General features: G+C 71.8%; 99 protein-coding genes, 11 tRNA genes, 1 other RNA gene and 1 riboswitch (1 of these 112 only partly in view). Of the genes, 52 read left to right on the top strand and 59 right to left on the bottom strand.

Features of this window, described 5'->3' with window-relative positions; translation table 11 throughout:
* A protein-coding gene (locus ACGF5O_RS17265; RefSeq protein ID WP_393810714.1) for an MFS transporter crosses the window boundary here: on the top strand, positions 1-166 show its 3' portion. The gene continues 1,217 nt to the left of window position 1, outside the view; only the last 166 of its 1,383 coding nucleotides appear in the window; its start codon lies off the left edge, out of view; it ends in the stop codon at positions 164-166.
* Positions 167-321: 155 nt separating this feature from the next.
* Positions 322-1,056 carry a TetR/AcrR family transcriptional regulator gene (locus ACGF5O_RS17260; protein WP_393810713.1) on the top strand — a complete coding sequence of 245 codons (735 nt, stop codon included), beginning with the start codon at positions 322-324 and terminating at the stop codon, positions 1,054-1,056.
* Positions 1,057-1,207: 151 nt separating this feature from the next.
* Here ACGF5O_RS17260 and ACGF5O_RS17255 read toward each other — a convergent pair whose 3' ends face one another.
* The 4 genes from ACGF5O_RS17255 to ACGF5O_RS17240 all read right to left on the bottom strand — a co-directional run bounded on the left by ACGF5O_RS17255 (position 1,208) and on the right by ACGF5O_RS17240 (position 5,881).
* Complete coding sequence (locus ACGF5O_RS17255; protein ID WP_351485599.1) at positions 1,208-1,681, bottom strand: PPOX class F420-dependent oxidoreductase; 474 nt, start codon at positions 1,679-1,681, stop codon at positions 1,208-1,210.
* Between the two features lie 54 nt (positions 1,682-1,735).
* The gene (locus tag ACGF5O_RS17250) at positions 1,736-2,557 is read right to left on the bottom strand and encodes a YceI family protein (RefSeq protein WP_393810712.1); all 822 of its coding nucleotides are present in this window, start codon (positions 2,555-2,557) and stop codon (positions 1,736-1,738) included.
* A gap of 139 nt (positions 2,558-2,696) precedes the next feature.
* A complete protein-coding gene (locus ACGF5O_RS17245; protein ID WP_393810711.1) occupies positions 2,697-5,276 on the bottom strand; it encodes an MFS transporter in 2,580 nt (859 codons plus the stop codon).
* A 20-nt stretch (positions 5,277-5,296) separates the two neighbouring features.
* Positions 5,297-5,881: a MarR family winged helix-turn-helix transcriptional regulator gene (locus tag ACGF5O_RS17240; protein WP_393810710.1), complete on the bottom strand. Its 585-nt coding sequence runs from the start codon at positions 5,879-5,881 to the stop codon at positions 5,297-5,299.
* Positions 5,882-6,086: 205 nt separating this feature from the next.
* Between ACGF5O_RS17240 and ACGF5O_RS17235 the strand changes: the two genes are divergently transcribed.
* Positions 6,087-6,290: a hypothetical protein gene (locus ACGF5O_RS17235; protein WP_393810709.1), complete on the top strand. Its 204-nt coding sequence runs from the start codon at positions 6,087-6,089 to the stop codon at positions 6,288-6,290.
* Positions 6,291-6,405: 115 nt separating this feature from the next.
* Here the strand turns inward: ACGF5O_RS17235 and ACGF5O_RS17230 are convergent, their stop codons facing one another.
* From ACGF5O_RS17230 to ACGF5O_RS17210, 5 genes are all read right to left on the bottom strand, one after another.
* Positions 6,406-7,158 (bottom strand): hypothetical protein, encoded by a 753-nt coding sequence (locus tag ACGF5O_RS17230; protein WP_393810708.1) that lies wholly within the window; start codon positions 7,156-7,158, stop codon positions 6,406-6,408.
* 146 nt (positions 7,159-7,304) lie between these two features.
* Complete coding sequence (locus ACGF5O_RS17225; RefSeq protein WP_393810707.1) at positions 7,305-8,231, bottom strand: RNA polymerase sigma factor SigF; 927 nt, start codon at positions 8,229-8,231, stop codon at positions 7,305-7,307.
* A 353-nt stretch (positions 8,232-8,584) separates the two neighbouring features.
* Positions 8,585-9,496, bottom strand: a complete 912-nt coding sequence (locus ACGF5O_RS17220; protein WP_393810706.1) for an RNA polymerase sigma factor SigF — start codon at positions 9,494-9,496, stop codon at positions 8,585-8,587.
* Positions 9,497-9,686: 190 nt separating this feature from the next.
* A complete protein-coding gene (locus tag ACGF5O_RS17215) occupies positions 9,687-9,980 on the bottom strand; it encodes a Dabb family protein (protein WP_393810705.1) in 294 nt (97 codons plus the stop codon).
* A gap of 17 nt (positions 9,981-9,997) precedes the next feature.
* Positions 9,998-10,174 (bottom strand): hypothetical protein, encoded by a 177-nt coding sequence (locus ACGF5O_RS17210; protein WP_362580847.1) that lies wholly within the window; start codon positions 10,172-10,174, stop codon positions 9,998-10,000.
* Positions 10,175-10,385: 211 nt separating this feature from the next.
* Here ACGF5O_RS17210 and ACGF5O_RS17205 point away from each other — a divergent pair, with 211 nt between their 5' ends.
* Positions 10,386-10,589 carry a PLDc N-terminal domain-containing protein gene (locus ACGF5O_RS17205; RefSeq protein ID WP_393810704.1) on the top strand — a complete coding sequence of 68 codons (204 nt, stop codon included), beginning with the start codon at positions 10,386-10,388 and terminating at the stop codon, positions 10,587-10,589.
* Between the two features lie 45 nt (positions 10,590-10,634).
* Here the strand turns inward: ACGF5O_RS17205 and ACGF5O_RS17200 are convergent.
* The 4 genes from ACGF5O_RS17200 to ACGF5O_RS17185 form a co-directional block, all read right to left on the bottom strand.
* Positions 10,635-10,719: transfer RNA gene (locus ACGF5O_RS17200), tRNA-Ser, on the bottom strand.
* Between the two features lie 66 nt (positions 10,720-10,785).
* Positions 10,786-11,217, bottom strand: a complete 432-nt coding sequence (gene tadA, locus ACGF5O_RS17195) for a tRNA adenosine(34) deaminase TadA (RefSeq protein ID WP_393810703.1) — start codon at positions 11,215-11,217, stop codon at positions 10,786-10,788.
* A gap of 56 nt (positions 11,218-11,273) precedes the next feature.
* The gene (locus ACGF5O_RS17190; protein WP_093501063.1) at positions 11,274-11,801 is read right to left on the bottom strand and encodes a hypothetical protein; all 528 of its coding nucleotides are present in this window, start codon (positions 11,799-11,801) and stop codon (positions 11,274-11,276) included.
* Positions 11,802-12,242: 441 nt separating this feature from the next.
* Complete coding sequence (locus ACGF5O_RS17185; RefSeq protein ID WP_393810702.1) at positions 12,243-12,449, bottom strand: hypothetical protein; 207 nt, start codon at positions 12,447-12,449, stop codon at positions 12,243-12,245.
* Positions 12,450-12,565: 116 nt separating this feature from the next.
* Between ACGF5O_RS17185 and upp the strand changes: the two genes are divergently transcribed.
* Positions 12,566-13,201, top strand: a complete 636-nt coding sequence (gene upp, locus ACGF5O_RS17180; RefSeq protein WP_393810701.1) for a uracil phosphoribosyltransferase — start codon at positions 12,566-12,568, stop codon at positions 13,199-13,201.
* Positions 13,202-13,438: 237 nt separating this feature from the next.
* On the opposite strand, the gene ACGF5O_RS17175 is transcribed toward upp, so the two are convergent.
* Positions 13,439-14,095 (bottom strand): LytR C-terminal domain-containing protein, encoded by a 657-nt coding sequence (locus tag ACGF5O_RS17175; protein ID WP_393810700.1) that lies wholly within the window; start codon positions 14,093-14,095, stop codon positions 13,439-13,441.
* A gap of 111 nt (positions 14,096-14,206) precedes the next feature.
* The gene (locus tag ACGF5O_RS17170; protein ID WP_003999914.1) at positions 14,207-14,503 is read right to left on the bottom strand and encodes a type II toxin-antitoxin system VapB family antitoxin; all 297 of its coding nucleotides are present in this window, start codon (positions 14,501-14,503) and stop codon (positions 14,207-14,209) included.
* Between the two features lie 112 nt (positions 14,504-14,615).
* Between ACGF5O_RS17170 and ACGF5O_RS17165 the strand changes: the two genes are divergently transcribed.
* The gene (locus tag ACGF5O_RS17165; RefSeq protein WP_393810699.1) at positions 14,616-16,241 is read left to right on the top strand and encodes a helicase HerA-like domain-containing protein; all 1,626 of its coding nucleotides are present in this window, start codon (positions 14,616-14,618) and stop codon (positions 16,239-16,241) included.
* A 98-nt stretch (positions 16,242-16,339) separates the two neighbouring features.
* Here the strand turns inward: ACGF5O_RS17165 and ACGF5O_RS17160 are convergent, their stop codons facing one another.
* The 4 genes from ACGF5O_RS17160 to ACGF5O_RS17145 all read right to left on the bottom strand — a co-directional run bounded on the left by ACGF5O_RS17160 (position 16,340) and on the right by ACGF5O_RS17145 (position 18,573).
* Positions 16,340-16,468, bottom strand: coding sequence for a hypothetical protein (locus ACGF5O_RS17160; RefSeq protein ID WP_393810698.1), 129 nt, complete (start codon positions 16,466-16,468; stop codon positions 16,340-16,342).
* 58 nt (positions 16,469-16,526) lie between these two features.
* Entirely contained in the window at positions 16,527-16,871 is a 345-nt protein-coding gene (locus ACGF5O_RS17155; protein ID WP_393810697.1) for a hypothetical protein, read from the bottom strand.
* A gap of 327 nt (positions 16,872-17,198) precedes the next feature.
* Positions 17,199-17,849, bottom strand: coding sequence for an HdeD family acid-resistance protein (locus ACGF5O_RS17150; RefSeq protein ID WP_393810696.1), 651 nt, complete (start codon positions 17,847-17,849; stop codon positions 17,199-17,201).
* A gap of 103 nt (positions 17,850-17,952) precedes the next feature.
* On the bottom strand, positions 17,953-18,573 hold the full coding sequence (locus ACGF5O_RS17145; RefSeq protein WP_393810695.1) for an HhH-GPD-type base excision DNA repair protein: 621 nt from the start codon (positions 18,571-18,573) through the stop codon (positions 17,953-17,955).
* Between the two features lie 145 nt (positions 18,574-18,718).
* Here ACGF5O_RS17145 and ACGF5O_RS17140 point away from each other — a divergent pair, with 145 nt between their 5' ends.
* The 5 genes from ACGF5O_RS17140 (at position 18,719) to ACGF5O_RS17120 (ending at position 25,101) form a co-directional block, all read left to right on the top strand.
* Positions 18,719-21,142, top strand: coding sequence for a penicillin acylase family protein (locus tag ACGF5O_RS17140; RefSeq protein WP_393810694.1), 2,424 nt, complete (start codon positions 18,719-18,721; stop codon positions 21,140-21,142).
* On the top strand, positions 21,135-21,803 hold the full coding sequence (locus ACGF5O_RS17135) for a GNAT family N-acetyltransferase (protein WP_393810693.1): 669 nt from the start codon (positions 21,135-21,137) through the stop codon (positions 21,801-21,803). The genes ACGF5O_RS17140 and ACGF5O_RS17135 overlap by 8 nt, the downstream gene beginning before the upstream one ends.
* Positions 21,790-22,263, top strand: a complete 474-nt coding sequence (locus ACGF5O_RS17130) for a cupin domain-containing protein (protein ID WP_393811082.1) — start codon at positions 21,790-21,792, stop codon at positions 22,261-22,263. Before ACGF5O_RS17135 ends, ACGF5O_RS17130 begins: the two co-directional genes overlap by 14 nt.
* The gene (locus tag ACGF5O_RS17125) at positions 22,260-23,030 is read left to right on the top strand and encodes an SDR family NAD(P)-dependent oxidoreductase (protein WP_393810692.1); all 771 of its coding nucleotides are present in this window, start codon (positions 22,260-22,262) and stop codon (positions 23,028-23,030) included. Before ACGF5O_RS17130 ends, ACGF5O_RS17125 begins: the two co-directional genes overlap by 4 nt.
* A gap of 148 nt (positions 23,031-23,178) precedes the next feature.
* Positions 23,179-25,101, top strand: coding sequence for a copper resistance protein CopC (locus ACGF5O_RS17120; protein ID WP_393810691.1), 1,923 nt, complete (start codon positions 23,179-23,181; stop codon positions 25,099-25,101).
* Between the two features lie 66 nt (positions 25,102-25,167).
* Here the strand turns inward: ACGF5O_RS17120 and ACGF5O_RS17115 are convergent, their stop codons facing one another.
* The 3 genes from ACGF5O_RS17115 to ACGF5O_RS17105 all read right to left on the bottom strand — a co-directional run bounded on the left by ACGF5O_RS17115 (position 25,168) and on the right by ACGF5O_RS17105 (position 27,197).
* The gene (locus ACGF5O_RS17115) at positions 25,168-25,677 is read right to left on the bottom strand and encodes a DinB family protein (RefSeq protein ID WP_393810690.1); all 510 of its coding nucleotides are present in this window, start codon (positions 25,675-25,677) and stop codon (positions 25,168-25,170) included.
* A gap of 81 nt (positions 25,678-25,758) precedes the next feature.
* Entirely contained in the window at positions 25,759-26,475 is a 717-nt protein-coding gene (locus ACGF5O_RS17110) for a hypothetical protein (RefSeq protein WP_393810689.1), read from the bottom strand.
* Positions 26,476-26,564: 89 nt separating this feature from the next.
* Positions 26,565-27,197: an RNA polymerase sigma factor gene (locus ACGF5O_RS17105; protein ID WP_393810688.1), complete on the bottom strand. Its 633-nt coding sequence runs from the start codon at positions 27,195-27,197 to the stop codon at positions 26,565-26,567.
* Between the two features lie 221 nt (positions 27,198-27,418).
* Between ACGF5O_RS17105 and ACGF5O_RS17100 the strand changes: the two genes are divergently transcribed.
* A complete protein-coding gene (locus ACGF5O_RS17100) occupies positions 27,419-27,898 on the top strand; it encodes a DUF1877 family protein (protein WP_393810687.1) in 480 nt (159 codons plus the stop codon).
* A 430-nt stretch (positions 27,899-28,328) separates the two neighbouring features.
* On the opposite strand, the gene ACGF5O_RS17095 is transcribed toward ACGF5O_RS17100, so the two are convergent.
* A complete protein-coding gene (locus tag ACGF5O_RS17095) occupies positions 28,329-28,805 on the bottom strand; it encodes an ArsI/CadI family heavy metal resistance metalloenzyme (RefSeq protein ID WP_393810686.1) in 477 nt (158 codons plus the stop codon).
* Positions 28,806-28,884: 79 nt separating this feature from the next.
* On the opposite strand from ACGF5O_RS17095, the gene ACGF5O_RS17090 reads away from it, so the two are divergent.
* From ACGF5O_RS17090 to ACGF5O_RS17075, 4 genes are read left to right on the top strand one after another with little or no spacing between them, the layout of a single operon-like run.
* A complete protein-coding gene (locus ACGF5O_RS17090) occupies positions 28,885-29,265 on the top strand; it encodes an ArsR/SmtB family transcription factor (RefSeq protein ID WP_393810685.1) in 381 nt (126 codons plus the stop codon).
* 20 nt (positions 29,266-29,285) lie between these two features.
* Entirely contained in the window at positions 29,286-30,005 is a 720-nt protein-coding gene (locus ACGF5O_RS17085) for an aquaporin (RefSeq protein ID WP_393811081.1), read from the top strand.
* Between the two features lie 25 nt (positions 30,006-30,030).
* The gene (locus ACGF5O_RS17080; RefSeq protein WP_393810684.1) at positions 30,031-30,453 is read left to right on the top strand and encodes an arsenate reductase ArsC; all 423 of its coding nucleotides are present in this window, start codon (positions 30,031-30,033) and stop codon (positions 30,451-30,453) included.
* Positions 30,450-31,565 carry a tyrosine-type recombinase/integrase gene (locus tag ACGF5O_RS17075; protein WP_393810683.1) on the top strand — a complete coding sequence of 372 codons (1,116 nt, stop codon included), beginning with the start codon at positions 30,450-30,452 and terminating at the stop codon, positions 31,563-31,565. Before ACGF5O_RS17080 ends, ACGF5O_RS17075 begins: the two co-directional genes overlap by 4 nt.
* Positions 31,566-31,825: 260 nt before the next feature.
* Here ACGF5O_RS17075 and ACGF5O_RS17070 read toward each other — a convergent pair whose 3' ends face one another.
* The 4 genes from ACGF5O_RS17070 to ACGF5O_RS17055 all read right to left on the bottom strand — a co-directional run bounded on the left by ACGF5O_RS17070 (position 31,826) and on the right by ACGF5O_RS17055 (position 35,364).
* Complete coding sequence (locus ACGF5O_RS17070; RefSeq protein WP_393810682.1) at positions 31,826-32,248, bottom strand: PIN domain nuclease; 423 nt, start codon at positions 32,246-32,248, stop codon at positions 31,826-31,828.
* On the bottom strand, positions 32,245-32,460 hold the full coding sequence (locus ACGF5O_RS17065) for a type II toxin-antitoxin system VapB family antitoxin (protein WP_307662469.1): 216 nt from the start codon (positions 32,458-32,460) through the stop codon (positions 32,245-32,247). The genes ACGF5O_RS17070 and ACGF5O_RS17065 overlap by 4 nt, the downstream gene beginning before the upstream one ends.
* Positions 32,461-32,555: 95 nt before the next feature.
* Complete coding sequence (locus ACGF5O_RS17060) at positions 32,556-34,985, bottom strand: helicase-associated domain-containing protein (RefSeq protein WP_393810681.1); 2,430 nt, start codon at positions 34,983-34,985, stop codon at positions 32,556-32,558.
* Between the two features lie 294 nt (positions 34,986-35,279).
* A tRNA-Ser gene (locus ACGF5O_RS17055) sits at positions 35,280-35,364 on the bottom strand.
* A 72-nt stretch (positions 35,365-35,436) separates the two neighbouring features.
* Between ACGF5O_RS17055 and ffs the strand changes: the two genes are divergently transcribed.
* The 6 genes from ffs to ACGF5O_RS17025 all read left to right on the top strand — a co-directional run bounded on the left by ffs (position 35,437) and on the right by ACGF5O_RS17025 (position 44,481).
* An RNA gene (gene ffs, locus ACGF5O_RS17050) (signal recognition particle sRNA small type) lies at positions 35,437-35,535 on the top strand.
* Positions 35,536-35,594: 59 nt separating this feature from the next.
* Complete coding sequence (locus ACGF5O_RS17045) at positions 35,595-37,850, top strand: DNA polymerase III subunit gamma and tau (protein WP_393810680.1); 2,256 nt, start codon at positions 35,595-35,597, stop codon at positions 37,848-37,850.
* A 377-nt stretch (positions 37,851-38,227) separates the two neighbouring features.
* Positions 38,228-39,490, top strand: coding sequence for a phosphoribosylamine--glycine ligase (gene purD, locus ACGF5O_RS17040; RefSeq protein ID WP_393810679.1), 1,263 nt, complete (start codon positions 38,228-38,230; stop codon positions 39,488-39,490).
* A gap of 279 nt (positions 39,491-39,769) precedes the next feature.
* Positions 39,770-41,722, top strand: a complete 1,953-nt coding sequence (locus ACGF5O_RS17035) for a hypothetical protein (RefSeq protein ID WP_393810678.1) — start codon at positions 39,770-39,772, stop codon at positions 41,720-41,722.
* 270 nt (positions 41,723-41,992) lie between these two features.
* Positions 41,993-43,489, top strand: coding sequence for a N,N-dimethylformamidase beta subunit family domain-containing protein (locus tag ACGF5O_RS17030; protein ID WP_393810677.1), 1,497 nt, complete (start codon positions 41,993-41,995; stop codon positions 43,487-43,489).
* 92 nt (positions 43,490-43,581) lie between these two features.
* On the top strand, positions 43,582-44,481 hold the full coding sequence (locus ACGF5O_RS17025) for a phosphoribosylaminoimidazolesuccinocarboxamide synthase (protein WP_393810676.1): 900 nt from the start codon (positions 43,582-43,584) through the stop codon (positions 44,479-44,481).
* 54 nt (positions 44,482-44,535) lie between these two features.
* Here the strand turns inward: ACGF5O_RS17025 and ACGF5O_RS17020 are convergent.
* The 8 genes from ACGF5O_RS17020 to ACGF5O_RS16985 form a co-directional block, all read right to left on the bottom strand.
* Positions 44,536-44,608 (bottom strand) — tRNA-Gly (locus ACGF5O_RS17020).
* A gap of 22 nt (positions 44,609-44,630) precedes the next feature.
* Positions 44,631-45,245 carry a response regulator gene (locus tag ACGF5O_RS17015; protein WP_393810675.1) on the bottom strand — a complete coding sequence of 205 codons (615 nt, stop codon included), beginning with the start codon at positions 45,243-45,245 and terminating at the stop codon, positions 44,631-44,633.
* Positions 45,242-46,486, bottom strand: coding sequence for a sensor histidine kinase (locus tag ACGF5O_RS17010; RefSeq protein WP_393810674.1), 1,245 nt, complete (start codon positions 46,484-46,486; stop codon positions 45,242-45,244). The genes ACGF5O_RS17015 and ACGF5O_RS17010 overlap by 4 nt, the downstream gene beginning before the upstream one ends.
* A 46-nt stretch (positions 46,487-46,532) precedes the next feature.
* Positions 46,533-47,300: an ABC transporter permease gene (locus ACGF5O_RS17005; protein WP_393810673.1), complete on the bottom strand. Its 768-nt coding sequence runs from the start codon at positions 47,298-47,300 to the stop codon at positions 46,533-46,535.
* Entirely contained in the window at positions 47,297-48,220 is a 924-nt protein-coding gene (locus tag ACGF5O_RS17000) for an ABC transporter ATP-binding protein (RefSeq protein WP_393810672.1), read from the bottom strand. The genes ACGF5O_RS17005 and ACGF5O_RS17000 overlap by 4 nt, the downstream gene beginning before the upstream one ends.
* A 131-nt stretch (positions 48,221-48,351) precedes the next feature.
* A tRNA-Gly gene (locus ACGF5O_RS16995) sits at positions 48,352-48,427 on the bottom strand.
* A gap of 80 nt (positions 48,428-48,507) precedes the next feature.
* A tRNA-Gly gene (locus tag ACGF5O_RS16990) sits at positions 48,508-48,579 on the bottom strand.
* A gap of 136 nt (positions 48,580-48,715) precedes the next feature.
* The gene (locus tag ACGF5O_RS16985) at positions 48,716-49,033 is read right to left on the bottom strand and encodes an Lsr2 family protein (protein WP_355713692.1); all 318 of its coding nucleotides are present in this window, start codon (positions 49,031-49,033) and stop codon (positions 48,716-48,718) included.
* Positions 49,034-49,417: 384 nt separating this feature from the next.
* On the opposite strand from ACGF5O_RS16985, the gene purS reads away from it, so the two are divergent.
* Genes purS through purL form a run of 3 tightly spaced genes read left to right on the top strand, consistent with a single transcriptional unit; the run spans position 49,418 to position 52,613 of the window.
* Complete coding sequence (gene purS / locus ACGF5O_RS16980) at positions 49,418-49,681, top strand: phosphoribosylformylglycinamidine synthase subunit PurS (protein WP_015659417.1); 264 nt, start codon at positions 49,418-49,420, stop codon at positions 49,679-49,681.
* The gene (purQ, locus tag ACGF5O_RS16975; protein ID WP_393810671.1) at positions 49,678-50,358 is read left to right on the top strand and encodes a phosphoribosylformylglycinamidine synthase subunit PurQ; all 681 of its coding nucleotides are present in this window, start codon (positions 49,678-49,680) and stop codon (positions 50,356-50,358) included. Before purS ends, purQ begins: the two co-directional genes overlap by 4 nt.
* On the top strand, positions 50,355-52,613 hold the full coding sequence (purL, locus tag ACGF5O_RS16970) for a phosphoribosylformylglycinamidine synthase subunit PurL (protein WP_393810670.1): 2,259 nt from the start codon (positions 50,355-50,357) through the stop codon (positions 52,611-52,613). Before purQ ends, purL begins: the two co-directional genes overlap by 4 nt.
* 275 nt (positions 52,614-52,888) lie before the next feature.
* Here purL and ACGF5O_RS16965 read toward each other — a convergent pair whose 3' ends face one another.
* Together ACGF5O_RS16965 and ACGF5O_RS16960 are read right to left on the bottom strand one after the other, a co-directional pair.
* Complete coding sequence (locus tag ACGF5O_RS16965; protein ID WP_393810669.1) at positions 52,889-53,353, bottom strand: Clp protease N-terminal domain-containing protein; 465 nt, start codon at positions 53,351-53,353, stop codon at positions 52,889-52,891.
* A gap of 7 nt (positions 53,354-53,360) precedes the next feature.
* Positions 53,361-53,564: a helix-turn-helix domain-containing protein gene (locus tag ACGF5O_RS16960; RefSeq protein ID WP_351485525.1), complete on the bottom strand. Its 204-nt coding sequence runs from the start codon at positions 53,562-53,564 to the stop codon at positions 53,361-53,363.
* A gap of 205 nt (positions 53,565-53,769) precedes the next feature.
* On the opposite strand from ACGF5O_RS16960, the gene ACGF5O_RS16955 reads away from it, so the two are divergent.
* From ACGF5O_RS16955 to purM, 6 genes are all read left to right on the top strand, one after another.
* Entirely contained in the window at positions 53,770-54,114 is a 345-nt protein-coding gene (locus tag ACGF5O_RS16955; protein WP_393810668.1) for a hypothetical protein, read from the top strand.
* The gene (locus tag ACGF5O_RS16950) at positions 54,111-56,129 is read left to right on the top strand and encodes an esterase-like activity of phytase family protein (RefSeq protein WP_393810667.1); all 2,019 of its coding nucleotides are present in this window, start codon (positions 54,111-54,113) and stop codon (positions 56,127-56,129) included. The genes ACGF5O_RS16955 and ACGF5O_RS16950 overlap by 4 nt, the downstream gene beginning before the upstream one ends.
* Before the next feature lie 24 nt (positions 56,130-56,153).
* Complete coding sequence (locus ACGF5O_RS16945; protein ID WP_393810666.1) at positions 56,154-56,951, top strand: sterol carrier family protein; 798 nt, start codon at positions 56,154-56,156, stop codon at positions 56,949-56,951.
* 63 nt (positions 56,952-57,014) lie between these two features.
* Positions 57,015-57,449, top strand: a complete 435-nt coding sequence (locus ACGF5O_RS16940; protein WP_393810665.1) for an META domain-containing protein — start codon at positions 57,015-57,017, stop codon at positions 57,447-57,449.
* Positions 57,450-57,692: 243 nt separating this feature from the next.
* Positions 57,693-59,222, top strand: coding sequence for an amidophosphoribosyltransferase (purF, locus tag ACGF5O_RS16935; RefSeq protein WP_393810664.1), 1,530 nt, complete (start codon positions 57,693-57,695; stop codon positions 59,220-59,222).
* Between the two features lie 31 nt (positions 59,223-59,253).
* Positions 59,254-60,330: a phosphoribosylformylglycinamidine cyclo-ligase gene (purM, locus tag ACGF5O_RS16930; protein ID WP_393810663.1), complete on the top strand. Its 1,077-nt coding sequence runs from the start codon at positions 59,254-59,256 to the stop codon at positions 60,328-60,330.
* 117 nt (positions 60,331-60,447) lie between these two features.
* Here the strand turns inward: purM and ACGF5O_RS16925 are convergent, their stop codons facing one another.
* Positions 60,448-60,711: a DUF3073 domain-containing protein gene (locus ACGF5O_RS16925; protein ID WP_046733692.1), complete on the bottom strand. Its 264-nt coding sequence runs from the start codon at positions 60,709-60,711 to the stop codon at positions 60,448-60,450.
* Between the two features lie 300 nt (positions 60,712-61,011).
* Positions 61,012-62,103, bottom strand: coding sequence for a Leu/Phe/Val dehydrogenase (locus ACGF5O_RS16920; protein WP_393810662.1), 1,092 nt, complete (start codon positions 62,101-62,103; stop codon positions 61,012-61,014).
* Positions 62,104-62,369: 266 nt separating this feature from the next.
* Here ACGF5O_RS16920 and ACGF5O_RS16915 point away from each other — a divergent pair, with 266 nt between their 5' ends.
* Together ACGF5O_RS16915 and bldC are read left to right on the top strand one after the other, a co-directional pair.
* Complete coding sequence (locus ACGF5O_RS16915) at positions 62,370-63,212, top strand: hypothetical protein (protein WP_393810661.1); 843 nt, start codon at positions 62,370-62,372, stop codon at positions 63,210-63,212.
* 631 nt (positions 63,213-63,843) lie between these two features.
* Positions 63,844-64,050 (top strand): developmental transcriptional regulator BldC, encoded by a 207-nt coding sequence (bldC, locus tag ACGF5O_RS16910; protein WP_003949541.1) that lies wholly within the window; start codon positions 63,844-63,846, stop codon positions 64,048-64,050.
* 537 nt (positions 64,051-64,587) lie between these two features.
* Here the strand turns inward: bldC and ACGF5O_RS16905 are convergent.
* From ACGF5O_RS16905 to ACGF5O_RS16890, 4 genes are all read right to left on the bottom strand, one after another.
* Entirely contained in the window at positions 64,588-64,779 is a 192-nt protein-coding gene (locus ACGF5O_RS16905) for a DUF6274 family protein (RefSeq protein ID WP_393810660.1), read from the bottom strand.
* A gap of 363 nt (positions 64,780-65,142) precedes the next feature.
* Positions 65,143-65,217 (bottom strand) — tRNA-Asp (locus ACGF5O_RS16900).
* 94 nt (positions 65,218-65,311) lie between these two features.
* A complete protein-coding gene (gene hrpA / locus ACGF5O_RS16895; protein ID WP_393810659.1) occupies positions 65,312-69,256 on the bottom strand; it encodes an ATP-dependent RNA helicase HrpA in 3,945 nt (1,314 codons plus the stop codon).
* Between the two features lie 162 nt (positions 69,257-69,418).
* On the bottom strand, positions 69,419-69,724 hold the full coding sequence (locus tag ACGF5O_RS16890; protein ID WP_393810658.1) for a hypothetical protein: 306 nt from the start codon (positions 69,722-69,724) through the stop codon (positions 69,419-69,421).
* Positions 69,725-69,862: 138 nt separating this feature from the next.
* Here ACGF5O_RS16890 and ACGF5O_RS16885 point away from each other — a divergent pair, with 138 nt between their 5' ends.
* Positions 69,863-70,345, top strand: coding sequence for a PH domain-containing protein (locus tag ACGF5O_RS16885; RefSeq protein WP_393810657.1), 483 nt, complete (start codon positions 69,863-69,865; stop codon positions 70,343-70,345).
* A gap of 52 nt (positions 70,346-70,397) precedes the next feature.
* On the opposite strand, the gene ACGF5O_RS16880 is transcribed toward ACGF5O_RS16885, so the two are convergent.
* The 4 genes from ACGF5O_RS16880 to ACGF5O_RS16865 all read right to left on the bottom strand — a co-directional run bounded on the left by ACGF5O_RS16880 (position 70,398) and on the right by ACGF5O_RS16865 (position 72,396).
* Positions 70,398-70,471, bottom strand: a tRNA-Phe gene (locus ACGF5O_RS16880).
* Between the two features lie 24 nt (positions 70,472-70,495).
* A tRNA-Asp gene (locus ACGF5O_RS16875) sits at positions 70,496-70,570 on the bottom strand.
* A 37-nt stretch (positions 70,571-70,607) separates the two neighbouring features.
* Positions 70,608-70,680: transfer RNA gene (locus ACGF5O_RS16870), tRNA-Glu, on the bottom strand.
* A 198-nt stretch (positions 70,681-70,878) separates the two neighbouring features.
* Positions 70,879-72,396 carry a metallophosphoesterase gene (locus tag ACGF5O_RS16865; RefSeq protein ID WP_393810656.1) on the bottom strand — a complete coding sequence of 506 codons (1,518 nt, stop codon included), beginning with the start codon at positions 72,394-72,396 and terminating at the stop codon, positions 70,879-70,881.
* 105 nt (positions 72,397-72,501) lie between these two features.
* Here ACGF5O_RS16865 and ACGF5O_RS16860 point away from each other — a divergent pair, with 105 nt between their 5' ends.
* On the top strand, positions 72,502-72,855 hold the full coding sequence (locus ACGF5O_RS16860) for a metallopeptidase family protein (RefSeq protein ID WP_218162377.1): 354 nt from the start codon (positions 72,502-72,504) through the stop codon (positions 72,853-72,855).
* A 216-nt stretch (positions 72,856-73,071) separates the two neighbouring features.
* On the opposite strand, the gene ACGF5O_RS16855 is transcribed toward ACGF5O_RS16860, so the two are convergent.
* The gene (locus ACGF5O_RS16855) at positions 73,072-73,410 is read right to left on the bottom strand and encodes a hypothetical protein (protein ID WP_393810655.1); all 339 of its coding nucleotides are present in this window, start codon (positions 73,408-73,410) and stop codon (positions 73,072-73,074) included.
* Between the two features lie 462 nt (positions 73,411-73,872).
* Here ACGF5O_RS16855 and ACGF5O_RS16850 point away from each other — a divergent pair, with 462 nt between their 5' ends.
* The 7 genes from ACGF5O_RS16850 to ACGF5O_RS16820 all read left to right on the top strand — a co-directional run bounded on the left by ACGF5O_RS16850 (position 73,873) and on the right by ACGF5O_RS16820 (position 85,559).
* Entirely contained in the window at positions 73,873-76,086 is a 2,214-nt protein-coding gene (locus tag ACGF5O_RS16850; RefSeq protein ID WP_393810654.1) for a DEAD/DEAH box helicase, read from the top strand.
* 170 nt (positions 76,087-76,256) lie between these two features.
* On the top strand, positions 76,257-78,380 hold the full coding sequence (locus ACGF5O_RS16845; RefSeq protein WP_393810653.1) for an FG-GAP repeat domain-containing protein: 2,124 nt from the start codon (positions 76,257-76,259) through the stop codon (positions 78,378-78,380).
* 48 nt (positions 78,381-78,428) lie between these two features.
* Entirely contained in the window at positions 78,429-79,967 is a 1,539-nt protein-coding gene (locus ACGF5O_RS16840; protein WP_393810652.1) for an amino acid permease, read from the top strand.
* A 109-nt stretch (positions 79,968-80,076) separates the two neighbouring features.
* Positions 80,077-80,149: transfer RNA gene (locus ACGF5O_RS16835), tRNA-Lys, on the top strand.
* 173 nt (positions 80,150-80,322) lie between these two features.
* The gene (locus tag ACGF5O_RS16830; RefSeq protein ID WP_393810651.1) at positions 80,323-84,162 is read left to right on the top strand and encodes a CHAT domain-containing protein; all 3,840 of its coding nucleotides are present in this window, start codon (positions 80,323-80,325) and stop codon (positions 84,160-84,162) included.
* A 39-nt stretch (positions 84,163-84,201) separates the two neighbouring features.
* Positions 84,202-84,600, top strand: coding sequence for a hypothetical protein (locus ACGF5O_RS16825; protein ID WP_393810650.1), 399 nt, complete (start codon positions 84,202-84,204; stop codon positions 84,598-84,600).
* Complete coding sequence (locus ACGF5O_RS16820) at positions 84,597-85,559, top strand: hypothetical protein (protein WP_393810649.1); 963 nt, start codon at positions 84,597-84,599, stop codon at positions 85,557-85,559. Before ACGF5O_RS16825 ends, ACGF5O_RS16820 begins: the two co-directional genes overlap by 4 nt.
* A gap of 96 nt (positions 85,560-85,655) precedes the next feature.
* On the opposite strand, the gene ACGF5O_RS16815 is transcribed toward ACGF5O_RS16820, so the two are convergent.
* From ACGF5O_RS16815 to ACGF5O_RS16805, 3 genes are all read right to left on the bottom strand, one after another.
* A complete protein-coding gene (locus ACGF5O_RS16815; protein WP_393810648.1) occupies positions 85,656-86,243 on the bottom strand; it encodes an O-methyltransferase in 588 nt (195 codons plus the stop codon).
* A 41-nt stretch (positions 86,244-86,284) separates the two neighbouring features.
* Positions 86,285-86,926, bottom strand: a complete 642-nt coding sequence (ribA, locus tag ACGF5O_RS16810) for a GTP cyclohydrolase II (RefSeq protein ID WP_393810647.1) — start codon at positions 86,924-86,926, stop codon at positions 86,285-86,287.
* Positions 86,927-87,121: 195 nt separating this feature from the next.
* Positions 87,122-87,646: a MarR family transcriptional regulator gene (locus ACGF5O_RS16805; protein ID WP_362580955.1), complete on the bottom strand. Its 525-nt coding sequence runs from the start codon at positions 87,644-87,646 to the stop codon at positions 87,122-87,124.
* Between the two features lie 129 nt (positions 87,647-87,775).
* On the opposite strand from ACGF5O_RS16805, the gene ACGF5O_RS16800 reads away from it, so the two are divergent.
* The 5 genes from ACGF5O_RS16800 to ACGF5O_RS16780 all read left to right on the top strand — a co-directional run bounded on the left by ACGF5O_RS16800 (position 87,776) and on the right by ACGF5O_RS16780 (position 93,017).
* Positions 87,776-88,924: a dihydrofolate reductase family protein gene (locus ACGF5O_RS16800; RefSeq protein WP_393810646.1), complete on the top strand. Its 1,149-nt coding sequence runs from the start codon at positions 87,776-87,778 to the stop codon at positions 88,922-88,924.
* 89 nt (positions 88,925-89,013) lie between these two features.
* Positions 89,014-89,087: transfer RNA gene (locus ACGF5O_RS16795), tRNA-Met, on the top strand.
* Positions 89,088-89,301: 214 nt separating this feature from the next.
* A complete protein-coding gene (locus tag ACGF5O_RS16790; protein WP_393810645.1) occupies positions 89,302-90,399 on the top strand; it encodes a PP2C family protein-serine/threonine phosphatase in 1,098 nt (365 codons plus the stop codon).
* Between the two features lie 250 nt (positions 90,400-90,649).
* Positions 90,650-90,810, top strand: a riboswitch (cyclic di-AMP (ydaO/yuaA leader).
* 7 nt (positions 90,811-90,817) lie between these two features.
* Positions 90,818-91,855, top strand: a complete 1,038-nt coding sequence (locus ACGF5O_RS16785; protein WP_393810644.1) for a M23 family metallopeptidase — start codon at positions 90,818-90,820, stop codon at positions 91,853-91,855.
* A gap of 217 nt (positions 91,856-92,072) precedes the next feature.
* Positions 92,073-93,017 (top strand): aldo/keto reductase, encoded by a 945-nt coding sequence (locus ACGF5O_RS16780; protein ID WP_393810643.1) that lies wholly within the window; start codon positions 92,073-92,075, stop codon positions 93,015-93,017.
* Positions 93,018-93,115: 98 nt separating this feature from the next.
* On the opposite strand, the gene ACGF5O_RS16775 is transcribed toward ACGF5O_RS16780, so the two are convergent.
* From ACGF5O_RS16775 to ACGF5O_RS16760, 4 genes are all read right to left on the bottom strand, one after another.
* On the bottom strand, positions 93,116-94,426 hold the full coding sequence (locus ACGF5O_RS16775) for a PrsW family intramembrane metalloprotease (protein ID WP_393811080.1): 1,311 nt from the start codon (positions 94,424-94,426) through the stop codon (positions 93,116-93,118).
* A 73-nt stretch (positions 94,427-94,499) separates the two neighbouring features.
* Complete coding sequence (trmB, locus tag ACGF5O_RS16770; RefSeq protein WP_393810642.1) at positions 94,500-95,426, bottom strand: tRNA (guanosine(46)-N7)-methyltransferase TrmB; 927 nt, start codon at positions 95,424-95,426, stop codon at positions 94,500-94,502.
* A gap of 40 nt (positions 95,427-95,466) precedes the next feature.
* Entirely contained in the window at positions 95,467-96,687 is a 1,221-nt protein-coding gene (gene lhgO, locus ACGF5O_RS16765) for an L-2-hydroxyglutarate oxidase (RefSeq protein WP_393811079.1), read from the bottom strand.
* Positions 96,688-96,867: 180 nt separating this feature from the next.
* Positions 96,868-98,292: an MFS transporter gene (locus ACGF5O_RS16760; protein WP_393810641.1), complete on the bottom strand. Its 1,425-nt coding sequence runs from the start codon at positions 98,290-98,292 to the stop codon at positions 96,868-96,870.
* 748 nt (positions 98,293-99,040) lie between these two features.
* On the opposite strand from ACGF5O_RS16760, the gene ACGF5O_RS16755 reads away from it, so the two are divergent.
* Together ACGF5O_RS16755 and ACGF5O_RS16750 are read left to right on the top strand one after the other, a co-directional pair.
* On the top strand, positions 99,041-101,119 hold the full coding sequence (locus ACGF5O_RS16755) for an asparagine synthase-related protein (RefSeq protein ID WP_393810640.1): 2,079 nt from the start codon (positions 99,041-99,043) through the stop codon (positions 101,117-101,119).
* Positions 101,120-101,480: 361 nt separating this feature from the next.
* Positions 101,481-104,810, top strand: coding sequence for a BTAD domain-containing putative transcriptional regulator (locus ACGF5O_RS16750; RefSeq protein ID WP_393810639.1), 3,330 nt, complete (start codon positions 101,481-101,483; stop codon positions 104,808-104,810).
* On the opposite strand, the gene ACGF5O_RS16745 is transcribed toward ACGF5O_RS16750, so the two are convergent.
* Complete coding sequence (locus tag ACGF5O_RS16745) at positions 104,797-106,692, bottom strand: sigma-70 family RNA polymerase sigma factor (protein ID WP_393810638.1); 1,896 nt, start codon at positions 106,690-106,692, stop codon at positions 104,797-104,799. The genes ACGF5O_RS16750 and ACGF5O_RS16745 overlap by 14 nt on opposite strands.
* 202 nt (positions 106,693-106,894) lie before the next feature.
* On the bottom strand, positions 106,895-107,677 hold the full coding sequence (locus tag ACGF5O_RS16740) for a TetR/AcrR family transcriptional regulator (RefSeq protein WP_393810637.1): 783 nt from the start codon (positions 107,675-107,677) through the stop codon (positions 106,895-106,897).
* 403 nt (positions 107,678-108,080) lie between these two features.
* On the opposite strand from ACGF5O_RS16740, the gene ACGF5O_RS16735 reads away from it, so the two are divergent.
* Both ACGF5O_RS16735 and ACGF5O_RS16730 read left to right on the top strand, forming a co-directional pair.
* On the top strand, positions 108,081-109,460 hold the full coding sequence (locus tag ACGF5O_RS16735) for an NAD(P)/FAD-dependent oxidoreductase (protein ID WP_393810636.1): 1,380 nt from the start codon (positions 108,081-108,083) through the stop codon (positions 109,458-109,460).
* Between the two features lie 192 nt (positions 109,461-109,652).
* Complete coding sequence (locus ACGF5O_RS16730; RefSeq protein WP_393810635.1) at positions 109,653-111,296, top strand: SpoIIE family protein phosphatase; 1,644 nt, start codon at positions 109,653-109,655, stop codon at positions 111,294-111,296.
* A 252-nt stretch (positions 111,297-111,548) separates the two neighbouring features.
* On the opposite strand, the gene ACGF5O_RS16725 is transcribed toward ACGF5O_RS16730, so the two are convergent.
* Entirely contained in the window at positions 111,549-112,823 is a 1,275-nt protein-coding gene (locus tag ACGF5O_RS16725) for an MFS transporter (RefSeq protein ID WP_393811078.1), read from the bottom strand.
* Between the two features lie 141 nt (positions 112,824-112,964).
* On the opposite strand from ACGF5O_RS16725, the gene ACGF5O_RS16720 reads away from it, so the two are divergent.
* Entirely contained in the window at positions 112,965-113,513 is a 549-nt protein-coding gene (locus ACGF5O_RS16720; RefSeq protein WP_393810634.1) for a MarR family winged helix-turn-helix transcriptional regulator, read from the top strand.
* 319 nt (positions 113,514-113,832) lie between these two features.
* On the opposite strand, the gene ACGF5O_RS16715 is transcribed toward ACGF5O_RS16720, so the two are convergent.
* Positions 113,833-114,048: hypothetical protein (locus ACGF5O_RS16715; protein WP_393810633.1), on the bottom strand; the 216-nt coding region annotated here is incomplete at its 5' end.

Here is a 114,048-nt window from a genome sequence, read left to right as displayed (position 1 = left end):
GTTGGGGGTGGCCGTGCTCGGAGCGGTCCTGAGCTCTTCGGTGGCGTCGGGGAAGTCGTTGTCGGCGGGGTTGGGGGCGGGGCAACTGGTGGGGGCCGTTGCCGTCGTCGCCGGGGGTTTTGTGGCGGCGGGGCTTCTCAGGAAGGCGGAGAAGAATGTCGTCTGAGGGGGTGGGGGGTACTTGTCCATCGGCGGGTGCGGGTGGATTGTGGCTGGTCGCGCCCACGCGGCGGAGCCGCATATCGGACACAGTCCCGCGCCCCTTTCAGGGGCGTTGGAGTTCTAGCATCTTTGGAAGTGGTCGTGGAGGAAGGTGTGTCTATGGCGCGGGCCAGTGTGTGGCTGGAGGAGAAGGCCGGTAAGGGCGGGCGTAGTGGGCAGCCGTCGGGGCTGGACCGGGCCAGGATCACCTCCGTCACCGTGCGGCTCCTCGATGCCGACGGGCTCGACAGGTTCTCCATGCGGCGACTGGCGGCCGAGCTGAAGGTGACCGCCATGTCCGTGTACTGGTACGTCGACACCAAGGACGACCTGCTCGAACTCGCCCTGGACGCGGCCTTCGGCGAGCTGGCCCTGCCCGACGCCGCCGTCGGCGACTGGCGGGAGCAGCTGCGGGCGCTGGCCACCGAGTACCGCGCCCTGCTGGTCCGCCATCCCTGGCTCTCCCCGCTGGCCGGCCGCTACCTCAACATCGGCCCCCACTCGCTCGCCTTCTCCCGGGTGGTCCAGCAGGTGGTCCGCCGCGCCGGCCTGCCCGCCCACGGCGTGACCGGCGCGATCTCGGCCGTCTTCCAGTTCGTCTACGGCTACGGCACGATCGAGGGCCATTTCGCCGAGCGCGTGGCGGCGGCGGGCATGACCCAGGACGAGTACTTCAACACCGCGATGAACGCGGTGACCGAGACCCCGGCGACGGCACAGATCATCGAGGAGTCCCGGGACCTCATGGCGGCGAGGGGCGGCGACACCGTCGCCGAGATGCTGGACAGGGACTTCACGTTCGCCCTGGACCTGCTGATCGCCGGCATCGAGGCGATGGTGGAAAAGGGCGCGTGACCGGCTGCGGGTGCGTGGGGGCTGGTCGCGCGGTTCCCCGCGCCCCTGACGGGGCGCTCCGGCGGCACCCCTTGTTTTTCAGGGGCGCGGGGAACTGCGCGAGCAACCACGCACGACCCGCAGTCGCGCACCGAACCGCACCCCCGCCCCACTAGGCGTCAGGCGAAGCCAGCCGCGCCGGGAAGCCCCCGGTGGCCACCGGCCCCCACTTCTCCGGTGTCACCCGGATGATGGACTTGCCCTGCTTCACCATCGCCGCCCGGTACTCGTCCCAGTCCGGGTGCTCCCCGGCGATGTTCCGGTAGTACTCCACCAGCGGCTCCACCGACTCGGGGGAGTCGATCACCTCGGCGCGTCCGTCCACCTGCACCCAGGGCCCGTTCCAGTCGTCGCTCAGGACGAGCAGGCTGACCCGCTCGTCCCGCTTGGCGTTCCGCGTCTTGGCCCGTTCGGGGTACGTGGAGACGACGATGCGCCCGGAGTCGTCGACCCCGCAGGTCAGCGGCGACCCCTGCGGGCTGCCGTCGGCGCGCCGGGTGAGCAGGATCGCGCGGTGGCGGGGTCGTACGAAGTCCAGCAGTTCGTCGAGGGAGACGGCGGTGTTCGTCGCGATGTTCGGTGCCATGGCGTCAGCCTAGGGGCGCCGGCCCCGCTCAGCCTGTCCCTGGCGGGCTCATGTTCAGGACTGGGGCAGTGACTCGCCCTGGACGGCCTGGATCTCCAGCTCGATCTTGAGGGTGGTGCCGATGGCGGCGATGCCGACCTGGACGACCTGGTTGTAGTTCATGGCGAAGTCCTCGCGGTGCAGCTCCGTCGTCGCGCGGAACGCGGCGCGGGTGCCGCCCCACGGGTCGGCGCCGGTGCCCAGGTAGGAGAGGGCGAGGTCGACCGGCCGTACGACACCGTGCAGCGAGAGCTCGCCGTGCACCGTCCAGCGGTCGGAGCCGGCCGCCGTCAGGCCCGTCGAGGTGTAGGTGATCTCGGGGTGGCGTTCGATGTCGAGGAAGTCGGCGGAGCGCAGGTGGGTGTCGCGCATCCCGTTGCCGGTGTCGATGGAGGCGGCCCGGATGACCGCATGGACGCGGGACTTGGTGACGTCGTCGGGGGCGATCTCGATCCCCACGGCGAAGTCCGTGAACCGGCCGCGGACGCTGGAGATGCCCAGGTGCTGGGCGACCGCGCCCACGGTGGAGTGCGCGGGGTCCACCGTCCAGGGGCCGGGCGGGGGCAGCTCGGTGCCGCCCTGCCGCGCCAGCGTCACCGTGCCGATCTCGGCCCGGCCGCTCGCGGTGACGATGGCGCTGGAGGCGGCGGGCGCGTAGCCCAGGGCCGTGACGATGACGGTGTACGCCCCCGGCGCGAGCGGGTTCGGGTCGCGCACCGTGCCCTCGTCGTCGGCCTCGGCGCGCAGCACCTGGCTGCCTGTCATGTCGGTCACCGTGACGACCGCGTGCGACACGGCCCATCCGTCCCGGGTGCGGATCCTCGCGGTCAGTCCCATCCCGTTTCTCCCTGCAAAAAGCTCGAACACTCGAACAGTCATGTGGTCTTACAGTCAAACGATTACAAATTGGCCTTATGGAACCGGCCCGCGGCGGGCGCCTCCTTGTGGGCGCGCCCGCCACGGGCCGGAGTATGAACTACTCGCCCGGGTGGGAGAGCTCGATGTCGTGGCCGTCGACACCGGCACCGGCGACGTTCAGGGCGGTGGCGACCGGCGGGTAGCCCGTCGCGATCACCGTGTAGTCGCCGCCGTCCAGGTCGGCGAAGGCGTACGCGCCGTCCAGGCCGGTGGTGGACGTGCCGACCACGTTGCCCGCCGCGTCCACCAGGGTCACGCGGGCGTCGGCCAGCGGGCCGTGCGGGGCCCGTACGACACCCTGGAGCTGGGCGCCGGCGTCCAGGTCGACCTCGATCCGGGTGACCCCGGTGGCGCCGATCTCGACCGGCAGGGCGCGGGGCCGGTACCCGGCCGCGTTCACCGCGACCGTGACGACGCCCGGCACCAGTTCGCCGAAGCGGAAGTCGCCCTGCTCACCGGTGGCCGCGGTGGCCAGCAGGTCGCCGCGCACGTCGGTGACGATGACCATCGCGTCCTTGACCGGGAGCGCGCTCCCGGCGCCGCGGACGACACCGCTCAGGCCGCTGGTGCCGCTCAGCAGGATGTCGTAGGGCACCGGCTCCTCGCCCACCACGACCGTGGCGGCCTGCGGCTGGTAGCCGTCGGCGGAGGCGATCAGCACGTACGAGCCCGCACCGGGCGCGTCCAGCAGGTAGGAACCGTCGAAGCCCGCGACCGCGCGGCCCAGCTGGCGGCCGGACAGCGAGATCAGGGTGACCGCGGCGTGTGCGACCGGGGCGCTCTCGGCACCGCGCACGTAGCCGTGCACCGGGGTGGAGCCGGAGCCCGCCGACTGCTCGGGACCCGCGATGGTGGCCACGGCGGTGAACCGCCCGGTGGCCTCCGGGGCGGCCGCGGCCTCCGTGCTGCTGCTCACGACCGGGACGGCCCAGCCGGGAACCTGCTGCTCCTCGACGGAGGCGGCGACGGGAGCGGCGAGGGGAGCCGTGACGGGGACGGGTGCCGTCTCCGGGCTGCCCGCGTTGTCGCCCTCGGCGGCCTGGGCCAGTCCGCCCTTGGTCCGCAGCGGGACCTCCTTGATGAACAGGCTGATCAGGAACGCGAGGGCCGCGAGGCCGCCGGCGATCAGGAAGACGTCGGCGATGGCGTGGCCGTAGGCGCTCTCCACGAGGGTGCGCACCGGCTTCGGGTACTTGCCCAGGTCGGGGATGCTGTCGGTGGACGAGCTGGAACCGGCCAGGGCGGCCTGGTACTTGGGGGAGAGGGAGGCGATGCCGTCCGTGATGTAGTGCGTGATCCGGTTGGCCATCACCGCGCCCAGCGCCGAGACGCCGACCGCACCGCCGAGGGACCGGAAGAAGGTGACCGTGGAGCTGGCCGAGCCGAGGTCGGACGGGGCGACCTGGTTCTGCGTGCAGAGCACCAGGTTCTGCATCATCATGCCGATGCCGAGGCCCATCAGCGCCATGAAGATGGCCATCTTCCAGTACGCCGTGTCGTAGCGGATGGTGCCGAGCAGGCCGAGGCCCGCCGTCACCAGCACGCCACCGCTGACCAGCCACGCCTTCCAGCGTCCTGTGCGGGTGATGAACTGCCCCGAGACGGTGGAGGAGATGAACAGACCGCCGATCATCGGGATGGTCAGCACACCGGACATCGTCGGGGACTTGTCGCGGGCCAGCTGGAAGTACTGGCTGAAGAACACCGTGCCGGTGAACATCGCGACACCGACGAACAGGGAGGCCAGCGAGGCCAGGGTGATGGTGCGGTTGCGGAACAGCCGCAGCGGGATGATGGGTTCCGCGGCCTTCGACTCGACCAGGACGAAGATCAGGCCGAGGACGATCGAACCGCCGACCATCGCGCCCGTCTGCCAGGAGATCCAGTCGTACTTGTCACCGGCGAAGGTGACCCAGAGCAGCAGCACCGAGACGGCGGCGGCGACGAAGAACGCGCCGGCCCAGTCGACCTTGACGTCCCGCTTCACGACCGGCAGGTGCAGGGTCTTCTGCAGCACGATCAGCGCGATGACGGCGAACGGGACGCCGACGTAGAAGCACCAGCGCCAGCCCAGCCACGAGGTGTCGGTGATGACACCGCCGAGCAGCGGGCCGCCGACGGTGGCGACGGCGAAGGTCGCGCCCAGGTAGCCGGAGTAACGGCCGCGCTCGCGCGGCGAGATCATCGCGGCCATGACGATCTGGGCGAGCGCCGACAGACCGCCGACGCCGACGCCCTGGACGACACGGCAGGCGATCAGCATGCCGGGGTTCTGCGACAGACCGGCGACCATGGAGCCCGCGACGTATATGACCAGGGCTATCTGGACGAGCGCCTTCTTGCTGTACAGGTCGGAGAGCTTGCCCCACAGCGGGGTGGTGGCCGTCATGGCCAGCAGCGAGGCGGTGACGACCCAGGTGTAGGCGGACTGGCCGCCGCCGAGGTCGCCGATGATGTGCGGCAGGGCGTTGGTGACGATCGTCGACGACAGGATCGCCACGAACATGCCGAGCAGCAGCCCGGTGAGGGCTTCCATGATCTGCCGATGGGACATCGGGGCCTGCTCGGCGGAGCTGACGGCGCCGCCTCCCCCGTGCTTGGCGTGGGCCCGCACACCGGCTGGTGTGGTCGTTGCCATGGGCTTCCTTTTCCTACGTCTTAAGCGGGTGTACGGGTGGTCGTCGGTTCGAGTACGGGCGTGGGGGCGCGGGCGGCGGAGGCGACCGTGACCTTGTCCATGGCCTCGGCCGCGGTCTTCGGCGTGCCCGGGGCGGGCGCCGTGCCGACGGCGGGCCGGGCGTGCGGGGCCGTGGCCCGGCAGTCGCCGAAGCTGTCCCGGAGCCGGGTCATCAGCCGGATCAGCTGGTCGACCTCCTCGTCGCTCCAGTCGCCGAGCCGCTCGGCGAGCAGCTCGGTGCTGCGCCGGGACAGGTCCACCAGGGTCGCCTCGCCCGCGGGGGTGAGGTGCAGGATGCGGGAGCGCTTGTCCGCCGGGTCGGGGGAGCGCTCGATCCAGCCGCGCTCGGCGACGTGCGCCACGTGCCGGCTGGTCACGGACATGTCCACGGCGAGCAGCTCGGCGAGCTTGCTCATGCGCATGGAGCCGTGGCGGCCGAGCAGCGTCAGTACCGCGGCCGAGCCGGTCGGGCACTCGGGCGGCAGAATGCGGCCCAGGTCCCGCTTCACGGCTCCGACGGCGCTGAGCTGACGCGCCAGCTCCTCGAACTGGGCCTGCTTCGCCATCCCGCACACCTCCTCACGACCGTATTCGTTGCTTGGGGCAACCATAGAACTGCTTGGTTGCCACAGGCAAATAAATCGGCGGGGGTGGGCATAAAAACTTGGCAAAGGCAAGTATTGCGAACGTAAACACGCAGGTGGGACGAGTCGGGTGCACGGGAGGCCCCCCACTTGGGCCGGACACCCGGATTCGCTAGTGTCTCGGGCCATGGCTAACACCCAGGGCCCCCAGGGCAACCACGACCCCGCCGGCAGCACCCAGATGTTCCGCGCGTTCGTCGACGAGGCCCCCCAGACTCCTCAGCAGACGGCGACCACCTACTCCTCCTCCGGCCCGCGCCTCGGCCTGATCCTCGGCGTCGTCGCCGTGGTGGTCGTGGTGGCGGCGGTGGCCTGGCTCGCGCTCATGTAGCTCGTGCCGCTCACGCAGCCCATGGAACTCGTGCAAGAGGGCTGACGGTACGGCGAAGCGGACCCGGGGTCGTGTGCCCCGGGCTTTCGTCGTGCCCGGTCCCGGTCCCGGTCGCTCAGTTCCAGTCGACGGTCGCGACCCGGGTCTCGACGTGCATGCCGAGCGGCACCCGCCAGTCGTCCACGCAGACCGTCCAGGCCCCGGCCTTGCGGGAGCCGGGTGCGACCGGGACCGGCAGCGGCTCCGTCGAGGTGACCGTCGACCAGTCGATGCCCAGCAGGTCGATGATGTGGGTGCCGAGCGTGACCGTGCCGGAACGGACCGCCGTCCCGCCGGAGTTGGTGAAGGCGACGGTCACCTTCTCGCACCAGCGCCGGTCCGTGGCCTCGCGGGTGGGGGTGCTCCAGGTGAGGGCGGCGGGCGAGGGCGCGGTCGAAGAGCTGCCCGGTTGCGGTGAGTTCGGCGCTGTCGGGTCGCCCTGCGGTGGCCTGCTGCCGTCGTCGTGGGAAGAAGAGGGCGCGGACGACCGGGGTGAAACCGGCGGACCTGCAACGGAGTTGGTCGTGCCGGTCGTGCCCGGCGATCCGGCGGACCCGGATGCCGCACCGCCGGTCGACTCGCCGGCCGTGTCGCCGCGTGTCCCCTTCGCGCCGTCCAGCGGGACCAGCGTCACCGACCCCGTGGGCCGTGCCGACGTGCTCGGTTCGGCGCCCGCCGCGCCCACCGCCGTATAGCCGCCGGTGCCGCCGCCCGCGCACGCCGTGAGTACCGAGGCCAGGCAGGCGGCGACCGCCGAGGCCGCCGTGACGGTGCCCCACCGGCCGCCCGGCGCCCTGCGTCGAGGCGTCGGACCGGCCGCCGGTACCACGGGGGCGTCGGCCCGGCGGCCACTCGGTGTTCTCGGCGCTCTCGGTGTCCTTGCTGTCCTCGCTGTCCTACGGATCTGCGTCCTGCGGAGAGGCATCGCGCCAGTGTGGCTGACACTCCGTCAGTAAGGAACCCGTAGGCGCGACTTCAGTCCGAGATCAGGCCCTCGCGGAGCTGGGCCAGGGTGCGGGTCAGCAGGCGGGAGACGTGCATCTGGGAGATGCCGACCTCCTCGCCGATCTGGGACTGGGTCATGTTCGCGAAGAAGCGGAGCATGATGATCCGGCGCTCGCGGGGCGGGAGCTTGGCGAGGAGCGGCTTGAGCGACTCGCGGTACTCGACGCCCTCAAGGGCCGTGTCCTCGTAGCCGAGGCGGTCGGCCAGAGAGCCCTCGCCGCCGTCGTCCTCGGGGGCCGGGGAGTCGAGGGAGGAGGCGGTGTACGCGTTGCCGACGGCGAGGCCGTCGACCACGTCCTCCTCGGAGACGCCCAGGACGGCCGCCAGCTCCGTCACCGTCGGCGAGCGGTCCAGCTTCTGGGAGAGCTCGTCGCTGGCCTTGGTGAGGGCCAGACGCAGCTCCTGGAGGCGGCGCGGGACGCGGACCGACCAGGAGGTGTCGCGGAAGAACCGCTTGATCTCGCCGACCACGGTCGGCATCGCGAACGTGGGGAACTCCACGCCCCGTTCGCAGTCGAAGCGGTCGATCGCCTTGATCAGGCCGATGGTGCCGACCTGGACGATGTCCTCCATCGGCTCGTTGCGGCTGCGGAAGCGGGCCGCCGCGTAGCGCACGAGGGGGAGGTTGAGTTCGATCAGGGTGTCCCGGACGTAGGCACGCTCGGGGCTGTCCTCTTCGAGTGCGGCAAGGCGCAGGAACAGGGAGCGGGACAGGGTGCGGGTGTCGAGGCTCTCGGAGACGGCCGGAAGCTCCTGAGCCGGCGTGGCCTCCAGCGCCGGAGCGCCGTCGATGGCGCCTTCGACGCTGTCGAGCACGTCGATGGCGTCGAGCTCCTTGGGCGCTGCCTCGCTTTTCGTGGGCGTGAGCACCTTCGAGCTGCCCTGGTCTGCGGACATGCCACCCCCTTTGGGTCGCGGGACGGTCGCGGCGGTGTTCCCTGCTAGGAACGATGCCTTCACCTGAATACCGGAGCCGGAGCCCCGGCAAACGCGCTTCCGGCAGAATGTCACATGTCGGCAACACGCTGTAGTGACATGTCGACATGCGAGATGTGAATCCGCCCTGGAAGAAGGGGGTCTGACGGTTTTTCGCCCCTCAACTGTCGGGAAGTGCGCTGGTGAGCGATTCGCTCGCGCTGGTGATGGCTCGATCCTGTTTGCGGTTACGGTCTCACCAAGTCCCCCGGGGCGGATCTCGGACCGGTAACGGGCCCCCGCGGTGGGCCCCGGAGCGGCCCCCGGGGCGGGCCCTAGGCCTCGATGCGGTTGGCCGAGCGCAGGCGCTGGAAGCTGCGGGCCAGGAGCCGCGAGACGTGCATCTGGGAGACGCCGAGCTCCGCGCTGATCTGGGACTGGGTGAGGTTGCTGTAGTAGCGCAGCAGCAGGATCCGCTGCTCCCGCTCGGGGAGTTGGACGAGCAGGTGGCGGACCAGGTCGCGGTGTTCCACGCCGTCCAGGGCCGGGTCCTCGTAGCCGATGCGGTCGAGGAGGCCCGGCAGCCCGTCGCCCTCCTGCGCGGCCTCCAGGGAGGTCGCGTGGTACGACCGGCCGGCCTCGATGCAGGAGAGCACCTCCTCCTCGCTGATCCGCAGCCGCTCGGCGATCTCGGCGGTGGAGGGGGACCGGCCGAAGGCGGTGGTCAGGTCCTCGGTCGCGCTGTTGACCTGGACCCACAGCTCGTGCAGCCGGCGCGGTACGTGCACGGTGCGGACGTTGTCCCGGAAGTAGCGCTTGATCTCGCCGACCACGGTCGGCATCGCGAAGGTCGGGAACTGCACGCCCCGGTCCGGGTCGAAGCGGTCGATGGCGTTGATGAGCCCGATGGTGCCGACCTGGACGACGTCCTCCATCGGCTCGTTGCGGGAGCGGAAGCGGGCCGCCGCGTAGCGCACGAGCGGGAGGTTCGCCTCGATGAGCGCCGCGCGCACGCGGTTGTGCTCCGGGGTGCCCGGCCTGAGGTCCTTGAGCTGACCGAAGAGCACCTGGGTCAGCGCCCGGGTGTCGGCGCCCCGCCGCTTCTCCGGGGCGGGTGCGGCGGCTTGGGCGGGGGGCTGGGCGGGAGTCTGAGCGGGGGTCTGGACGGGAGCCTGGGCGGGAGTCTGGGCGGGAGTCTGGGCTGGGGCGGGCGCCTCTTCCTGGGGCGGCGCAGAACTGGCCGACACGGTCAACGCCACCTCTTCATCGGTCAATCATCCGTCAAAAGCGGTCATAGCATCACAAGACATGTGCACTGTGTGCAAGCACCTGGTAACGTCGTGTTGGGTATTAATACGGGCAAGTTGAGGCATAAGGCGCAGCAAAACCCCCCGCCCGGCAGGCGAGGGGCTCAGGATCCGGAAGCCGCCGTACGGCTCAGAACTCGTAGTCGGCGATCACCCACGTGCCGAACTCCCGCCACTGCGCCGCGGCCGCCTGGTGGGCCGGGTGCTCCAGGTACCGCTTCAGCGCGTCCCGGTCCTCGACCGCCGAGTTGATCGCGAAGTCGTACGCGATCGGGCGCTCGGTGATGTTCCAGCCGCACTCCCAGGAGCGCAGCTCCTCGATCTGCCCGGCGAGGTCGGCGAAGGCCTGGGCGCCCGCGACGGCCTGCGGATCGTCGCGCCGGACGCCCTCGTTGAGCTTGAAGAGGACCAGGTGGCGGATCATGGGTACTCCCGGTGCGTCTATTTCGCCCCGTCGGCCAGCCAGGTGAAGAAGTCACCGACAGCCTTCGCGGCGTCCGATATGCCCTGAAAGACTATCTGGACCCAGTCTGCCGCCCTGGGCGGGTCCGTGATGATCACGTAGAGCGCGAAGATCACGAGTACGTAGACGGCGATCTTCTTGGCGTTCACCGCCACCTGGCCTCTCCCCTGTCACTTCCCCCGGGTTCCCCCGGTTGCCGGGCGCGAGTGTAACCCTCCGATCGTTTTGTATGACCAACGGCGCGATAGGCGACGGATTTTTTCTCCGAATCTCCGAAACGTGAACCGCTCGCGGGGTCCGCTCCGATGAAGGGCCGAGGCAACGGAGGCGAACCCGGGTCGGCCGGGATCGAGAGGGAGAGCGCAGATGCTGATGACAACGGTGGCCTTCGGGCTCGTCGCCCTGCTGATCGTGTTCGTCGTGGCGGCACTGCTGGACTGTGTCCGCACGCCGGCGGAGCGGGTCAGGTACGTCCCGAAGTGGCTCTGGCTGCTGTTCCTGCTGCACACCCCGGTCTTCGGGGCCCTCGTCTGGAACTACGCGGGCAAGCGCCCCGAGCCGACGGCATAACGTCTGAAGGGCGGCTCCGATGCGGAGCCGCCCTTCAGACGACAGCGGTAGCGGAGGGATTTGAACCCTCGGTGACTTGCGCCACACTCGCTTTCGAGGCGAGCTCCTTCGGCCGCTCGGACACGCTACCGAGGGAGACCTTACAGCACCGTGGGCCCTGCTCCGAAATCGGTATGCGGAGGCCGGGGAAGGTGCCTCAGCGGGTGCGGAAGAAGTCCGTGAGGAGGCGGGCGGATTCGTCCGCGAGGACGCCCTCGACGACTTCGGGGCGGTGGTTGAGACGCCGGTCGCGGACGACGTCCCAGAGGGACCCCGCGGCGCCGGCCTTCTCGTCACGGGCGCCGTAGACGACCCGGTCCACCCGGGACAGGACCAGGGCGCCGGCGCACATCGTGCAGGGTTCCAGCGTGACGACCAGGGTGCAGCCGGTGAGCCGCCACTCCCCCAGCGCCGCCGCGGCCCGGCGCAGGGCGAGCACCTCGGCGTGCGCGGTGGGGTCGCCGGTGGCCTCGCGTTCGTTGTGCCCGGCCGCGAGGACCGTCGTACCGTCCGGGGACAGCACGACGGCGCCGACGGGGACGTCCCCGCCCCGTACGGCCCGGCCGGCCTCGTCCAGGGCGAGCCGCATCGCGGCCCGCCAGCGGTCACGTACCGGGTCCGGGGACCCGGGGGCCTCGTGGAGGGTCAGCGGACGGTCTCCAGGACGTCGGAGGCGCCCAGGGCCTCGGCGATCTCGCCGAGCGCGTCCTCGTCCAGGGTCAGCAGCTCCTTCGCGCTCACGCCCAGGTCGTCCAGGATCGCGGCGTCACCGACCGGGCCGGCCGGCACGGCGGAACCGTCCGCGTCGTCGTCCTCCTCGGCGTCCGGTTCACCGTCCTCGGTGCCGTCGAGGTCGAGGGCGTCCAGGTCGTCGGCGTCGTCCTTGGGCTCCCTTCCGAGCAGTTCGTCGGTGAGCAGGAGCTCGCCGTACGAGCTGCGGGCGGCGGCGGCCGCGTTGGAGACGAAGACCCGGGGGTCCTCCTCCCCGTCGACGCGCACGACGCCGAACCACGCGTCTTCCTGCTCGATGAAGACGAGCACCGTGTCGTCGGCCTCCGAGGCCGATTCCCGGGCCAGGTCGGCCAGGTCCGACAGGGTCTCCACATCGTCGAGCTCTGTGTCGCTCGCTTCCCACCCGTCTTCGGTGCGCGCGAGCAGTGCGGCGAAGTACACCGTGACTCTCCCACTGGTCTTAGGCGTGCCGGTTGGGGGTCCCCCCGGCGGAGGTTCTGGGCGGGGAGAGCTGTGCTCCGAGCCCCGCCCACTCGGAATCGTGGCAGAAACAAGGCGTTCAGGGGACGTCTTCGGCTCCCTGTGTCTGGCAGTTTTGATCGCACGTATGCAAAGAGCCATCCATGCGTCCGTCAACGCAGTCACCAGCGCACTCGTTGCCGCCACCTGCGGATCGTACGCGGGTTTTCCCGCGGCCCACGCACGGCCTTCCCCGTGACGGACCGCAACGCGCCACAAGGAGTGGATCTTTGCCGAAGGATCGGCTTTACGACTCTTGCCGAGTCTTGCCAACTCTTGGCGAGTCCTGCGGATTCCAGCCGGTCTTGTCGGGCTCCTGCCGGACTTGTGAGTTCCCGCAGTTCCCGCAGTTCCTGCCGATTCCTACCAGCGGAACGTCCGCATGCGCATCGCGTGCCGCAGCCGCGCGGCCTTGGCGCGGCGGGGCTGGACCCGGTCGCGCAGCGCCCGTGCCTCGGCGAGTTCGCGCAGGAACCGGGCCCGGCGGCGGCGCCGCTCGGTCTCCGTCTCACCCTCGGGCGCGCCGTACGCACGGTCCGGCCGTTCGGGCGGCCCGGGAAGCTCGGACACGGCCGCATCACCCCCAGTCCGACACCTCCACTTTCCCCCGGATGGGCGGTTTGACGCCAGGGCGGGCGAGCGCGGGCGTGCGCGAGGTGTGAGGGGGCGCGGTTACTGTTGTGGACATGCGTCTCCACGTCGTCGACCACCCTCTGGTCGCCCACAAGCTCACCACGCTGCGCGACCGGCGCACCGACTCCGCGACGTTCCGGCGGCTCGCCGACGAACTGGTCACCCTGCTCGCCTACGAGGCGACGCGGGACGTGCGGACCGAGGCCGTCGACATCCAGACCCCGGTGGCCGCCACGACCGGCGTCAAGCTCGCCCGGCCGCGCCCGCTGGTGGTGCCGATCCTGCGGGCCGGGCTCGGCATGCTGGACGGCATGGTCCGGCTGCTGCCGACCGCCGAGGTGGGCTTCCTGGGCATGATCCGCAACGAGGAGACGCTACAGGCGTCCACGTACGCCTCGCGGATGCCGGAGGACCTCTCCGGGCGCCAGGTGTACGTCCTGGACCCGATGCTGGCGACGGGCGGCACGCTGGTCGCGGCGATCCGCGAGCTCATCCGGCGCGGTGCGGACGACGTGACGGCGGTGGTCCTGCTGGCCGCGCCCGAGGGCGTCGAGCTCATGGAGCGGGAGCTGGCGGGGACGCCGGTCACGGTGGTGACGGCGGCGGTGGACGACCACCTCAACGAGCACGGGTACATCGTGCCGGGGCTGGGGGACGCGGGGGACCGGCTGTACGGGGCGGCCGAGTAGCCGTCGGTTCCGTCCCTGCGGGGCGTGCGCTTCGGCGCCGCCCCGGGAGTGCCGGAGGCCGTGGGCGACTGCGGGTTCGCGGTGGCTGGTCGCGCAGTTCCCCGCGCCCCTGACGGGGCGCCTACCGGCCCCTCTGTTCCACGTGCTCGCGGCTGTGGTGATGCGCTGCCGTTTCTGTCTCTTTGGCCGCCGCAACGGTGATCAGCCACGACGGCGGTGTCCGGCGGTGTCCCGCTCTCAGCAGCTCTTCTTCGCGGTCGATGCCGTCGGCTTCGGGGCGGAGAGGGCTGTGATGGCCTTGGTGGCCGTGGCCTGCGGGGTCAGGGTCTTGAAGGCGTTGCCGATGATCAGGTCGACGGTGGCGCCCTTGCGGCCCGCCTCCGTGCGCTGGTCGGCCGCCGTCACCTGGGTGGCCAGGACCGGGAGCGAGGTCTTCAGGGCCGTGGCCGGGCCGAGCAGTATCGCCGTGCCCTTGACCTTCTGGTCGAACTTCGCCGGCGCGTTGCCGACGTCGCCGATCTTGAAGCCGCGCTTCTTCAGCTCGTCCGCGGTGTCCTTGGCCAGGCCCGTGCGGGTCGTGGCGTTGTAGACGTTCACCGTGATCTGGGCCGGCTTCGGGAAGACCGCGGCCGACGCGCCGGCCGCGGGGCTCGGGCTGGCGGCGGCCTGCTTGACGCAGTCTCCCGCCGCGCCGGCCGCCGAGGCCGTCCCGCCGCCGCCCGTGAAGACGTCGATGAGCTGCAGGGTGCCCCAGCCGACCAGGCCGAGCGCGGTGACGGAGGCGACCACGGAGAGGACGAGCCGGGCACGCCGCCGGCGCGGGCGCATGCGAGGGTATTTGTCCCCTGTGATCCGGTACTGGCCGCCCATGCCGGGGGGAGTCAGCATGCTCATGAGCGCAGCGTAGTGCGCCACGGGTGCGTTGACTAATAGATGATCATCCGACGGTGCCCGGTCCAACCCGAAAGGGGCAACCGGCGGCAAATGCCGGGTGGCGCGCGGGTGTCAGTCGAGTTCGAGCACGCGCGCGTGCAGCACCTGACGCTGCTGCAGGGCGGCGCGGACCGCGCGGTGCAGCCCGTCCTCCAGGTACAGGTCGCCCTGCCACTTCACGACGTGCGCGAAGAGGTCGCCGTAGAACGTCGAGTCCTCGGCAAGGAGGGTCTCCAGGTCGAGCTGCCCCTTGGTCGTCACGAGCTGATCGAGGCGGACCGGGCGCGGCGCGACGTCCGCCCACTGCCGGGTGCTTTCCCGGCCGTGGTCGGGGTACGGCCGGCCGTTTCCGATGCGCTTGAAGATCACACGGAAAGCCTACCGGTCCAGACGTTCCGGGCGCAGCCATGGCGACCGAGTGCGACGCTGGAAAAGACACCGTAAAGGTCATCAAGTGGGCCAAACGGGAACAGGGGGTCCGATGACGAGTGCCGGTGACGCCGACGAAGCGGGCGTCGAGGACCCTGCGGGTGCCGAGGAACCCGCAGGCGTCGAGAACCCCGCGGCCATCGCCGATCCCGCGGCCGTCGCCGATCCCGCGGCCGTCGTCGATCCCGTGGTCGCCGGGATCGCCGCCGGGTACGCCTTCGCCGGTCAGGCGCTGGACCTCGGCGCCGTACTCCGGGACGGCCGGTGCTTTCCCGGCGCGCAGGTCCGCATCCCCCTCGCCATGCTCAACCGCCACGGCCTGGTCGCCGGCGCCACCGGCACAGGCAAGACCAAGACGCTCCAGCTGATCGCCGAGCAGCTCTCGGCGCACGGCGTCCCGGTGTTCCTGGCGGACGTCAAGGGCGACCTGTCCGGCGTCGCGCGGCCCGGGCAGGCGAACGACAGGGTCGAGGGGCGGGCGGCCGAGGTCGGCCAGCAGTGGACGGCGACCGGCTTCCCCGCCGAGTTCCTCGCGCTCGGCGGCCTCGGCCACGGCATCCCCGTCCGCGCGACGGTCACCAGCTTCGGCCCGCTGCTGCTCGCCAAGGTGCTCCAGCTCAACCGGACCCAGGAACAGTCCCTCGGCCTGATCTTCCACTACGCCGACACCAAGGGCCTGGAGCTGATCGACCTCAAGGACCTCAGGGCGGTGGTCGCCTTCCTCACCTCCGCCGAGGGCAAGGCGGAGCTGAAGGACATCGGAGGCCTTTCGACGGCCACCGCCGGGGTGATCCTGCGCTCGCTCACCGCCTTCGAGGCCCAGGGCATGGCGGACTTCTTCGGCGAGCCGGAGTTCGACACGGCCGACCTACTGCGTACGGCACCGGACGGCCGCGGCATCGTCTCGGTCCTCGAACTCCCCGCCGTCCAGGACAAACCCCTCCTCTTCTCCACCTTCCTGATGTGGCTGCTCGCCGACCTCTTCCACGACCTCCCCGAGATCGGCGACGCCGACAAGCCGAAGCTGGTCTTCTTCTTCGACGAGGCGCACCTGCTCTTCGACGACGCCTCGAAGGCGTTCCTGGACTCGATCACGCAGACCGTGCGCCTCATTCGCTCGAAAGGGGTCGGCGTCTTCTTCGTGACGCAGACCCCGAAGGACGTACCGGCCGAGGTCCTCGGCCAGCTCGGCAGCCGCGTCCAGCACGCGCTCAGGGCCTTCACCCCGGAGGACCAGAAGGCGCTGCGGGCCACCGTGCAGACGTTCCCGAAGTCGTCGTACGACCTGGCGGAACTGCTCACCGGGCTCGGCACCGGCGAGGCGGTGGTGACCGTGCTCGGCGAGACGGGCGCCCCGACACCGGTCGCGGCGACCCGGCTGCGGGCCCCCGAGTCGCTGATGGGGCCGGTGGACGCGGCGGAGCTGGACGCGGCGGTGCGGGGGTCCACGCTGCACGGACGTTATGCACAGGCTGTGGACCGGGAGTCGGCGTACGAGAAACTGCAGCGGACGCCGGCCGAGCCGCAGGCCCCCGAAGCCCGCAGGGAGGAACCGCCGTCGCTGGTCGAGCAGGTGGTCGGCAGCGGGATGTTCAAGTCCCTCGCCCGGTCGGTGGGCACGCAACTCGGCCGCGAGATCACCCGGTCGCTGTTCGGTACGGCCCGCCGGCGCAGGTGAGCCGGGCGCCCGCGGTCGGGCCACCCGGCTCAACTCCGGTGCTGCACCGGTTCAGCTCCGGCTCAACTCCGGTTCAGCACCGGCTCAACTCCGCGGGATCAACCGCGTTTCTCGTCCTGCGGCAGAGGCCTCGGCGGCTCGGCCGTCTTCGTCTCCGGCTTGGGCATGCTGCGGACGGCTTCCGCGCGCAGCAGGGCGCGCAGGACCGCATACGGGTCTGAGGGCATGACTGTGTTCCTTGCGTAGAGCTGACTGACCTGGGGGAGTGCGGGACAGGCCGGTCGGTCAGCAGCGCAGGACCACGGTGCGCAGGAGGGGCGTGGCGTACGGCGGACGGGGTGCCGTCGGGGAAGGGCGGTGCGGGTCCGCCTGGCCGGCGGGCGCCGGGTCGGGGAGCGGCGCGGGGCGTTGGGGTACGTCGGCGCGGTGGACGGTGCGGACGGGTGGCCGCAGCGGGATGTCGGGGACGTCGTGCTCGACGGTCTCCGCCGAGACGGCCGGGGCGGCCGCGGCGAGCGCCTCGGCCGCCGTCGGGCCGCCGGCCAGCAGCAGGACGAGCAGCAGCACGAGCGACCGCGGCCAGGTGGGGCCTGACCGTGGGCGACGTCCGGCCGGGAGACCGCTGCTCATACCGGTCATCTCCCCACGGAGTGGGCGGTGTTCATCGCGCGGGACGCGAGATCCGCTCGCTCGGCGTACCTACGAGGCGCGAGGTTGACGAAACGGAGGGGGTGGCAAAGCCCGCGCTGCTCGCGAGGCCCGCGCTGCTCGCAAAGCCCACGCCGCTCGCAAAGCCCACGCCGCTCACGAAACCCGCGCCCATAAGGCCCGCGCACGCCAGGCCCGCGTCCACGAGGCCCGCGCTGACGAGGCCGGCGTTCGCTAAGCCCGTGTTCGCGAAGCCCGCGTGTGCGAGGCCCGCGTGTGCGAGGCCCGCGTGCGCGGAGCCTCCGGCGTTCACAGGGTCTGTGGGATCTGCTTGGCGCGGCTGCGGATGCCGAAGGCCGTGACGATCTCGACGATGCCGACGACGACCAGCCAGATGCCGGCGACGAGGGTGAGTACCGCGACCGACTTGAACGGCGAGACGATCAGCACGACGCCGGCGACGAACGTGACGATGCCGAGGAAGACCTGCCAGCCCCGCGCCGGCATCCGGGAGTCGGAGACGGCGGCCATGGTCTGCGTGATCCCGCGGATCAGCCAGCCGATGCCGATCCACAGGGCGAGCAGCAGGATCGACTCCAGCGGGCCGCGGAAGCAGAAGAGGCCCAGCACGATCATCAGCGCGCCGCTGATGAAGGCCAGCACGCGCAGCGAGGTCGACCGGTGCGTGCCGAACGCGGCGATCAGCTGGAAGACACCGGCGATCAGCAGGTAGATGCCGAAGAGCACGCCGGCGGCGAGCAGCGAGGCGCCGGGCCAGACGAGGACCAGGACGCCGAGGATCAGGGAGGCGATCCCGGTGAGCAGGACGATCTGCCAGGCGGCCCGGGAGAGGGCGTGCAGCGGTCCCTCGAGGGGCGGTTCGGGCTCATGCCGGGCGGTGCCGGTGGCGTGCGCCTTGCGGTCGTCGTCGGAGGGGCCGGTGCTGGGGGGCTCGGTCATGGTTCCAGCTGAGACCGGGGGCGGCGGACGTGCCAGCAGGGAGAGGCTGATCGGATGACGCCCGGCGGCCCACCGCGGCCCCCGGCCGCTCTGCCCGCCCCGCCTACGACTTGGCCCCGCCCTTCGCGGTCTTCGCCGCCTTCGCCGCCGCCTTCATCTCCTGCTTGTGGGCCCGTACCTTCGCCAACGACTCGGGCCCGGTGATGTCGGCCACCGACCGGTACGCCGCCGGCTCCCCGTACGCCCCGGCCGCCTCCCGCCACCCCGTCGGCGTCACCCCCAGCTGCTTCCCCAGCAGCGCCAGGAAGATCTGTGCCTTCTGCTTCCCGAACCCGGGCAGTTCCTGGAGCCGCCCGAGAAGCTCCGCCCCGCTGTCGACGTCACGCCAGATGCCCTCGGCGTCACCGTCGTAGTGCTCGACGAGGTACTGGCACAGCTGCTGGATCCGCTTCGCCATGGAGCCGGGGTACCGGTGCACGGCCGGCTTCTCGGAGAGCAGCGCGGCGAACGCCTCCGGGTCCTGGGCGGCGATCTCGTGCGCGTCGAGGTCGTCCGTGCCCATGCGCCGGGCGATGGTGGCCGGCCCCTTGAACGCCCACTCCATCGGCACCTGCTGGTCGAGCAGCATGCCGGTGAGCGCGGCGAGCCTGCTGCGGCTGAGGAGTTCGTCGGCCTCGGGGTCCTGGGCGAGGTGCAGGGCGGGGGAGTCGGCGTTGGCGTCCATGGCTCGATGATCCCGCGCCGGGACCGCCGCCGCGCGCTCGCCGCCGCCCGCCCTCCCCCGGCCTCCTCGGCTCCCTCACCCCTCGCGTACGATTCCTCCGCGATTCAGCTTAGGTAAGGCTAACCTCAGACAAGGGGGTCACCGGGTGACCATCGAGACGTACCGCGACGCCTGGGGCATCCCGCATCTGCGGGCGGCCGACGCACTTGAACTCGCCCGCGCGCAGGGCCGGGTCACCGCCCGGGACCGGGCCTGGCAGCTGGAGGTGGAACGGCACCGCGCGCAGGGCACGTCGGCGTCCTTCCTCGGTGCCCCGGCCGTCGCGTGGGACGTCTTCGCCCGCCGGGCCCGGCTGGCGGACACGGCGCGGCGCTGCTTCGAGGCGCTGGAGAGACGGGACCCGGAGACGGCGGAGTGGGTACGGGCGTACGTGGCCGGCGTCAACGAGGGCCTGCCGGCCGGCGCCGCCCGCACGCCGGAGTTCGCCCGCACCGCCCTGACCCCCGGCACCTGGGAGCCGTGGCACCCCCTGGGCATCTGGCTGGCCACCCACATCCTGTTCGCCGGTTTCCCGGCCAAGCTGTGGCGCGAGGAGGCGATACGGCACCTGGGCGAGGAGGCGATACCGCTCTTCGCCACGGACGGTCCCGCCACCGCCGGCAGCAACGGCTGGCTTCTCGCGGGTTCCCGCACCACCACCGGTCACGCCCTCCTCGCCGGCGACCCGCACCGCTTCATCGAGGCGCCCGGGGTCTACCAGCAGATCCACCTCTCCTGCCCGGAGTTCGACGTCGTCGGCCTCGCCGTCCCGGGCATCCCCGGCATCGCCCACTTCGCCCACACGGGCACGGTCGCCTGGTCCATCACCAACGCGATGGCCGACTACCAGGACCTGTACCGGGAGCGCCTGCGGCGCACGGAAACCGCCGTCGAGGCCCTCGCCCCCGACGGCACCTGGACCCCGACCACCCGCCACACGGAGACGATTGACATCTCCGGCAACCCCCCACTACACATCGAACTCCTCGAAACACCCCGGGGCCCGGTCATCACCGGAGGCCCGGGGGAGACATCGGAGGCAGCAGCGAACGGCGACGGCCTGCCGGCAGCCGCCGACGGCGCTCAGCCCCCACAGGGGCCACCGGCCCCCGACGGCGAAGGCCGCACGTCTCCGCTCTCGCGAGCCGCCGGTCCCGCCACCGGGCGTCTTGCGGCAGCCGCCGACGGCGCTCTGCCTCCGCAGGGGCGGCCGGCCCCCGACCACGAAGGCCGCACGTCTCCGCTCCCACGAGCCGCCGGTCCCGCCACCGGGCGCCTTGCGGCAGCCGCCGACGGCGCTCAGCCTCCGCAGGGGCCACCCGCGCCCGACCACGAAAGCCGCACGGGTGGTGCGGGTGGGGGAGGAGACGCCGATGGCGGAGCCGAGGTGTTGGCGTTCAGGTATCCGCCTCGCGTCACCGGAGACCTCGGCTTCAGCGCCCTCCTTCCGCTGCTCCGCGCCCGCAACGTCACCGACGTCGACCGCGCCTTCGACGCCTGGACCGAGCCGGTCAACGTGGTCCACGCCGCCGACACCGCCGGAGGCACCCTGCACCGCGTCGCCGGCCGCGTCCCCGTCCGCTCGCACACCAACCGCACCCGCCTCGCCCCCGCCTGGCTCCCCGGCCACGACTGGCAGGGCTGGCACGAGATGCCGTACGGCGACCTCACCGACGGCGTCGCCGTGATGGCGAACCAGCGCGGCCCGGCCACCCCCCTCGGCGTCGAGTTCGCCCCGCCCCACCGCGCCGACCGCATCCGCGCCCTCCTCGACGAGCGCCGCACCTGGTCTGCCGCCGGGCTCCCCGTGATCCACACCGACACCCACCTCGCCTCCGCCGCCCCCCTCCTCGACTGCCTGGCCGCCCTCGACGGCCTCACCCCCGAGGCCGCCGCGCTCCGCGACCGGCTCCTCGCCTGGGACCGCCGGATGGACGCCGGCAGCACCGATGCCGCCGCCTACGCGGCCGTACGCTCCGCCGTCGTACGGCACCTCGCCGCCCACCCCGCCTTCGCCGCGCTCGCCGTATCCCCGGCCCACCCCGAGGTCCTGCTTCCCTGGCTGGCCCTCACCCCCCGTATCGCCTTCGCCCTCGAACACCTGCTGCGGGCGGAGGAGTTGTACGGCGTCGACCGTCCCGCCGTCGTACGCGCGGCGGTGGAGGAGGTCGCCGCCGAACCGCCCACCGGGACTTGGGGCGACACCCACCGCCTCGCGCCCTGGCAGGCGCTGCCCGACCCGGCGCCGTACGACGGACCGGCCCTGTCCGGCGACCACGACTGCGTGCTGTGCACCTCCGCCGTCCCCGGACTCACCGACCGCTCCGCGCGCGGCCCGGCCGCCCGCTACGTCTGGGACCTGGCCCGCCGCGACGACAGCCTGTGGGTGGTCCCGCTCGGCGCGGACGGCGTCCCCGGCGCACCCCACCACACCGACCAACTCCCCTTGTGGCTCAAGGGAGAACTCGCCCCGGTCGTCACCGACTGGGACCGCCTGGACCTCGTAGAGGAGACCGAGAACGATGGCTGAGCAGCCCCCCGCCCCTGCCCCCGTCCCCACCCCCGTCCCCACCCCCGCCCCCGCCCCCGTCTTCGAGCACACCGTCCCCGGTTTCGGGACCGTCCGGCTCCGCACCCTCGACCCCGCGCGCGACGCGGCCGTCGTCCACACCTGGGCCGACGCGGAACGCGCCGTCTTCTGGGGCATGACCGGCCTCACCCGCCCCCAGGTCGCCGAGATCTACGCCCACATGGCGACCCTCGACACCCACCACGCCCACCTCGCAGAGAAGGACGGCACCCCGGTCGGGCTCCTCCAGACGTACGAGCCGGCGGCCGACCGGGTGAGCGAGTGCTACGACGTCCGCCCCGGCGACATCGGCGTCCACGTCCTCCTCGCCCCGGCCGGACCCGAGGGCCCCCGACCCGGCTGGACGGAGGCCCTGCTGACCGCCTTCACGGCGTACGTCCTGCTCGCGCTCGACCGGCACCGCGTCGTCGTGGACCCCGACGTCCGCAACGAGAAGGCGATCGCCCGCTTCCGGCGCCAGGGTTTCGAGCTCGGCCCGGTCGTCGTCCTCCCGGAACTCGACCTCCCCGACGTCCACCTGCCCGAAAAGCGGGCTCAACTGGCTTTTCTCCCTCGGCCGGTAGCCTTCCCGAATGTCCTCCCCGACGCTGACCCCCGATGACCTCATCGCCCACTACGGCCTGGAGCCGATCCCCCGCGAGGGCGGTCTGTTCCGGGAGACCTGGTCCGGTCCCGCACGCGCCGACGGCCGCCCCGAGGGCACCGCGATCGTGGTCCTCCTGACCGCCGACGACTACTCGGCCCTGCACCGCCTCCCCACCGACGAGATCTGGCACTTCTACCTGGGCGACCCCCTGGACCTCCTGCTCCTCGCCCCCGACGGCACCACCCGCACCCCCGTCCTCGGCCCCGACCTGCGGGGCGGCCAGCACCTCCAGCTGACCGTCCCGGCCGGCACCTGGATGGGTGCCCGGGTGGCGGCCCCGGGCGCCTGGACCCTCTTCGGCTGCACCATGGCCCCCGGATTCACCTTCGAGGGGTACGAGCACGGGAACGCGGACCACCTCACGGCGCGTTACCCGTCCGAAGCCGCCCGCATCACGGAACTCTGCCGTCCATGACGAACCACCTGTTGGACGGAGAGACCGCCCTGGTCACGGGCGCGAGCGGCGGCATCGGCCGGGCCATCGCCCGGCGCCTGGCGGAGGAGGGCGCGGCGGTGGCCGTGCACTGCCGTACGGCGGTACGGGCGGCGCAGGAGGCGGCCTCGGAGATCGTGGCCAACGGCGGCAGGGCGATGGTCGTACAGGGAGACCTGAGCGACGAGGAGACCTGCCACCGCGTCGTCCGCGAGGCCGCCGAGTGGGGCGACGGCCGCCTCACGGCCCTCGTCAACAACGCGGCCGTACAGCCCGTACAGCCCCTGCCCGGCATGACCGCGGCCGACTGGCGCGCGGTCGTCGACACCGACCTCACCAGCGTCTTCGCCTGCACCCAGGCCGCCGCCGAGATCATGCGGGCCCAGCCCGGCGGCGGCACGGTCACCCACATCGCCTCCATCGAGGCGACCCACCCGGCCGCCGGCCACGCCCACTACAGCGCGGCGAAGGCGGCGGTGGTCATGCACGCGAGATCGGCGGCCCTGGAGTACGGCCCCTCCGGCATCCGCGTCAACTCCGTCTCCCCGGGCCTGATCGACCGGGAAGGCCTGGCGGAGGCCTGGCCGGAGGGGGTACGGCGGTGGCAGGAGGCCGTCCCCACGGGCCGCCTGGGCGCCGCCGAGGACGTGGCCAACGCGGTGCTCTTCCTGGCCTCACCCCTCGCATCCTGGATCACCGGCCACGACCTGGTGGTCGACGGAGGGGTGTCGGCGCGCCCTACGTGGTGACTTTTCAGCAACCCGCACTGAAGCGCCCCGCAAGGGGCGCGGGGCCATATCCATATGTGGCTCCGCCGCGCGGGCGCGACCGGCCCCCACCAGCCCCCACCCACCCGCAGACACAATGAGTGCCAAGCACCTCCCATCCGTATGACACATGAACGTGTGCTTCCGAACTCAGGACGGTGACGTGGGCGAAGAACACGGCCGGCGGTCGACGCCGACCAGGCACAGGGCTCTACGGGCGCTCACTCTGATCGGCACCCTCCTCACCGCCCTCCTCCTCGCATCGGCCGCCCCAGCCTCCGCACACGCCGCCCTGCGCGGCAGCGACCCCGCCGACGGCGCCGTACTGAAGTCGTCGCCGGGGTCGGTCACCCTCACCTTCACCGAGTCCGTCGGCCTGCTCGACGACTCGTTCCGGGTGTACGACCCCACCAACCACCGGGTCGACACCGGCGAGGCCGAACACGGCCCGGCCGGCTCGGACACCGCCCGGATCACCTTCCCGAAGAAGCTGGGCACCGGCACGTTCACCGTGGCCTGGCGGGTCGTCTCGGCGGACAGCCACCCCGTCTCCGGCGCCCTCACCTTCTCCGTGGGCAAGCCGTCGGCGACCACGGCGACCGTCTCCACCGGCCCCGTCGAGAACCCGCTCACCGGCAGCCTCTACAACATCGGCCGCTACGTCGCGTACCTCGCCGTGGCCCTGCTGACAGGCGCCGTCGCCTTCCTGGCCGTCTGCCGTCCGCCGGACCCCGCCCCGCTGCGTACCCCGGTCCGCACGGCGTGGTGGGCGCTGCTCGCCGCCACCCTCTTCCTCTTCGTCCTGCGCTCCCCGTACGAGGAGGGCACCTCCCCGGCGGCGGCCCTCGACCTCTCCGCCCTCGCCAAGTCCGCGACCGGCCGCCCCGGCCTGGCCCTGCTGGCCAGGGTGGCCCTGCTGGCGCTCACCGCGGCCCTGTACCTCCTGCTCCGCAAGCGCGTGAGCCGCGACGGCCCGTCCCGGCCGCTGCTCGCCACGGCCGCCGCCCTCGCCGTCGCCCTGGCCCTGACCTGGGCGGCGGCGGAGCACGCCTCGGCCGGGATCCAGGTCCCGCTGGCGATGACGTCGTCGGTCCTGCACCTGCTGTCGATGGCGCTCTGGATGGGCGGCCTCGGGGCCCTCCTCATCACCCTCCAGCGCTCCGCGATCCCGCTGCCCGCCGCCGTCGTCACCCGCTTCTCCCGCGTGGCCTTCGTCTCGGTGACGATCCTCGTCGTCACCGGCGTCTACCAGTCCTGGCGCGGCCTCGGCTCCTGGCAGGCCCTCACGGACACGTCGTACGGGAGGTTCCTCCTCCTCAAACTCGCCGCGGTGACCATGCTGCTGGCGGCCGCCTCCCAGTCCCGTCGCTGGACGGCGAAACTGGCGTCGCCGACCCCGGCCGTGACGGCCCCCGACCGCGTCCCGCTGCCGGTCGGCGCCCCCGCGGACGCACCGGCCCCACCTGCCGAGGGGGCGGACGCACCGCCCCTCGACGAGCCTCCCGCCGCCCCCGGCGCTCCCACCACTCCCGGCGCTCCCACCACTCCGGCCGGCCGCCACCAGGCCGCCCTGCGCCGTTCGGTGCTCGCCGAAGTCGCGGTCGGCGTCGCCGTCCTGGGCATCACCACGATCCTCACCGGCACCCTGCCCGGCCGGGCCGCGGCCGAGGCGGCCGAGCAGGGGACGGCGTCGGTCACCACCGGCATCCCCGCGGCCTCCGTCGCCACGGTCCCCTTCGACGTCGGCACCCCGAACGGCCACGGCAAGGTGCAGATCACCCTGGACCCGGGCCGGGTCGGCGGGAACTCCGTGCAGGCGGTCGTCTTCGGTCCCGACGGCGGCATCTCCGCCGTCCCCGAACTCCGCCTCTCCTTCACCCTCGACGCCCAGAAGATCGGCCCGCTCCCCGCCAACGTGACCGACCGCGGCGGCTATTGGGCGGCCGACTCCGTCAACCTCCCGATCGCGGGCGAGTGGACGATGGCGGTGACGGTACGGGTGTCCGACCTGGACCAGGTGACGGTGACGAAGAAGATACGGATCGCCGCCTAGCGGCGCCGGTCCCCGCCCCCGCCGCGTCGGTCCCCGCCCCCGCCGGGCCGGACCGCGCGGGCGCGTTCAGGCGCCCACGGTCCCGTCGACGCCCTCGCGCAGGAAGTCGGCGTGCCCGTTGTGGCGGCCGTACTCCAGCAGCACGTGCAGCATCACCATCCGCAGCGACACCTCCTCCTCCCACCTCGGCTGGTACCCGGCCCGGTCCAGGGAGTCGGACGCGCGCTCGATACGGCGCGAGGTCTCCACCTCGGCCTCCCAGGCCGTGAACGCCTCTGCCCTGGTCGACCGGCTCGCGTCGTACGCCGCCTGGAAGTCGATCTCGTCGGACCACACCATGGGCGCGTCCTTGTCCTCGAACACCCGGCGGAACCAGGCGCGTTCCACCTCCGCCATGTGCCGCACCAGACCGAGCAGCGACAGCGTCGACGGCGGCATGGACCGCTGCCGCAGCTCCTCGTCGGTGAGCCCTTCGCACTTCATGGCGAGGGTCGCCCGGTGGTAGTCGAGGAAGGCCCGCAGCATGTCGCGTTCACTGCCGAAGCTGGGCGGTCCCGTGCGGTCGTCGCTGGTCACTGGCCGTACTCCTCGTCCGTCTCGCTCATGCCGTACGCCGTGCCGCTCCATCCTGCGCCATCCACCGGGCGGTTCCCCCGCCTATTTGTCCTTGCCGTTGCCCTGGCCGCCGTTCGCCCGGCCGTTCCCGGGGGTGCTCTTGGCGGGGTCCGCGGTGCCCTTGGCGGACTTGCCGGTGCCGGTCAGCTGCTCGGAGCAGTAGGCGGCGACCCTGTCCTCGCCCCCGGCGGCCGTGACGAGCCGCTGCCAGGCCGTCGAGTCGAGGGCCTTGCCACGGCCCTGGACCTGTTCGTAGGCGCGGCAGTGGGCCGCGGTGTCCTGGGCGTTGGCGGGCCGGTCCGTGGGCCGTCCGCCGCCGGCGGACGAGGACGGCGACGAGCCGGCGTCGCCCGGCCGTTCCGGGGCGACGGCCGACGGGCGCGCGGTGCCCCGACCGGTGCCGGTGCCGTCGGTGGAGGAGCCGACGGCCGCGACCGCCACACCGCCCAGGGCGAGCCCCGCGAACACCACGCCGAACGTCACCTTCAACGGACGGCGGGACCGCCGCTTCTCCGCCGGCCGCCGCCAGTCGTCCCGGCGTCGGGTGCGTGCCGGTTGCACTCCCGCGGAGTGGGCGGCCCGGAAGGCGGCCACGGCCCGCTGCTCCGCGTCGGGGGCGAGACCGTCGGCGCGGATGGCGGTCGCGAGGACCGACTCCAGCACGTCGGCGTCGCCCGCGTCCGCAGGGCCGGACAGGGCGTCGCCGGTCTGCGCACGCCGACGGCCCGGTGCTCCGCCGCCGCTCAGCCGCTCGCTCATGTCCGTTTCCGTTCCCTGTCCGGCCGTTCCGTCTTCGTTCGGTCTGCCGAGCCCGGTGCCTCTCCGCCGACCACCGCCACCGACGTTGTTCATGTCGACTCCCCAAGCGTGCGGGAAGCCCCATCCGTCACACCCTGCTCCGCTTCACCGCCGATGCCCAGCTGACGGGCGAGGCGTTTCAGGCCGCGGTGAGTCGCGGTGCGCACCGCTCCCGGGCGCTTGCCCAGCACGCGTGCGGCGGCGGGACCGTCCAGGCCGACGACGACCCGCAGCAGTACGGCCTCGGCCTGGTCCCGCGGGAGTCCGCGGACCAGTTCCAGGGCCCGCTCGGTGGAGATCGACTCCAGGGCCTGCTCGGGGGTGTTGTGCGGGCCGGCCAGGTCCAGCACCTCCAGGTCGGTCCCGGCCGCCTGGGGCCGCACGCGGCGGCGCCGCAGATGGTCCAGCGCCCGGTGCCTTGCGATGGTCGCGGTCCAGCCGCGGAAGCCGGCCCCGTCGCCCTTGAAGCGGCCGATGTCGCGGGCTATCTCCAGCCAGGCGTCGGACGCCACGTCCTCGGCGTCGTCGCCGACGATCCCGCGGAGGTAGCCCAGCAGGTTCGGCTGCACGATCCGGTAGGCGACCGCGAAGGCGGCCTCGTCGCCCTCCTGGGCCCGCGCGACCGCAGCGCCCAGATCCCCGTCGTACTCGTGTACGCGCCGGGGTTGCCGTACCTGGCCCAAGATTGCCCTCGTTCGCACCGATCACAGCCGAGTCCACGCCGTCCGCCGCGCTCCGGTCGCGTCGACGGCCCCATCGTGACCAGCGTGCGGACTCACGGAAGTGTCACAACATCCCGCGAGCGCGCGGTGGTGATGGCGGTGGCGGTGGCGGTTGCGGCGGTGGCGGTGGCGGTTGCGGTTGGGGGGGTGATACTTCCGCTCCCCCGTGCGCTCCTTCTTGCATGAGCGCGTACCTCCGTCTGCGAGCGGTTCCGGCCCCTGCCCTGCGCAACAGCCCGACCTGGTTCGAACGGCTCTTCACCAGCACCGCCGAGCCCGTCCTGCCCCCGCCGGGGCGGCACTGCGAGGATGCGCTGGACCAGTGCCGCCCGGACCAGGAGTGCATCTACGCCGGTGCGTCCCCGCACGGCCCGGACGTGGTGCTCGGCGGGCGCCCCGTGTTCCGCGCCGACCGGCACGGACCGCCGCTGCTGGTGCTGACGGCCGCCCGGACCCGCGGGGTGGCCGGGTTCCTGGCGACCGCCGACTTCGACGAGCTCTGGGACACCGCCCGGGACACCCTGCTGCCCCGCTACGGAGGCGAGAGCGCGGAGCCCGAGGCACGCCGGGTGTTCGCCGAGGCACACCAGGAACTGACGGCGTTCTACGCCCACACGGCCGAGCACGGCGACGCGGTGGTGAAGTGGCCGACCGAGGCATGAGGGGCGCGAGGCGCAACAGCTCCGGCCGCTCGTGCTCTGTCCGTGCGGACGGCCATGTCGGTCGTCGGCCAGGACGGGGGCGGGACGCGTGCGGCACGGTGACGTCATCCCGCGGAGGCCGACTGAGACGCAAACCGCGACGGAAACCGTGACCGAGACCGGCGAATGCCAGAGGGCCGGACCATTTTCATGGTCCGGCCCTCTGATCCGGCGGAGGATACGAGATTCGAACTCGTGAGGGGTTGCCCCCAACACGCTTTCCAACTGTGGTGGTGGTCTGTCGGGCTTGGTGCCAGGCCGCTCACCTGCGTTCACGCACGTCCGAGTCCTCAGCGTGAGTTGGCAGCTGCACCCTCGTGAACGGTGACGGCCGTTGCTGAATGAGACGGAAACTGAGACGGACAGGCACCCTCTGACCAGGCCGTTCGAATCACTGGCCGCAGGCGCATCCCGCGGCTTTCGGGCCCTCGTCCTTGGTGGCCTGGCTGGTGCAGCAACCGTCGCTTGGGGTGTTGGGATCGGCGCTCTTGCCAAGCGTGTCGGCGTCGGCCTTGACCACGTAGACCTCCCACGGCTCCTTGCCGGGACCGTGCACCCACACCTTGTCCTGGATGGCGTAGCAGCAGGAGGTGTCGTTTTCCTCGAACGTGGCCAGGCCGGCGTCCTTCAGTCGTGTGGTGGCGGCGTTGACCTGGTTGGTGGACTCGACTTCGATGCCGAGGTGGTCCAGGCGGGTCTCCTCGCCGGGCTCACCCTGGATCAGGACGAGCTTGAGCGGTGGTTCGGCGATGGCGAAGTTGGCGTAGCCCTCGCGCCGCTTGGCCGGTTCGGTGCCGAACAGTTTCGAGTAGAAGGTGATCGACGCTTCCAGGTCGCTGACATGCAGGGCGAGCTGAGCACGGGACATAGCGGGTCTCCCATCGGCTTGCATTGATATCCTTCGATGTAAGCTTGTGAGTTGCATCGAAGGATGTCAACATAGAAGTATGTCGAATCAAGAGCTTGTGGTTCTCGGCCAGAGCGACGAGGGCGGTGCGTGCTGCCCAGGTCTGGCGACCGCGCCGTTGGACGAGGACCAGGCGGCCGAGCTGGCGAAGCTGTTCAAGGCGCTAGGCGATCCCGTGCGCCTGCGGCTGTTGTCGATGATCGCTTCTCGGGCGGGCGGTGAGGTCTGTGTCTGTGACCTGACTCCTGCCTTCGACCTGTCCCAGCCGACGATCTCGCACCATCTCAAGCTGCTGCGGCAAGCCGGTCTGATCGACTGCGAGCGGCGCGGTACGTGGGTGTACTACTGGGCGCTGCCCGCCACCCTCGAACGGCTCGCCGCCTTCTTGAAGACGTCGCAGGCTGCTGAGACGACCGCGTGAGCGTGCCGCTGGGCCGCCGGATGGTCGCGGAGTTCGTTGGCACGGCGGCCCTGGTCGCAGTGGTCGTCGGCTCCGGTATCCAGGCCACTGAGCTAACCCATGACGTGGGCGTGCAGCTGCTTGCCAACTCACTGGCCACGGTCTTCGGCCTGGGCGTGCTGATCCTGCTCCTGGGGCCAGTCTCCGGCGCCCACTTCAACCCCGCTGTCACCCTCGCCGCCTGGGTCTACGGGAGCTGCACCGGTGACGGACCGGCTGGACGGGAGGTCGCCGCGTACATTCCGGCGCAGATCGCGGGAGCTGCCGCGGGCGCGATCCTGGCCGATGCAATGTTCGGCAGACCGCTCGCGCAGTGGTCCACCCACGACCGCTTTGCCGGGCATCTGTGGTTGGGTGAGGTCGTCGCGACCGCCGGGCTCGTCCTGCTCGTCTTCGGCCTGGCCCGCACGGGTAACGCCCGTTTCGGCCCCGTGGCCGTGGCCTCGTACATCGGCGCCGCGTACTGGTTCACGTCCTCCACCTCGTTCGCGAACCCCGCCGTCACCATCGGCCGGGCCTTCACCGACACTTTCGCCGGAATCGCCCCCGGCTCCCTCGGCCCGTTCATCGCGGCCCAGCTGGTGGGCGCCGCGCTGGGGCTGGGCCTGGTGCTCGCGGTATTCGGTCGCTCGGCACCCGCAGCGGCCGTCCATGCCGGCCTCCAGGGCGAATCCGACCTCACCGCCCCCGCACTCCCCTGACCTCCGCCAGAAAGACGCACCCGCCATGACGTCGCCCGTTGAAAAGCCGTCCGTCCTGTTCGTCTGCGTTCACAACGCCGGTCGCTCGCAGATGGCCGCCGCGTTCCTCACCCACCTCGCCGGCGAACGCGTACAGGTGCGCTCCGCTGGTTCGGCGCCCGCCTCGACGGTCAACCCGGCCGTCGTCGAAGCCATGGCAGAGGTCGGCATCGACATATCCGCCGAGGTCCCCAAAGTGCTCACAGCCGAAGCTGTACAGGCCTCGGACGTGGTTATCACGATGGGCTGCGGCGACACCTGCCCCGTGTTCCCCGGCAAGCGCTACCTCGACTGGGAACTCCAGGACCCGGCCGGACAAGGCGTCGATGCCGTACGTCCGATCCGCGACGAGATCGAAAAGCGCATCCGCGGCCTGATCGACGAGATCACCCCGGCAAGCCAGGCTTGAGCGCCGCGACCGCCGCTCGCATCGCGGCGATGAGCCCCGAGCACGCCGAGCGGGCGCGGGACGACAGGAAGCTCAGGAAGCCGGGGCAGAGCTGGACGCTCCAAGCCTGGCTTGAGCACTGGGTCGAGAACATCGCCAAGCCGTACGTTTCCGAGAACACGTACGACGGTTACGAGGTCGACGTGCGCGTTCATCTCGTGCCTGGCCTCGGCGCTCACAAACTTGACCGCCTGGAGCCGGAGCACCTGGAGCGCTTCTATCGGAAGATGCAGGCCTCCGGGAGCTCCGCCGGCACCGCTCATCACGCGCACCGCACGATTCGGGTCGCCCTCGGCGAAGCGGTCCGACGCGGGCACGTCGTCGCCAACGCGGCTGAGATCGCCAAGGCTCCCCGCCTGGAAGAGGAGGACATCGAGCCGTACACGATCGAGGAGGTACAGAGCCTCCTCGTCGAGGCGGCCAAGCTCCGCAACAGTGCGCGGTGGGTCGTAGCCCTGGCGCTCGGCCTTCGCCAAGGTGAGGCGCTCGGTCTGCACTGGGAAGACGTCGACCTCGACGCGGGGTATGCCCGCATCCGCAAGAACCGGCTCCGGCCGAAGTACGCGCACGGTTGCGGCGGCGAACCCTGCGGCCGGAAGGCGGGCTACTGCCCGAAGCGGGAGCAGACCCGCCGCGAGCACAAGTCCACCAAGTCCCGCGCGGGCCGGCGCACCATCGGCCTGCCCGATCCGCTGATCAAGATTCTCCGCCAGCACCAGGAATCCCAGGAGGGGGAGCGGGTCGCGGCCGGTGCCGACTGGGAGGGCAAGGGGTACGTCTTCGCCTCGCCGGTCGGCGGACCGCTGAGCCCCAACACCGACTTCCATGTCTGGAAGAGGCTTCTCCGGGACGCCGGCGTACGAGACGGCCGTCTTCATGATGCGCGCCACACCGCCGCGACCGTCCTTCTGATCCTCGGCGTCCCGGATGTCGTGATCGACTCGATCATGGGTTGGGAGCCTGGGGGAGCGGCTCGGATGCGGGCTCGGTACATGCACGTGACGGGGACCATGCTCCGCAAGGTCGCGCAGCAGGTCGGCGACGCTCTTTGGGAGCTCCCGGAAACGAACTGAGACGGAAACTGAGACGGAGAACGTCGAAGGGCCCCACTGCGAACAGTGGGGCCCTTCGACGTATTGCCCGGTGAGAGCAATGGCGGAGGATACGAGATTCGAACTCGTGAGGGGTTGCCCCCAACACGCTTTCCAAATGTTCCTCTGGGGGTACAGGGGTGTGCGGGAGCGTTCTGACCTGCGGTGCGACTGTGGCGGGCAGGGCTCCTGAACGCTGCTGTACGGAGGTGAATGCAACCAGAACTGCAACCAGCGCCCGTCTATTTGCCTCTCTCCGGGCCGTACCACTGGAGAGCCTGACCGGTCACCGCCGCGATGCAGGCGAAGTCGTGGTCGCGGTGCAGGAGGGTGAGCCCTTGCAACTCGGCCGTCGCGGCGACGACGAGATCCACCGCACCCGCACTGCGATGCTTTCCCTGTTTGGTGAGAGCTTCTTGGACCTGCCAGGCGCGGTCGTAGGCGCGGTCGTCGACGGGAACCCAACCGAAGACCAGTCGCATGTCCTCGATGCCACGCGCCCTGTCGGCGGCCGACCGGGCGCTGTAGAAGAACTCAAGCTCGGTGATCGGGCAGGTGGCGATGAGCCCGGCGGCTGCCGCCTGGTCCCAGCCGTACTGCTCCGCGTCCTCGCGCATGAACCGAGCGAGCGCGCTGGTGTCGATCAGGAACTGAGCCGCGTTCACCGGCGGTAGTTCCCCTTGTTCTCGAACAGCTCCAGATCGAATGCGCCGTCCCCGGCCGAGGCCCGCAGCCGGGCGAGAGCCAGGGCGCGACGCCTACTCTCCAGCACCTCGCGAAGAGCGGTGTTGACCGTCTCCTTCTTGGTGCTCGTCCCGAGGGCCTTCGCCACGTCCGCGACCAGGTCGTCGTCCAGGTCGATAACCGTCCGACTCATTTAGCGCCTCCCTGATATCAAATATGGGGGCAAGTATATCTCGTGAGGTGCTCGCAAGGTGACGCACCCGGGCATCCAGCCTTGGCCGCCGAGTCCTACGCGGGCATCACGCCATGGATGCGGGAGAGAGTGAAAACGCGTTCCGCTTCACGCAGGTGGCACCAGGCGTCGAGGTACGGCGGGTCGAGTTCCAGGTTGCTGAGGGTGCGTACGGTCCGGTTGCCCGACGTGGCGATGTACTCGACCGTGATGGCCGCACCCGTGTCGATGGCATGGGCGACCTGGCGTACGTCGCTGTACGACAGGTGCTTCGCGTATCCGGCGACGATCTCCTCTGTGTCCGTCGCGAACGGCACCCCACTGCCGAACGGATCGGGTTCCGGTGAGTGCGGCGGGGCCTTGAGCAGCCGGTCGGCCAGGGCACCCATCCCGGCGTCCGCGGGCAGGCCCGAGGCGCGGGCAGCGGTGGTCCCGGGGCCGCGCCGCCCGACGTTCCTTCGCGGGGGCGGGACGGCAGCCGCAGCCCTCTGGGCCAGGCGCTTCTCGATGCGTACCGTTCCCCCGGCGGTCTCGGCGACCGGGGCGTAGCCCGCGGCGCGGAGTGCGGCCAGAGCCGTCGCGGGTGGGCTGCCGCTGACCAGGACCGTCGGGGCGAGCTGCCGCAGGGCGAGCTTCGACAGGGCGCGGTGGGCGGCGAGCTCGGCCAGGAGCGCGGGTTCGTCGCCGTGGATGACACAGGCCGCGGGGGCGATGCGCACCCGTCCGTGGCCTCGTGCGGTGTCGGCGATGAGATAGGTCAGCGGCTGCGGCAGGACCGTGGCGGAACCGGCTGCCAGGTCGGCTGTGATGTCGTCCAAGGTACGGCCGGCGTCCAGGGCCCGGCGGATACTGCTGCCGCTGAAGCGCCATACGGACGCCGTGCCACTGGTCTCCCGGTCGGCCACCGAATCCAGCAGCGCCGCGAGTCGCGCGGACGGGGTGCCGGTGACGACGGCGGTGAGGTCGGCGCCGATCCGGGCCATCGTGGTCGCCGGGGGCAGCAGCCGTCGGGCCGTGCTGTTGAGCTCTTCGTCGGCGTGGGCCGCCAGGTGGGCACCGAGCGGAGACAGCGCACCCCGTGCCAGCACGCCCAGCAGTTCGCCTTCGCGGATCACGGTGCTGAACGGTGCTGTGTCCTGGGTCGAGGCGTCGTCGGCTAGCGGACGGTGCCAGGCCACGAGCGGCCCCAGCTCTGAAGCGACCTTCACGCCCTGTCCGGCCGGAAGCCCCGCCGCCGCGGTGAGCAGCCCGCGGCGGGCCTGTAGACAGCCGCCGCAGTCAGGGGCACCGGCGAGTGCGGGAAGCGCCTTGCCGTCCTCGTCGCGCGACTGGGAGGGAGTGAGCGGCAGGTCCTGCCACGCCCGGAGCAGTACGGCGAATTGTTCCGCGGGCTCCTGCTCGGCCCAGGCGTCGTACGCCTCGGTGGGAGGTACGCGATCGCCGTCGCGAGCCAGCAGTCCGGCGGCGTAAGCGGTCTCCAGGGCGATGCGTACGACGGCGTCGTCCGCTTGGGCGGCCTTGCCGAGCCGGGCCAGTTCACGCGCGCCGATCCCGCCCGACTTCAGCCGGGTCGGTGGAGCGGTCGCGCACACCGAGAGGACGGAGGCGGCATGGGCCGCGAACGCGGTGGCGGCCACCGCGGCCTCCCGCTCCACCTCCGAAGAGGTGACGGGCACCAACTGTGTGATGGGCGGCAGAGGATCGAACGGAGCGTGCCAATCGGCGCCCCGCACGGCCAAAGCCACCTCGACCGGCATCCGGACCGGCCCGTACCGGTGACGGTCCTGGAGCAGAAGCCCACGGTCGAGCGCCCACCGGGCGCCTGGTCGGAGATCGGGGTCAGGAGCCCCGAACGCGACGAACAGCGACTGACGCGGCGTGGACCTGGCGTTCTGCTCAAGCAACTTCCGTGTGGCCGCCGGTGCCCCCGCCACCAGCGCGGCGACCCGCTCCGCGTCACTGTGGTGCTCCACCAGAGCCGCGAGTCGCTGCTGTTTGGTGCCGGGTGGCTTGATACCCAGGACCGTCAGCATGCCGCGCAGTTCCTCCGAGGTGGTGCCGGTCAGCAGCTCTTCCAGCGGGGCGTCAAGCCCCAGAGGCGAGCTCCACGCCTGCCGCAAGGGCGTAGGCATGCGGAGTGCCCCGATGCCGTCGTGCCACACGAGCGCCCGATCAGACAGCGCCTCCAGGGTCGCGTCCAGTGCGTGCACCGCCGCCGGGGATGTCGAGCCGAGCAACTCCGCGAGGCTCTCCCGGGTCGCTCGTGCTCCCAGGGCGGCCAGCGCCTCGGCGACCTGCAAGCACGGCAGCGTGAGCCGCGGCAGGACGAGTGCCACGGACCCCGGACGCTGGAGACGGTCCGCCAGTTCCCCCACCGAGCGTGGTTCCGGAGAGGAGGCCGCGTCCTTCCGCATGGCGAGTACGCGTGCCAGGCGGGAACGGTCGAGTTCGCTCAGCCAGGTCGTAAGCGTCGATCGGGACTTCATGAGGGTGCACCTCGACAGACAGGAAACGCTACAGGCGGGCCGAAGCCGCTTCGGCGCCAACGCCAAGGATGGCGCAGTTCCATGATCCGCAGATGTCGTACGAAGACAGAGCCCGCAGCGCCTCCCCGCCGGGCCCAGCCCGACGAGACGACGGCAGGAGAAGATCCGGCCGCCCGCTCGCCGAAATGTTCTTAATGGGCAGATATAAGTGCAACCAAAACTGCAACCGGTGCACGACGAAAAGCCGAGCCGCGATTGCGGCTCGGCTCCTCGTTTCGCCTGTTCAGGCGGCTGCGGAGGATACGAGATTCGAACTCGTGAGGGGTTGCCCCCAACACGCTTTCCAAGCGTGCGCCCTAGGCCTCTAGGCGAATCCTCCGCTGGGAACATTACATGACCGAGAGGAGTGCTTGCGAACTCGTTCTCACCCGCTGACGTCGGGTACTCTGTGCGGAGCCCCTCACGCGGCGCTATCTGACTGAACTCCCCCAGGGCCGGAAGGCAGCAAGGGTAGGTTGGCTCTGGCGGGTGCGTGGGGGGCGCTTGCGTTCCCCGGGCGGGAGCCTTCGGCGGGGTGGGTTGTCAGTGGGCGCCTATAACCTCGTATGCGTGTCGTCTCTCGCGCTGTACCGCCGCTATCGCCCGGAGTCGTTCGCCGAGGTCATCGGGCAGGAGCATGTCACCGACCCGCTGCAGCAGGCGCTGCGGAACAACCGGGTCAATCACGCGTACCTGTTCAGCGGCCCGCGCGGATGTGGCAAGACGACCAGCGCGCGGATCCTCGCCCGGTGCCTGAACTGCGAGCAGGGCCCGACCCCGACCCCGTGCGGGGAGTGCCAGTCCTGCCAGGACCTGGCGAGGAACGGCCGGGGATCCATCGACGTCATCGAGATCGACGCGGCCTCTCACGGTGGTGTGGACGACGCCCGTGAGCTGCGTGAGAAGGCCTTCTTCGGGCCCGCCTCCAGCCGCTACAAGATCTACATCATCGACGAGGCCCACATGGTCACGTCGGCCGGCTTCAACGCGCTGCTCAAGGTCGTCGAGGAGCCGCCGGAGCATCTCAAGTTCATCTTCGCCACGACCGAGCCCGAGAAGGTCATCGGGACCATCCGGTCGCGGACCCACCACTACCCGTTCCGGCTGGTGCCGCCGGGCACCCTGCGGGAGTACCTCGGCGAGGTGTGCGGCAAGGAGCAGATCCCCGTCGAGGACGGCGTGCTCCCGCTCGTCGTGCGGGCCGGCGCCGGATCCGTGCGTGACTCCATGTCCGTCATGGACCAGCTGCTCGCCGGGGCCACCGAGGCCGGTGTGACGTATGCCATGGCCACCTCTCTCCTCGGGTACACGGACGGGTCGCTGCTCGACTCCGTGGTCGAGGCCTTCGCGACCGGGGACGGCGCCGCCGCGTTCGAGGTCGTCGACCGGATCATCGAGGGGGGCAACGACCCGCGCCGCTTCGTCGCCGACCTGCTGGAGCGGCTGCGGGACCTGGTGATCCTCGCCGCCGTGCCGGACGCCGTGGAGAAGGGGCTGTTCGACGCCCCCGCCGACGTTCTCGAACGGATGCAGGCCCAGGCCGGCACCTTCGGCGCCGCCGAGCTCAGCCGCGCCGCCGACCTCGTCAACGAGGGCCTGACCGAGATGCGCGGCGCCACCTCGCCGCGCCTCCAGCTGGAGCTGATCTGCGCCCGCGTGCTGCTGCCGGCCGCGTACGGCGACGAGCGGTCCGTGATGGCCCGGCTCGACCGCCTGGAGCGCGGCGTCAACTTCTCGGGCGGGGGCGGCGCGCCCGCCATGGGGTACGTCCCCGGACCCGAGGCGCACATGCAGCCTCCGGCACCTGCGCAGCAGGGGGGAGGCCCGGCGGCGGCCCGGGCGGCCGTACGAGGGGGAGGGGCGCCGACCTCCGCTCCGGCACCGACCCCCGCTCCGGCACCGACCCAGGCTCCGGCACCGACCCCCGCTCCGACCCCGGCTCCCGCTTCCGCTCCGGTCCCGTCCGCGGTAGCTGCGCCCGCACCCGCGCCCACGCCGGAGCCTGCCGCGCCCACGCCGCCTCCCGCCGCCGCTCCGGCCGCTCCCGCGCCCGGTGCCTGGCCGACGGCGGCGCCCGCGGGTGGCGGCGGCGCCCGTCGTCCCGGCGGCTGGCCCACGGCCACGGCCACGGGCGGCGCTCCGGCGACCCAGCAGGCCCCGCCGCCCCCGGCCTCCCCGGCCCCTGCCGCCGCTCCGGCCCCGGCGCCCGCCGCCCCTGCCGGTGGCCTCGACCCCCGTGTGCTCTGGCCGAACGTCCTGGAGGCGGTGAAGAACCGCCGCCGCTTCACCTGGATCCTGCTCAGCCAGAACGCCCAGGTCACCGGTTTCGACGGCACCACCCTCCAGATCGGCTTCGTCAACGCCGGCGCCCGCGACAACTTCGCGAGCAGCGGCAGCGAGGACGTGCTGCGGCAGGCACTGGGCGAGCAGTTCGGCGTGCAGTGGCGGATCGAGGCGGTCGTCGACCCGACGGGTGGTGGTGGCGGTGCCGCGGCTCCGTCCGGCACCGGGTACGGCGGCGGCGCCCCCGGCGGCTACGGGGCGCCCGCGGCGTCCGGCTACGGCAGCGCGGCCCCCGCCGCTCCGGCCCACCACGCGCCCGCCCAGCAGGCTCCGGCGGCCGCCCCGGTCCAGAGCCCGCCGCCCACCCCGAGGGCAGCGGCCCCGGCCCCTGCACCCGCCGCCCCGGAACCGCCGCCGGTGTCCCCCGAGGACGACATCCCGGAGGAGGACGACCCCGACCTCGACGAGTCGGCCCTCTCCGGCCACGAGCTGATCGTGAAGGAGCTGGGGGCGACGGTGGTGGAGGAGATCCAGAACGAGTGACGCGGGGCGGGCGCCGACGCCTGGGAGACGGGCGGCGGCGGCTTGTCGGGCGACTGCGGGCCGGTGGGGGTTGCTCGCGCAGTTCCCCGCGCCCCTGGGTCTCCCCACGCATCCGGCACGGTAGAGCGAAGCCCCCTCCCACCGGCCTCCTGGCCTGCGCGGCGTCCGAGGCAGCAACCACGTCCAGCCCGTTCGCTGTCTTAGTCAGCAGCCACCCCCCCAGCCCGTCCGGCGTTTGAGGACGAGGCCGTTCAGGCCGAAGTGGGGGTTTGGGGGGCGGTAGCCCCCCAAGAGGGGCCACCTCAGCAGGCGGGCGCCGCTCGGCCGAGGACCCTTGGAGGAACCTCCAGTCGGCCCGCCCGGCTACGCTGGCCCCCGTGAAGGTCCTCGTCATCGGCAGCGGCGCCCGCGAACACGCCCTGTGCCGCTCACTGTCCCTCGATCCCGACGTCACCGCGCTGTACTGCGCCCCCGGCAACGCCGGCATCGCCGAGGTGGCCGAGCTGCGCCAGGTCGATGCCCTGGACGGCGGGGCCGTGGCCGCGCTGGCCCTGGAACTCGGCGCCGAGCTGGTCGTCGTCGGCCCGGAGGCCCCCCTGGTCGCCGGGGTCGCCGACGCCGTGCGCGACGCGGGTGTCCCGGTCTTCGGCCCCTCCGGGGAGGCCGCGCGGATCGAGGGGTCCAAGGCGTTCGCCAAGGACGTGATGGCGGGGGCCGGAGTCCCCACCGCCCGTTCGTACGTCTGCACAAACGCCGAAGAGGTCGCCGAGGCGCTGGACGCCTTCGGTGCGCCGTACGTCGTGAAGGACGACGGCCTCGCCGCCGGCAAGGGTGTCGTCGTCACCGACGACCTCGACGCCGCCACGGCGCACGCGGCCGCCTGCGAGCGCGTCGTCATCGAGGAGTTCCTGGACGGCCCCGAGGTCTCCCTCTTCGCGATCACCGACGGCGAGACGGTCCTCCCGCTCCAGCCCGCGCAGGACTTCAAGCGCGCCCTGGACGGCGACGAGGGGCCGAACACGGGCGGCATGGGCGCCTACTCCCCGCTGCCCTGGGCCGACCCCAAGCTCGTCGACGAGGTCCTGCAGACCGTTCTGCAGCCGACCGTCGACGAGATGCGGCGGCGCGGCACCCCGTTCTCCGGGCTGCTCTACGCCGGTCTCGCGATCACCTCGCGCGGCGTGCGGGTCATCGAGTTCAACGCCCGCTTCGGCGACCCGGAGACCCAGGTGGTCCTCGCCCGCCTGAAGACCCCGCTGGCCGGTGTCCTGCTCGCCGCCGCGAACGGCACGCTCGCCGACCTGCCGCCGCTGCGCTGGCGCGACGACGCGGCCGTCACCGTCGTCGTCGCCTCGCACAACTACCCGGACACCCCGCGCACCGGCGACCCCATCACCGGCCTCGACGCCATCGCCGCCGAGGACGCGCCGCACGCCTGGGTCCTGCACGCGGGGACGAAGCGGGCCGGCGACGCCATCGTCAGCGCCGGCGGCCGGGTCCTCTCCGTCACGGCGACCGGCGCGGACCTGACCCAGGCCCGTGAGCGGGCGTACGCGGCGGTGGCGCGGATCGGCCTCGACGGCTCCCAGCACCGCACGGACATCGCCGCGAAGGCGGCGGAGCAGGTCCAGCAGGCCTGACTCCGCTCGCTTCCAGCGACCCTTTCCTGATCAGGCCCCGGATACCGAAATCCGGGGCCTGATCGTTGCTGTCTGTCGATCACCTCTGACCAAAGCCATTCCATCGAGTGACCGATGCCCTATCCGGCTGACGGGGGCCGAGGCCCCAACTAGGGTGCGGCGCAGGCGTTCCGGCACTTGGCCCACCGGCATTGCGATGTCGGTGGCGGGTGCCACAGTGGGGGAGTGAGCAACAGCCAGGACAGGCCGAGGACAGCAGGGAGGGGGTGAGGTCCGGACGTGACCAGTACCGGTATCGGTGCGGAGGCGGGAGCGCAGGCAGCGCGTACCCGGGCCCTCGCCGTGCTGCGCATCCGCGGCCGGGCCCTGGCCGTGGCGCTGCTGCCCGCCGCGGCCACGGTGATCCTGCTGGCCGGCGGCTCCACCGGTCACTTCGTCGGCCGCGGCTGGGACACCGCCCGCTGGATCGTCGGCGCCCTCGCGGTCCTCGTGCTGCTGGCCGCCGCCGGCGTCGCCCTGGTCGTGGCCCGCGCCCGCCCGGCCGTGAGCCCCACGGTCGCGATCCCGGAGGAGACCGCCCCCGACCTGTACCGGATGGTGCGCGACCTGGCCGACCGCCTCGACGTGCCGGCGCCCTCCGCCATAGCGCTCACCCCGGACTGCGACAGCTGGCTGGAGGACCGCACCCACCCGGCCCACGGCCCGCCCGCGCCCAAGAGCGGCGACGAGCTCGGCACCCCCGGCCTGCACCGCCGTACCCCGGCCGCCCCCGTGCTCGTCATCGGCTCCCCGTTCCTGTGGTGGATGCGCGTCGGCGAGCTCCGCGCGGTCCTCGCCCCGGTCGTCGCCGGTACGGGACCCTCGGCGCACCCGGACATAGCGGCCGCCCGCCGGTTCGTCAGGGGCCTGGACGCGGCGGTGGCGGTCTCCGCGGCGCCCGCCCGGCGTCCGGCCACCCGCCTGGTGTGCGCGGGCATCGCCTGGGTGGCCCGGCTGCTGCTGCGCGGCTGCCGGGAGCACGCCGCGCTGATGGAGCGCGGGGTCGCCGCCGCGGCGGCCGAGCGGGCCCAGGCGGTCGACTACGGCCTGCGGATCGTCGCCCAGGAACAGGTCGGCCTCGCCTACGCCGGCTGGGACCGGCTGCTCACCCGGGTCGCGCTGCCCGCCTGGCGGATGGGCCGCTGGCCCTCCCGGCTGGACGCGGGCGTGGTCGCGGCCCTCACCGAGCTGTCCCGGCGCGACCGGCTGGCCGAGGGCTTCGCCTCCCGGCTGGGCGAGCGGCCCGCCTGCGACCTGCTGGAGGAGCCGGGCCTGGTGGACGAGGCCGCCTCGCTGCTCGCCGCCCGCCTCTTCCACGGCGGCCCCGCCGAGCCGGGGCCCGACTGGTCGCCGGTGGCCTGGCAGGAGTACCCGGACGAGGTCGTCGACCGCACCTGGCGCACCGAGGCGGCCCGCCTGCACCGCGTCCTGGACGCCCTCGGCGTCCGTGCCACCGTCGACCCCGGCGCGCCCGACCCCGGCGGCCCCACCCTGGCCCGGGTCCTGGACCACCTGACCGACCCGACCGCCCCCGGCAGCCGCCGCTACCCCCCGCCGTACGACGACTCCCGCACGTCCTCCGGCTACGACGACGACCCTCGCACCCCCGGCTACGACGACGACTCCCGCACGTCTTCCGGCTACGACGACGACCGCCGCACCCCCGGCTACGACGACGGCCCCGACGCCCCCGGCTACGACGACGTCCCCCACGCCCCCGGCTACGACGAGGAGGCGGACGAACCCACCGGCACCGAACGCAGCGCCGCGCTCGCCGCCGGCCTCACCGCGGCCCTCGCCCGCGAGGAGCACGAGGGAGCGCACGCGAGTACGGCCGAGACCGCGCGCCCCGGCTGCCCCGCGGCCAGCGGCCAGGGCGGCTCCGGCGGCCCCGCCAGCCCCCTGTGGGACGACGGGGCGCTGCCCCTCTTCCCGCTCCAGCCCCCGCGCACCGCCCGCGAACTCCTCGCCGACCACGTCAAGGCGATGGTCTGCTGCGCGGCCGTGGACACCGCCGGAGCCACCCCCGGCCTGGACTGGCTCGACGGTCCGGCCCTGCTGGTCGACGGCGAACGGGCCGCCGACCTGACGCCCAGAGTCCTCAGCCTCATCGAGGAGGGAGACCCGGCCCCGCTGCGGGCCTGGCTGGTCGAATCCGGAATACGTCCCGAGAAACCGGTCCGACTGGTCTGACCTCGGCTTTTCGACGCTTTAGCGGAGCAAAGTGTTCCACTTCAGGCAAATTCGCAACGAACCGTGACCATACGCGTGCGTTATGTGATGTGCTGGGACCGTTCGCGGAAGTGGCAAGCGCATCCGACATAAGACAGACGCCACAGTCACAGCGCGGCTCAGCTCAGCAGGACACCGCAACCGCACCGCACGACGCAGCACCGCACCGCACACATCGCACTTCGGCTCGTATCAGCACGCTTCACGGGGGCACGAGGGAGGGGAGCCACCATGGCATCGGACCAGATCCGCCGCTGGGAGTCGGGAGCACTTGCGCACGCCGTCACGGACCCCTTCGGCCAGGGCCCCGTTCCCTGGCTGCGCGGCAGCGAGACCTATTTCGACGACACCGGTCACGTCGTCCCCTGGTACGTGGACCCCAGCCGGCCGCAGCCCACCGGCGAGAACCCCCGGGTCCCGGCCCCGCGCACCGCCGTCGGCGGCCCGCGCTCGGCGGACGACGTGCACCGTCAGATCAAGGGGTTCACCTCGACCGGCGCCGTGACCCCGGGCGAGGCCGTCGACTTCCACATCACGGTCGACCCGCCGCAGGAGTTCAGCGTCGACATCTACCGCATCGGCCACTACGGCGGCGACGGCGCATCGAAGATCACCACCAGCCCCCGGCTGTCCGGCATCGTCCAGCCGCCGCCGCTGGCCGCCGACCGCACGGTCTCCTGCCACCACTGGTGGCTGTCCTGGCGACTGCAGGTCCCGTCGTACTGGAGCATCGGCGCGTACGTCGCCGTGCTCACCACGGCGGACGGCTACCGCTCCCACGTGCCCTTCACGATCCGCGACAACCACCCGGCCGACCTGCTGCTTCTCCTGCCCGACATCACCTGGCAGGCGTACAACCTCTACCCCGAGGACGGCCGCACCGGCGCCAGCCTCTACCACGCCTGGGACGAGCGGGGGCGGCTGCTCGGCGAGGCCGACGCGGCGACCACCGTCTCCTTCGACCGGCCGTACGCGGGCGCCGGCCTGCCGCTGCACGTCGGCCACGCCTACGACTTCATCCGCTGGGCCGAGCGCTACGGCTACGACCTCGCCTACGCCGATGCCCGCGACCTGCACGCCGGCCGCGTCGACCCGACCCGCTACCGGGGCCTGGTCTTCCCGGGCCACGACGAGTACTGGTCGCCGCAGATGCGCCGCACGGTCGAGCTGGCCCGGGACAGCGGCACGAGCCTCGTCTTCCTCTCCGCCAACACCATGTACTGGCAGGTGGAGTTGGGCCCGTCGCCGTCCGGGGTCGCGGACCGGCTGCTGACCTGCCGAAAACGCAGGGGCCCGGGGAAGCCCGCGCTCTGGCGCGAGATCGACCGGCCCGAACAGCAGACGGTCGGCATCCAGTACGCGGGCCGGGTGCCCGAGCCGAACCCCCTGATCGTGCGCAACGCCGGGCACTGGCTCTGGGAGGCGACCGGCGCGCACGAGGGCGACGAACTCCCCGGCCTGGTGGCAGGCGAGGCCGACCGGTACTTCCCGCGCACCGCGCTGCCGGAGCACGAGCAGCGCATCCTGCTCGCCCACTCCCCCTACACCGACAACGACGGCGTCCTGCGCCACCAGGAGACCTCCCTCTACCGCGCCCCCTCCGGCGCCCTGGTCTTCGCCGCCGGCACCTTCGCCTGGTCCCCGGCCCTGGACCGCCCCGGTCACATCGACCCCCGTGTCCAGCGCGCCACCGCCAACCTCCTGGACCGCATCTGCAAGCACGACTGATGCGCACAGGTGTCCGCGTGGCCCCGCTGTCCGTGCGCAACCCGGCATACGGGAGAATCGAGGGCACCTGTACAGAACCACGGGGAGGAACCGTGTCCGGATTCGTCGAAAAGCCCGAGCCCGTGGAGGTGCCGGGTCTGGTGCATCTGCACACCGGCAAGGTGCGCGAGCTTTACCAGAACGCGGCCGGAGACCTCGTGATGGTCGCCAGCGACCGCCTGTCCGCCTACGACTGGGTGCTGCCGACCGAGATCCCCGACAAGGGCCGGGTGCTCACCCAGCTCTCCCTGTGGTGGTTCGACAAGCTCGCCGACCTGGCCCCCAACCACGTCATCGGCACCGAGCTGCCCGAGGGCGCCCCCGCCGACTGGGCGGGCCGCACCCTGATCTGCAAGTCCCTGAAGATGCTCCCGGTGGAGTGCGTGGCCCGCGGCTACCTCACCGGCTCGGGCCTCGCCGAGTACCAGGAGTCCCGCACGGTCTGCGGCCTCGCCCTCCCCGAGGGCCTGGTCGACGGCTCCGAGCTGCCCGCCCCGATCTTCACCCCGGCCACCAAGGCCGAGGTCGGCGAGCACGACGAGAACGTGTCGTACGAGGAGGTCGCCCGCCAGGTCGGCGCCGAGACCGCCGCCCAGCTGCGCCAGGCCACCCTCGCGGTGTACGGGCGGGCGCGGGACATCGCCCGGGACCGGGGGATCATCCTCGCCGACACCAAGTTCGAGTTCGGCTTCGAGAACGACACCCTGGTCCTCGCCGACGAGGTGCTCACCCCGGACTCGTCGCGCTTCTGGCCGGCCGACGAGTGGCAGCCGGGCCGCGCCCAGCCGTCGTTCGACAAGCAGTACGTGCGCGACTGGCTGACCTCGGCCGAGTCCGGCTGGGACCGCAGGAGCGAGCAGCCCCCGCCGCCGCTGCCGGAGCGGGTGGTCGAGGCGACCCGCGCCAAGTACATCGAGGCGTACGAGCGGCTGACCGGCCAGAGCTGGAGCTGACCCCCCGCCCAACGAAAAAGGCCCCCGGTGGAAACCGGGGGCCTTTTGTCGACGAGCGGACGACGAGGCTCGAACTCGCGACCTCAACCTTGGCAAGGTTGCGCTCTACCAACTGAGCTACGTCCGCATGCGCCGTGGCGCGAGAGCAACTATACCCAACCTCGCTCCCGCGCGAGACGCACTGCCGCATGACGGTTCTCGGCACCGAGTTTGGTGACGGCCGAGGAGAGGTAGTTCCGCACGGTCCCCGGCGACAGCGCGGCCCGCTCGGCGATCTCCGCGACCGGCGCCCCGTCGGCCGCAAGCTCCAGCACCTCCGCCTCCCGAGCGGTCAGCGGCGAGTCCCCGGCGGAGATCGCGTCGGCGGCCAACTCCGGGTCGATGTACCGGTTTCCCGCGTGCACGGTCCGGATGATCTCGGCGAGCCGCTGCGCACTCACCGTCTTCGGGACGAACCCCCGCACTCCGGCGGCCAGCGCCCGCTTCAGATGACCGGGCCGCCCGTGCCCGGTGACGATCAGCACCCGGCAGTCGGGCAGTTCGGTCCGCAGCGATGTGGCGACCCTCACACCGTCGGCGCCCGGCATCTGCAGATCCAGCACCGCGACATCGGGCCGGTGGGCCTGGGCCATGGCGAGCGCCTCGGGCCCGCTCGCCGCCTCCGCGACGACGACCAGATCGTCCTCGAGGCCGAGCAGCGCGGCCAGCGCGCCCCGGATCAGATGCTCGTCGTCCGCGAGCAACAGCCGTACCGGAGACGTCATGAAGTGACTCCACTCACACTCGTATCGGCCGTCGTACGACCGGACAGCGGCACCGAGGCCACCACCCGGAACCCGTCCGCCCCGACCGGCCCGGCCTCCAGCGTCCCGTCGACCACGGCGAGCCGCTCCCGCAGCCCGGCCAGTCCGGACCCGCCGCCCCCGTCGTTCCCACGCACCACAACCCCGTCGTTCTCCACCGTCAGCACCACGCATCCCTCCCGCACCCGCAGCCCCACCGCACACCGTCCCGCGTCCCCGTGCCGCAGCACGTTGGTGGTCGCCTCCCGCACCACCCAGCCGAGCGCCGACTGCACCTCGGCGGGCAGTCCGGTGGCGTCGCCCGTCACCTCGCAGCTGAATCCCGCGGCCGTCAACACGCCCTGCGCACCGGCGAGTTCGGTGCCCAGGTCGGCGTCCCGGTAGCCCCGTACGACATCGCGTACCTCGCGCTGCGACTCCTGGGCGATCCGCTGCACCTCGATCATCTGCTCCACGGCCTCGGGCCGTTCGCGCCGGGCCAGCTGGACCGCCAGTTCGCTCTTGAGGGCGATGACCGCGAGGTTCCGGCCGAGGACGTCGTGCAGATCGCGGCCGAACCGCAGCCGTTCCTCGGCGACCGCGAGCCGGGTCCGGGTCTCGCGGGCCTCGTCGAGTTCGTAGACGGCGTTCAGCAGCCAGAGGGAGAAGATCGAGGTGAAGGCGAGGAACGCACCGCCGAGGAAGACCACGAACGCGGTGAACAGCGCGGCCACCCCGGGGTAGCCGAGCGGGAAGGCGACCGCCCCCGCCCCGCAGGCGAAGCCCGCGACCAGCGACAGCACCCGCTTCCGGTTGTGCACCCCGAGCGCCGTGATCCCGGCGCCGAAGGCCAGCACCCCGGTGAAGACGCTGCCGCCCGCGGCGTCCAGGTCCGGCCCCGACCCGTGCCTGCGCAGGACGAGGGCGGCGACGGCGAAGACGTACGTCGCCGCGGCGAGCGCCCACAGCAGCCGCACCGGCTGCCCCCGTCGGCCGCGGGTCCAGTCCAGGGCCCGCGAGGCGGTCACCGCGCAGAGCAGCGCGTGGACGACGACCATCGCCATCAGCCAGCCCGCGACCCCCGGCCCGGCCTGCGCGAACACCGGCAGTCCGATCGCCGCGACCTCGATCACCGCGAAGAAGTGGAACGACCACCGCGTGTACGTCTCGACCTTGGCGGGAGTGGTCTTCTCCCGCCACCAGCCGCCTGCTGCCCCGCTCATCCCGCTCCCGTTCCCCTCGTTCCTCTCGTTTCCCTCGGCGTTTCCCTCAGCGCCGGGGTTCCCAGCGGAACCACCGGCGTACAGCAAACACCGCGACCAGGGTCCAGGCCAGCGCGGTGGCGACCGCCCCCAGCACCTGGAACGCGCTCATCTCCCCGGTCCAGCCGGCCCGGACCAGGCGGACGGCCGGGGAGAGCGGGAGGAGTTCGCAGACCTTGGCGACCCGGTGGGGCAGGGTGTCCGCGGGCATGGCGATGCCCGAGCCCAGCAGGGAGACGAAGAGCAGGGGCAGCGCGGTGACCTGGGCGCTCTCGGTGGTCCGGGTGAAGGCCGAGGTGAGCGCGGCGAGCGCGGCACTGAGCAGCAGGCCGAAGACGAGCCCGAGCAGCGTGAGGTACGGCGCCTCGGGCGCGCCCGCGTCGAGCAGTACCGCGCAGCCGACGGCCAGCAGCAGCGCCTGTGCCAGGCCGAGGCAGACGGTGGGCAGGGCGGTGCCGGCCAGGATCTCCGCGTCGGACAGTTCGCCGGTGCGCAGCCGTTTGAGGACGAGTTCCTCGCGGCGGGCGACGAACGCGCCGACCAGCGAGCTGTAGACGGCGAACAGGAAGGAGAAGCCGATCGCCGCGGTCAGCATCAGCGTGCCGGCGTTCAGTCCCTTCTCCTTGAGGTCGAACTGGTCGAGCGCGGGCCGGACCGTGACCGGCAGTGCGAGCGGCACGAGCAGTGCGGTGAGGACCGCGCTGCGGTTGCGGCCGAAGAGGAGCAGCTCGGCGCGGGAGAGGGCGCGCAGCCGCGCCGTGACCACCGTGTTCATGCGGCTGCCTCCTTCGCGATCCCCAGGAACGCCTCCTCCAGCGAGGCGGACCGCACCTCCAGGCGGTGCAGTTCGACCCCGGTCCGGTCGGCCCACCCCAGCACCCCGGCGGCGGTCCGCTGCACCTCGCGGGTCCGCAGCCGTACGAGCCTGCCGTCGAGTTCGTGGCCGCACACGCCCAGCGCGGCGAGTGGCGGCAGGTCCCCGAGGAAGTAGCCCGTGGGCAGTTCGAAGGACATCCGCGCGGGCCGGCCGGCGGTCACCTCGCCCGGTGTCCCGGCGGCGGCTATGCGCCCCTCGTGCAGGATCGCGAGCCGGTCGGCGAGGTCCTCGGCCTCCTCCAGGTAGTGGGTGGTGAGCAGGACGGCCGTGCCGTCGTCGCGCAGTGTGCGCACCAACTCCCAGGTGTCCCGGCGGCCTTCGGCGTCGAGTCCGGTGGTCGGCTCGTCCAGGAACAGCACCTCGGGCCGGCCGAGCAGCGCGAGTGCCAGGTCGAGGCGGCGCCGTTCGCCGCCGGAGAGCTGCTTGACCCGGACGTCCGCCCGGCCGCCGAGCCCGACCAGGCCGAGCGCCTCGGCCTCGGGCCGGGCCCCCGTCGTGCAGCCGGCCCACATCCGTACCGTCTCGCCGACGGTCAGCTCGGAGGGGAAGCCGCCCTCCTGGAGCATCACGCCGGTGCGCGGGCGGACGGCGGCCCGCTCCCGGTGCGGGTCGTGGCCCAGTACCCGTACCCGGCCCCCGTCCGGCGGCGCGAGTCCTTCGAGCAGTTCGACCGTCGATGTCTTTCCGGCGCCGTTGGTGCCGAGCAGCGCGAAGATCTCTCCGCGGGCCACGGAGAAGGTGATTCCGCGGACCGCCTCGAACCCGCCCCCGTAGACACGCCGGAGATCTGTGACCTCAATCACGTGTTCGTAGTCCATGACTCCAGCGTCCCCGCGGCCGGGGCCCGGGAGCAGTGCGCGGTGTCATCGCTCGCCATGACAAATGTCAGCGGTCCCCCGGGAGCGCGCGAAAAAACCCCAGTCATATGACTGGGGTTTCCTCTATGAGCTGGAGCGGACGACGAGGCTCGAACTCGCGACCTCAACCTTGGCAAGGTTGCGCTCTACCAACTGAGCTACGTCCGCACTGCTCCCGACCGGCTCCCACCGATCGGTGCGAGCACCAGCCTACCTGATCCACAAGCATGCTCAGGACGGCGGTGCAGAGCGGGTGACAGGAATTGCACACTGCGCCTTCCCCCTGGAAGGGGGATGTTCTACTACTGAACTACACCCGCATGTAGTCCGCGGACTCCGGCTTTTCGGCCTTGCCCGTCGGCGTGCTCCAGACATTAGCTGATCAGCAGGGGGGTAGCGCAAGTCGGCTGCCCCCAGAGGCGGCTGACGCACCCTGAGAGCAGCCGGCCACCCCTGTCACTGGGCGGCGCTGAACGCCTCGTACACCTTCTTCGGGATGCGGCCGCGGGCCGGGACATCCATCTTGTTCGCCTGCGCCCAGGCGCGGACGGCCGCCGGGTCGGGGGCGACCTCCGTCTGCTTGTACGCCTTGCCCGACTTCGACCGCTTGCGGCCGGCCGCGAGGTACGGCTCCAGGGCCTTGCGCAGTTTCTTGGCGTTCGCTTGATTCAGATCGATCTCGTACGACTTGCCGTCGAGTCCGAAGGCGATCGTTTCCGCCGCTTCCGAGCCGTCGATGTCGTCAAAGAGAGTGACCACGACCTTCTGCGCCACGAATATTCGGTCCCTTCGTGTGGCACGTCTATACAGCTCATCGACAGCTCATCGGCGATGACCGCGACGGCGGAAGATGACGTGCCGAGTATCGGCTATTGCCAATTCATTTGTACAGTGCCTGGCAATACAAAGTGAAGCCCGACTAAATCCGTCCGCGTGTCCCCAGCGCAATAGATGTCGTGGACGAACCCGGGGAACTTTCCCAGAACTTTTCGTGAGGATCCTCCGCTGTCACCCGATCGTGATGCGCCTCACGTAGTTTCCTACAACTCTACCCGCGTAGAAATTTTGTGCGGGTAGTCTGAAGACACCGGTCGGAGACCACCGCCGGGTATCACGGGTATCTGCTCAGCAGACAGCACCACAACACCGGGAGTGCCAGTGGCACGCGTCGTAGTCGACGTCATGCTCAAGCCGGAGATCCTCGACCCCCAGGGCCAGGCGGTCCAGCGTGCGCTGCCGCGCCTGGGTTTCGAAGGCATCTCCGATGTCCGTCAGGGAAAGCGATTCGAACTGGAAGTTGACGGGCCGGTCGACGAGGCCGCGCTCGCCCGCATCCACGATCTTGCGGAATCCTTCCTCGCCAACACCGTGATCGAGGACTTCACCGTCAAGGTGGAGGAAGTCGCGGAGGCCGCGAAGTGACCGCTCGTATTGGCGTCGTCACTTTCCCGGGAAGCCTCGACGACCGTGACACCCAGCGCGCGATCCGGCTCGCGGGTGCGGAACCGGTCGCGCTCTGGCACAAGGACAAGGACCTCCACCAGGTCGACGCGGTGGTCCTTCCCGGCGGTTTCTCCTATGGCGACTATCTGCGGGCCGGCGCCATCTCCCGCTTCTCGCCGGTGATGGAGACGGTCATCGAGCAGGCGAAGGCCGGGCTGCCGGTCCTCGGTATCTGCAACGGCTTCCAGGTCCTCACCGAGGCCCACCTGCTCCCCGGCGCGATGCTCGGCAACAACCACCTGCACTTCATCTGCCGCGACCAGAAGCTGCGGGTGGAGAACACCTCCAGCGCCTGGACGACGGACTACAGCGCCGGCCAGGAGATCTTCATCCCGCTGAAGAACATGGACGGCCGGTACGTCGCCGACGAGTACACGCTCGACAAGCTGGAGGCGGAGGGCCGCGTCGCCTTCCGGTACGTGGACTTCAACCCGAACGGCAGCCTCCGGGACATCGCCGGCATCACCAACGAGGCCGGGAACGTCGTCGGCCTCATGCCGCACCCCGAGCACGCCGTCGAGCCGCTGATCGGCACCGGCCGCACGGACGGTCTCCCCTTCTTCACCTCGATCCTCAAGAAGCTGGTCAACGCATGAGCCGGACGCCTCTGGACACGGTCGAGCACGCGGCCGGGACCCCCGACGTCGAGCTGCCCTGGGCCGAACTGGGCCTGAAGAAGGACGAGTACGAGCGCGTGGTCGAGATCCTCGGCCGCCGCCCGACCGGCGCCGAGCTCGCCATGTACTCGGTCATGTGGTCCGAGCACTGCTCGTACAAGTCCTCCAAGGTCCACCTCCGCCAGTTCGGCGAGAAGGCGCCCCAGTCGGACGCCCTGCTCGTCGGCATCGGCGAGAACGCGGGCGTGGTCGACGTCGGTCAGGGCTACGCGGTCACCTTCAAGGTCGAGTCGCACAACCACCCGTCGTACGTGGAGCCCTACCAGGGCGCGGCCACGGGCGTCGGCGGCATCGTGCGCGACATCATCGCGATGGGCGCGCGTCCGGTGGCCGTGGTCGACCCGCTGCGCTTCGGCGCCGCCGACCACCCCGACACCAAGCGCGTGCTGCCCGGCGTCGTCGCCGGCATCGGCGGCTACGGCAACTGCCTGGGTCTGCCCAACATCGGCGGCGAGGTCGTCTTCGACGCCTGCTACCAGGGCAACCCGCTGGTCAACGCCGGGGCCATCGGCGTCATGCGGCACGAGGACATCCACCTCGCCAAGGCCTCCGGCGCCGGCAACCAGGTCCTCCTGTACGGCGCCCGGACCGGCGGCGACGGCATCGGCGGCGCGTCGATCCTGGCCTCGGAGACCTTCGACGACGCGAAGCCCTCCAAGCGCCCCGCGGTCCAGGTCGGCGACCCCTTCCAGGAGAAGCTCCTCATCGAGTGCACCCTGGAGGCGTTCAGCGAGAAGCTGGTCGTCGGCATCCAGGACCTCGGCGCGGCCGGCCTCTCCTGCGCCACCTCCGAGCTGGCCTCGAACGGCTCCGGCGGCATGACCGTCACCCTGGACGACGTCCCGCTGCGTGACTCGACGCTCTCGCCCGAGGAAATCCTCATGAGCGAGTCGCAGGAACGCATGTGCGCGGTGGTCGAGCCGGCGAAGGTCGCCCGCTTCCTGGAGATCTGCGAGAAGTGGGACGTCATCGCCACCGTCATCGGCGAGGTGACCGACGGCGACCGCCTGGAGATCTTCTGGCACGGCGAGAAGATCGTCGACGTCGACCCGCGCACGGTCGCGCACGACGGCCCGGTCTACGAGCGCCCCTACGCCCGCCCGTCCTGGCAGGACGCCCTCCAGGCGGACGACGCGAACAAGCTCCCCCGGCCCGCTACTTCGGAGGAGCTCAAGCAGCAGGTCCTCCAGCTGGTCGGCTCCCCGAACCAGGCCTCCAAGAAGTGGATCACCTCGCAGTACGACCACTTCGTGCAGGGCAACACGGTGCTGGCCCAGCCCGAGGACTCGGGCATGATCCGCATCGACGAGTCCACGGGCCTCGGCGTCGCCATCGCCACCGACGGCAACGGGCGCTACGCCAAGCTCGACCCGTACGCGGGCGCCCAGCTGGCGCTCTCGGAGGCCTACCGGAACGTGGCGACGACCGGCGCCAAGCCGCTGGCCGTCTCCGACTGCCTGAACTTCGGCTCGCCCGAGGACCCGGCGGTGATGTGGCAGTTCGCGGAGGCCATCCGCGGTCTCGCCGACGCCTGCCAGCAGCTCGGTACCCCGGTGACCGGCGGCAACGTCTCGCTCTACAACCAGACGGGCGAGGTGGCCATCCACCCGACCCCGGTGGTCGCCGTCCTCGGCGTGATCGACGACGTGGCCCGCCGCACGCCGGTCGCCTTCCAGGAGGAGGGGCAGCTGCTCTACCTCCTCGGCGACACGCGTGAGGAGTTCGGCGGCTCGGCCTGGTCCCAGGTCGTCCACGACCACCTGGGCGGCCTGCCGCCGAAGGTGGACCTGGAGCGCGAGCGCCTCCTCGCCGAGATCCTGATCTCCGCCTCCCGCGACGGCATGATCGACTCCGCGCACGACCTGTCCGACGGCGGCCTGATCCAGGCCGTGGTCGAGTCCGCGCTGCTCGGCGGCAAGGGCGCCCGCCTGGTCGTCCCCGACGGCCTCGACGCCTTCACCTTCCTCCTCTCCGAGTCGGCCGGCCGCGCGATCGTCGCCGTCCCGCGCTCCGAGGAGGTCCGCTTCAACGACATGTGCGGAGCCCGGGGCCTCCCGGCAACCCGCATCGGCGTCGTCGACGGCGACTCGGTCGACATCCAGGGCGAGTTCGCCCTCCCCCTCTCCGACCTCCGCGAGGCCCACGAGGGCACGATCGAGGCACTGCTGGCGTGACCTGCGGCACTACGACGAAGGCCCCGCCCGGGTTCATCTCTCCGGGCGGGGCCTTCTCGGCTCATCGGACGTAGTTCTCGACGATCTCCGTGTCGAGTTCGATGCCCATCGGTTCGGGGAGGGCCACCTTCTCGCCGACTCCACCGACATCTGAGACGTGCGCTCGGCCATGACCGTCGTGTTGCCCCCCTCCAGGCGAAGGCCAGTGTCTCCAGGTCCCGGCGGGGCCGGGGCGGCCTCAGCCGTGGATCACGCCCACGGGTGATCGGCCCGGCTCAGCGGCCCCGCCGGCTCAGGCGGGCGCGGACCGCGGTGCGGTCGACGGTGAGTTCGGTGAGGAGTTCTGCCGCGGGGTCCGGGCGCTCGCAGTCGAGGAGGGCCAGGAGCAGGTGTTCCGGGGTGATGCGGCGGCTGTGGGCCTTCCTGGTCTCGGCGAGGGCGCGGGGGAGGACGGCGCGGGCGCCCGAGGTGAACGGGGTTCGTTTGCGGGACGCCGGGATCGGGGCGCGCTCGATGCCCCGGACGTCGATGCCGACCACGGCGAGCGCGGACCGGTCGAGGGCGTCGAGGGCGGCGCGGGCGGTCTCCAGGTCGGTGCCGAGGGCACGGACCGCGCCGGGATCGTGGAGCACCCCCAGCAGGAGGTGCTCGGTGCCGATGCGGCGGTCGCCGCGCAGCGTGGTTTCTTCGAGGGCCGACGCGACGGTCGCCCGGGCCTCTGCCGCGAACTGTTCGAACATGGTCGTCTCACTTCCCGTACTTGGCGTGGACGGACTGCCGGGAGACGCCGAGGGCGTCCCCGATCTGCTCCCAGGACCATCCCTGTTCCCGTGCGCGCACCACGGCCGCCGCCTCGACCTGCTCGGCCAGCCGGTGCAGGGCACCCACCGCCCGCAGTCCCACCGCGGGGTCGTGCGACCTGAGACGTTCTGAGAGATCTCCTGCGTTCATGTCTGTCAGTCTGGATTGACGAGCCGTCGCATGTCAACCCAGACTGACAGAGAGCCCGCGGGGATATGCGGTGAAGGAGTGGAGACGCCTCTTCGGACCCGGATGTCCCGCCGCTAACCTCCGGAAAAGTGACTTGCCAACTGCCGATACACATGGGGTAGTTGGAGGGGTGGCACATCCGTGAGCGAGCTGGGGGAGCAGCCGGATGGAGATCAGGTTCCAAGCGTCGGGATCCGCCCGCGAGGACGAACTGCATTCCCTGTACGACTGGTTGGCGGCCGACCGCGCCCTGCGCGGCCAGGTGCGGGTGACCCGGGTCGCGGAAGCCGGTGCGGGCGCCGGCCGGATGGGCCCCGGCCTGGACGCCGTCCTCGCGGTGCTGTCCACCGTGAGCAGCGTGGGTCAGCTCCACCTGTCGTATCTGGCCTGGCGGCACAGCCGCCGACCGCGCAGCCGGGTCAGTGTCGAGATCACCGGCGATCCCGACCAGGTGGCGGACCTCATGCGCAGGTTCGCGGAGGCCGACGACGCGGACGGGGAGCCGCAGTGACGGACACCGTGCCCGTCGAGAGCTTCGGCCGGATCGACCCGGAACGTTCCGCCTGCGTCCTGATCGGCGTGGACGACTACACCCGCCTGGACCCGTTGCGCAGCGTCAACCTCAACCTCAGGGAGCTGCGCGCCGCGCTCACCGACCCGGACATCTGGGGCATCCCCGACGATGAACGGAAGCGGATCCGTACGGTCGCCAACCCGGCCTCCCCGGCCGAGCTGGTCGGCCCGATCCGCGAGGCCGCCGCGCTCGCCGAGGACACGCTGATCGTCTACTACGCCGGTCACGGGCTCATCGACCGCCACGAACGGCAGCTGCTGCTCACCCTGCCGGACTCGGTCGAGGACCAGCCGGACACCTGTGTCCGCTCCGGCGACGTCCGCCGCGCCATCCGTGACACGGGTTCCGCGCTGCGCCGGGTCCTGATCCTCGACTGCTGCTTCAGCGGCCAGGTGCTGACGGAGATGACGGACGGCCACGGCCAGGACGTCCAGGTGGCGGTGTCGACGCTGCGGGACGTCGAGGGCGCGTACGTCATGACCTCCGCCCCGCGCGACCGTCCCTCCCACGCCCCCGACCCCAAGCGCTGCACCCTGTTCACCGGTGCCCTCGTCGACGTCATGCGCCAGGGCCTGCCGGACGGCCCGGAGATGCTCGGCCTGCGCGACCTCTTCCTGGAGGCCAAGAGACGTATCCACACCCTCAAGCCCGAGGTCCCGCAGGAACCGCAGGACGAGGACCACAACGGCGTCGGCGGCCTCGACTTCGTCCGCAACGTCGCCAAAGGGCCCCGGTGGCCCCTCCAGGTCCCCCTGCCGCCTCCCACACGATGGCAGCGCATCCGCACCCCCGTTCTCTCCGTGACCGCGGCCGCCGTCGGTCTCGCCCTCGGCCTGGGCGCCCCGCCTCTCGTCCACTGGTGGCACGACACCCACCCGGCCGCCGCTGCCGGGCCCTGCGCGATCCCCTCGCCGGACGACCCGGCGGCGCCCCGCGCCGTACTGCTCGACCACTCCGACGCGCTGAACAAGAAGAGCGTCGACTACGAGGACATCTACGGCCTGTCCGCCCTGGCCCTCGTCTCGCAGGGCAAGGACGTCAAGGCGCTGGCGCTCGCCGACAACGCCCCGGGCCGGGTCTGGCCCGTCACCCTCGGGTCCCCGTTCAACCTCGGTCCCAGCGCTGGCACGGCCGTGCCGCTGCGCCGCGCGGACGGCACGAAGTTCCCGATCGACGGCGACTGGTACGACGGCGAGGGCATGGTCATCGAGCGGAGCGGCAAGACCATGCTGGTCTCCTCCGAGACCGGCCCGGCCATCCGCCGCTTCGACGTCGCCACCGGGCGGCAGGTCGGCAAGGACTTCGTCATCCCGAAGAAGCTGCGCTACGCGCCCGACGGTTCCGCGCAGACCGGCCGCAGCATCGAGTCCCTCGCCGTCTCCCCGGACGGCCGCCACCTCTACGCCGGCTGGGAGGGGCCGCTGGCCGACGACGGTGACACCCGCGGCCGGGGCATCATCCGCATCCAGCGCTACACCGGAACACCCGGCGGCGACTACACCCCGGACGGGCAGTACGCGTTCCTCGTCGACGACGGCATGTACCTGTCCGAGCTGACCGCCATCGACGACAACGGCGACCTCCTCGCGCTGGAACGCCAGTACGTCGCCGGTCTCGGCTCGGAGATCCGGATCGTCCAGCTCTCCCTCGCCCACGCCGAGGACGTCACGAAGCTGAACTCCCTGTGGCACCAGTCCGCCAGCATCTACGCCACCGACGAACTGGTCGTCGACATGGCCACCTGCCCGGCGGGCGGCCCCGGCGCGGTCGCCGTCCCGGCCTCGAACCCGCAGCACCCCCTCCTCGACAACGTGGAGGGCATGGCCCTCGGCACCCCCTGGACGTCCGGCAGGTACAAGGGCTGGCAACCGCTCTACCTGGTCTCCGACGACAACGACAGCGAAACCCAGATCACGCGCTTCTACTCGCTGGCCGTGAAGCTGCGCCGCTGAACGCCGATGAATAGGCTCACCGCCATGCCCCAGGCCAAGAAGCGCGCCCGCAGTTACGACGCGGCCAGAACCCGTACGGCGGTTCTCGCCCAGTTCGCGAACGTGCGGGACGCCGTCCGCACCCTCACCCCCGAGCAGCTCGCGCTCCCCACCCGGCTGACGGGGTGGACCGTACGGGACCTGGTCGCCCACATCGGCATGGCGGTCACCGCCGTCCACCGGGCCCTGGACCAGCCCGAGCCGGGGAAAGCCGACGCGGTGCTGCTCGACTGGCCGTTCGGGACCTCGGGCAACGCCGCCGCCATCGACGACTTCACCCGGCGCCTCGCCGCCGGCCACCCCGACCCGGACGCCTACCTCGCCGAGGCCGAGGCCGGCCTCCGCGCCCTGCTCGACGCGCACCCCGGCACCCGGCTGCTCGCCACCAGCGCCGGCGCGATGTCCCTCGACGACTATCTGGTCACCCGGACCGTCGAGCTCGTCGTCCACACCGACGACCTCGCCGCGGCGGTCCCGGGGCTCGACGTCCCCTACGACCGGCAGGCCCTCGCCGCCTGCACCCGGCTGCTCGCCGACGCGCTCGCGGTCAAGGCGCCCGGCGGGTCGACCGAGGTGCGGGTGCCGCCGTACGCCGTCGTGCAGTGCGTCGAAGGGCCCCGGCACACCCGGGGGACCCCGCCGAACGTCGTCGAGACCGACCCGCTGACCTGGATCCGGCTGGCCACCGGACGGCTGGCGTGGAAGGAGGCCGTGGCGGACGCCAGGGTCAGCGCCAGCGGCGAGCGGGCGGATCTCGGGGCGTACCTGCCCGTCATGGGGTGAGGGAACCGATCACCCGGGGCGCGCCGTCGAAACGGTATGTACGGGTACGGGTTGAAACAGCGCATGCGCCGTATGACCCTGGCGAGGGTGGTGGCCGCCGCCCTGATCGCTCTGCTCGCGGTGGCCTGTGGCGGTGGGAGAGGCGGAACCGTGGGGACTGTGCCGGCCGTGACCGGGATCGACTGGACCGTCGACAGCGTGACCGTCGACGGCGCCACCCAGCGCGCCCCGGCGCACGCCCACATGAAGATCGAGGACGGCCGCGCGGCCGGCAGCCTCGGCTGCAACCAGTTCAGCGGACCGGTGGAGATCACCGGCGACCAGCTCCGGCTCAGCCAACTCCGCACCACGCGGATGGCCTGCGACAACGCGCGGATGACCTTCGAGCGCGCCCTCTCCCGCACGCTCACCTCGGGACCGCTGACCATGACCGGCGAGGGCGGGAAACTCACCCTCACCGCGACCGGCGGGGACCGCGTCCAGCTGTCCAGGACCTGACCGCGACCCGGGCCGCGGCGCCCTCGCGACCCCCCGAATGATGTGCGACACCTCACTCAGGGATACGGTGCGAGGGGGTTGCGCGGGCACCGGTCCGCCCGAACCGGCACCGCCTGGAGAAAGCTCCCACCCCGCTGACCTGCGAAAATGGAGAAAGCCACAAGCGTGTCCGTGGTCGTAGATCCATTACGGCCGGGTATCCCCAATTCGGACCAGTGGTCGATCTCGCCTACACTCGGTGCCGTGCCACGTGGTGACGGTCTCCTCAATCACGATCTGCTCCCCGGTGAGAAGGGCCCCCAGGACGCTTGCGGCGTCTTCGGAGTCTGGGCTCCCGGTGAAGAGGTCGCCAAGCTCACGTACTTCGGGCTGTACGCCCTCCAGCATCGGGGCCAGGAATCCGCGGGTATCGCGGTCAGCAACGGCTCCCAGATCCTCGTCTTCAAGGACATGGGCCTCGTCTCCCAGGTCTTCGACGAGACGTCCCTCGGCTCGCTCCAGGGCCATATCGCGGTCGGTCACGCCCGCTACTCGACCACCGGTGCCTCCGTGTGGGAGAACGCCCAGCCGACGTTCCGCGCCACCGCGCACGGTTCGATCGCGCTCGGCCACAACGGCAACCTCGTCAACACGGCGCAGCTCGCCGAGATGGTCGCCGAACTCCCCAAGGACCACAACGGCCGGTCCACCCGGGTCGCGGCCACCAACGACACCGACCTGCTCACCGCCCTCCTCGCGGCCCAGGTCGACGAGGACGGCAAGCCGCTGACCGTCGAGGAGGCCGCCCCCGTGGTCCTCCCGAAGGTGCGCGGAGCCTTCTCCCTCGTCTTCATGGACGAGCACACCCTCTACGCCGCCCGCGACCCGCAGGGCATCCGCCCGCTGGTCCTCGGCCGCCTGGAGCGCGGCTGGGTGGTCGCCTCGGAGTCCGGCGCGCTCGACATCTGCGGCGCCAGCTTCGTCCGCGAGATCGAGCCGGGCGAGTTCGTCGCCATCGACGAGAACGGCCTGCGCACCTCGCGATTCGCGGACGCGAAGCCCAAGGGCTGTGTCTTCGAGTACGTGTACCTGGCCCGCCCCGACACCGACATCGCCGGGCGGAACGTCTACCTCTCCCGCGTGGAGATGGGCCGGATGCTCGCCAAGGAAGCCCCGGTCGACGCCGACCTGGTGATAGCGACCCCGGAATCCGGCACCCCGGCCGCCATCGGCTACGCGGAGGCCTCCGGCATCCCCTTCGGCAACGGTCTGGTCAAGAACGCCTACGTCGGCCGGACCTTCATCCAGCCCTCGCAGACCATCCGGCAGCTCGGCATCCGCCTGAAGCTGAACCCGCTGAAGGAAGTCATCAAGGGCAAGCGCCTGGTCGTCGTCGACGACTCGATCGTCCGCGGCAACACCCAGCGGGCGCTGGTGCGGATGCTGCGGGAGGCGGGCGCGGCCGAGGTCCACATCCGGATCTCCTCGCCGCCGGTCAAGTGGCCGTGCTTCTTCGGCATCGACTTCGCCACCCGCGCCGAGCTCATCGCCAACGGCATGACCATCGAGGAGATCGGCACCTCGCTCGGCGCCGACTCCCTGGCGTACATCTCCATCGACGGCATGATCGAGGCGACCACCATCGCCAAGCCGAACCTGTGCCGCGCCTGCTTCGACGGCGAGTACCCGATGGAGCTCCCGGACCCCGAGCTGCTCGGCAAGCAGCTCCTGGAGACCGAGCTGGCGGCCGGTCCGGCAGCCACGGCCGCGGCCGACGCGATCCGTCGCCCGTAAGCCCCGTCATCAACCCGAAAGATCCCAGGCAATGTCTGAGAGCCCTGTTTCCGGTGCTTCCTACGCGGCTGCCGGCGTCGACATCGAGGCGGGCGACCGCGCCGTAGAGCTGATGAAGGAGTGGGTGAAGAAGACGCGGCGCCCCGAGGTCCTCGGCGGCCTCGGCGGCTTCGCCGGCCTCTTCGACGCCTCCGCCCTCAAGAACTACGAGCGCCCGCTGCTGGCCTCCGCCACGGACGGCGTGGGCACCAAGGTGGACATCGCGCGGCAGCTCGGCGTCTACGACACCATCGGCCACGACCTGGTCGCCATGGTCATGGACGACATCGTGGTGTGCGGTGCCGAACCGCTGTTCATGACCGACTACATCTGCGTCGGCAAGGTCCACCCGGAGCGGGTCGCCGCCATCGTCAAGGGCATCGCCGAAGGCTGTGTGCTGGCCGGCTGCGCCCTCGTGGGCGGCGAGACGGCCGAGCACCCGGGCCTGCTCGGCCCGGACGACTTCGACGTCGCAGGCGCCGGTACGGGCGTCGTGGAGGCCGACCGGCTGCTCGGCGCGGATCGTATCCGTACGGGTGACGCGGTGATCGCCATGGCGTCCTCCGGGCTTCACTCGAACGGGTACTCCCTGGTCCGGCACGTGCTGCTGAACCAGGCGGGCCTCGCCCTCGACGCGCACATCGAGGACCTCGGCCGGACCCTCGGCGAGGAGCTCCTGGAGCCGACCAAGATCTACTCGCTGGACTGCCTGGCCCTCATGCGGACGGCGGAGGTGCACGCCTTCAGCCACATCACCGGCGGCGGACTCGCCGCGAACCTGGCCCGGGTGATCCCGGACCACCTGCACGCGATCGTCGACCGCGCCACCTGGACCCCGGGCCCGATCTTCGACCTGGTCGGCCGCACCGGCAGCGTCGAGCGGCTCGAACTGGAGAAGACGCTCAACATGGGCGTCGGCATGATGGCGATCGTCCCGCAGGAATCGGTGGACGTGGCGCTGACCGCACTGGCCGACCGCGGGGTCGACGCCTGGGTCGCCGGTGAGATCACCGAGCGCGGCGAGCACACCACCGGCGCGGAACTGGTGGGGGATCACCCACAGAACTAGCCTCTCCGGCGATTGAGGAGCGGGGTCCGGGGCAGCGCCCCGTGACCCCAGCACAAAACCCGGTCCGGCGATGAAACCCCGGACCGGGCAAGTGAAGCGGCTCAGCAGCCGCCGGAGTCAAGCACCGCGACGATGCTGGGAGTGCGGACCGGACTGGTCGTCCTCGTCCTCGTCCTCATCATCGTCGTTGTAGAGATCCGCGTACTGGGCGTACGGGTCGTCGTCCTCGTCGTCGTCCTCGAACGGCTCGCCGTTCGGCGGCTGGCTCGAAGTCGATGCGCCCAGCTCGCTGGCCAGACGTGACAGGTCAGTCCCACCGCTGTTGTACTTCAGCTGGCGGGCGACCTTCGTCTGCTTGGCCTTGGCCCGGCCGCGCCCCATGGCTCGACCCCCTCGGTGACGGGGCTCGACGGCCCCAGAGTCTGACACGCGTTCATGATCCGGAACGGGCTCTCCTCGGAGAGACCGGTCCGTAGGGCTTCCACGGTACCTGAGCCCGCGCCCATACGGTACGTCGCCCGCACCACGCGCCTGGCTGCACGACCCGCGAGGTGCCCCGTCCCCGCTGGTCAACCACGATTTTAACCACTTCCTGGCGGCCGACCCGCCGACGAACGTGAGAGTTCTCTCCAAGTGCCCGCCGGCGGGTACCGGAAATCCGTCCGGAAACCCGGTGTTCGGTCAGTGTCCGCCCGCCGTTGCCGCTTCGTGCATCCGCTGTTCGGCGATCCGGTCGGCCGCCGCGGCCGGCGGAATCCCGTCGTCCTTCGCACGTGCGAAGATGGCCAGCGTGGTGTCGAAGATCTTCGCCGCCTTCGCCTTGCACCGCTCGAAGTCGAACCCGTGCAGCTCGTCGGCGACCTGGATCACCCCGCCGGCGTTCACCACGTAGTCCGGCGCGTAGAGGATCCCGCGGTCGGCGAGGTCCTTCTCGACGCCCGGGTGGGCGAGCTGGTTGTTGGCCGCGCCGCACACCACCTCGGCGGTCAGCACCGGCACGGACGCGTCGTTCAGGGCGCCGCCGAGCGCGCAGGGGGCGTAGACGTCGAGGCCCTCGACGCGGATCAGGGCGTCGGTGTCGGCGACGGCCCGCACGCCGGGGTGCTTGTCGGCGATGCGCCGGACGGCTTCCTGCCGTACGTCCGTGATCACGACCTCTGCGCCCTCGTCCAGCAGGTGCTCCACCAGGTGGTGGCCGACCTTGCCGACGCCCGCGATGCCGACGGTGCGGCCGCGCAGCGAGGGGTCGCCCCACAGGTGCTGGGCGCTGGCCCGCATGCCCTGGTAGACGCCGAACGCGGTGAGGACGGAGGAGTCGCCGGCGCCGCCGTTCTCCGGGGAGCGGCCGGTGGTCCAGCGGCACTCGCGGGCCACCACGTCCATGTCGGCGACGTACGTGCCGACGTCGCAGGCGGTGACGTACCGGCCGCCGAGCGAGGCCACGAACCGCCCGTAGGCGAGCAGCAGCTCCTCGGTCTTGTCGCGGTCCGGGTCCCCGATGATCACGGCCTTGCCGCCGCCGTGGTCGAGCCCGGCCATGGCGTTCTTGTACGACATCCCGCGCGCGAGGTTGAGGGCGTCGGCGACGGCCTCCTCCTCGTTGGCGTACGGGTAGAAGCGGGTGCCGCCGAGGGCGGGGCCCAGCGCGGTGGAGTGGATGGCGATGACGGCCTTGAGGCCGCTCTTGCGGTCCTGACAGAGCACGACCTGCTCGTGACCGCCCTGGTCCGAGTGGAACAGGGTGTGCAGGACGCCGGTGGAAACGTCGGTCACTGTGGTGACTCCCGGTTGTGTCGCGTGTGTCGCGGCGGGTGGAAGCGGGGGCTCCCGTAAGGGTGGCGGGGGCCGTGGCATGAGCGTAGAGCCATTGCCCGTACACCATCCGCGCAGTGTTCAGGATCACTCTGCCGTGCCGTGTGTGCACGTATGAGCGTGGGACGATTTGCTGTGGTTTCCGCGGCCGGCCCCGGCCGGCTCCGTCATGGCTCCGCCGTGGGTTCCGCTGGTTTCGAGCCCGGTCCGATGGGGAGGGAGCAGGCGTGCCCAAGGTGTCCTCGGTGGTCGTCCCGTATGCGACGTACCTGCGTGTGTACGAGCCGCTGGCAGCCTTCCCCGACCGGGAGCGCGACCACTGGACGCGCTACGCCCGCCGTCCGGAGCGCCCCTCCTACCAGGACGAACTCCGGCGCTCCCTGGCCGACTTGCTGCCCACCCCGCCGGTTCCGGTGCCGGTGCAGGAGAGCGCCGACGCCTTCGTGCTGGAGGTCGACAGCGTCGTCTGCGTCTGCCCGTGGCGGACCCGGCTGCGCGGCTGGCAGGCGCTGCAGGAACTCTCCGACGAACTGCCGAAGCCGGTCCTGGACGCGATGCTGCCGCCGGTCGTGCGCCGGCAGGCCACGGTGGACTACGAGCGCTGGCTGGTCCGCAATCCCGACTCCCGGCCCTGGATCCGCACCGCGACCTGGCAGGTGCCGCTGAACTGGTTCGTGCTGGTCTCCGACGAGGAGCGCCGGTACGAGAAGGGCACCGGGGAGATCCCGCCGATGCTGCGCTACCGCACGCCCATGGTGCAGGCCAGGCGCCGGGTGGCCCGGGCGCTGCGCACGCTCAAGGACACCGTGGAGGAAGGGCCGCTGATCGACGGCCTGGTGGACGTCGGCCGCTGGCTGGAGGAGTTCCATCCGCGCTCGGTGGTCGAACTGGACTACGGCGGACTCGTGCACGCCCTGCCGGCCGGGGACCTGGAGGGCGACCACTCGGCGGCCGACGTGGCGGCCGGCATCGAGGCGCTGCGCCAGGGCGACGGGGCGGCGGCCGGCGAGGCGTACGGGCGCCTGGTGGAGCGCTGGCGGGGTGTACGGGACCGGCGTTCGGCGAACTGAGAGCCGAACCGCGAGCCGGGCTGAGTGCCGGTGCCCACTGCTCCGTACTAGGTGACGGGACGTCTGGTGCGGTTTACAACCGGATGACACCTGCGTGACGTGTGTGCGGTGAGTGATGCACGTCACGGCCCAGAAGGCATGAAACAACGTACGTTGACGGCACTTCAGTGAACGCACTGGACGTTGGGTCCCGATCCGGGCTTTTGCGTCAAGGGTGACGGATAGCACTTACACGGCTCTTGCGCCTCTTGCCACTCCTCGTGCCAAAATAGGACAAGGAGTCCGGGGAGGGCTCCATCCGTCCAAGTGTGGTGCACTGTGGGCGGATTCTCGGTATTACGTGCTTTGGGGGGTCTCGTGACTCCTGATCGTCCTGTGACTGATCGTCACAGTGGCGTGACTGTCCGCTATGGCATGGTCCATCGGCTTCCGCGGCTGATGCCTACCTGGGAGGGCAATTCCATCGGTTTGGCCGACGCGGCTGGACGGATGGTGTAGTTGTAGTGCCGAGGACAAGCCGTTCGTCCTATAACCGACTCGACTCGCGTCCGCCATTTCGGGCAACGCGGGTCAAGGTGCAGAATTTAGAGGAAAGAACCGAGAAGGTTCGGTTCTCCCGAGGAGGCCGCTCATGACCGCTCGCACCCCTGATGCCGAGCCGCTGCTGACCCCGGCTGAGGTCGCCACGATGTTCCGCGTCGACCCCAAGACGGTCACGCGGTGGGCGAAGGCCGGCAAGCTCACGTCGATTCGCACGCTCGGCGGACACCGCCGCTACCGCGAGGCTGAGGTGCGCGCCCTGCTGGCGGGCATCCCGCAGCAGCGCAGCGAAGCCTGATCCAACTGAATATCGGGCAAACCGACCGGTCCCCCAACTGGCCGAAACGCCCGAAACCCTAGCTACAAGCGACGCGGGACCTGCCCCAACAGGGCCCACGCCCAGGCCGACAAGAACCTCTCAGGCAAGCGACACAGGGTGCGTCGTAGATCGCGCTGGACTCCGCCGGGTCCAGCGCGATCTTTTTTGTGCGTCCATGAGGTCCCGTGGGGGCTTCGCCCACCGTAACCAGCGCCTCTGTGAGCAGCCTTGTCGGAGTCTGGGGATCGCTGTCGGATCTGCTGTGCGGGACTCCGGAGGGGGGCCGGGGGCCGGTCCGGGGTGGGTCCGGGAGGGGTCTACAGGGTGGTGCAATTGCACATATTAAATCGACCAGTTGTAGGAAGGGGGTAAGTAGCGCCGTTTCGGAAACTCATGCGGTGACACCCGTCACATACCGCACGGGTTGTTTGTACTGCCCCGGGTGCGCTAGAGGAGTCTCGCGCTCCACCGGCCCCTGGGGGAAGGGGGGTTGGGCCGGGCGCCGGCCGTGTGCCGTCACGCGCCGACGGGGTCCGGGTCCTCCGTGGCGTCCTCGGCGGGCTCCGCGGGGTGCGGGGCGGAGTCCATCGCCAGCCGCAGCAGCTGATGGCAGACCGCGCAGTGGCGGGTCAGATGCCGGTACGACGAGGCGGCCGCCAGATGGGCCCTCAGCAACGCCCGCGTCTCGTGCCGCACCGAAGCCGCCATACGCCACCTCCAGAGGGGGCCGACACCAACCAGGCCCTCCCTCCTGGGTAGCCAGCGAATGTGACGCCGTCAAGGGCGCCGACCGCGACGCGCCACGCCCCGGATCGACCGCCCATGAGCGATCCGGCGCTCTTCCCGCCCGCTTTCTTTCGGAACCCGGCTGGCCACGGGCATGCGAAAGGCCCGCTTCCCTTCGAAGGGGAGCGGGCCTCAGCGCTGTGCGGTCCTGACGGGATTTGCTGAATCCGATTGCGGCTGCGCCGCGGGCGCGGCCTCCACCTCGACAGGGGGTGGGCGGTGTTGTTGCCGGCGATACGAGTGAGGCCCGCACCTCTTCACGGGGTGCGGGCCTCAGCCACTATGCGGTCCTGACGGGATTTGAACCCGCGGCCTCCACCTTGACAGGGTGGCGAGCACTCCAAGCTGCTCCACAGGACCTTGTTTCGCGGCACTTTGTCTTGCGTTGTGCTGCGAGAAGGACTGTACAGGAGGGGGCGGGTCCTGGTCGAACTCACCCAGCGTGCCCGGTCGGTTACGGAGCCGCGGTGTCGATCGCCTTCACGATCCGCTTGTCGGAGACCGGGTACGCCGTGCCCAGCGCGTGCGCGAAGTAGCTGACCCGCAGCTCCTCCAGCATCCAGCGGATGTCCAGGACCTGCTGCGGCACCGGCCGGCCCTTCGGCAGCTGCTCCAGGAGCCAGGCGTACTCGTCCTGCATCTCGTGGACCTTCTCCATGCGGGTGGTGTCCCGCTGGACGTTGGTCGGCATCTGCTGGAGCCGGCGGTCGGCCGCCACCAGGTAGCGCATCAGATCGGGCAGCCGTCGTATACCGGCCCAGGTGACGAAGCCGGGCTTCACGAGGGCGTCCAGCTGCTTGCGGACGTCGGTCAGGTTCGCAAGGAGCGCGGGGCTCCGTACACCCTTCAGACGGCGCTCACAGGCCTGCCAGGCGGCCAGGACCTGCTGCACCTGCCCGACCGTACGGACCGTCGTGTCGACGATCTCGGCGCGCACCTTGTCGTAGAGCTTCCGGTACGACTCCTCGTCCCAGACCGGACCCCCGAAGTCGGCGATCAGCTTGTCCGCCGCCGCCATCGCGCAGTCGTCGAACAGGGCCTGGATCGTGCCGTGCGGGTTCGCCGACAGCGCGAGCTTCTGGGCGTTCGTCAGCTTCTCCGACGCGAACTTCGCAGGGTTCACCGGGATGTTGCGGAGGATGAGCCGGCGGGTGCCCTTCCACATCGCCTCGGTCTGCTCCTCCTCGGTGTCGAAGAGGCGGACCGAGACCGTGTCGCCGTCGTCGACGAGGGCCGGGTAGGCCTTCACCGGCTGGCCGGCCCGGCGGGTCTCGAAGACGCGGGTGAGGGTGCCGATCGTCCAGTCCGTGAGGCCCTTGCGCTCCAGGGACTCGCCGCCCTCGCGGGAGGCGGTGGCCGCGGCGGCCTGGGAGAGGGCCTGGCGTGCCTTCGGCTTCAGCCGGAGCTTCAGCGCCTCCAGGTCCTTGTCCTCGGCCAGCTTCCGGCGCCGTTCGTCGACGATCCGGAAGGTGATCTTCAGATGGTCCGGGACCTTCGCCCAGTCGAAGTCCTCGGCCTCGAAGGGCACGCCGACCATGCGTTTGAGTTCGCGGGCCATGGTGGTGGTCAGGGGCTCCTGCAACGGCACCGCCCTGTCCAGGAAACGCTGCGCGAAGTTCGGGGCCGGCACGTAGTTGCGGCGGATCGGCTTCGGGAGGGTGCGGATCAGCTCCGTGACCACCTCTTCCCTGAGGCCCGGGATCTGCCAGTCGAAGGCTTCGTCCGTCACCTGGTTGAGGACCTGGAGCGGGATGTGCACGGTCACGCCGTCCGCGTCCGCGCCCGGCTCGAACTGGTACGTCACCCGGAACTTCAGCTGCCCCTGCCGCCAGGAGTCCGGGTAGTCGGCCTTGGTGACCGCCTCCGCCGACTCCCGGATCAACATCTCGCGCTCGAAGTCCAGGAACTCCGGCTGCTCGTGCCGCTTGTGCTTCCACCAGGAGTCGAAGTGCGCGCCGGAGACGACGTGCTCGGGCACCCGCTGGTCGTAGAAGTCGAAGAGCGTGTCGTCGTCGACGACGATGTCCCGGCGCCGCGCCCGGTGCTCCAGCTCCTCGACCTCGCTCAGCAGCCTGCGGTTGTCGGCGAAGAACTTGTGGTGGGTCCGCCAGTCGCCCTCGACCAGGGCGTTGCGAATGAAAAGCTCGCGGCTGGCCTCGGGGTCGATCCGGCCGTAGTTGACCTTCCGGTCGGCGACGATCGGTACGCCGTACAGCGTGACCTTCTCGAACGCCATCACGGCCGCCTGGTCCTTCTCCCAGTGCGGTTCGCTGTACGTCCGCTTCAGGAGGTGCTCGGCGAGGGGTTCCACCCACTCCGGCTCGATCCTGGCGTTGACCCGGGCCCAGAGTCTGCTGGTCTCCACCAGCTCGGCCGACATCACGAACCGCGGCGTCTTCTTGAACAGCGCCGAGCCGGGGAAGATCGCGAACTTGGCGCTGCGGGCCCCCAGGTACTCGTTCTTCGCGCCGTCCTTCACGTCCTTCATCCCGATGTGGGAGAGGAGCCCGGCGAGCAGGGAGACGTGGACGCGGTCGCCGGGGGCGTCCTCCTCGTTGAGGTGGATGCCCATCTGCTTGGCGACCGTGCGCAGCTGCGTGTAGATGTCCTGCCACTCCCGGATGCGCAGGAAGTTCAGGTACTCCTGCTTGCACATCCGCCGGAAGGAGCTGGAGCCGCGCTCCTTCTGCTGCTCCCTGACGTACCTCCACAGGTTGAGGAAGGCGAGGAAGTCGCTGGTCTCGTCACGGAAGCGGGCGTGCTGCTGGTCGGCCTGGGTCTGCTTGTCGGCCGGGCGTTCACGCGGGTCCTGGATGGAGAGCGCGGCGGCGATGACCATGACCTCGCGGACACAGCCGTTCTTGTCGGCCTCCAGGACCATGCGGGCCAGGCGCGGGTCGACGGGCAGCTGGGCGAGCTTGCGGCCGCTGTCGGTGAGCCGCTTGCGGGTGTCCTTCTCGTCCGGGTTCAGGGCGCCCAGCTCCTGGAGCAGCTGCACACCGTCCCGGATGTTGCGGTGGTCCGGCGGGTCGATGAAGGGGAACTTCTCGATGTCGCCGAGGCCGGCCGCGGTCATCTGCAGGATGACGGAGGCGAGGTTGGTCCGCAGGATCTCGGCGTCGGTGAACTCCGGGCGGGCGAGGAAGTCCTCCTCGTCGTAGAGCCGGATGCAGACGCCGTCCGACGTACGGCCGCAGCGGCCCTTGCGCTGGTTCGCGCTGGCCTGCGAGATCGCCTCGATGGGCAGCCGCTGCACCTTGGTGCGGTGGCTGTAGCGGCTGATCCGGGCGAAGCCGGGGTCGATGACGTACTTGATGCCGGGCACGGTGAGGGAGGTCTCGGCGACGTTGGTCGCCAGAACGATCCTGCGTCCGGTGTGCGGCTGGAAGACCCGGTGCTGCTCGGCGTGCGAGAGCCGGGCGTACAGCGGCAGTACCTCGGTGAACCGGTAGTTCTTCTTCTGCAGCGCGTCGGCGGTGTCCCGGATCTCGCGCTCTCCCGAGAGAAAGACGAGGATGTCGCCCTTGCCCTCGGCCTGGAGCTCCTCGACGGCGTCGCAGATGGCGGTGATCTGGTCGCGGTCGGTGTCCTCGGAGTCCTCTTCGAGGAGGGGCCGGTAGCGGACCTCCACGGGGTACGTCCGGCCGCTGACCTCGACGATCGGGGCGTCCCCGAAGTGCCGGGAGAACCGCTCGGGGTCGATGGTGGCGGAGGTGATGACGACCTTGAGGTCGGGCCGGCGCGGCAGCAGCTGGGCCAGGTAGCCCAGCAGGAAGTCGATGTTGAGGGACCGCTCGTGGGCCTCGTCGATGATGATCGTGTCGTAGGCGCGCAGCTCGCGGTCGGTCTGGATCTCGGCGAGCAGGATGCCGTCCGTCATCAGCTTGACGAAGGTGGCGTCGGGGTTCACCTGGTCGGTGAAGCGGACCTTCCAGCCGACGGCCTCCCCGAGGGGCGTCCGCAGCTCCTCGGCGACCCGCTCGGCGACGGTACGGGCGGCGATCCGGCGGGGCTGGGTGTGCCCGATCATGCCGCGTACGCCGCGTCCGAGCTCCAGACAGATCTTGGGGATCTGGGTGGTCTTCCCGGAGCCGGTCTCACCGGCGACGATCACGACCTGGTGGTCGCGTATCGCCTCCGCGATCTCGTCCTTCTTCTGGCTGACGGGCAGCTGCTCGGGGTACGAGACGGCGGGTACGACGGCGCGCCGGCCGGCCATCCGCTCCTCGGCCCTGGCGACCTCCGCCTCGATCTCGGCGAGGACGGCGGCCCGGGCCTCCGGTTTACGGATCTTGCGCGCGCCTTCCAGCCTGCGCCCGAGCCGGTGCGCGTCGCGCAGTGAGAGCTCGGTCAGGCGAGGGGCGAGGGGGCCCAGGGCGGGGGCGGGATGCGTAGACATACGCGGTCCAGGATCTCACCTCGGAGAAATTCCTGGCGAACGCTTTTGCCTCCGGCGGTTTGGCCGAGGGTGCCGGGGCGGGTGCGGTGTTTCGGGTGCGGGTGGGCGGGGGGTGCTCGCGCAGTTCCCCGCGCCCCTTACGGAGCCTGCGCAGCCGTGTCCCTACGGGGTTCGCTGGGTGGGGGCGGTGGGGGTGTCGGCGGGGGGCGCGGCGGCGGTTGCGGCGGAGGCCGCTGCCATGGACTTGGCCGTGTTCGAGACGGCCTTGATGCCCAGGTACGCCGTGGTCATGCTGCTCACCGCCGTGAAGGCGGCGGTGAGGACGCCGATGATCACGGACTCGTTGCCGTTGAGCCGCCAGACGCCGAAGACCGCGACTCCGGCGATTGCGAGGTTGCTGACGACGACGGCGAGGAGGCCGTAGCGCGCACGGTCCTTCTCCAGCTGTATGTCCTGGTCCCGGCTCATCTTCCCCACCCTGGCGACGTGTTGACCCGCCAGAACCTAGCGGCGGCGGGTCACGACGCCAAGGAGATTCAGGACGTGGCGGGTAAGAGGTCGCACGCACAACGGAGTCGGCCGGTGGAGTGCTGTCAGGCTGCACGCATGAGTGAGACGGTCTTTCGGTACACGGGCAGACAACGCGTGGTGATGTGGGCATGGGCGCTGCTGATGGCGGTGTGGGCGGGGGCCGTGACGGTGGACGCCGGCCGGGACCTCGCCGCGCACCGGATCGGCGCGGCCGTGCCCCTGTGGCTGGTGCTGGGACTCATACCGACCGTGCTGTTCGTTGTGCTGGCCGGCATGTCGACGGGGGTCACCCGCATCGACGCCCAGGGTCTGCGTACCCGGGGGATGACCGGGCGGCGGCGGGTGGCCTGGTCGGAGATCGAGAGCGTCCACGAGCTCGCGGGCCGGGGCCGCCGGGGCACGATCACGCAGATCGGCGTCACCAGGTCCGACGGAAAGTCCTTCCTGCTGCCCATCCCCTATACGTCCGGAGTCATCCTCGAAGACCCCGACTTCTACGACAAGCTCCTGCTGATCCGCCGGGAGTGGAAGAAGCACACCGGGGCGGGCGGGGCATGAGCGGCGACGCATGAAAACAGCCCCTCCGGAATCCCGGAGGGGCTGTCTGTTGTGGCTGGGGCCGGGGTCGAACCGGCGACCTATCGCTTTTCAGGCGATCGCTCGTACCAACTGAGCTACCCAGCCACGAGGTTTCACGTGAAACCCCAGCGGTCCTGACGGGATTTGAACCCGCGGCCTCCACCTTGACAGGGTGGCGAGCACTCCAAGCTGCTCCACAGGACCAAGCTGTGCGTGCAACAGTGTTGCACACGATCTTGCGTGCCCCCAACGGGATTCGAACCCGTGCTACCGCCTTGAAAGGGCGGCGTCCTGGGCCGCTAGACGATGAGGGCGTACTACCAGGTGCTGCTCTGCTTCGTCTGTGCGTCCAGGGACGTGAGAAGCATGTGACTCCGCTTCCCCTGTAAGGTTCCGCTTCTCTTTCGCCTCTTGTCGAGGTTCCGGACGGTCAAGCCCTGACCGGCGCCCTTGGGCACGACGTGACTGTACTACGAGGGCGGGACCTGGGCCAAACCGATAGCTGCGCAGGCTCAGGGCTGGTTGCCTTCCGGGAGGTGACGGCTGACCTCGGCCGTCGTCTCGCCCAGGCCGCCCAGTTTGATCTCGTCCCAGGCCTGGAGCCGGCGGCTGTCCCGGTCGAAGTAGAGGATCGAGGCCTCGATCGGGTCCGGGTACCTGCCCTCCACGGCCCGCAGCCCGCTGCCGCCCGTGGAGCCCTCCACGCGGAGCCGGGTGCCGTGCGGGAGGAGCTCGGTCTGCTCGTGGTGGAGGTGGCCCGCCAGGACCAGGGGCACCTCGCCGTCCGTCATCCGGGCCGCCGACGGCTCGTGGACGATCGCGACGTCCACCGGGGTGTCCGCCGCCCGCTGCTCCCGCAGGGCCGTGGCGAGGCGGTCCCCGGCCAGCTCCTCGGCCGCGTCGCCGCCGGGGACGGACGAGCGGTCGGGGGTGAACTGGGGGTCGCCGATCCCGGCGAAGCGCAGCCCGGCGATCGTCTCGGCGCGGCCGTCGTCCAGGACGTGCACGTTCTTCATCCGGGAGAGGTAGCGCTGGGTGGTGCGCGAGTCGTGGTTGCCCCGGACCCAGACGTACGGCACGCCCAGGTCGGCGACGGGGTCCAGGAAGCCGTTCTCGGCCGCGGTGCCGTGGTCCATGGTGTCGCCGGAGTCGACGATCACGTTCACCTTGTACTGCTCCACCAGCGAGGCGATGATCTTCCAGCTCGCCGGGTTCAGGTGGATGTCGGAGACGTGCAGGACGCGGAGGGTGGCCGGGTCCGGGGAGTAGGCGGGGAGCGTGGACGTGACGTCGTACAGCTTCGTCACGTTGGTGACCAGGCGGGCAAGTTCCTTCTGGTAGACGTCGAATTCGGTGACGATGCTGCGCGCGTTGCCGACCAGGGCCGGGGCGGAGGAGAGCAGGCCGGAGAACCTCGGTTCCAGGACCGACTCGGGGTTCCAGGTGGCGAACGCGGTCGCGCCGGACGAGGCGAGCAGGGCGAGGGCGAGGCCGCCGGCGGTCAGGGCGCGGCGCGGGCGGCGGTAGACGGCGAGGCCGAGGGCGGTGGCGCCGGCGACGACGGCCACGCAGGAGCGTACGGCCAGGTCGAGGGTGCCGTGCTCGACGTCGTGGGCGACCTCGTCCTGGAGTCCGGAGAGGCGCTCGGGGTGGTCCACCAGCGCCTGGGCGCGGACCGGGTCGAGCTGGTCGACGTTGACGTCGAGGCGGACGGGGCCGGCGTGGGTGTCCAGGTAGAGGGCGCCCAGCGGGGAGACGTTGATCTTCGTGCCGCCGGTGAAGGACGGGCGCAGGGTCATCGTCGTGTCCATCGGACCGACCTGGGCACGGACGTTCCCGACGATCAGCAGGCCGAGCCAGGCGCCGACGAGGACGACGGCGGCCAGGCCGAGGACGCGGCTCCAGGCGGGCGGCCGGTGCGCCTCGGGGGCCAGTTCCAGGACGGGCAGGGGGGCGCGGGTTCCGGTTCGGGGCCCGGCCTCGGCTCGGGCTGGGGACCGGGCTCGGGTTCGGGTGCGGACGCGGGCCATTGGTGCCGTATGCCCAGGCTTGGGGGCTGATATGCGGGGCCCGTGGCTTGCATGTCCGGGGGTTCGCGGCTCTCGTACGGGCGTTCCGTACCGGACAATGGGCCTGTGCTGGAGATGACGCGCGAGGAGTTCGAGGAACTGGTCGCCGAGGCGCTCGACCGGATCCCGCCGGAGCTGACCCGGCTGATGGACAACGTGGCGGTGTTCGTCGAGGACGAGCCGGACGATCCGTCGGACCCCGAGCTGCTCGGGCTCTACGAGGGGACTCCGCTCACCGACCGCGGGGAGTGGTACGCGGGTGTGCTGCCGGACCGGATCACCGTCTACCGCGGGCCGACGCTGCGGATGTGCGCGTCGCGCGAGGAGGTCGTCGCGGAGACCGAGGTGACGGTGGTGCACGAGATCGCCCACCACTTCGGCATCGACGACGCCCGCCTGCACGCGCTGGGGTACGGCTGACGGGTGCCCCGCGCGTTGCGTGTCCTCTTGTGGGCGGCGGGAGTTGGGCAGGTTGACTTCTTTCTCCGCCCCGGAGGTGGCCGCCGTGCGCCCCTTGTACGTACCCGTCCGTCTGGCCGTCACGGTGATGGCGGTCGCGGCCGCCGCCGGCTGCGTGAACGTGGGGGACGACGCGGGCAGGGCGAAGCCGTCGCACTCCGCGGGGCACCGGGACGGTCAGGTGGCGGACGGCGGGACCGGGGTGTCCGGCGAGGGCGACGCGGGGTACGGCGGTGCCGTGGCCGACGGGAAGCGCGGGCACGGGGAGAAGGCGAAGCCGGGGGAGTCGGCGTCGGCGTCCGCGAAGCCGACGAAGGGGTCGAGCGCGGTGCCGGCGGTGCCGGTGAAGCCGGGCGGGAGCGCGCCGCCGGGGGTGCCGGCCGGGCCCACCGGGGCCCCGACGACGCCCGCGCCGCCGGCCGCCTCGCCCACCCCGCCGCCGGACTCCCCCACCCCGCCGCCCCCGGCGAGCGATCCGCCGTCGGCCGAGCCGTCCTCGTCGGCGCACGAGGACACGGGGACGCAGCTGGTCCAGCGGGAGCCGGCGCCGGCGGCGGGGACACCGGCGTAAGCGGGGGCTGGGTGCCGTTGCGGCGGTGGAAGCTCTGGTGATCTCGGGTCGGGGAAGAAGACGGTGGGGTCGGGTGTTGGGGGACCTGTAGGGCTACGCGTCCGGTCTGTCTGATCCGGTGTACGTGATCCGGTGTAGGTGATCCGTGTGTCGGTGGACTGGCGTGAGCGTCGACAGGGTTGTGGTGGGGCTGCTGTGAGCTGCGAGGATGTGGCTCGGTTTGCCTTCGTGGGTGTTGGGTGCGTATGGTGGTAGATCGTTTGATCCCATTTGCCCGGCGCCACCGCAGAGCGCGCCGTGTGGCGCGTACTCTCCCTTGCCGTGGCGGACCGCATTGAGGCGGTCGTGAGCGAATCACGGAGTTGACGGGCGCGTGCCGAAGAGACTCCGGAAGGTTTCGCATTCGCATGTCCGTGTCCAGTAATGATCAGATCGTCGTGCCCGAGAACACCCAGGACGACGAGCTGGTGACCCAGGTCTCCGAGGAGACCGCTGACACCACCGACACCACCCCCCAGACCACCTTCGCCGACCTCGGCCTCCCCGAGGGCGTCGTGCGCAAGCTCGCGCAGAACGGCGTGACGACCCCCTTCCCGATCCAGGCCGCGACCATCCCGGACGCTTTGGCCGGCAAGGACATCCTCGGCCGTGGCCGCACCGGCTCCGGCAAGACCCTCTCCTTCGGTCTGCCCACCCTGGCCACCCTGGCCGGCGGCCGTACCGAGAAGAAGCGCCCGCGCGCCGTCATCCTCACCCCCACCCGTGAGCTGGCGATGCAGGTCGCGGACGCCCTCCAGCCCTACGGCGACGTCGTCGGCCTGAAGATGAAGGTCGTCTGCGGCGGTACATCCATGGGCAACCAGATCTACGCCCTGGAGCGCGGCGTCGACATCCTCGTCGCCACCCCGGGCCGTCTGCGCGACATCATCAACCGCGGCGCCTGCTCCCTGGAGGACGTGCAGATCGCGGTCCTCGACGAGGCCGACCAGATGTCCGACCTGGGCTTCCTGCCCGAGGTCACCGAGCTGCTCGACCAAATCCCGGCCGGCGGCCAGCGCATGCTCTTCTCCGCGACCATGGAGAACGAGATCTCCACGCTGGTCAAGCGCTACCTGGTCGACCCGGTCTCGCACGAGGTCGACGCCGCCCAGGGCGCGGTCACGACCATGTCGCACCACATCCTCATCGTGAAGCCCAAGGACAAGGCGCCGGTCACCGCGGCCATCGCCTCCCGCAAGGGCCGCACGATCATCTTCGTCCGCACCCAGCTGGGCGCCGACCGCGTCGCCGAGCAGCTGCGCGACTCGGGTGTGAAGGCCGACGCGCTGCACGGCGGTATGACGCAGGGGGCCCGGACCCGGACCCTCGCCGACTTCAAGGACGGTTACGTCAACGTCCTCGTCGCCACCGACGTCGCCGCCCGCGGCATCCACGTCGACGGCATCGACCTGGTGCTGAACGTCGACCCGGCCGGCGACCACAAGGACTACCTGCACCGGGCCGGCCGTACCGCCCGCGCGGGCCGCACCGGCACGGTCGTCTCCCTCTCCCTGCCGCACCAGCGCCGCCAGATCTTCCGGCTGATGGAGGACGCGGGCGTCGACGCCGGGCGTCACATCATCAACTCCGGTACGGCCTTCGAGCCCGAGGTCGCCGAGATCACCGGCGCCCGTTCGATGACCGAGGTCCAGTCCGAGTCCGCGGCCAACGCGGCGCAGCAGGCCGAGCGCGAGGTCGCCCAGCTCACCAAGGAGCTGGAGCGGGCGCAGCGCCGGGCCGCCGAACTGCGCGACGAGGCCGACCGGCTGGTCGCCCGGGCCGCCCGCGAGCGCGGCGAGGACCCGGAGACCGCGGTGGCCGAGGCGCAGGCCGAGGCCGAGGCCGTGGTGGTCGAGGAGGCCGCCGTGGCGGCCGAGCCGACGGTTCCGGCGGCGCGGGAGACCGAGCGCCGGGACAACCGGGAGCGTGGCTTCGAGAAGCGTTCCTTCGACCGTGACCGGGACCGCGGCGACCGCCCGTTCAACCGTGACCGGGACCGTGGCTTCGAGCGCCGTGACGACCGTCGTGACGACCGCGGTGGCCGTCCCTTCGAGCGCCGGGAAAACCGCGAGCGCGGTTTCGAGCGCCGTGACGACCGCCGTCCCTTCGACCGCGACGACCGTGGCGGCGACCGTGGTGGCCGTTCCTTCGACCGCGACCGGGACCGCACCGACCGTCCGTTCAACCGTGACCGCCGGGACGACCGTGGTGGCTTCCGCCGCGACGAGCGTCGTGACGACCGGGGCGACCGCGGCAACCAGGGTGACCGCGGCGGGTTCCGCCGTGACGACCGCGGTGGCCGTTCCTTCGACCGTGACCGTGACGACCGTGGCGGCCGCTCCTTCGAGCGTCGCGACGACCGCGGCGGCTTCCGCCGGGACGACCGTCCCTCCGGCCACCGTGGCAGCGACCGTCCGTTCAACCGCGACCGCCGCGACGACCGCCCGGGCTTCCGCAGCGGCGGCCACAGCGGCCACGACCGCCCGTTCGGCCGTCGTGACGACCACCGTGGTTCGTCCTCCGGCTCCACCGGCTCCTTCGGCCGCCGTGACGACAAGCCGCGCTGGAAGCGCAACGGCTGACACCGAGTGAGCTGAGGAAGGGCCCGTACGACGACCTGTCGTACGGGCCCTTCCGCGTTCCCGGCCGTGGTCCCCCCGCCAACGGCCTTCTGTTCACGGTCAATTCACTGTTGATGCCTGTGGGCCGGTTGTTAACATCCTTTGACTTTTTAAACTTCCTGGGGGGTTCCTTGAGCCGGCATGTCCGGATCGCACTCACTCTTGTCAGCCTGGCCGCCCTCGGCGCCGGTTCGCTGACCACCGCGGGCACGGCCGCCGCGGACACCACCCCGACGCCGATCGAGACGATCGGCGTCTACGGCATCGACTACGCGGGCGGTTTCCTGACGACCGTGGAGCACACGCCGAGCGGCTACCAGTGGGTGGTCGGCCGGAACATCTCGGCGGACGGTTCCACGGTGCTGGAGAAGACGTACCGCGGATTCGCCGACACGTACGCCTTCGGCGGCCATGTCCAGCGGGTGTCGTGCGACGCGGGTCCGCAGGGCTGTGTGCCGATGCGTACCTTCGGCAACACCTGGGTCGGCGACTTCATGGACGACGGCACCGGCAAGCAGACGGCCGAGATCCACCTGACCGACAACACGATGGACGGCGGTCCCGAGCCGACGGTCACCGGCGGCCGTTTCGTCGACGCCACCGGCCGCTACTACGTCTACCAGGCGTCCTCCACCGGCAAGCAGTACGTCGACGCGGTGAACCCGTACCGCTACGAGGACGTCCGGCTGACCCGGTCCGTCACCGCCGCCTCCGTGTGGGGTTCGACGCTGTGGGCGCCGGGCACCGGCAACGGCGTCGTCACCGGATACGACCTGGAGGCGAAGAAGACGGTCGCGACCGTCTCCACCGGCGCTCCCTGCACGGTCAAGGAGCTCCAGGTCGTCGGCCGCTGGATCTACTGGAACTGCGGTCCGGCGGGGGCCGCGGGCGTGTACGACCGTACGGCGAAGAAGAACATCAAGGTGCCCTCCGGCCCGGCGCTCGTCGGCGACGGCTACCTCGTCCAGCACGACCGGACCGCCGGCAAGCTGATGCTGACGGACTTCCACACCGGGACGGCGGCCGCGGCGCGCGCGATCGCCGACCTGCCCGCCGGACAGACCACCGACCAGCGGCGGCTGACCTGGTCCGTGGACAAGTTCGGCGGCGACATCGCGTACGTCGGTCCGGACCACGTGATCCGGATCGTGCCGAGCGGGGTGCCGACCCAGTCCCTGACCGGGATCGAGTCGGACGTGGACGACTCGGACGAGGACGCCAGGGAAGGCGTCTCGGGCAGCACCACCTGGGACAGCCTCTGGCAGCTCAGCAAGCCCGCGAACTGGACCTTCACCGTGAGGGACAGCCACGGACACGCCGACCGCACCATCAAGGGCAGCGGAGCCTCGATCGACCTCGACTGGGACGGGACGAACGACAAGGGCGGCTACCCGGTCAACGGGCCGAAGACCTGGACGCTGACCGCCACCGCCGTCGAGGGCTCGGGCACGTACACGACGAGCGGGAAGTTCGGCTACACCGGCGGCACGCAGGGCTTCCACGACCAGAGCGGGTACAGCTACGGCGACCTGGCCACCCTCAGCTCCTCCGGCGGCCTCACGCTGCACTCCACCACCGGCAACGGCAGGTTCAGCGGGAAGTGGGCCGCCTTCGGCTGGCCGGCGGGCACGGTCGCCGTGCCGTTCGGGGACATGACCGACGACCGGTGCGCCGAGATGCTGGTGCGGATGCCGAACGGGGAGCTGCGCCGGTACGACGGCAAGTGCGGGGGCTCCTACAAGCCGTCCGACAAGCACGTCTCCCTCGGCACCGGCTGGAACGCGTACAACGTGCTCACCGCCCCCGGCGACCTCACCGGCGACGGCCGGACCGACCTGCTGGCCCGCAAGGCGTCCACCGGGGACGTCTACCTGTTCGCCGACGGCGGCAACGGCAAGCTGAAGGCCGGGGTCAAGATCCGTACCTGGTCGGCGTACACGAAGATCGTCGGCGCCGGTGACCTGAACGGCGACGGTTTCGGGGACGTGCTGGCGGTGGACAAGGCCGGGACGCTGTGGCGCTACGACGGCACCGGGACGGGCCAGGTGAAGGAGCGGGTGAAGGTCGCCGCGCACTGGAACGCCTCGTACAACGCGGTCGTGGGCGTCGGCGACATCACCGGGGACGGCAGGAACGACCTGGTGATGCGGGACACCGCGGGCAACCTGTACCGGCAGACGGGCACGGGCAAGGGATCCTTCGCGGCGCGCGTGAAGATCGCGACGGGCTGGCAGGGCTACAAGGCGCTTTTCTAGCCAAGTTGTGATGCATGTCACGCCCCCGGCGAGGGAATCGCTGGGGGCATGACAGATGACGCGACAGGCACGCCGCTCCCCGACGCACTCCCCGACGCACTCTCCGACGAGGAACGGCTGGCCCAGCTCGGCTACACCCAGGTCCTGGCCCGCCGTATGTCGGCCTTCTCGAACTACGCGGTCTCCTTCACGATCATCTCGGTCCTCTCCGGCTGTCTCACCCTCTACCTCTTCGGCATGGTCACCGGCGGCCCGGCCGTGATCACCTGGGGCTGGGTGGCCGTAGGCCTGATGACCCTCTTCGTCGGCCTCTCGATGGCCGAAATATGCTCCGCCTACCCGACCTCGGCGGGCCTGTACTTCTGGGCCCACCGCCTGGCCCCGCCGCGCAGCGCGGCCGCCTGGGCCTGGTTCACGGGCTGGTTCAACGTGCTCGGCCAGGTGGCGGTGACGGCGGGCATCGACTTCGGCGCCGCGTACTTCCTCGGCGCCTACCTGAACCTGCAGTTCGACTTCGAGGTCACCCCGGGCCGGACGATCCTCCTCTTCGCGGGGATCCTCGTGCTGCACGGCCTCCTCAACACCTTCGGCGTCCGCATCGTCGCGATCCTCAACAGCGTCAGCGTGTGGTGGCACGTGCTCGGCGTCCTGGTGATCGTCGGCGCGCTGACCTTCGTCCCCGACCACCACCAGTCGGCGTCCTTCGTCTTCACCGAGTTCGTGAACAAGACGGGCTGGAGCAGCGGCCCGTACGTCGTCCTCCTCGGCCTCCTGATGGCCCAGTACACCTTCACCGGCTACGACGCCTCGGCGCACATGACCGAGGAGACCCACGACGCGTCGACGGCCGGCCCGAAGGGCATCGTCCGCTCGATCTGGACGTCCTGGATAGCCGGCTTCGTCCTCCTCCTCGGCTTCACGTTCGCGATCCAGTCGTACGACAAGGAGCTGGCGTCCCCGACCGGCGCGCCGCCCGCCCAGATCCTCCTCGACGCGCTCGGCGCCACCACCGGCAAGCTCCTCCTGCTCGTCGTGATCGGCGCCCAGCTCTTCTGCGGGATGGCCTCGGTCACGGCCAACAGCCGCATGATCTACGCCTTTTCACGCGACGGGGCGCTGCCGTTCTCCCGTGTCTGGCACACGGTCAGCCCGCGCACCCGCACCCCCGTGGCGGCGGTCTGGCTGGCGGCTCTCGGCGCCCTCGTGCTGGGTCTGCCCTACCTGATCAACTCCACGGCCTACGCCGCCGTGACGTCGATCGCCGTGATCGGCCTCTACGTGGCGTACGTGATCCCGACGCTGCTGCGGGTGCGGAAGGGCGACGCGTTCGAGCGCGGGCCCTGGCACCTGGGCCGCTGGTCGCAGGTGGTCGGCGTGATCTCGGTGACCTGGGTCGTCATCATCACCGTCCTCTTCATGCTCCCGCAGGTCTCCCCGGTCACCTGGAAGTCCTTCAACTACGCCCCGGTCGCCGTCCTCGTCGTCCTCGGCTTCGCCGCGATCTGGTGGCAGGCCTCGGCCCGCCACTGGTTCCTCAACGCGGACAGAGCACGTGCGGAGGACCCCGCCAAACTGGTCGATCTCTGACCCACCGGACCACGCCCGTCCCACTTCTGCCACACGACGCGGCCACGACCCCGATACCCGATCGGCGAGACGCCTCCGTCCGGCTATGCTCGGGGAGGCAACCTCGCCTGGGCCGTTAGCTCAATTGGCAGAGCAGTGGACTTTTAATCCATTGGTTGTGGGTTCGAGTCCCACACGGCCTACCGGACACGGGCAGGGGACATCACCCCTGCCCTGCTGTGCAGCGCCTGAGCCGACTTCGGTCGGGTCGGGCGCTGTGTCGTTTTCTGTTCCTGGTGTGTGCGTCGCGTGAACGAGAGTGAGCGTGGTCCGCGAAAGCCTGAGGGGATGTCGGGTGGCGTAGGACAATCCCGGCATGACGGGGAGCGGCGCCAGTCTGTACGCAACGATCACCGAACTCGCGGGCCGGTTGGAGCCCTTGGACGGCAGGGAGCCGGATCCAGCGGTGCTCCGGGAGTTCGCCGATGCCCTCCTGGCCCGCTCCGGCGCCCCCGGCCAGCTGCACGCCACCGCCGCGGCGCTGCGTGGTGCGCTTGAAAGGAGACCGTCCGCGGCCGGACGGCGCAGGCTGCTGGTGGTTCTGGACGCCGTGATGAGCGGGGTGTTCGAGCAGACCGGCCACCCGGAGGACCTTGTCGCCGCCGTGGACCTGAGCCGGGAGACCGTCGCCTCGGCGGACGGCATGCTGCGGGACGGGGTCTCCCCCGCCGTCCTGGCCTGGCTCCGGTACTCGCGCACGCTGCTCGGCGATCCCCGGCTGGGCCGTGCGGAGCTGACCGGACTGGTTCCCCTGCTGGTACACGGTGTCGGGGTGTGCGAGCGGCTGCGGCTGCCCGAAGGGCGGGAGGGGCTGCTGACGGAGATCGCTCTGGTGATCCACGCGTGGCACGGCCGGCCGGGTGAGGTGACGTCGGCGGAGCTGGACGAGGTCGTCGAACCCCTCCTGGAGCTGGAGCTGCCGACCGACGACTCCACCCTCACCCAGGCCCTGCTGTCAGTGCTCGGCACGCTGCACGTGAAGCGGTTCCACCGGTCGGGCCTGCGGGACCACGGTGACCTGGCGGTGGACATGTACACCCGGCTCGCGGCCCGGGCCCGACCCAGCGCCTCGCTGTCCGTGACGCTGGGCGACATGCTCTACCGCAGGTACGACCTGTTCGGGGAACCCGCCGACCTGGACCGGGCGGTCGAGGCGCTGCGGTCGGGGCTGGCCGCCGATCCGGCCGAGAAGCCGGAGGCGACGGCGGCCCTCCAGGTCTCCCTGGCCAAGGCGCTGTTCGAACGGGCGGCGCGGGATCTGTCGGAGGACGACTGGCACTCGGCCGACGTCGCGTTCCGGACAGCCACCGGCAGCGGTGCCGAGATCCGAGGGCACATCACCAGCGCGCTGAGCGCGCGGGCCCGGGCGGAGGCGGCGTTCGTCGCGAGCGTGGACCCCTCCGCGCCGGACGCCGAACAGCGGACGGCGCAGGTCCACCGGCTCATCGGCGCGGCCGCCGGTGCCGACGGCGGGGCAGCGGCCACGCCCGGGGACGACGACGGTCCCGGCCCGCTGGTGATGCGGTTGGTCGACCGTTACCTGGCGACCCGTACGGCCGCCGATCACCGGCGTGCCGTGGCAGCCGTCCGGGAGGCGGGCCGGACGGCGTCGGGAGAGCCGCCGCTGTGGACCCGTACGTACCTGGCCGACCTGCTGCTCGGCGGCTACGAGACGACCGGCTCGCGCAGCGACCTCGAAGAGGCCGTCGGCCTGTTCCGGGAACTGCTGTCCGACGGGCCCGCGGACTCGGACGACGGACGTGCGGACCGCGCCAGACTTCTCTCGCAGCTGTCCGGCGCCCTGGTCTTCCGGTTCGAGTACGTCGGCGACCAGACGGAACTCGACGACTCGATCGCCGCCATGCGCGAGTCCGTCGCCCTGACCCCCGTGGGCAGTGCCGGGACGATCCGTGCCGAGCGGCTGGGAAACCTGACGGGCAAGCTCATGTACCGAGCCGAGCTGCTCGGTTCCCTGACCGATGTCAACGAGGCGGTCACCGTGGGGACGGAAGCCGTCCGCCTCTTCGGGACCTTGGCGGATCAGGTGAGGCTGCTCACCCTGCTGAGCAATCTCGCCGGTGCGCACCGCCGGCGCTACCAGATGCGGGGCGACGAGGCGGATCTGGACGCGGCACTGGACGCCCTGCGGCGCGTGCTCGCACTGAGCGTGGAGGGCACCCCGGAACACGTACGCGGGCTGAGCAACCTGGGGTCGTGTCTGCTGATCGCCGACCTGGCCGGGCGTGAGACCCGCGACGAGGGCATCACCCTGGTCCGGGCCGCGCTGGCCGGGACCCCGCCGGGACACCCCCAGCACTACTCCCGGAGCGTCAACCTCGCCAACGTGCTGCTGGCCCGCTGGTACCGCACCCGCGACCGGACCGACGTGGACGAGGCCGTCGCCCTGCTGCGGGCCCGGCTGGCGGTCGACGACGCCGCGGCCGCGCGGCGCCGCCGGGCGGACGGCATGTTCCTCCTGGCGGGAGCGCTCAGCAGCCTCGACGAGGAGACCCCGGAGCCGGCGGCGGCACGGGAGGCCGCCCGGCTGTACGCCGAGTGCGCCAGGTCGCCGCTGGTTCCCGCCGCCCAGCGGATCCAGGCGGCCTCCCGGTGGGCCGCTCTCAGCGAGGCGCAGGGCGACCTGGACGGGTCGGCCGGTGCGCTGGCCGCCTGGTCCCTCGCGGTCGGGCTGCTGCCCGTGGCCGCCTGGCGCGGCCTCGGCCGCTCGGACCAGGAGACCCAGCTGTCCGAGGGGACGGGTACGGCGTCGGCCGCCGCGGCCTGCGCCCTGGAAGCGGGGCGGCCGCGGCTGGCGGTGGAGTTCCTGGAACAGGGCCGCTCCGTGCTGTGGACGCAGCTTCTCCAGTCGCGCGCCGAGGCCGGTGCCCTGGCCCTGCTGCCCGCCGGCCTCGGCGCCGAACTCCGTCAGGTGGGCGCGGCGCTGGAGGAGGCCGCCGCGTCCCCCGAGACGCCGTCGGACCGGCTCGTCACGCTGGCCCGACGCTGGGACGTTCTGGTGGAACGGGCCGGGGACGAGCTGGGTGGCGGCAGCCCCTTCGCGCCACCCTCCTACGACACGCTCGCGACGGCCGGGGCCGGGGGGCCGGTGGTGCTGGTCAACGTGACGGCTCGGCGCAGCGACGCGATCGTCGTGTTCCCGCCGCCCGCGGAGCCGCTCGTCGTCTCGTTGCCGGGCCTGGACCTGGCGGAGGCGGCGCGCAGGGCGGCCGACTTCCTGGAGGCGGTACACGACCAGGGCACCGCGCGGCCCGAGGGCCATGTGGCCCTGCAGATGACCATGGCGGCCGCCCTGGAGTGGCTGTGGGAGACCGTTGCCGAGCCGGTGCTCGACCGGCTCGGCCTGGCCGACGCCGGAAGCGGGGTACCCCACAAGCGGATCTGGTGGTGTCCGACCGGACCCCTCACCCTGCTGCCGCTGCACGCCGCCGGGATCGTGGGCGGCGCGGAGGGCACCTGGCGGCGCGTCGTTCCTTCGTACACCCCCACGCTCCAGTCGCTGGTCCGCGCCCACCCGGAGGGGACGGACGCGGACCCGGCGGTCTTCGGGCGGGACGGAGGAAAGCTGCTGACGGTGGCGGTGTCGGACGCGCCGGGCCAGCCGCGGCTGCGGCACGTGGTGTCGGAGGCGGCGGGGATCGCCGGGCGGTTTCCCGGGCTGGCGCACACCGCGCTGGTCGATGCCGAGGCCACCCGCGACCGGGTGCGGCGCGAGCTGGCGGACTGCTCGTGGGCGCACTTCGCCTGTCACGGCAGGCAGGTTCCGAACGAGGCGTCCGACAGCGCGATCCTGCTCCACGACGGTGCGCTGACGGTCCGTGAGATGGCCCGGATCCGCCCGGCAGGGGCGGAGCTGGCCTATGTGTCGGCGTGCCGGACGGCGGCCGGCAGCATGGTGCTGCCGGACGAGGCCCAGCATCTGGTGGCCGGGCTCCAACTGGCCGGGTTCGGGCACGTGGTCGGTACCCTCTGGGCTGTCGGCGACCGGTCGGCGGCGGTCACCGCGGACCGCTTCTACGATGTCCTGCGGGCGTGCGGCTCCCCCGCGGCCGCCATCGCCTCCGCCGCGGAACTGCTGCGCACCGAGCACCCGTTGGAGCCGTCGGTGTGGGCGGGCTATGTCCATTTCGGGCCTTGAGGAAGGGCCGAGCCGGCCCTGGGAAGGAGCGGAGGGGCCATGTCCGATCCGGGGATGTTCTTCGCGCTGCTGGTCGATCCCGAGGACGCTGCGCCGGGGCCGCTACGGCTGGAGCTCCCGCCCGGCACGTCTGCGGCCGTCGCCGCCGCTGCCCTCGCCGCGGTGTTCCACGCCGACCCGGGCCTGGAGCGCGTCGAGGTGACCGTGGGCGGGCAGCCGCTCGGCGTCTCGCGCCGCGAACGGTTCGCCGGGGCGCTCTCCGAGATGGGCTCGCGGGAGTTCGGCGGCGGTGATCACGCGGCGCTTCCGGGCCTGTCACGGCGGTTCGCCCTGCTGCGGTTCGCGTGCCGGGACTGCGACCTGGCCGTCCTGCGGGTGCACGCCGACGGGCAGCCTCCGTCCTGCCCGGACCACGGCCCCATGGAACTGACGCGATGACTCCGGAGACGCTGGGAAAGGGCGCCGCCGACGTGTTCGCCGGCCGCTTCTTCCTGGTCAGCTACCTCCCGACGCTCGCCCTGAGCCTCTTCGTGCTGGTCCTCGTCAGGGCCGGCGCGCCGGGGGAGCAGATCGACCTCGGCGCGGCGTGGCGCGCGGCCGCCCGGCTGGACGCGGGAGAGATCACCCTGCTCGTGCTGGCGGTGACGCTGGCCGCGCTGGTCTCCCATCCGCTGCAACTGCCCCTGGTCCGGCTGCTGGAGGGGTACTGGCCGGCTGCCCTGCGGCCGGTGCGCGCACTCGGTGTCCGACGGCAGACGCGGCTGCGCGACCGGCTGGAGGCCGAGGCGAACCGACTGGACGAGTCGATGACCGACGCCGAGATCCAGGCGGCCGGCACGGCGGGGACCCGGCTGCGTCGGCTCTTCCCGCCGACGGACCGGCTGCTGCCCACCGCGCTGGGCAATGCCCTGGCCGCGACGGAACACCGGGCGGGCGCCGGCTACGGCTGGGACGCGGTCGTGGCGTGGCCGCGGCTGTACCCGGTGCTCGGCGCGCCGCTGCGCGCCGTCGTCGACGACCGGCGCAACACCCTGGACGTGACGGTCAGGCTCGCCGCGACCGCCTTCATGGCGGGGGCCGCGACGGTGGCCCTGCTGAGCCGTTCCGGCTGGTGGCTGCTCCTGGCGCTCGGGCCCTTGGCACTGTCGTGGATCTGCTACCGCCAGGCGGTGGGCGCCGCGGTGGCGTTCGGCGAGGCCGTGGAGACCGCCTTCGACCTGCACCGGTTCGACCTGCTCCGGGCGTTGCACCTGCCGCTGCCCGCCGGACGGTCCCAGGAGCAGGCCCAGGCCCGGGAGGTGTGCGGGTACTGGCGCCAGGGGATGCCCGTCGCCTTTGCCTACGAGCACGCTGCCGAGGACCGTCCGGTGCCGGCGCCCGACGGCCGGGCCGTCTAGTTTCGAGCGCGGCGAGGGCGCCGCGGACGGCTCGGGTGCCACTGGAAGAGGCGGTCGCGTTCGTCGGGGGGCACTGACACCACCCGGCAGCGGTGGTCAGCGGATCCGTATCCCGGTCAGCACCCCGTCGCCCACCTCGTGCAGGTCGACGGCGAACTCGTGCTGCGAGGCGAGCAGCTCGCGGAAGGCGGCCACCTGGGCGCGGTGGCTCACCGCGTTGTCGACGGCGAGGATGCCGTACGGCCTGAGGACGCGTCGCAGGTGCGGCCAGTAGTCGACGTAGGCCGGTCGCTCGGCGTCGAGGACGACCAGGTCGACGGATGCGTCCGGGGTGGCGGCCAGGGTGTCGGCGCCGTCGCCGTGCAGGACGTCCGCGTATCCGAGGACTCCCGCCCGCTCCAGGTTGGCCAGCGCCGCGGTGACCCGGTCGGCGTCGATGTCCACGGTCGTCAGGCGGCCGCCGGTGTCGCGGAGGGCGTCGGCGAACCAGATCGCCGAGTAGCCGTTGGAGGTGCCGATCTCCAGGACGGACGTGGCGCGCCGGGCCCTGATCAGCGTCGAGATCAGCCGGGCCGCGTCCGGGGTCATGTTGCGCAGCCTCAGCAGCCGGTCGGCCAGCGGGTCGTCGTGGGCCCGCCCCTCCCGGTGGAGGTCGTCGAGAACACGCGCCAGTCGGGCGTCCACGCAGGTCCCTTTCGTCGGTGTACCCGTCGTCGCGGCGGTGCTCAGCCCGCGTTGAGCTCCGTCAGCTCGGCCAGCGGCAGCGTGTGCTGGGTGTGCAGGACCTTAGCGCGCAGGTAGCGGACGTTGTGGGCGGTGCTGAAGACGCCGGTCGGGACGCGGTCGCGGACCGTGACGCCGAGGCCGCGCAACTGCTCCGCCTTGTCGGGGTTGTTGGAGAGCAGGTCCAGCTCGGTGATGCCGAGGGCGGCCAGCATCTGGGCGGCGGCGGTGTAGTCGCGGCCGTCCTCGGGCAGGCCCAGGGCGGCGTTCGCCTCGTAGGTGTCGAGGCCCTGGTCCTGGAGGGCGTAGGCGTCCAGCTTGTTGTAGAGGCCGATGCCGCGGCCCTCCTGGCGCAGGTAGAGCAGGACGCCGCCGCGCTCGGCGATGCGCTCGACGGCCTCGCGCAGCTGGGGGCCGCAGTCGCAGCGGGCCGAGCCGAAGACGTCGCCGGTCAGGCACTCGGAGTGCAGGCGCACCAGCGGGAGGGCGCCGGGGGCGGGCTCGCCCAGGACGACGGCGACGTGCTCCTGGCCGTCGGTCAGGCCGTGGAACGTGACGAGTTCGGCGTCGACGCTGTAGCCGTCGTCGAAGCGCAGCGGGACCCGGACGCGGGCGCGCTGGGTGGCGGCGGGGAAGTCGGTCATCGGGTTCTCCAGTGTCCGGGTGCAGGACGGCAGTCCCGGTACGGGACGTCGCGCGAGCCTGCTTCAGATTTGAAGCAGATCCACGGCTGAAACCCTACCCCATGCTTTAAATTTGAAGCAACAGATTTCCGAACGGTTTCGGGAAATCGGGTTCACGATCAGGGGGTGGGAGCCGGGATGGTGCGGGAGCCGGGGTCAGGAGCCCGAACAGGGGGACGACCGCCGTCGCCACGGCAGCTCGTCCGGCGTCGGCCGCGGGGTGGACTCGTCGCCCTCCAGCGCCCGCGCGATCACGGAACTGATCTCCTCCAGCTGATCCACCTGCTCGGCGGAGAGATGGTCGAAGACCGCCGCCCGTACCGTCTCCACATGGCCCGGCGCCGTGCGCTCCAGCACCGCCATGCCCTCGTCCGTCAGGATGGCGAAGCTGCTCCGCTTGTCCCACTGGCAGTCCTCGCGCCGGATCAGCCCGTCCTTCTCCAGCCGGGTCACCGCGTACGTCAGCCGGCTCCGGGTGATCTTCGACTTCTCGGCGAGATCGGTCATGCGCAGCTTGCGCTCCGGCGCCTCGGAGAGGTTGGCCAGAATGCCGTAGTACAGGTGGGGCATGCCGGCGTCCTGCTGGAGCTGCCGGTCGATCGCGTCCTCCAGGAGGTGCGTCGCCGCCATGTAGGCGCGCCAGGCGCGCTGCTCCTTCGGAGTGAGCCAGCGAGTCGTCATGGCACCAGTGTAGGTTTGTTTCAAACTTTAACCAAGCGTCCGTGTCAGAGCAGCCGGACCGACCCGCCGGCCACCCGACCGGCCCGGTCAGCCTGCTCGCCGGCCCGCCGCCGAGAGTGAGCGCGTCCGATGCCGTACCCCTACGTCCTGCTGTCCGCCGCCGTGTCCCTCGACGGCTTCCTCGACGACACCGGCCCCGACCGGCTCCTGCTCTCCTCTCCCGCCGACTTCGACCGCGTCGACGGGGTACGGGCCTCCGCCGACGCCATCCTGATCGGTGCCGGCACCATCCGCGCGGACAACCCCCGGCTCCTGGTCAACTCCCCTGAGCGGCGCGCGGCCCGGACCGCCGCCGGCCGGCCCGAGTACCCCCTGAAGGTCACGGTGACCGCCACCGGCGACCTCGACCCGGACGCGAGGTTCTGGCACACCGGCGGCGAGAAGATCGTGTACACGACGGACGAGGGCGCGCAGCGGGCCCGCGCCCTCGGGATCGCCGCGGACGTCGTCTCCCTCGGCGCCGACCTCGACTGGCGGCTGCTCCTGGAGCACCTGCACGACGTACGGGGCGTACGGCGGCTGATGGTCGAGGGCGGCGGCACCGTCCACACCCAGCTCCTCCAGCAGGGCCTGGCCGACGAGCTCCAGCTGGTCCTGGCCCCCCTCTTCGTCGGCGACCCGAAGGCACCGCGGCTGTTCGGTCCCGGCGGGTACCAGGCCGGGCGGCTGCGGCTCGTGGAGACCCGCCGGATCGAGGACGTCGTCCTCATGCGCTACGAGCCCACGGCCCCCGGCACCCCCGGTATCCCCGGCACCGGCGGGTCGGCGTCCGCCGCGGACCGGCACTGGCTGCGGCTCGCCTGTGAGCTGGCGGCCGAGTGCCCGCCCTCCCGGACCGCGTTCAGCGTGGGTGCGGTGGTCGTCGCGGCCGACGGCACGGAGCTGGCCCGCGGCCACTCCCGGGAGGCCGGCGACCCCGTGGTCCACGCGGAGGAGGCGGCCCTGGCCAAGATCCCCGCGGACGACCCCCGGCTGGCCGCGGCCACGGTCTACACCAGCCTCGAACCCTGCACCCACCGCGCCTCCCGCCCGCACCCCTGCGCCGAACTGATCCTCCGGGCCGGGGTACGACGGGTGGTGACGGCATGGCGCGAGCCGGACACGTTCGTGACGGCGGCCGACGGGACGGGGGCGCTGCGGGAGGCCGGGGTGGCGGTGCTGGTGCTCGGAGAGTACGAGGGGGAGGCGAAGGCGCCCAACGGGCACCTGCTGACCTGAGCAGACCTGACCTGAGCTGACCTGAGGCGTCCACCGGAAGTAACCCGTGTGACTTCACCTCTTCCGATGGCGTATGCTGGTTTCACCGACGCGGGGTGGAGCAGCTCGGTAGCTCGCTGGGCTCATAACCCAGAGGTCGCAGGTTCAAATCCTGTCCCCGCTACTGAAACCCAGGGCCGGAATCCGATTCGAGGATTCCGGCCCTGAGTCATGTCCGGGCGCAGGTTCCTCTCCGGACCCGTCCGTAGTCATCCGCCCGGCCCACACCATTCGCTTCGCCCGCTCACAGCCGCAAACCTGGACGGACAGGCATCGAACCCATCGAATACGTCAGGCACGTCGAGCACGTCGAACACGTGGTGCATCAGGGGGGTCGTGTGGTGGGCCGTGGAGAGGCGGAGCAGCGCGGCCCCGTGTCCGCCCGCACCCTCGCCCGCTTCCTGCCCGCGCTGCTGATCTGCACGGGCGTCTGCTACGACGTGCTCACCCCCGCGGTCTTCACCGCGGCCCCCTTCTTCACGGCCGCCCCGCTGATCGCCGCGCCGCTCGCCTCCCTGCGCACCACCCTCCTCACGGGCCTGGCCGCGCTCCTCGCCACCTACGCCGTGCACGCGCGGTCGGCGGTTGTCCCGGACGCCGACGCCGTCACCGAGATCGTCACGGTGGCCACCGTCGCCGTCCTCGCCGCCGGCATCAACCGGATCGTCCGGATCGGCGACCAGCGCCTCGCCTCCGCCCGCGAGGTCGCCGAGGCCGCCCAGCGGGCCGTGCTGCCCGAGCCCACCGAGCGGATCGGCGGCTTCGAGATCGCCGCCCGCTACCAGGCGGCCCAGGAGGGCACCCTCATCGGCGGCGACCTGTACGCCGTCCAGGACACCCCGTACGGCGTGCGGCTGGTCGTCGGCGACGTGCGCGGCAAGGGGATGGGCGCGGTCGCCGCCGTCGCCGTGCTCATCGGCGCGTTCCGGGAGGCCGCCGAGCAGGAGGTCACGCTGGAGGCGGTCGCCGGGCGGCTGGAGCGGGCGTTGGTGCGCGAGGGCGGCAGGCGCGGCGGCATCGCCGCCGACGAGGGGTTCACCACCGCCGTACTCGCCGAACTCCCGCACGGAGGCGGCACGCTCCGGATCGTCAACCGCGGTCATCCGCCGCCCCTGCTGCTGCTCGGCGACGGCGAGGTGCGCCCGCTGCGGGCGCCGGAGGCCGCGCTGCCGCTCGGGATGGGCGAGCTGGGGACGTGGCCCGACCGGGCGGCCGAGTACGGGTTCCCGAGCGGGGCCACGCTGCTGCTGCACACCGACGGCCTCTCCGAGGCGCGGGACGCGCACGGCCGCTTCTACGACCCGGAGCGGCGGCTGGCCGGCCGTACCGTCACCGCCCCCGGCCCTCTGGTGGACCGGCTCGCGGCCGAAGTACGCCGGCACACCGGCGGCGGCATGACGGACGACATGGCGCTGCTCGCCGTACGGCGGCCCTGAGCGGCGCGCGGTCACGTTGGGTGTCCGGGCGACCGCCCTGCGCATAACAACTGAGTCACCATCAAAACCTGTGTGACTCCTGAGCTGAGCAGCGTGCACCGCCGACTCGACCGTTTTTGACCGGTCGTGGCAGGTAAGTCCAAGCTTTGAAAGCTTAATGATCAAGACGAACTGCTTGGAATCTGGTAGCCGTGTCTATTAACGTTCGATAACGCAGCGCGGTCGTCCCAGCCGTCACCCGCGACGGCTCCGTGCGCACGCGCCGAATCCCGCAAGGGAACCGGGGAACCACCACCTTGGGGTGAATCGCACGGCTACCGCCGGGTACGAAACGGCCGGTATACGCGCGTAGGAGACCTTCCCGCTCCGAACCCGTCAGCTAACCCGGTAGGCAGCGGAAGGAAAGGAGTGCGCCCGCGTGGCGTCCAACCCGCCTGCTCCTACAGCCCCGTTCGTGCCCAGCCAGCGTCCGCCGGAGACCTTCGGCTACGGTGGCTACCGCGCCGAGGAGGGCCCCTTCGAGGAGTGGAACCCCACCGAGGAGTCCCTCTCCGCGGTACGCGGCCGGCACCGGGTCGCCAAGCAGAAGGGCGGCGGGCTCGCCCGCAGCTCCACGGTTCTCGGCGTCGGCGTGATCGCCGCCGTCGGTGCGGGCGGCATGGCCAGCGCCAACACCGGCAAGCCGCCGGTCTCCATCTCGCTGCCCGACCTGCCCTCCTCGGTCGACGCCCTGCTCGGCGAGGGCGGCGGCCACCAGGCCACCCAGACCGCGCTCAGCAGCGTCACCACGACGACCGCCACCGACGCGGACTCCTCCTCGTCCGACGCCGGCGAGGCGCTGCGCAGCCGGATCATCGCGCAGGCCGCGCAGCAGCAGAGCCAGCTCGACACCAAGGCCAGCGCCAAGGCCGTCGCCGCCGCCGACAAGGCGGCCGCGGACGCCGAGGCCAAGGCGGAGCAGGCCGCCGCGGCCAAGGCCGCCGACGCCAAGGAGAAGGCCGAGGCCTCCGCGAAGGAGAAGGCCGAGCAGGCCCGCCTCGCCGAGCTGGCCAAGCAGTACACGCTGCCCGTCGTCTCGTACACGATCACCGGCACCTTCGGCCAGGCCGGCTCGATGTGGTCCTCCGGCTACCACACCGGCCTCGACTTCGCCGCGCCCACCGGCACGCTGATCAAGGCCGTGCACAGCGGCACGGTCACCGAGGCGGGCTGGGCCGGCTCCTACGGCTACCGCACGATCATCACCCTCGACGACGGCACCGAGCTGTGGTTCTGCCACCAGTCCTCGATCGGCGTCAAGGTCGGCCAGAAGGTCGCCACCGGCGACGTCATCGGCCGCGTCGGCGCCACCGGCAACGTGACCGGCCCGCACCTCCACCTGGAGGTCCACCCGAACGGCCAGGCCACCGCCATCGACCCGATGACCTGGCTGCGCGGCAAGGGCCTCAACCCCTGACCCGAGCCGGCCTGAGACCCGACCTGATCTGATCTGATCTGACCTGACCTGAGACCCGACCGGACGCGGATTCGGACCGCGCCCACCGGCCCCCGGCGGCCCTGACGGCAACCCCCCGGCGTCAGGGCCGTCGGTGTCCCGAGCCGTGGATTCCGCTTTTACGAGACCTTCGTAAAACACGGGATGGGTCTCCAGGCGGCCCGTGTTGAAGTTGAGCATGACTGCTCTTCGCAAACTCGGCTCTTCCGACCTCGAGGTCTTCCCGCTCGCCCTCGGCGGCAACGTCTTCGGCTGGACGGCCGACGAGGCCACCTCCTTCGCCGTCCTCGACGCGTACGCCGCCGCGGGCGGCAACTTCGTCGACACCGCCGACTCGTACACGGCGTGGATCGAGGGCAACAAGGGCGGCGAGTCCGAGACGATCATCGGCAAGTGGGTCAAGGCGCGCGGCAACCGCGACGACGTCGTCATCGCGACGAAGGTCAGCCAGCACCCCGAGTACCTCGGCCTGTCCGCCGCCAACATCAGGGCTGCCGCCGACGCGTCCCTGCGCCGTCTCGGCACCGACCACATCGACCTGTACTACACGCATTTCGACAAGCCCGAGATCCCGGTCGAGGAGATCATCGGCGCGCTGGACGAGCTGGTGCGGGCGGGCAAGGTCCGGCACATCGCCGCGTCCAACATCACGCCCGAGCGGCTCCAGGAGTCCCTGGACCTCTCCGACCGCGAGGGCCTCGCCCGGTACGTCGCCGTCCAGCCCCACTACAACCTGGTCTCCCGCGACACCTACGAGGGCCCGTTGCAGGACCTGGCCTCCCGCACCGGCCTCGCGGCCGTCCCCTACTTCTCGCTGGCCTCCGGTTTCCTCACCGGCAAGTACCGCCCCGGTACGACGGTGGACAGCGCGCGAGCGGGCCGTGCCGCCCAGTACGCGGAGTCGGAGCGCGGCCAGAGGGTCCTTGCGGCCCTGGACGAGATCGCCGCGGCCCACGAGGCCCCGATCCCCACGGTCGCCCTGGCCTGGCTGGCGGCCCAGCCCACCATCACGGCCCCGATCGCCTCGGCCCGTACCCTCGAACAGCTCCCGCCCCTGCTGGGCGTGGCGGACCTGACGCTGACGGACAAGGAACTGGCACAACTCACGACGGCCTCTGCCTGACGGCTGCCGCGCCCTCGTTCTTCCTTCTTTTCCGCCGCAACGGCGCTCAGCCCCCACGGCGCGGCCCGGCGGTGCCGAACCCTCCGCAGCCCGAAGCGCTAACTCCGATACGGGTTGTAGGCGGGATAGGCCGGATAGGCCGGATACGGCACCGCCGCCCCGTAAGGGGCGTGCCCCGGCCACCCGCCCGGCGCAGCCGTCCGCGCCGCGTACTCCAGGGCCGGCCGCACCAGCTCCCGCCGGCTCCACAGCTCCGCCAGGAGCTCCCGCTCCCGCACCACGAAGTCGGCCCCGGCCCGCCCCCGCTGCCCCCGGCGCCGCAGCAGCGCCAGCTCCGTCGCGTGCCCCTCGTACTCGGCGACCGCCCGCCCCGCCGCCTTCCCGAAGTGGTACGCGGCGTACTCCCGGGCCATCTGCCGCGCCCGCATCGACCCGAGCACGAACGGCTCGGCCGTCCCGAGCCACCCCGCGTAGACGTACGCCGGCAGCTCCTCCCGCACGGTCCGCAGCTCCCGCTGCCGCGTCCAGACGGCCAGCCAGGTCAGCAGTCCGAACGCCGGCACCATGAACATGCCGTACACGGCGAAGAACCCGTACTGCCCGAACGTGGACGACCCGTTCCAGAACGCGTGCATGCTCATCGCGAGCAGCAGCCCGGCGACCGGCACCAGCAGGCGCCGGGCCCGCTGCCGTTCCCCGGAGAGCGCGGCGATGCCGAAGCCGATGCCGGTGAGGACGGTGAAGAGCGGGTGCGCGAACGGGGAGAGCACGATGCGCACGAAGAACGTCGCGGCGGTGACGGAGGCGATCCCGCTGTCCCCGGTCAGCTGGTCGGTCCCGAAGGCCGTGCCGAGGTAGAGGATGTTCTCGGTGAACGCGAACCCGGTTGCGGTGACCCCGGCTATCACCACCCCGTCGACGATCCCGGTGAAGTCCCGTCTGCGGAAGAGGAAGACGAGGAGGACGGCCGCCGCCTTCGCCGACTCCTCGACGACCGGCGCTATCAAGGTCGCCCCGAGCGTGTCCGCGCCGCTCGGGTCGGCGGTCGCCGTCGCTATCCATCGGGTCGCGAAACTGTTGGCGACGATGGCTATCAGCGCGGCCGCGCAGGCGCCCCAGGCGAAGGCGAACAGCACGTTCCGCCAGGGTCCCGGCTGCACCCGGTCCAGCCACCGGAACGCGCCCACGAGCAGCGGCACGGGCAGCACGGCGAGCCCGAGCCCGACGAGGAAGCCCTCCGTCCCGGTCTGCTCCCGCACCAGCGCGAGGATCACCAGGCCGGAGAGGGCGAGCAGCGTGCCCAGCGCCCCGTACCGCACCCAGCGCCGCTGCCACCAGCGAGGATGCCGCAGACCGGGTCCTGCGGGGCCCGGCGGCCCGGCGGGGCCCGGCGGGCGCGGTGGATACACCGGTCGCGGTGGATGCGTCGGGTACTGCGGGTACGGCGAGTACGGCGGCGGGGAGGTGGCCACGGCATCGACCCTAACGAGGTGACTCCTGACGGTGCTGCTCGCTCTGCGGCACCCGGTGCTGTACGCGACGGAAGAGCAGATCGTTCACCACATGTCCCTTGTCCAGTCCCTGGCCCTCGAAACGGGTCAGCGGCCGGTGCGCCGGACGTGTCGCGAAACCGCCGTCGGCCTGCGTGTTCTCGAACTCCGGATGGGCGTCGAGCACTTCGAGCATCTGCTCGGCGTACGGCTCCCAGTCGGTCGCGCAGTGCACGATCGCCCCGGGCCGCAGCCGGGTCGCGGCGAGGTCGAGGAACTCGGGCTGGATCAGCCGCCGCTTGTGGTGCCGCTTCTTCGGCCAGGGGTCCGGGAAGTACACGCGCAGCCCGTCCAGCGAGTCCGGCGTGAGCATCTCGCGGAGCAGGATGATCGCGTCGCCGTTCCCGACCCGGACGTTGGACAGCCCCTGCTGGTCGGCGAGGTTGAGCAGGTTCCCCTGCCCGGGCGTGTGCACGTCCACGGCGAGGATGTCGGTGCCCGGGTCCTCGGCGGCCATCTGCGCGGTGGCCTCGCCCATCCCGAACCCGATCTCCAGCACCACCGGGTTGGCGTTCCCGAACAGCTCGCCGAGGTCGATGACCCGCTGCCCGTCGATGTCCAGGCCCCACTTGGGCCACAGCCGCTGCAGCGCGTCGGCCTGCCCGGCGGTGACCCGGCTCCGGCGCGGCTGGAAACTGCGGATCCGCCGCTCGAAGTGCGACCCGGCCGGATCGGCCCTGGGCCCGTCAGGGAACCGCGGCTCCCCCTTCGCCCGGCTGTGCCGGACGGACACCCCGGGGGCGTGGTCGGGGTGCTCACCGGGGACGTGCACACCGGGGACGTGCTCGGCGGAACCGGTCTCGGCGGGGCCGTTCTCGGCGGGCCGGGGGGCTTCGGGGGCGTTGCGGGAGTCAGACACAGTGCGTCGATTTTACGGCCCCCGCGGACGGCCGACGGGGTCACACCGAGCCCAGCGTCTCCAGCGCCCTGCGGGCCACCTCGCGCCCGATCGGCAGCGAGGCGGTCGCCGCGGGCGAGGGCGCGTTCAGCACGTGGACCGCGCGCGGCCCCTCCTTGATCAGGAAGTCGTCGACGAGCGTCCCGTCCCGCAGCACGGCCTGCGCCCGCACCCCCGCGGCCGTCCGCACCAGGTCGCCCTCCTCCGCGGCGGGCAGCAGCCGCCGTACGGCCTTCGTGAACGCCTTCTTCGACACCGACCGGAGCAGCTCCCCGCCCCCGTACCGCCAGTGCCGCCTGGCCAGCGCCCAGGACCCCGGCCAGGCCAGCGTCCCGGCGATCTCCCGCGGCCGTACGACGTCCCAGGCGTAGCCCTCCCGGGCCAGCGCCGGGACCGCGTTGGGCCCGATGTGGACGCCGCCGTCGATGCCGCGGGTGAGATGCACCCCGAGGAACGGGAAGGCCGGGTCCGGCACCGGGTACACCAGCCCCCGCACCAGTTCCGGCCGCGCCAGCTCGTAGTACTCCCCGCGGAACGGCACGATCCGCATCCCCGGCTCGTCCCCGGTCAGCCGGGCGACCTCGTCGCAGTACAGTCCGGCGCAGTTGACCAGCACACGCGCGCGTACGACGTCGCCGCGCGAGGTGAGCACGGCCACGCCCCGCTCCGGCCGCCGGTCCACGCGGACCACCCGGGCGCCGTACCGGATCTCCGCCCCCGAGGCCTCCCCGAGCTGCCGGGCGACGCCCACGAAGTCGGCCACCCCGGTCGTCCCGACGTGTATGGCGGCGAGCCCCCGCACCTCCGGCTCGTACTCCCTGATCTGGGCGGCCCCGAGCTCCCGCACCGGTATGCCGTTCTCCCGGCCGCGCTGCACGAGCGCGTGCAGCCGGGGCAGCTCCGCCCGCTCGGTGGCGACGATCAGCTTGCCGGTGACGGCGTGCGCGATGCCGTACTCCGCGCAGAACTTGACCATCTCCGCGCCGCCCTTGACGGCGTACCGCGCCTTCAGCGATCCGGGCCGGTAGTAGACCCCGCTGTGGATGACCCCGCTGTTCCGCCCCGTCTGGTGCCTCGCCGGCCCGGCCTCCTTCTCCAGCACGGTGACCCGGGTCCCGGGCGCGGCACGGGTGACCGCGTACGCGGTGGACAGCCCGACGATGCCACCCCCGACGACGAGCACGTCACAGTCGTAAGCAATCCCGGCCCGCACCTGCACCACCTCCCACGCTCGATAGTGCACTGCGCCACTGACATCCACTTCAAACGCACGGTTGGTGAAGCGCCCCGTAAGGGGCGCGGGGCCGTATCCGATATGCGGCTACCGCCGCGTGGGCGCGAGCAACCACGACGCACCCGCACCCGCCGACCGGACAGGACCCGGCAGACGAGCGGGCGCCCGTCACGCCGGCGCCATCAGCAGCGGCCGTGCCCGCTCCCGCAACTCCACCACCCTCGGCTCGTCCCCGTACGGCTCCAGCCGGTGCAGCAGATCCTTCACGTACTCCGTCGTCCGCGCGGACGATATCCGCCCGGCCACCTCCACGGCCCGCACGCCCTGCTCGCAGGCCGCGTCGAGGTTGCCCGACTCCAGTTCGGCGACGGCCGACACCACCAGCCGCAGCCCGTGCGACCGCACGAACTCCTCGGTCGGCTTGGAGAGCGCCTGTTCCGTGAAGCGCCGCACCTGCCGCGGGGCCTTCAGGTCCCGGTAGCACTCGGCCGCGTCCGCGGCGAACCGGTCGTAGCCGTAGAAGCCGAGCCAGGAGGGATCGTTGTCCCCCTCGCGCGCCCGCTCCAGCCAGCCCTCCGCCGCCTTCAGCGCGGCCCCCGCCGCCTGCGCGTCACCCGCACGCGCGTGTGCCCGCGCCTCGACCAGCCGGAAGAAACTCATGGTGCGCGCGGTCGCCAGCCCCCGGTTTCGCTCCACGGCGGCCTGCGCGAGGTCGACGCCCTCGTCGCCGAAGCCCCGGTAGGTCGCCTGCAGGGACATCGACGCCAGGACGTACCCGCCGAGCGGCACGTCGGCCGCCGCGCGGGCGAGCCGCAGCGCCTGGATGTAGTACCGCTGCGCGGCCTCCTGCTGTCCGGTGTCGAAGGCCATCCACCCGGCAAGGCGCGTCAGTTCGGCACTCGCCCCGAACAGCGCCCGCCCGACTTCGTCGGAGTACGCGCCGAGCAGCAGCGGTGCCGCCTCGACTCGTAAACACTCCGGCACCATCGACGAACGCCAGTCGCCGCCGCCGTACTTGGAGTCCCAGCGCCGGGCGTCCTCGGCGGCCTCCCGCAGCTTCTGCACGTCACTGTGGCCGACTTTGAGCGGTGCGCCCGAACCGTCCATGGCGTTCGCCTCGCGCGCGACCGAGCTGTCGGCGGGGGTTATCAGCCAACGCGAGGCGGGCGTTGCGTATGCGCTCACTGCGAACGAGCCGGCGAGCGACTGCCAGATGCCCCCGGAACCGGCCCGGCGGCCGGCGAGGTCGAGACGGTACAGCTCGGTCGCCGAGCGCACCGCCTGGCCGACGTCCCTGGGGAAGGCGAGGCCCACTTCGGGGGCGGGATCCGCGTCCGCCAGGCCGATCTCGTGGAGCGGCACCGGGCGGCCGAGCTTCTGGCCTATCGCGGCGGCGATGAGGTGTGGCGCGGCGCCCTGCGGCACCATGCCCTTCGACACCCAGCGCGCCACCGACGTCTTGTCGTAGCGAAGAGTCAACCCGCGTTGAGCGCCAAGATCGTTGACGCGTCGCGCGAGTCCTGCGTTGCTGATTCCCGCGAGGGCGAGAACGGCGCCGAGTTTTTCGTTCGGCCCGCGTTGCTCCCTGGACATGCGCCACCCCTCGACACAGACGGCTGCCGCGCTGGCATAACCACGCGGCATTCGTAAACCCAGCGTAGTTCGCCGCATCCCAAGCGTTAAGAGGCATTGTTCCGGTTGGCGGGATTGTGGTCCGTACGCGAGTGCGGCCCATATACGCACCGTGCACGGCCTGTCGCGGCGTGCCCCCGCCGTGTGGCCGTGCGCCCGGCCGTGCGCTCTTCTCCGGCCATCGGGGGAGCGGTTCCATGGCTAGTGCGTGGGTCGGCCCGCTGTACTGGATCCAGTGGGCTGGGGGACACCGCCACCTTCATCCCCGCGGGTGGCGGACCGGTCCGGGAGGCGATGCCCGCCTCCCGGACTGTGCGTGTCCGGGCACGCGCGCGTGTGCTGCGCAAAGCATGTACGGAGCGTGCGCAAGTCCGCGCCGCCGTCGCCGATTTGGCCGAAAATCGACCCCACCTTTTTCGGCGACCCAACGCTCCTACCACGGCAATTGAGGGCGCGAAGGGCGTTTTTGGGGAGCGTACAGGGGGCGCATTCACGTCGCGGTCGCCCGGTGCCGTACGGCGGCCGGCTCCCGCCGCGACCCTTCCACGGCACGCGCGTGCGGCCCGTCCTGCGGCGACTCCACGGCAACCACGGGAAATCTTCCAGGGATCAAAGGCGGCCCCACCGCCCCTCCTGACCGCGTCCTTCATGGCAGCATGGGGACCCGGTTCGTACCGTGCATGGTTGTCCACAGCCTGTGGAGGCGTCGATGCGGTGGTTGGTGGGATGGAGCAGCACCATCTCCGGTGCCGCCACGATCGGCTCCGCCGGCGCCATGGGCTACGACGGCGAGACCGTCCACCCCGTCGGCTCCCAGCTGCTGTGGGGTGACCCGGACCCGCTCTGGGCGGTCGGCGACTGGCGCCCCGACGAGGTCCGCGTCATCAAGGCCGACGCGCAGAACCGCATCGCCGTCCTCGGCACCTGCGGCGCCACCGACGAGGAACTGCGCCTCGGCCTCTTCACGGCGCGCGGGGGCGCACTCCGGCATCTGACCGCCTGGTCCGGCAGCTACACCGCCGTCGTCCAGGTCGGCCGCCGGGTCACCGTCTGCGGCGACCTCGCGGGCGCCCGCCCGGTCTTCCACAGCCCCTGGGCAGGCGGTACGGCCTACGCCACCGCCGCGCTCCCGCTCGCCGACCTCATCGAGGCCAACCTCGACTACGGCCATCTGGCGGCCCTCTTGGCCGCCCCCGACGTGCCGGCCGCGCTGCACGACTCGACCCCGTACGAGGGCGTGCGGCGCATTCCGCCGGGGCATGCGCTGATCCTGCGCACCGGGGCGCGCGAGGTCGCCGGCTACGAGCAGGTCGCCTCGCTCGCGGTCGCGGCACCCTCCGCCGACCCGGACCGCGCGGTGGACGCCGTACGGGACGCGCTCGTAGAAGCGGTACGCGCGCGGCTGTCGGCACCCCGGCACGTCCCGGACATCGACCCTGGTCCGGTGCCCGGAATGGGTCCCGCCGAACGGCGTGCGGCCCGCGGGATGCCGGTCCCGGGCATCGGCGCCGACCTCTCCGGCGGCCCGGCGTCGGGGACGCTGGCCCTGCTGGCCGCGGGCCTGCCCGGCATGCCCGGCACGGTCCTCGGCCACGGCACCGGCGCCGGCGAGCGGCTCCTCGCCGTCACCTTCAACGACCTGGCCGTCGGTGGCCGCGAGGCCGAACTCCAGCGCGCGGGCACCCTCGCCGCCAACCCGCGCCTGCACCACGTGGTGGTCACCGGCGGCGAGGAGATGCTGCCCTACGCCGACCTGGACGGCCCCCTCACCGACGAACCGGGCCCGTCCCTGATCTCCGCGGCCCGGCACCGCGCCCGGCTCGCCGCCGGCAGCGCCGACCACTTCACCGGCTACGGCGCCCGCCAGGTCCTCGACGCCCACCCCGCGCGCCTCGCCGACCTGCTGATGGACCGCAAGCGCCGCCACCTCGTCCGCCCGGTCGCCGCGCTCGCCAAGGCCGACGGCTCCGTGATGGTCCCCGCGCGCGTGTACAGCGCGGCCCGCCGCCTGGCGCGTACGCCGTACCGCGCGGGCGTCGAGTCGCTCGCCGAGCGCCTGCTGCGGCGCCGGTTCGACGACCCCGGAGGCGCGGTGGGCGCGTCACTCGCGGCACTCACCTGGGCGAGACCGGGCCCGGCGGCGCGCTGGCTGACCGGGGAGGCCCTCGCTGAAGTATCGGTTCTGCTCCAGGGGTCGGCGAACCGCTCCGGCGTCGGCCCCGGGCAACGCCCCGGAGACTACCGCGCGCGTGCCGTGCTGGCCCGGTACGCGGCCGACATCCGCGTCCTGGAACAGGCGGCCGAGATCCGCTCCCAGCGCCTCCACACGCCCTTCCTCGACAACCAGGTGGTCCGCGCCTGCCGCGAACTCCCCGAGGCGCTGCGCGTCCAGCCGGGTGCCCGCGCGGCGATCCTCCGCACGGTCCTGGAGGGCGCCGGCGTCACCGACCTCCCGCCGGGCTGGGGCGCTCCCTCCCACGCGTCCTCGGCCGCCGCCACCCGCACGGGGCTGCGCGTGGCGGCCGACGACCTGATCTCCCTCTTCTCGACGCCGCTGCTGGCGCAGGCGGGCCTGGTGGAGGCGAGGGTGGTCCGCAAGGCGCTCCGCGCGGCTGCCGCGGGCGAGCCGCTGCCGCTGGACGGCCTGGCCGACCTGGTCTCCCTGGAACTGTGGCTGCGCCGCCTCCTCTCCCGCCGGGGCACCTGCTGGACGGGAACACCGGCCCGGGCACGGGCGGTACCCGCGGGGATACGGCCGATGCGGGGGGCACTGGCGTCGGGGGCGTGACCCTCCGGGGTGGGGCCGCCGTATCCGGGGGCTGCCGCCCCCAGGCCCCCGCATCGGGGGTGCGGCTCCTGTGTTTCGTCCGCGGGCCGGTGGGGGCTGGTCGCGCAGTTCCCCGCGCCCCTTACGGAGCTTCTTGGCTGCGGGCAGTCTCTCCGCCGCGGGCGGGTGGGGGTTGCTCGCGCAGTTCCCCGCGCCCCTTGCGGGGCACGTCCTAGCCGCGGGCAGTCGTGCCCCTGGGGCGGCACGGGTGGGCGCGGCGGCACCGGGCCGGCGCCGGTGAGCGTCCCCACCCCCCGGCCCCCACCCCGGGCAACCCGCAAACCCCGGCGCCGAAACTCCGTGGCCCGGCGACAATGACCCGGTGCGGTACCGAATCCTGGGCGTGGCCCAAGCCAGCGACGACCAGGGCACCCCCATACCCGTCGGCGGCCCCCGCCTCCGCGCCCTGCTCACCGTCCTCGCCCTCCACCCCACCCGCACCCTCACCCCCGAGACCCTCATCGAGGAGATCTGGGCGGCGGACGACGCCCCGCCCCAGGACGCCCCGGCCGCCCTCCAGGCCCTCGTCGGCCGGCTCCGCCGCGCCCTCGGCAGGGGCAGCGTCACCTCCACCCCCGGCGGCTACCGCCTGGCGGCGGCCGAGGACGACATCGACCTGCACGTCTTCGAGCGGCAGGTACGCGAAGGCACCCAGGCCCTGGCCGGCGGCGACCCGGCGACCGCCCACCGCCTCCTCACCGCGGCCCTCGCCCTCTGGCGCGGCCCCGTCCTCGCCGACCTCCCCGACCGCGCCTCGGCCGCCGCCCGCCCGGAGGCGCTCCGGCTGGAAGCCACCCGCGCCCGCGCCGCCGCCGCCCTCCGCCTGGGCCGGGCCGCCGACGCCGTACCGGAGCTGACCGAACTCACCACGGCCCACTCGTACGACGAGCCGCTGCACGCCCTGCTCATCCGCGCCCTGCGCGACACCGGCCGTCCGGCGGACGCCCTCGCCGCGTACGGGACCGCCCGCCGCACCCTCGCCGAAGGCCTCGGCACCGACCCCGGCCCGGAACTCCAGGCCCTGCACGCGTCGTTGCTCACGCAGGAGACAACCCCGTTGCAGGGGCCCCCGCCCCGCACCGGCAACCTCCGTCCGCGGCTTACCTCTTTCGTGGGCCGGGAACCCGAGCTCGAAGCCGTTCGTTCCGAATTGCACAGGGCCCGTCTCGTCACCCTCACCGGACCGGGCGGCTCCGGAAAGACCCGTCTCGCCGAGGAGGCCGCCGCCGGACTTCCGCAGGCATGGCTCGTCGAGCTCGCCCCGCTCGACCGGCCCGAGGCGGTGCCAGGCGCGGTGGTCAGCGCGCTCGGTCTGCGCGAGACCGTGCTCATGACCAACGAACTGGCGACGGTGCGGACCGACCCCACGGCCCTGCTCGTCGAGTACTGCGCCACGCGCAGCCAACTCCTGATCCTTGACAACTGCGAACATGTCATCGAAGCGGCAGCCGCCCTCGCCGAGACCCTGCTCACCCACTGCCCGGGGCTCACGGTCCTCGCCACCAGCCGTGAACCCCTGGGCGTCCCGGGCGAGTCGGTGCGCCCGGTCGAACCCCTCGCCCCCGAGCAGGCACACCGCCTCTTCGAGGAGCGCGCCGCCGCCGTCCGCCCCGGGACGGGGGCGGGGACCGGTGTCGCGCCGGGCGACCCGGCGGCCGTCGACGAGATCTGCCGGCGCCTGGACGGTCTGCCCCTCGCGATCGAGCTCGCGGCGGCCCGGCTGCGGCTGCTGACGCCCCGCCAGATCGCCGACCGGCTCGACGACCGCTTCCGCCTGCTCACCGCCGGCAGCCGCACGGTCCTGCCCCGTCAGCAGACCCTGCGCGCGGTCGTCGACTGGTCCTGGGACCTGCTCGACGAGCGGGAGCGGACGATGCTGCGCGAGGTGTCCGTCTTCGCCGGCGGCTGGGACCTCACGGCGGCGGAGGCCGTCTGCACCGGACCTGCCGCCGACGTCGTCGGCGCGCTCGTCGACAAGTCCCTGATCATCGCCACCCCGGACAGCTTGGACGGCGCGGACGGCACCGGCGGTATGCGCTACCGCATGCTGGAGACCATCCACGAGTACGCCGTCGAGCGCGCCGCCGAGGTCCCCGGGCTGCGCGCGGCGGCCGAGCGGCGGCACGGCGCATGGGTGTGCGCGCTCGTCGAGGAGGCGGAACCGAGACTGCGCTCCGGGGAGCAGCTGCCCTGGATCCGCCGCCTGGAGACCGACCTCGACAACATCCGCGCCGCCCTCGACCGGGCGGTCCGCGCGGGCGACGAGGTGCGGGCGGGCCGGATCGTCCTCGCCGTCGGCTGGTTCTGGTGGCTGCGCAACTACCGCCAGGAGGCGACGGCCTCGGTGCGCGCGGTCCTGCGGCTGGGCGTCGCCCGGGACGCCCTGCCCGAGGACGCCGACCCGGACGAGCTGCGCGCGCTCGCCGACGCGGCGGACCCCGTGGGTGCGCTGCTCGCCGACCCCGACGCGCAGGCCACGCACCCGCTGCACGAACTGCGCATGGACCTCAGGATGCTCGACCTGTTCCTGGTGTCCGAGTCCGGTCAGCCGGACCTGGCGGCGGACCGGCGGACTCCGCGGTACGTCGCGCTCGTCCGGGCCGCCTTCGAGCCCGGCGGTCCCCGGGCCGCCCGGCTGCCGGGCATCATCTGGCCGCTCACCGCGTGGACCCTGGGCGGCCCCGCCGTGGACATCGCCCCGGACATGTCCGCCGTGGTCGCCAACTGCCGGGAGTACGGCGGTGACTGGGAGATCGGCGTCACTCTGATGTACCGCACCCACATCATGGTCGACTCGCCCGGCAACCTGCGGGGCGTCGACGAGGACCTGGCCGAGCTGCGCGCCCTCAGCCGACGGGTCGGGGACCGCTGGATGGGGGCCCAGGTGTGCAGCGCGGCCGGCGAGGCGGACATGGCGCGCGGGCGGTTCGCGGCGGCGGAGGGCGAGTACAGGGAGGGGCTGCGGCTCGCCCACGAGGTCGGCGCGCACGCGGAGACGCCGTTCCTGCTCGCGCGGCTCGCCGAGATCGCCTTCCGCTCAGGCGACCGGGCGGGTGCCCGGGCCACCCTCGACCGGGCAGGCGAGGCCGCGGACCGGTACGGGGTGGCGGAGTCGAAGGCGTACGTGGCGGTGCTGCGGGCGATCCTGGCCCACTACGACGGGGACCTGTCCCGGGCGCGCGAGCATTACGAGACCGCCAGTGCCATGACGTCGGCCGGTTCCGCGCCCCCGCAGTTCATGGCCGCGATCCATGCCGTCGACGCCATGCTCACGGCGCTGGAACAGGGCCCCGCACAGGCCCTGCCGGTGGTGGCCGAAGGGCTGCGCGAGGCGGTCGAGCACCGGTGCGCCGAGGTGATCACGGCGGCGCTGGCCGACGTCGGCGCCGACCTGCTGGCCCGGCTCGGTGATCTGGCGGGTGCGGTACGGCTGTACGCCGCCGCCGACCACTGGCGCGCCGGGAGCGGCCGCCCCGAGCCGGAGCGCAGCCGCGCCGAGGAGGTCGACGCCGCCGCCCGCGCGACGCTGACCCCGCGGCGCTACGCGGCCGAGCGCTCGCGCGGCGCCTCCCTCACCGAGGAGGACGCCCTGCGCGAGCTGTGCGGAACCCCGACGGCTCCGACAGCTCCGACGGCCGCTACCGGCACGTGAACTTCGACTCGGCCCAGTCGGCGAGCGCCACCGAGTCGAAGGCGCTCTGCGGTTCGACGACCAGACGGACGGTCCTGCGCCCGGTGAGGTCCACATGGACGGGCACGGCGTCCTGTCCGCCCCCGACGACCCCGGACCGCCACAGCGGCACCCCGTCCGCATAGACGGCGAAGGTGACCTCGCCGAGGCCGAGGGTCATGTCGTCGACGCCGGCCAGTGCGTCGTAGGCGGTGCACTGCCGGTTGAGGTCGATGGTGACGGAGGACCGGCCGTGCACGGTGACGCCGTGCGCGTACTCCTTGCCGGCGACCGTCACGCCGTACCGCTGCCACACCCAGCTGCTGTCGTGGAGCCGCATCTCGGGCTGGGTGCCGTCGCCGGTGACGTCGAAGCGCAGCTCGCTCCACTGGTAGACGACCGCGGCGGGCGGCGGGGTGGGCGTCGGTGTGGGGGTGGGGGTCGGGCTCGGCGGGGTGGGCGTGGGCGTCGGGGTGGGGGACGCCTTCGGGCTGGAAGTGGGCCGCGGGCTCGGGGTCGGGGTCGGCGTCGGAGTAGGGGTCGGGGCCGGTTCGGGGGCGAGGGCGACCGGCTCGGGTTCCGGTTTCCGCTTCGTCGGGGTGGGCGTCGGTGCCGCGGGCTGCACGGCCGGCGCGGACGGGCTGGGTTTCAGGGCCTCCTTGACCGGGTGGCTGTCGTTCGTCAGGGCGAGGGCCACCACGGCGATCGCGGTCGCCACCACTCCGGCGGCGATACCGGCCTTCACCGGCCCCGCGAGCCCCTCCGAGGCCGCGGCGCCCCCGGCACCGCCGCCCGCCCCGCCGGACGAACCGCTCGCCGCGGCGGCCGCACCCGCGGCCCCCACCCCGGCGCCCCCGGCGACGATCCCGAGCGCCTTGGCGTACCCGGCGGCCCCGAACCAGCCGATGACCGCGACCGGTACGACGGCCGGGATACCGCTCGCGACCTCTTCGATCTGGGCGGCGGCCAGCCGGCACCTGGCGCACTCCTCCAGGTGCTTGCGCAGCCCCCGCTCGGCGCGGACCCGCAGTTTGCGGCGGGCGTAGCCGCCGAGCTGGTCGGCGTAGCGGGCGCACTCCTCGTCGTCGACGAGGGCGGCGCTCACATGGGCCTGGAGGTAGGCCTGCTTGAGGCCCTCACGGGCCCGGCTGGCAAGGACCCGGGTGCCGTTGGCGTCCAGCCCGAAGAGGACGGCCACCTCGCTCGGCGACTCGTCCTCGACCTCGGTGTGCCACAGCACGGCCTGCCAGCGCTCGGGCAGCGAACGGAAGGCCCGCATCGCCATCGACTGTTCGGCCTCGTGCATCGCGCGCACGTCGGCGCCGGGATCAAGACCCGCTCCGAAGGAGCCGAGGGACGCAGTGTCGTCAGGCACCTCGGAGCCGCGCCCGGCGTGCGCCGCGAACAGTGCGAAGTCGTCGACGAGTTGCTCACGCCGGGCCGACTTGATCCACTGCGCGGCGACCCGGCGTACGGAGGTGAGCAGGTAGGCGCGCACGGCGTACTCGGGCCCGGATCCGCCGCGCACCGCCTGCAGCATGCGGGCGAACACCTCGGCGGTCAGGTCGTCGGCGGTGTGCCCGTCCCGGCAGCAGGTGCGCGCATAGCGCCGCACCGCGTCCGCGTGCCGCCGGTACAGCTCCTCGTACGCCGAGTCGTCGCCGGCCCGCATGCGCTCGATCAACTGGCTGTCAGGGTGCGGCAGTTCCCGGGGCGGCGGGAGGACGCTCCCGTGACGCTGTGCCGGAACGTTCCCTTCCGGCGGTTCCGCGTCCGGCGGTACGGCGGCCCGCCCGCCCTGGCTCGGCACCTGCGGCGAGGTCGTCCCCTCACCGAGGGACTCGTCCCACCCGTCAACGCTCATCGCGGAGGCCCCCGATGCCTGCCCGAACCGACCGATTCACCGGCTCAGACTGCCACACCGCTTTTCACCAAGGCCCCCGAGCGGCGAAACGGTCACCCGGAAGAGGAAACGTCCCGAACTGCAGCGCCCCGCAAGGGGCGCGGGGAACTGCGCGACCAGCCACAGCCAACCCGCACCCGCCCACGGCCTTCGCGAGCCACCCTCACTGCCGAGACCGCAGCCCCTCCAGCAAGATCTCCAGCAACCGCGCCGAAGCCGCCGCCTGCTGCGCGGCATCCGGCAGGGACGGCGCCGCCGTCGCGATCACCAGCAGCACGTCGGAGACGGAGACGTCCGGCCGCAACTCACCGGCCGCCCGGGCCCGTTCCACCAGCCGCCCCACGACGTCGAGCAGCGCGGCCGCCCCCGCGTCGTCGTCGGCGCCGGCCACCGGCTCCCGCTCCTCCGAGACCAGCCGCAACTCCCCGGCCGCCGGCTGCGTCCGCTGCTGCGGCACCCGGGCCGCCTCGGCCCCGGAACCGGCCACGGCCTCGCCGCCGACCTCCTCCGGCACCCCGACCCGCAGCACCTGCGGCGGCAGCAACCGGCCCGCCCCCGATGCCACCGACGTCCGCAGGAAGCGCGCCAGCGCCGACCACGGCTCGTCCTCCTGCCCGAGCGCGGCCCGGGCCTGGTCGGTCAGCCGGGAGGTCTCCTCCTCGGCTATCCGCCGTACCAGCACGTCCTTGCTCGGGAAGCGCCGGTAGACCGTGCCGACCCCGACCCGCGCCCGCCGCGCCACGTCCTCCATCGGCGCGCCGTACCCCAGCTCGCCGAAGACCTCGCGTGCCGCACGCAGCACGTGCTCCAGATTGCGCTGTGCGTCCACCCGCAACGGCGTCGTACGCGGCCCGTCACCGCGTCCGTTGCCCGCCGCCGCGCTCACCGTTCCGCCACCGGCCGCAAGAGCGGAAGCCGATGACCAATGCGTGTCCTGAATATGCATCTGTGTTCCCCCGGTTAACGACGTCTCCCCCCGGAGACTCTCCCCGTCACTGAAAGCCGGAGCGAGCGGAACTGCGGCCGACCCATGACCGATCCATGGACCGCGGGCCGGGCGGACCGCCCGTCGCGACCCGTTCGACCACATCCTCTGCACCCCGTCGACACACGAACATAGTTGAGAGGCTGTCAATTCAGAAGGGGGACGTTCCGCACGGTGCGCCCCCCGATCGGAGTACGGGTCGTATACCTCCCGATTCGGCGCCTTCGCGCCCCCCTGCCCGCCCCCGCTGACCTGGTCCCTTTCGTCCGGCCCCGGCCGTGCGCCCGATGCCCCGCAAAGCCGTCCGCCGGTCACACAAGTTGCCGGGGCTGTGGACAAACAACAGTCACGGGTGCGTCATGGGATGGTGAAGGAACGTGCGCGCATTCTCGTTGTCGGCGGCGGCTACGTCGGGATGTACACGGCCCTGCGGCTGCAGCGGAGGCTGAAGCGGGAGCTCAGGCAGGGTGAGGTCGACATCACTGTCGTCACTCCCGATCCCTACATGACGTACCAGCCGTTCCTTCCCGAAGCGGCCGCGGGTTCGATTTCCCCTCGTCATGTCGTCGTACCCCTGCGGCGCGTTCTGGACCGGTGTCATGTCGTCATCGGCGAGGTGACGGCCGTCGACCACGCCAAGCGCACCGCCGAAGTGGCCACCCTCGCCACCGCCGAAGAGCGAAAAGGCGCCACTTTCCTGGAGTACGACGAACTGGTCCTCGCCCCCGGCTCGATCGCGCGCACGCTGCCCATCCCCGGTCTCGTCGAGCACGGCATCGGCTTCAAGACCGTCGAGGAGGCCATCGGCCTGCGCAACCACGTCATCGAGCAGATGGACATCGCCTCCTCCACCCGCGACCCCGCGATCCGCGACGCGGCCCTCACCTTCGTCTTCGTCGGCGGCGGCTACGCGGGCGTGGAAGCCCTCGGCGAACTGGAGGACATGGCCCGCTACACCGCGCGGTACTACCACAACGTCCAGCCCGAGGACATGAAATGGATCCTCGTCGAGGCCACCGACCGGATCCTCCCCGAGGTCGGCCCCGAGCTGGGCCGCTACACCGTCACCGAACTGCGCCGCCGCAACATCCAGGTGCTGCTGGAAACCCGCCTGGAGTCCTGTGCCGACCGCGTCGCCGTCCTCAGCGACGGCCTGCGCTTCCCGACCCGCACCCTCGTCTGGACGGCCGGCGTCAAACCGCACCCCGTGCTCGCCGCCACCGACCTTCCCCTCACCCCGCGCGGGCGGCTGAAATGCACCCCCCAGCTGACCGTCGACGGCGTCGACCACGCATGGGCCGCGGGCGACGCCGCCGCCGTCCCCGACGTCACCGCCACCGAACCCGGCACCGAGACCGCCCCCAACGCCCAGCACGCGGTCCGCCAGGCCAGGGTCCTCGGCGACAACATCGTCCACGCACTGCGCGGCGAACCCCTCGACACGTACGCCCACAAGTACGTCGGCTCGGTCGCCTCCCTCGGTTTCCACAAGGGCGTCGCCCAGGTCTACGGGCGCAGGCTGAAGGGCTACCCTGCCTGGTTCATGCACCGCGTCTACCACCTGAGCAGAGTGCCCACCGTCAACCGCAAGGCCCGCGTCCTCGCCGAATGGACCCTCTCCGGGCTCTTCAAACGGGAGATCGTCTCGCTCGGATCACTCGAACATCCCCGAGCGGAGTTCGAACTCGCGGCCGGTGGAAAGCCTCCTCACAGTCCCTCCGACGACTCGAACGGGTCGTCCTGACGGAACTCAGGAACTCCACGGACCGCCCCGGCGTCTGACGGATGTCGTCGCCGACGGCCACCCTGCCAGACTGCCCTCAGACCGAGCACAAGGCTTCTCCCCAGCTTCTCCCCAGAACTGCACCGGGGGACTTCCCCCGGCCCCCGGCCGCTCCCCGAGCCGGCCGGAGACGACGACACGAGGCAAGGTTTCGTGAACTTCACGCGCTGGAGCGCCCGGCTCCCCGGAACGCAGCGCCGCGCCGCAGCGCGGACCGAGCACGCGGTCTCCCCGGACCGGCGGGGGGACTCCGTACCCGCGGCCCGCGCCGAACAACTGACCGACGACTCGCCCTGCGTGCCCGCGGTCGACGAACTGCCCGCCCGCGGCGTCCTCGACCACGTCCCGGCCCTGGTCGCCCTCGTCCACGGCCCCGACCACCACATCGCGTACGTCAACGACGCCTATACGACGGCCTTCGGCGCACGCCCCCCGGGCGCCCCCGCCCGCGAGGCCCTGCCCGAACTCGCCGAACTCGGCCTGCTCCCCCTCCTCGACCAGGTCCTGCGCAGCGGCAAGCCCCGCACGCTCAAGTCCCGCAAGGCGCTCGACGGCCGCACCTACACGTTCACCTGCACCCCGGTCGCCGAGAACGGCGAGCGCGACGGCGGCGTCCTCCTCTTCGCCACCGACGTCACCGACCACGCCGAGGCGGCGGAGCGGCTGCGCGCCAGCGAACGCCGGCAACGCGAGACCGCCGTGACCCTCCAGCGCAGCCTCCTCCCCCAGGAACTCGAACAACCGGACGACCTGCGCATCGCCGCCACCTACCAGCCCGGCGGCACCGAGGCCGCGGTCGGCGGCGACTGGTACGACGTCATCACCCTCGGCGGTGGCCGCACCGCCCTCGTCATCGGCGACGTGATGGGCCGGGGCGTGCGCGCCGCGGCCGTCATGGGCCAGCTCCGTACGGCGGTCCGCGCCTACGCCCGCCTGGACCTCCCCCCGCACGAGGTCCTCCAGCTCCTCGACGGCCTCGCCACCGAGATCGACCCCAACCAGATCGCCACCTGCGTCTACGCCGTCCACGACCCCAACGAGGGCCGCCTGGTGTACGCCTCCGCCGGGCACCTTCCGATCCTGGTCCGCGACGAGAACGGCAGCGTGCTGCGCACCGAGGAACCGACCGGACCTCCGCTCGGCACCGGCGGCTGGGTCCACGCCTCCGCCTCGGTGCCGCTGAGCCCCGGCTCGACGGCCGTCCTCTACACGGACGGCCTGGTCGAACGCCGGGACGAGGACCTGGACCAGGGCATCGCGGCGCTGGAACACGCGCTGGCCGGCGCCACCGGCACCCCCCAGGTCATCTGCGACCGCCTGGTCCGCTCGGCCGGCGTCACGGCCGACCACTACGACGACGTCGCCGTTCTCGTCCTCCAGCATCCGGCCCGTACGGGACCCGACAGCGACCTGTTCCGCAACGCCGCGCTGGAGCTCCTCGGCGGCATCGAGGCGGCGCCACGCGCCCGTGCGTTCGCCTCCGGCGTGCTGACCAGTTGGCGTTTCCCGGCCGACCTCCACGACCTGGGCGTCCTCGCCACCAGCGAGCTGGTCGCCAACTCCCTCCAGCACGGCACCCCGCCCATGCGGCTGCGGCTCCGCCGCACCGACCGCCGACTGATCATCGAGGTCACGGACGGCGACGACCACCTACCGCGCCGCAGGCGCGCGGAGCCGGGGGACGAGTCGGGCAGGGGGATCGCCATCGTGGCGACGATCGCTTCCGGCTGGGGGTCCAGGAGGACGCCAGGGGGCGGGAAAGCGGTGTGGTGCGAGTTCGTACTGCCGAAGGGGTAGAGGGCGCGGCAGCCGGGCGGGTGCGGCGCGGTGGGGGTTGCTCGCGCAGTTCCCCGCGCCCCTAAAAGACTCAGTCTCGGGCCGCCGCTCCGCCGCGGGCCGGTGGGGGCTGGTCGCGCAGTTCCCCGCGCCCCTTACGGGGCGCTTCACAGCTCCCTAGCTGCGGGCAGGCGTGCCGCTAGGGGCGGCACGGGTGGGCGCGGCGGCACCCGGCGAGCGCCGGTGAGCGTCCCCACCCCCGGCCTCAGCCCGCTACGCGGACACGGGCTCCGAAGCTGCTCCGCCCCGCGCCACGACCCTGCTCCTCGCGGCGAGCCAAGGCCGGTCCTGGACGTCGGTCAGCCGCTTGCCGAGCCGCACCGCCAGCACGCTGATCCCCAGCGAGAACAGCAGGAACGTCACGACGTACGGCGCATGCAACGACGCCCCCATCGGCCCGCCCACCGCCGGCCCCACCGCCAGCGCAAGCTGCTTGACCAGCGCGAACGCCGAGTTGTACTGCCCGGCCATCCCCTCCGGCGCCAGGTCGGCCACCAGCGGAGCCACCGTCGGCGACAGCATCGCCTCACCCAGCCCGAACAGCGCGTACGTCGAGACGAACGCGGCCGTCGCCATCTCCTGGCTGCCGTGCCCCAGCCCGGCGTACCCGGCCGTGACCCACGCGACGGCCCAGATCAGCCCGACCCCGGCGATCACCCGCGACCGCCGCCTGCGCTCGACGAACCTGAGCACGGCGAACTGTGCGACGACGATCATCAGCGTGTTCGCGGCCAGCGCGGTGCCCAGCGCGGACGTGGATATCCCCGCCGCCTCCACGCCGTACGCGCTCAGCCCGGACTCGAACTGCCCGTAGCAGGCGAAGAACAGCACGAAGCCGAGCACGGACAGCTGCACCATCGCCCGGTTCCCGAGCAGCTGCTTCCAGCTGCCCTTCGCCGACGCCGCCGCCGGCGCCTCCCCGATCCGCGGCGAGTGCGGCAGCCGCACCGTCGCCATCACGGCGACCAGCAGCAGGAACATCGCCGCCTCGATCGCGAAGAGCAGGGTGAAGGAGGAGACCCGGGTCGTGTCGACGAGGTGGCCGCCTATGAGGCCACCGACACCCAGCCCCAGGTTCTGCAGGAAGAACTGGGTCGCGAAGGCCCGGGACCGGGTCTCCGCCGTGGAGCAGTCCACGATCATCGTCGCCAGCGCGGGCTGCATCACGGCCTGTCCGGCCCCCAGCAGCGCCGCCGCGGCCAGCACCGCAGGACCGCTCCCCGCCAGCCCCAGGCTCAGCGCACCGACGGCGGCCGTCACCAGGGCGGTGAGAAGGACCGGCAGTGGGCCGCGCCGCACGATCGCCCGGCCGGCGAACGGCAGCACTATCAACGCGGCCACGGCGAAGACGGCGAGCACCGTCCCCGCCGTCATGGCACCCAGCCCCCGCACCTGCGCCACATAGACGTACAGGTAGGGGACGGTGAAACCGAGCCCGAACGCGCTGAGTGCGTTGCCCACGTGGATCCGGCGCATCGCTGCGCCCATCGCCCTGGTCACGTTCACCTCTCTCAGGTCGTCAAGTCGACGGACTGCTGAAGTCTGAAGACTTTGAAGCTAAAGTTCGAAGCTAAAGACTACATCGCGAAGGACTTCAACGCCAAGCGTGTCCGTGCGATACTTCGGACCATGGCCGACACCACCGGCGGCGGCGAGCCGACGCTCGACGAGCAGATCGCCGCCTACCAGCGCGAGTTCCGGGACCTCGACCCGCAGGTCGAGAAGATCGTCTCGGCGCTGTCCCGGCTCAACCGCCGTATGAACGTCGCCTACGGCCGCCAGACCGGCGCCCTCGGGATCAGCAACGCGGAGTGGGAGGTCCTCAAGGCCCTCGTCCTCTCCGGGGTCCCCTACCGCATGGGCCCCAGCGAGCTGGCCAAGCGCCTCGGCCTCACCCCGGCCGCGATGACCCACCGCATCGACCGGATGGTCACCGAGGGGCTCGTCACCCGGGAGAGGGACGAGTGCAACCGCGTCCGGGTGATCGTCGAGCTGACCCCCGAAGGGCGCGAGAAGTGGCTGGAGGCCATGCGCCTCGCCTCCGTCTTCGAGGAGGATCTGCTCCAGGACCTCTCCCCGGCGGAGCGTGCGGTGCTCGGCGAGGTCCTCACCCGGCTGCTCCGCCGTGTCGAGCATGCCCAGCCCGACGCCGGTGGCCGGCTCACCGACCTGGACTGATGCCGGGGCGAGCGGCCCTCGGAAAAAATCTTGACAGGGAGGGTTGACACCCCTCTGGCCGCCACGTAATGTTCTTCGGGTTGCCGCGGAGCCGTAACGGTTCTGCGACAGCAACTCCGCCGCATGAGCGGCACCCAAACCACCAGCACGATCTCCCGACCGGGTTGATTTCGGCGTGCCCGAATTCAATTCGATTTCGGGGCTCAGTGGTGCCCGGTCGGACCGCGAGGCCCGATTGGGAATCGCGGAGCGGATCCGCTAGTGTTTGGGACGTCGGAACGGCTCAACGGCCGCGAAGACAACACCCGCTGACTGGGAATCAGACGCCGAAAGGATCTGATAGAGTCGGAACCGCCGGAAAGGGAAACGCGAGAGCGGAAACCTGGAAAGCACCGAGGAAATCGGGTCGAGAAAAGATCTGATAGAGTCGGAAACGCAAGACCGAAGGGAAGCCCGGAGGAAAGCCCGAGAGGGTGAGTACAAAGGAAGCGACCGTTCCTTGAGAACTCAACAGCGTGCCAAAAATCAACGCCAG

Origin of the sequence: Streptomyces sp. NPDC048291 (genome assembly GCF_043201715.1) — a bacterium.
Classification (GTDB): Bacteria; Actinomycetota; Actinomycetes; order Streptomycetales; family Streptomycetaceae; genus Streptomyces.
Note: the sequence above shows the minus strand (reverse complement) of the source record. Positions and strands in the feature narration are given on the sequence as shown.

Coding starts and splice junctions, on each gene's coding strand:
- ACGF5O_RS17245 (WP_393810711.1), bottom strand. CDS start 5,276: ATGGCAACGACCACACCAGCCGGTGTGCGGGCCCACGCCAAGCACGGG.
- ACGF5O_RS17205 (WP_393810704.1), top strand. CDS start 10,386: ATGCTGATGACAACGGTGGCCTTCGGGCTCGTCGCCCTGCTGATCGTG.
- ACGF5O_RS17150 (WP_393810696.1), bottom strand. CDS start 17,849: ATGACCGAGCCCCCCAGCACCGGCCCCTCCGACGACGACCGCAAGGCG.
- ACGF5O_RS17240 (WP_393810710.1), bottom strand. CDS start 5,881: ATGGCGAAGCAGGCCCAGTTCGAGGAGCTGGCGCGTCAGCTCAGCGCC.
- ACGF5O_RS16945 (WP_393810666.1), top strand. CDS start 56,154: ATGCCCCAGGCCAAGAAGCGCGCCCGCAGTTACGACGCGGCCAGAACC.
- ACGF5O_RS16725 (WP_393811078.1), bottom strand. CDS start 112,823: ATGGGCGCAGCGATGCGCCGGATCCACGTGGGCAACGCACTCAGCGCG.
- ACGF5O_RS16825 (WP_393810650.1), top strand. CDS start 84,202: ATGTCCGATCCGGGGATGTTCTTCGCGCTGCTGGTCGATCCCGAGGAC.
- ACGF5O_RS17005 (WP_393810673.1), bottom strand. CDS start 47,300: ATGAACACGGTGGTCACGGCGCGGCTGCGCGCCCTCTCCCGCGCCGAG.
- ACGF5O_RS17090 (WP_393810685.1), top strand. CDS start 28,885: ATGTCGAATCAAGAGCTTGTGGTTCTCGGCCAGAGCGACGAGGGCGGT.
- ACGF5O_RS16740 (WP_393810637.1), bottom strand. CDS start 107,677: ATGCATATTCAGGACACGCATTGGTCATCGGCTTCCGCTCTTGCGGCC.
- ACGF5O_RS17000 (WP_393810672.1), bottom strand. CDS start 48,220: ATGGACTACGAACACGTGATTGAGGTCACAGATCTCCGGCGTGTCTAC.
- ACGF5O_RS17060 (WP_393810681.1), bottom strand. CDS start 34,985: ATGAAGTCCCGATCGACGCTTACGACCTGGCTGAGCGAACTCGACCGT.
- ACGF5O_RS16840 (WP_393810652.1), top strand. CDS start 78,429: ATGACAGATGACGCGACAGGCACGCCGCTCCCCGACGCACTCCCCGAC.
- ACGF5O_RS16800 (WP_393810646.1), top strand. CDS start 87,776: ATGCCGTACCCCTACGTCCTGCTGTCCGCCGCCGTGTCCCTCGACGGC.
- ACGF5O_RS17260 (WP_393810713.1), top strand. CDS start 322: ATGGCGCGGGCCAGTGTGTGGCTGGAGGAGAAGGCCGGTAAGGGCGGG.
- ACGF5O_RS16890 (WP_393810658.1), bottom strand. CDS start 69,724: ATGAGCCGGGACCAGGACATACAGCTGGAGAAGGACCGTGCGCGCTAC.
- ACGF5O_RS16940 (WP_393810665.1), top strand. CDS start 57,015: ATGCGCCGTATGACCCTGGCGAGGGTGGTGGCCGCCGCCCTGATCGCT.
- ACGF5O_RS16925 (WP_046733692.1), bottom strand. CDS start 60,711: ATGGGGCGCGGCCGGGCCAAGGCCAAGCAGACGAAGGTCGCCCGCCAG.
- ACGF5O_RS17175 (WP_393810700.1), bottom strand. CDS start 14,095: ATGAGCATGCTGACTCCCCCCGGCATGGGCGGCCAGTACCGGATCACA.
- ACGF5O_RS16850 (WP_393810654.1), top strand. CDS start 73,873: ATGTCCGTGTCCAGTAATGATCAGATCGTCGTGCCCGAGAACACCCAG.
- ACGF5O_RS17125 (WP_393810692.1), top strand. CDS start 22,260: ATGACGAACCACCTGTTGGACGGAGAGACCGCCCTGGTCACGGGCGCG.
- ACGF5O_RS17145 (WP_393810695.1), bottom strand. CDS start 18,573: ATGGACGCCAACGCCGACTCCCCCGCCCTGCACCTCGCCCAGGACCCC.
- ACGF5O_RS17250 (WP_393810712.1), bottom strand. CDS start 2,557: ATGGGACTGACCGCGAGGATCCGCACCCGGGACGGATGGGCCGTGTCG.
- ACGF5O_RS16830 (WP_393810651.1), top strand. CDS start 80,323: ATGACGGGGAGCGGCGCCAGTCTGTACGCAACGATCACCGAACTCGCG.
- ACGF5O_RS16745 (WP_393810638.1), bottom strand. CDS start 106,692: ATGAGCGTTGACGGGTGGGACGAGTCCCTCGGTGAGGGGACGACCTCG.
- ACGF5O_RS16760 (WP_393810641.1), bottom strand. CDS start 98,292: ATGTCCAGGGAGCAACGCGGGCCGAACGAAAAACTCGGCGCCGTTCTC.
- upp (WP_393810701.1), top strand. CDS start 12,566: ATGCGTCTCCACGTCGTCGACCACCCTCTGGTCGCCCACAAGCTCACC.
- ACGF5O_RS16885 (WP_393810657.1), top strand. CDS start 69,863: ATGAGTGAGACGGTCTTTCGGTACACGGGCAGACAACGCGTGGTGATG.
- ACGF5O_RS17085 (WP_393811081.1), top strand. CDS start 29,286: ATGGTCGCGGAGTTCGTTGGCACGGCGGCCCTGGTCGCAGTGGTCGTC.
- purM (WP_393810663.1), top strand. CDS start 59,254: ATGTCTGAGAGCCCTGTTTCCGGTGCTTCCTACGCGGCTGCCGGCGTC.
- tadA (WP_393810703.1), bottom strand. CDS start 11,217: ATGCGGCTCGCCCTGGACGAGGCCGGCCGGGCCGTACGGGGCGGGGAC.
- hrpA (WP_393810659.1), bottom strand. CDS start 69,256: ATGTCTACGCATCCCGCCCCCGCCCTGGGCCCCCTCGCCCCTCGCCTG.
- ACGF5O_RS16735 (WP_393810636.1), top strand. CDS start 108,081: ATGGTGAAGGAACGTGCGCGCATTCTCGTTGTCGGCGGCGGCTACGTC.
- ACGF5O_RS16805 (WP_362580955.1), bottom strand. CDS start 87,646: ATGACGACTCGCTGGCTCACTCCGAAGGAGCAGCGCGCCTGGCGCGCC.
- ACGF5O_RS16720 (WP_393810634.1), top strand. CDS start 112,965: ATGGCCGACACCACCGGCGGCGGCGAGCCGACGCTCGACGAGCAGATC.
- ACGF5O_RS16965 (WP_393810669.1), bottom strand. CDS start 53,353: ATGTTCGAACAGTTCGCGGCAGAGGCCCGGGCGACCGTCGCGTCGGCC.
- ACGF5O_RS17095 (WP_393810686.1), bottom strand. CDS start 28,805: ATGTCCCGTGCTCAGCTCGCCCTGCATGTCAGCGACCTGGAAGCGTCG.
- ACGF5O_RS17235 (WP_393810709.1), top strand. CDS start 6,087: ATGGCTAACACCCAGGGCCCCCAGGGCAACCACGACCCCGCCGGCAGC.
- ACGF5O_RS17165 (WP_393810699.1), top strand. CDS start 14,616: ATGACGAGTGCCGGTGACGCCGACGAAGCGGGCGTCGAGGACCCTGCG.
- purL (WP_393810670.1), top strand. CDS start 50,355: ATGAGCCGGACGCCTCTGGACACGGTCGAGCACGCGGCCGGGACCCCC.
- bldC (WP_003949541.1), top strand. CDS start 63,844: ATGACCGCTCGCACCCCTGATGCCGAGCCGCTGCTGACCCCGGCTGAG.
- ACGF5O_RS17030 (WP_393810677.1), top strand. CDS start 41,993: ATGGCATCGGACCAGATCCGCCGCTGGGAGTCGGGAGCACTTGCGCAC.
- ACGF5O_RS16905 (WP_393810660.1), bottom strand. CDS start 64,779: ATGGCGGCTTCGGTGCGGCACGAGACGCGGGCGTTGCTGAGGGCCCAT.
- ACGF5O_RS17015 (WP_393810675.1), bottom strand. CDS start 45,245: ATGACGTCTCCGGTACGGCTGTTGCTCGCGGACGACGAGCATCTGATC.
- ACGF5O_RS17080 (WP_393810684.1), top strand. CDS start 30,031: ATGACGTCGCCCGTTGAAAAGCCGTCCGTCCTGTTCGTCTGCGTTCAC.
- ACGF5O_RS17135 (WP_393810693.1), top strand. CDS start 21,135: ATGGCTGAGCAGCCCCCCGCCCCTGCCCCCGTCCCCACCCCCGTCCCC.
- ACGF5O_RS16955 (WP_393810668.1), top strand. CDS start 53,770: ATGGAGATCAGGTTCCAAGCGTCGGGATCCGCCCGCGAGGACGAACTG.
- ACGF5O_RS17100 (WP_393810687.1), top strand. CDS start 27,419: ATGAGCGCGTACCTCCGTCTGCGAGCGGTTCCGGCCCCTGCCCTGCGC.
- ACGF5O_RS16820 (WP_393810649.1), top strand. CDS start 84,597: ATGACTCCGGAGACGCTGGGAAAGGGCGCCGCCGACGTGTTCGCCGGC.
- ACGF5O_RS17065 (WP_307662469.1), bottom strand. CDS start 32,460: ATGAGTCGGACGGTTATCGACCTGGACGACGACCTGGTCGCGGACGTG.
- ACGF5O_RS16755 (WP_393810640.1), top strand. CDS start 99,041: ATGCGGTGGTTGGTGGGATGGAGCAGCACCATCTCCGGTGCCGCCACG.
- ACGF5O_RS17155 (WP_393810697.1), bottom strand. CDS start 16,871: ATGAGCAGCGGTCTCCCGGCCGGACGTCGCCCACGGTCAGGCCCCACC.
- ACGF5O_RS17160 (WP_393810698.1), bottom strand. CDS start 16,468: ATGCCCTCAGACCCGTATGCGGTCCTGCGCGCCCTGCTGCGCGCGGAA.
- ACGF5O_RS16960 (WP_351485525.1), bottom strand. CDS start 53,564: ATGAACGCAGGAGATCTCTCAGAACGTCTCAGGTCGCACGACCCCGCG.
- ribA (WP_393810647.1), bottom strand. CDS start 86,926: ATGACCGACTTCCCCGCCGCCACCCAGCGCGCCCGCGTCCGGGTCCCG.
- ACGF5O_RS16865 (WP_393810656.1), bottom strand. CDS start 72,396: ATGGCCCGCGTCCGCACCCGAACCCGAGCCCGGTCCCCAGCCCGAGCC.
- ACGF5O_RS17010 (WP_393810674.1), bottom strand. CDS start 46,486: ATGAGCGGGGCAGCAGGCGGCTGGTGGCGGGAGAAGACCACTCCCGCC.
- ACGF5O_RS16780 (WP_393810643.1), top strand. CDS start 92,073: ATGACTGCTCTTCGCAAACTCGGCTCTTCCGACCTCGAGGTCTTCCCG.
- ACGF5O_RS17215 (WP_393810705.1), bottom strand. CDS start 9,980: ATGATCCGCCACCTGGTCCTCTTCAAGCTCAACGAGGGCGTCCGGCGC.
- ACGF5O_RS17120 (WP_393810691.1), top strand. CDS start 23,179: ATGAACGTGTGCTTCCGAACTCAGGACGGTGACGTGGGCGAAGAACAC.
- ACGF5O_RS17255 (WP_351485599.1), bottom strand. CDS start 1,681: ATGGCACCGAACATCGCGACGAACACCGCCGTCTCCCTCGACGAACTG.
- ACGF5O_RS17225 (WP_393810707.1), bottom strand. CDS start 8,231: ATGTCCGCAGACCAGGGCAGCTCGAAGGTGCTCACGCCCACGAAAAGC.
- ACGF5O_RS17110 (WP_393810689.1), bottom strand. CDS start 26,475: ATGAGCGAGCGGCTGAGCGGCGGCGGAGCACCGGGCCGTCGGCGTGCG.